The following is an 84,748-nucleotide window of genomic DNA, read 5'->3' on the forward strand; positions in this document are numbered from 1 at the left end:
CCAGGCTCTCACGGTGGCCCACGCCGGCTCTCGACGCCCAAACTGCCAGAATCCGAACAGATAAGGCTCTTACGCGGTATCCATGCCGCGTCAGGTCCCGCGACGGTGGGCGGGCAAGGACCAGTCAGGCTGGTCGCTGTGCATGGTGCAAGCAGGGCATGACGTGGGTTGCTTGGATAGCGGCGCGTCCTATCAATTTCTCAATACAACGCGGTCGACAGGCAGGCTTCAATACAACGCCCTGCAAACCTTCTGGTAAGGCGCGCAAGCAGCCTTTTCGCATCTGAAGTCTGCGTCGATCAGCTGCGTCACATCATTATCTTGTGGGCCATAGCCATTGCCACAAACCAGGCTAACGCACCAGCTGCGCCGCAAGCTTGCCCAATCGGCGCATCGCGCGCTCCAGCGTGTCGCTCCACGGCTGGCCGCAGGTCAGCCGCAGGTGATCTGCGTAGTCGCCACGGCTGGAGTACAGATGACCGGGCGAGGTACCGATGCGTTCTGCCAGTGCGGTCTCGAACAAGGTCTGGCCGCTGCCGCCGTCGGGCAATTGCAGCCATAGCGATAACCCGCCTGCCGGGTCGCCCACGCGTGTGCCTTCCGGCCAATGCCGCACGATGGCATCGCGCAGCCGCTGCCCGTTGTCGGCCAGGGTGCGGCGCAGCTTGCGCAGGTGGCGTTCCAGATCGTGTTGCGCCAGGTAATCGGCCAGTGCCAGTTGCGGCAGGCTGGCGCTGCCGACGGTGGAAAAGTACTTGGCGCGCACCAGGGCGTCGGTCCAGTCGCCACCGAGCAACCACCCCACCCGCAGGCCGGGCGAGAGCACCTTGGAGAACGAGCCGCAGGTGATCACGTTGGCATGGGTATCGAAGTGGCGCAGCGGGCGTGGACGTTGGCCCGACCAATCCAGTTCGCCGTAGATATCGTCCTCGATCACCACGGTGCCATGGCGGGCGCAGCTGTCGAGCAATGCGCGCTTGGCGCTGTCGGGAGTGAGGCTGCCGTTTGGATTGTTGAAGTTGGGGACCAGCACTGCCGCACGCACCGGGGTGCGCTGCAGCAGCGCGTCCATACGCGCGACATCGATGCCGTGACCGGGAAGGTTGGGTACTTCCAGTACTTTGAGGCGCAATGCAGCCACCGCCTGCAGGATGCCGTGATAGGTGGGTGTTTCCACCAGCACTACATCGCCTGGTGCGGTGAGCGTACGCAGCGCCAGGCTGATCGCTTCCATCGCACCGGCGGTGATCACCACTTCTTCGGCGTCGACGCTGGTTGCGCAGTGTGCATAACGCTGTGCGATCTGGCGGCGCAGTGCGGCGTGGCCTTGCGGCGGTGCGTAATCCAACGCCGCCGTGCGCTGGCGACGCAGCTGCCGCGACAGGGCCGCGGCCAGTTGTGCGGTGGGCAATAGCGCAGGCGCGGGCGTGGCGGTGTGCAGCGGCACCAGGTCGGTACGCGCCAGGGTCTCGAGCACGCGCTGCAAGGCCGGGTTGTCGACCATGCCCGGTTTGCGCCGACGTACGACGGGTGCTGCGGCCGGCAATGCAGGTGTCGTACTGCGCACGAAGTAGCCCGAGCGCGGGCGCGCCTGGACGCGTCCTTCGCGTTCCAGTTGCAGGCAGGCCTGCACGGCGGTGGCGGTGCTGATGCCGTGGTTGGCGGCCAGTTGCCGGATCGAGGGCAGGCGCTCGCCGGCACGCAGGGTGCCGCCTTCGATCTGCTGCCGCAGTTGCGTGGCCAACGATTCGTACAGAAGCATCTGCGGGTGCCTTCCATCTGTATTGGTCGATTTGCAGCGTATCTGAATCTGTGATGGTCGTGTAGCACGTTGCAGACTGGGCGTGCCCGGTGAATACGCCAGGTATGTCTTCTCGTCCGTGAGGTTGGCCGTGCTGCTTCCTGTGTTTATCGTCGATGCGTTCACCACGGTGCGTTTCAAGGGCAACCCCGCCGCCGTTGTGCCGTTGCAGGCCTGGCTGCCGGAGCCGGTGATGCAGGCCATTGCCAGCGAACACAATCTGTCGGAGACCGCATTCTTCGTGCGCGACGACAGTGGCGTGTTCGATATCCGCTGGTTTTCCCCGATCAAGGAGGTCGGCTTCTGCGGACATGCGACGCTGGCCAGCGCGTTCGTGATCGCCACGCACCAGCACGCGGCGTTTCCACTTCGGTTGCGTGCGCCGGCCGTCGGCGAGATCACGGTTGCCAGGGTGGATGAGCGCAGCTTCGAGCTGCGCTTCCCCAACCAGCTGCCGTCGTTGGTGCAGGTGGTGCCGCAAGCGTTGTGCGAGTCGTTATCGATCGCGCCGCAGGCTGTCTATGCGAACGCGCAGGCCTATATCGCCGTCTATGCCGACCAAGCACAGGTGCGTGAGGTGACGCCCGATCTGTGCCGGATGCTGGCACTGGCACCGCGTGACGTGGCGGTCACCGCACCAGGCATTCAGTCCGATTTTGTTTCCCGCTATTTCTGGCCATCCAATGGCGGTAGCGAGGATCCAGTCACCGGATCGATTCATGCCGCGCTTGCGCCGCTGTGGGCACAGCGGCTGGGCAGGACGCTGCTTACCGCGCTACAGGCATCCGCGCGTGGCGGCGAACTGCAGTGCCGGGTCGAACCGCAGCACGTGTACGTGCGCGGCAGCGCTGTCCAGTATCTGCAGGGAACCATTGCGCTATGAGCACTCCTTTGTCTGTGCACGCGGTATCGGCCGGCGCCGGGCGACGCGCGATCTGGCAATTGCTGGTCGCCGAAGTGTTGATCGGGTCGGTTGGTGTATTCGTTCACGAAAGTGGGCAGGATCCGGTGACGGCAGTGTTCTACCGCTGCCTGTTCGGTGCGCTGTTTCTCAGCGCGTGCGGGTTGATCGGTGGACAGCTGCGAGGACTATGGCGGGAGCGTGCGCTGTTGCGCGATGCCGCCATCAGCGGTGTATTGCTGGTGTTGAACTGGGTGGCGTTGTTCGCGGGGATGGCGCGCTCGTCGATCGGCGTGGCGACCATGGTCTACCACGTGTTTCCGTTCGTGATGCTGCTCCTGGCCGCGTTGTTGCAGGGCGAGCGCACGCGGCGTGTCGATCTGGGCTGGACGCTGCTGGCATTCGTCGGCGTGGCCTGCTCGGCAAATCCGGCGCGCTTGTGGCAGGCGGCCGATCGTGGATACCTGATCGGCATTGCGCTCACGCTGCTGGCGGCGTTGCTGTGCGGTGCGTCGTTGCTGATGTCGCGTCGCATCAGCCGTGAGAGGCCGTTGGCGGTGGTGACCGTGCAGTGCTGGATCGGCACGTTCCTGCTGGCCGGGTTTTCCAGCAGTGCGGCATTGCATCCGGGCCTGCATTGGCTGTGGCTGGCAGGCCTGGGCGTGATCCACAGCGGCATCGTCTATGTGCTGTTCTATTCGTCCTATCGCCATCTGCATGTGGCCACGATCGCGGTGCTGGCGTTCGTGTATCCGCTGGTGACGCTACTGTTGGACTATCTGCTCTACGGCCACGCACTGGTGCCGGTGCAGTGGCTGGGCCTGGCGCTGATCGTGGTCGGCACGCTGGCGGTGAATCTGAAATGGCGCTGGCCGCGGCGTGTGGCAAACAGCGCACCGGTCTGAGCGAAGATGCCGCCGCGCCGTGCACACGGCGGCCGTGGAACTCAACGCACGTCGCGCAGTTCCCAGTGGTGTCCGGCCAGGGCCTGCATGCGCTGCTTGAGCAGGTCGCCGTGGATGCTAGTGGTGGCGACCAGGTCCACACGCAGGTCGCCCTGCTTGCCGGTCACCGTCGCCGAGGGATCGGTCACGCCCAGGCTGGGGTCCACCGCGTCCGGGTCGGCCTGCAGCTGGCGCCAGCGATCGAACCAGGCCGGATCACGCAAGGCGGCCTGCAACTGTTCGGCAAAGGCCTCGGCGCCATGGGCGCTGAAGCTCACGCTCGCATCGCCGCCACGGGCGAGCTTGGGGTCGGGCAGGCTTATCGAGTAGCTGACAGGCATGTGCAAGGACTCTGATGGATGACGGCGGCACGCTAGTGCAGCGGCGGTGAGCGTTCCGTCGACAGGCCGCACACGTGGGAGCCTCCAGGTGCGCAGTTACGGCCTGCTCCGCTAGTAGCTAGGCGCCGCGCCCTCGACACTGTGAGTGCGCTGCAGGGCCCTTGCCCGCCCACCATCGCGGGACACGCCGCAAGTACGTCCATGTAGGCTCCGGCGCGGCATCCATGCCGCTCAGGGTCCCGCGACGGTGAGCGGGTAAGGACCACCAGACATGGTTGGTGTGCAGGTTACAAGCAGAGCATGGTGTGCGTTGTCGTAACAGCGCGCCTAATCAGTTGCCAAGATGAGCCTGGCAATACGCAGGCTTTCAATGAAGCAATCTAAAACTTCCTGGTGCGGTGTCCTTACCGGTTCCGGGACCCTTTGGCGGCATGGATGCCGCCAAGGAGCCTCCAGGGACGGATTCACGGCGTGTCCCGGAAGTGGTGAGGGCACCGCGCCCTCGACCAGCAAGGCTTTGCTACAACCTCATAACGCCCTGACTCAAAACCTGGCTGTCCTGGGCTGGTACTGGGTAGCATGGGTGAGGCCGAGGTCGTGGTTGCCTGGAAACGGCTGAATGATCTGGATATCTGACCGCAGACCGCCGCCATGCAGCATTTATGCGGAATTTACGCGGGAGCCCTGACAGGTCCATAGCGACTTTACGCAGCCCGGGAAGACACTGCGCGGGTTGGCGGAGCGGTTCCGCCCTGGACGATCCCGATGCATCCCTTGACCTGTCTGCTCCATCGGCGCTGCGCGCACGGTGCGGCAGCGTTTTGCCTTGCCGGCCTGCAGACGCTGCATGCGCCGTCGTGCACCGCATCCATCGCGCCGCATTGCGCGCACCTCGGGGAGTAGCCGACATGCCTGCCTGGTTGTCCCTGTTGTGCGGCGTGGCCGTGCTCGTTGCCGCTGCGTACCTGTTGTACGTGGTCCTGCGCCCCGAAGACTTCTGATGCGAGTGCGCTCCAATGATTGAAACTCTCCTTGTCTATGCGCTGGCCATCGTGCTGGCCTGGCCACTTGGCCGCTATCTGGCGGCGGTGATGCGCGGCGCCCCGATGCGCGGCGATGCACTGTTCGGCTGGATCGAACGGCCGCTGTATGCGTTGCTCGGCACGCGTCCTCAGCAGGGCATGTCGTGGCGCGGCTATGCGGTGGCGTTCTTGCTCAGCAACCTGGTTGTCGGCCTGCTCACCTGGGCAGTGTTCATGACTCAGGCGTGGCTGCCGTTCAACCCGGACGGCATTCCGAACATGCGCTGGGATACCGCGCTGCACACCATGGTGTCGTTCGTCACCAACACCAACCAGCAGCATTACTCGGGCCAGGCGCAGTTGTCGTATCTGGCGCAGATGACCGGCATCGTCGGCCTGCAGGTGGTGACGCCGATGATGGGTCTGGCGTTGGCGGTGGCGACCTTGCGTGCATTGTTCGGTGGGCGAGCTGCCGCAACGGTGTCCGATACCTCGCTGCTATCCGGTGCGACGGCAGGCGCCGAGCTGCGGGTGGCAGGGTCGGATGATCCGCAGATGGGCATGCCGCGCCAGGGACGGCAGCCGTCGGGTTCCGGCGTGGAGGCCTTGCCCGACGCGGACGTCGGCAATTACTGGGCGGATGTGATCCGCGCCAGCGTGCGCGTCTTGCTGCCGCTGTGCCTGCTGTGGACCGTGCTGCTTGGCTGGCAGGGCGTGCCCTCCACGCTGCAGGGTGCGGCCACTGCTGCCCCGCTGGACAGCAGTGCCGGCATGCCCAAGCAGACCATTCCGGTCGGGCCGGTTGCGGCGATGGTCGCGGTCAAGCAACTCGGCACCAATGGCGGCGGCTGGTACGGTCCCAACAGTTCGGTGGCGCTGGAAAATCCCACGCCGCTGAGCAACCTGCTGGAGACCTTGGCGCTGGTGCTGTTGCCGATGAGCGTGGTGTTCATGGTCGGCTATCTGACCGGGCGCAAGCGCCTCACCGCGCTGGTATTCGGCACCATGCTGACGATGTCGGTCGCGTCCACCGTGCTGTTGCTGTGGTCCGAAGCGCATTCGGCCAGCGCCAGCTCGCCTGCCCTGATGGAAGGCAAGGAGGTGCGCATCGGCGCGGATGCGTCCGCGTTATGGGCGGCGTTGACCACGCAGACCTCCAACGGCTCGGTCAACGCGATGCACGATTCGCTGGCGCCGTTGAGCGGCCTGGTCACGCTGGTGAACATGCTGATCAACGCGATCTGGGGTGGCATCGGCTGCGGCTTGCAGCAGTTCGTGGTGTATCTGCTGCTGAGCGTGTTTCTGGCCGGTTTGATGACCGGGCGCACGCCGGAGCTGTTCGGCCGCAAGATCGAAGCACGCGAGGTGCAGTTGCTTGCGCTGCTGATCCTGCTGCAGCCATTGGTCGTATTGGGCTTCACGGCGGTGGCGTTGGCGGTGCCTGCATTGACAGCCAATTCCAATCCCGGCTTCCACGGTATCAGCCAGGTGTTCTACGAGTACACCTCGGCCTTCGCCAACAACGGTTCCGGTTTCGAAGGACTGGGCGATGCCACCTACTGGTGGAATCTGAGCTGCTCGGTGGTGTTGGCACTGGGCCGTTATCCCGCGTTGATCCTGCCGTTGATGGTGGCGGCGCGCATGGCAGTGAAGCGGCGCGCGCCGGAGTCGGCCGGCAGCCTGCAGGTCGAAACGCCCACCTTTGCGTTGACCCTGATGGCGATCGTGCTGGTGCTCACCGTGCTGCAGTTCATGCCGGCACTGGTGCTGGGTCCTATCGCTGAACACCTCGCCCTGGCGGCGTCCTGAGAGTTTGAGCAATGTCTACGATCGATACGACTGAAAAACGCGAGCGCGGTGACGCAGCGTTGTTCGACGCTGCCGTGCTGATGGCGGCGATGCGTGCGGCCTTCCGCAAGCTGGCGCCGCGGCATCTGCTGCGCAGCCCGGTGATGGCAGTGGTGATGGGCGGCACGGTGCTGGCGGCGGTGATCACCGCCAGCGGGCATGGCAACGCCGGCTTCGGCTGGGCGGTGACGGCAATTTTGTTCGTCACCGTATTGTTCGGCAACTTTGCCGAGGCCATCGCCGAAGCGCGTGGGCGTGGGCAGGCCGCATCGCTGCGCCGTGCGCGCAAGGATCTGGTCGCACGCCGGGTGGAAACCGCACTCGGTGGCCGCGAGACCCGCGTGCCGGCGGCCGAGCTGCGCCCGGGCGACTACGTGATGGTGTCCGAAGGCGAATTCGTCCCGGCCGATGGCGAAATCGTGCGCGGCGTTGCAACGATCAACGAAGCGGCGGTGACCGGCGAATCGGCACCGGTGCTGCGCGAGGCCGGCACCGATCGCAGTGGCGTGATCGGCGGAACGCGCGTGCTCTCCGACGAGATCGTGTTCAAGGTCACCGCCGAGCCGGGACAGAGTTTTCTCGATCGCATGATCGCCCTGGTGGAAGGCGCCAACCGGCAGAAGACGCCGAATGAAATCGCGCTCACCTTGTTGCTGGCAGCGATGACGCTGACCTTCCTGATCGTGGTCGCCTCGTTGCCGGCAATTGCCGGTTTCGTCGGGGTCACGCTGGATCCGCTGCTGTTGATCGCGCTGCTGGTATGCCTGATTCCAACCACCATCGGCGGGCTGTTGCCGGCCATCGGCATCGCCGGCATGAACCGCGCGCTGTCGGCCAATGTGCTGGCCAAATCCGGCAAGGCGGTGGAAGTGGCCGGCGACGTGGACGTGCTGTTGCTCGACAAGACCGGCACCATCACCTACGGCGACCGCCAGGCCACCGCGTTCCATCCGCTGGCCGGCATCGACCGTGCGCAGCTGCGCGATGCGGCAATGCTGGCCTCGCTGGCCGACCCGACGCCGGAAGGCAAGTCCATCGTCAAGCTGGCACGCCAGCAGGGTGCCGTGGCTGTCGAGCCGGAGGGCGCGCATTTCATCGCCTTCACCGCGCAAACCCGCATGTCCGGCGTCGATCTGGCCGGGCGCAGCATCCGTAAGGGTGCCGGCGATGCGATCGTGGCCTATGTGCAGGCGCAGGGCGCCACGGTGTCGCCGGAGTTGAATGGCCGCATCGAAGAAGTCGCGCGCGGCGGCGCCACCCCGCTGGTGGTGGCCGAAGGCCGGCATGTGCTGGGCGTGGTCGAGCTGAGCGACGTGGTCAAGCAAGGCATCAAGGAGAAGTTCGCGCAGCTGCGTGCGATGGGCATCAAGACGGTGATGATCACCGGCGACAACCCGCTCACCGCCGCCGCGATTGCCGCCGAGGCCGGCGTGGACGATTACATCGCCCAGGCGCGCCCGGAAGACAAGCTGGCCCGCATCCGCGCCGAGCAGGCCGGCGGGCGGCTGGTGGCGATGGTCGGCGACGGCACCAACGATGCGCCGGCGCTTGCCCAGGCCGACGTGGGCCTGGCGATGAACTCCGGCACGCAGGCGGCCAAGGAGGCCGGCAACATGGTCGATCTGGATTCGGATCCGGCCAAACTGCTGGCGGTGGTCGAGGTGGGCAAGCAGCAGCTGATCACGCGCGGTGCGTTGACCACGTTCTCGCTGGCCAACGACGTGTCCAAGTATTTCGCGATCCTGCCGGCGTTGTTTGCCGCGGCGATTCCGTCGATGGCTGCGCTCAACGTGATGCAGTTGTCCAACCCGCGGCATGCGGTGCTGGCGGCCTTGATCTTCAATGCGTTGATCATCCCGGCATTGATCCCGCTGGCCTTGCGCGGCGTGCGCTTTCGTCCGTCCAGCGCCACGGCCCTGTTGCGCCGGAACATGCTGATGTACGGCGTGGGTGGCGTGTTGCTGCCGTTTGCCGCCATCAAGTTGATCGACCTGGCGCTTGTCGCCACTCTTGGGAACTGAGTCATGACGATTTCTTCGAAAACCGGTACGCCCGCTTCGCTGCCGTTGCGCGACGACGGCGCCCCGCGCGGGGCAGTGATGCTGGCGCTGTTCATTCTGCTGGGTCTGGGCCTGAGTTATTCGCTGGTCGCCACCGGCATCACTGGCGCGCTGTTCCCGGTGCAGGCGCACGGCTCGTTGCTGCGCGATGATGCGCGTGTGGTCGGCTCGGCGCTGGTGGCGCAGCCGTTTGCCAATGCGCGCTATTTCCAGCCACGCCCCTCGGCGGCCAAGTACGACCCGACCGCGGCGGCCGGCAGTAATCAGGCGCGTTCCAATCCCGACCTGCAAAGCCGCATCGCCACCACGCGCGCCGAGGTGGCTGCACGCGACGGCATCGCACCGGAGGCCGTCCCCGGTGAGCTGATCACCCAATCCGGCAGTGGCCTGGATCCACACCTGAGCCCGGCCGGCGCCCAGGTCCAGGTGCGCCGCATCGCCACCGCCCGCGGCTGGCCGGAGCAACGCGTTGCCGCGCTGGTCCAGGCCGCCACCGAACAGCCACAGTTCGGCCTGCTAGGGCAGCCGCGAGTGAATGTGCTGGCGCTGAACCTGGCGCTGGATCGCGCCGGGAATGGAGAGTCGGGAATCGGGAATGGGCCAAAGCAACAGCACTAGAGCTGTCAGCTCGCGGTAGGCTGCACCAATCCCCAATCCCCAATCCCGCTTCCCCAATCCCGGCCTCCATGATTGACGCCCGCACCCAACAAGCCGACGCGCTGATCGGCGAACTGCAGCGCGAACATGGCGGGCGCCTGACCGTGTTTCTGGGCGCAGCGCCCGGGGTGGGCAAGACCTACGCCATGCTGTCGCGGGCGCGCGAGCGCCTGCGCCAGGGCATGGACGTGGTGGCCGGGGTGGTGGAAACCCATGGCCGCAGCGAAACCGCGGCACTGCTGGATGGCCTGCCGCTGCTGCCGCGCACCCGCATCAACTACCAGGGCCGGGAGCTGGAAGAACTCGACCTAGACGCGTTGCTGGCGCGCAAGCCGAAGCTGGCGCTGATCGACGAGCTGGCCCATCGCAACGTGCCGGGCAGCCGGCACGAGCGGCGCTGGCAGGACATCGTCGAACTGCTCGATGCCGGCATCGATGTCTACACCACGGTCAACATCCAGCATCTGGAAAGCCTCAACGACATCGTGCTGCGCATCACCGGGGTGCGCGTGTCCGAGACGGTGCCGGATGCGGTGTTCGACCGCCTGCGCGACATCGTGCTGGTGGATCTGCCGCCGCGCGAACTGATCGAACGCCTGCAGCAAGGCAAGGTGTATCTGCCCGAGCAGGCCACGCAGGCCTTGCAGGCGTTTTTCTCGCCCTCCAACCTCACCGCCTTGCGCGAGCTGGCGATGCAGACCGCGGCCGACCGCGTCGACAGCGATCTGCGCGACACCCAGGCCGCGCGCGGCCTGCCCGGCACCGCCGCCTTGCGTCGCCGCGTGGTGGTGGCCATCGATGGGCGTGGCAGCTCGGATTATCTGGTGCGGGTGGCGCGGCGGCTGTCCGAGCGGCGCGATGCCCCGTGGACGGTGGTCACCGTGCAGACGCGCACCGTGGCCGACGCCGCCTGGCAGCTGGAGATCGACCGCGCGTTCGCACTGACACGCCGCCTGGGGGGCGATACCGCGCTGCTGCACGGTGCCAACGTCGCCGAGGCGTTGCTGGATTTCGCCGCGCAAAACGGCGTGTCCACGCTGGTGCTGGGGCGCACGCGCGAACGCCCGCTGGCGCGCATGTTCAACCGCACGCTGACCCAGCAATTGCTGCAGCGTGGCGCGCATTACGAACTGGTCATCGTCAGCTCGGCCGATGCGCGTGCACGCGCGCGCCAGCGTTGGCGCAATCCGCGCCAGTGGCTGCAGCGTTACGACCTGGCGTTCGCGGCGATCGCCGCCGCTGCCGCGGTCGCGGTGGCGTGGGTGATCCAGCGCTGGACCGACATCGACGATCTGTCGATGGTGTTCATCGTCGCGGTGGTGCTGGTGGCCTCGCGCACGCGCATGGCCGCCGCGGTAATCGCCGCGCTGTTGAGTTTTGTCGCCTACAACTTCTTCTTCATCGAACCGCGCTTCACCCTGCACATCAGCGCGCGCCAGGGCGTAGTGACGGTGTGTCTGTTCCTGATCGCCGCCCTGGTCGCCGGCCGCCTGGCCTCGCGTCTGCGCAGCCAGGTGTTGGCCTTGCGCGCCGCCAACGCGCATGCCAATGCGCTGCAGGCGCTGGCCCGCGAGCTCAGCACCGCCGCCGACCTGGGGCAGGTGCTGGAAGCCGGCCGTCGCGCGCTGGCCACTGCACTGGATGCCGAGGCCTGGTTGCGGCTGGAGCAACGCGAGAGCGATGCACCGGCCAGCTTCGGCGCACTCGATCGCAGCGCGGCGGAGTGGACCCAGCGCCACGGTCAGCCGGCCGGCCGCTTCACCGATACGCTGGCCGGCGCGCAGTGGTGGTGCCTGCCGGTGCGGCACGAACGTGGCAGCCTGGGGGTGGCCGCGCTGCGCTTTCGTCAGAGCGTGCAGCGGCCCGGCCTGGAGCAACGTCGGCTGGCCGAAGCAATGGTGGAGGACATCGGCCAGGCGGCGCTGCGCACGCGCCTGGTCGCCGATCTGGAGGGCGCGCGCGTCAGTGGCGAAACCGAGCGCCTGCGCTCGGCATTGTTGTCCTCGGTCTCGCACGATCTGCGTTCGCCGCTGGCCTCGATGATCGGCTCGGCCAGCAGCCTGGCCAGCTACGGCGATGCGATGGACGCGCAGGACCGCCACAGCCTGCTCGACACCATCCAGCTGGAAGGCGAGCGGCTGGATCGCTACATCCAGAACCTGCTCGACATGACCCGGCTCGGCCACACCGGGCTGACCTTGAAGCGCGACTGGATCGGCGTGGACGAGTTGATCGGCTCGGCCACGCGGCGGCTGCAGCGCTACCAGCCGGCGGTGCGCCTGCAACTGGATCTGGCCGCCGACCTGCCGGCGATCTGGGTGCACCCGGCACTGGTGGAGCAGGCGATCTTCAACGTGCTGGAGAATGCGGCGAAATTTTCGCCAGCCGGCGTGGCCGTCACCGTGCAGGCACGGCTGCAGGCCGGCGCGCTGCAGATCGATATCGGCGACCAGGGTCCCGGCATTCCCGAGGACGAGCGCGCGCGCATTTTCGACATGTTCTACAGCGTGGAGCGTGGCGACCGCGGCCGTCACGGCACCGGGCTGGGCCTGACCATCTGCCAGGGCATGATCGGCGCGCATGGCGGCAGCGTGGAGGCGCTGGCCGGTGCCGATGGTCACGGCACCACGATCCGCATTACGCTGCCGTTGCTCGTTCCCGCCGCGCCACCTCGCCCCGATGCCGACTGACCCCACTGCCATCCCGCCTGCCCGCGTGCTGATCGTCGACGACGAGCCGCAGATCCGCCGCTTTCTCGACATCAGCCTGCGTGCGCAGGGGTATCGCGTGCTGCAGGCCGGCACCGCCGAGGAAGGCCTGGCCATGCTGGCCGGGCAGGGCGCCGAACTGGTGGTGCTGGACATCGGCCTGCCCGATCGCGACGGCCACGAGGTGCTGCGCGAGATCCGCCAATGGTCCAACGTGCCGGTGATCATGCTCACCGTGCGCGCCGGCGAAACCGAAAAGGTCGCCGCGCTCGATGCCGGCGCCAACGACTACGTCACCAAGCCGTTCGGCGTGCAGGAACTGATGGCGCGCATCCGTGCGCTGCTGCGCCAGGCCGGCGCCGGCAGCACGGTGGAAGAGAGCGTGTTCGACGACGGCCGCCTGCACATCCATCTGGGCCTGCGTGAGGTCACCCTCAATGGCGAAGCGGTGCCCTTGAGTCGCAAGGAATACGCCTTGCTCGCGCTGCTGCTCAAACACGCCGGCCGCGTGGTCACCCAGCCACAGCTGCTGCGCGAGGTGTGGGGCCCCACCCACGAAGAAGACACCCATTACCTGCGCATCCTGGTCGGCAAGCTGCGCCAGAAACTGCACGATGATGCCGCCGCCCCGCATTACATCGTCACCGAACCGGGCGTGGGTTTGCGCTTCATTGGGGTGACGCGCTGAGCAGCGCAGCGCAGCTGTTTCGTGGCGACGGCGCGGACAGCTTGAGCGAGATCCGGTTGTCCCGAACAGTGCAAAGCCGGGTGAGCATTCGGTCGCGCGATGCGGGAGCCCGCAAGCACATTGGTGCAATGCGGCCAGGACCGCGTCCTGATGGGGATGCCCTGGAACGAGACCAGGGACGGGCCAAGGACATGGTCTGGAACGCGTTGCAGGTGCTTTCACGCCGCCGCTAATGGCATGCCAACATGCGCGGCGCAGCATGCGTCGGCATTTGGAAGAGGTGGGTGACATGCGGTATCGGTTCGGTGCGTTGTGGCTGCTGTCGGCTTGGCTGTTGTTGACCGGCTGCGCGTTTGCACAACCCGTGCCGACGCCTGCGCAGATCATGCAGCTGCGCAGCGTGGGCGACCCCCAGATCAGTCCGGATGGTCGCCGCATCGCCTACACCGTCGCCCTCCCGCAGGCGCAAGGCAAGCCGCCGCTCAGCAAGATCTGGCAGATACCCGCACGCGGTACCGCCGTCGCAGTGTCGATGTCCTCAACCGATGAGGCCAACGATCAGCATCCACGCTGGTCTGCCGACGGCCGCCGGCTGCTCTTCCTGTCGACGCGGCCGTTGCCGGACGACGCCACCCGACACGCGCACCTGGCGCCAACCCAGGTCTGGCAACAGACAGCAGATGCGGCCCCAGAGCTGCTGACGCGTTCGACCGGCGAGGTCAGCGGGTTCTCGCTGTCGCCTGATGCGCGCCAGATTGCGTACCTGGCGCTGGATCCGCCCACCGCCCAGGCAACGGCCGATGCGGACGCAAAGCGCGATGCCGTGCAGACCGAGCGGCCAACCCGGTTTTCACGGGTGTGGGTGCGTGATCTGCAGAGCGGCCAGACGCGTGTGCTGACACCGCCCGGCCTGCAGGTGCACGACCTGGCCTGGTCACCGGACGGCCTGCAACTGGCGCTGCGCGTGTCCGACGGCACCACGCTCAACGACTACTGGTACGCATCGCGCGTGCAGCTGTGGTCGCTGCAGGGCAGCGTGCTTGGTGCGGTGCTGGAGCCGCATGCCTCGGCATTGCCATTGCAATGGTCACCGGATGGCAGTCGGCTGCTGTATGGGCAACTTGGCAAGCACGGCATGGTGGCGAATCTGGTGGTGCACCAGCTGCGCAGTCAGCGGCGTGTGGTGCTGGCACAGGACTGGCCCGGCACCTTGTGGCTGGCGCGCTGGCAAAACGACAGCAGCTTGATCGGCGAAGGACTGCAAGGCGTACGTGGCGCCTTTCTGCGCATCGATGCCGCCAGCGGGCGCTGGAAGCCGCTTGCCCGGCCGCAGATTCCGTATCAGGCATTCACCGTTGCGCGCAATGGCGAGATCGCCTATCTCGGCCTGCGTGATGACCAGTCCGCCGAGGTCTGGACGCTGCGCGCGGGTCAGCTCGCGCAGCGCAGCAACACCAATCCACAGGTCGCCACCTGGGCGCATGGACAGCTGCGCGACTTGAGCTGGACCTCATCGCGCGATGGGCGATCGATCGCGGGCGTGTTGGTCACGCCGCCGGGCTGGAAGGCGGGAACGCCGTTGGCCACCTTGGTGCAGATCCACGGAGGACCGGGAGCTGCCTGGGCGTCCGGCTGGTTGGGGTCCTGGCATGACTGGGCGCAACTGCTGTCCACCCATGGCTACGCGGTGCTGTTGCCCAACCCGCGCGGCTCGGAAGGGCAGGGTGCGGCATTCACCGAGCTGGCACGCCACGACTGGGGCGGTGCGGATTTTCAGGATGTGCTGGACGGCGTGGACCAGCTCGAACGCGAAGGCGTGATCGATCCCGCGCGTCTGGCCATCGGTGGCTGGAGCTACGGCGGTTATCTGTCTGCATGGGCAGTGACGCAGTCATCGCGCTTCAGGACCGCCATCGTTGGCGCAGGCGTGGTGGATATCGGCGCCATGGCGTTGACCACCGATGTGCCCGATTACCTGCCGGGCTATTTCGGCGACCCGGTGCGCAACCGTGTCGAATACGACGCACACTCGCCGATACGCTACGCCGACAAGGTGCATGTGCCGGTGCTGATCCTGCATGGGCAGGCCGACCAACGCGTACCGCCATCGCAAGGCGACATGTTGTACCGCGCGCTCAAACTGCAGGGCACAGCGGTCGAGCAGGTGACCTATCCGCGCGGCCCGCACTGGTTTTACGAAACCGAGCATGGCGTGGATGTGCAACAGCGCGTGCTGGATTGGCTGGATGCGCAGTTGCGTTGAATCACGCCGGTGCTAATCCGCAGGTCATCATCGCTGCGGGACACACTCTCTCTCGACTTCAAGTTCGACGCCGATGATCCTGCCATCGGCGGACTGTGTTCTTCGGTGGCATAAACGAGCCAGGCCAGCGCAGCGTTCAACGGATGACGTTCGGAACTCCAGTTGCAACGCTGCAAGCGGGTCATTCCACAGGTGGCAACACCTTGCCCGGATTCAGGATCCCGTCCGGGTCCAGCGCGGCCTTGATCGCACGCATCGCCGCCAGCGTCGGTGCGCTGAAGGCCTGGGCCATGAAATCGCGCTTGGCCACGCCGATGCCGTGCTCGCCGGAGAGCGTGCCTTCCAGCGCCAGCACCAGCGCAAACAGGCGCGGCAATGCGGCATGGGCGCGTGCGTCTTCGTCGGCATCGGCCGGGTCGTACATGATGTTGACGTGCAGGTTGCCATTGCCGGCATGGCCGAAGGCGACGATGGGCAACGCGAATTCGGCGGCAAGCGCTTCCACGCCGGCCACCAGGTCGGGAATCCGCGAGACCGGCACCACCACGTCTTCGTTGATCTTGCCCGGCTTGATCGTGCGCAGCGCCGGCGACAAGGCCCGGCGTGCCGCCCACAGCCTGTCGCGCGCGCTGCCATCGGCGGCCACGTCCAGGCTCACCACGCCCTCGCCCTCGGCCGCAGCGTGCAAGGCCTGCAAGGCGTAAGGCAGGGTGTCGTGATCGCCATCGGCTTCGATCAGTAGCATCGCGCCGGCCTCGGGCACGTCGCTGCCGTTGCGGCGCAATAACGCAATCGCACTGGCATCCATGAATTCCAGCATCGTCGGTGTGGTCGGTTGCGCCATGATGCGCGACACCGCCGCCGCGGCGCTGGCCGCATCGCGATACAGCGCGCGCAAACCGGCTTGTGCGATCGCACGCGGTGTCAGTTTCAAGGTCGCCTCGACGATGATCGCCAGGGTGCCTTCGCTGCCGACCAGCAGATGCGTCAGGTCGTAGCCGGTGGAATTTTTCGTGTACGCACCGCCGCAGCGGATCACCTCGCCGGTGCCGGTCACTGCGACCAGGCCGAGCACGTTGTCGCGGGTGGCGCCGTACTTCACCGCGCGCGGGCCGCCGGCATTGGTGGCCAGATTGCCGCCGACGCTGCAGATGTCCGCGCTGGACGGATCCGGCGGCCAGAACAGGCCATGCGGCTGCAAGGCCCGCTGCAACTCGCCATTGAGCAGGCCTGGTTGCACCACGGCGCAGCGATCGGCCGGACGCAGCGCAAGAATATGGTTCATGCGCGCCATCGACACCACCACGCCGCCGGCAAACGGCACTGCGGCACCGGTGGTGCCGGTGCCCGCGCCACGCGCCACGATCGGCACGTCATGTGCGCGACAGGCCTGCACGATCGCCACCACCTCCTCGGTATCGCGCGGCAAGGCAACGGCGGCGGGCAATGCCCAGCGGCGCGAATCGTCCTCGCCGTGGCTGCGTCGCGTGTCGTCGCCGGTCAACCAGCCATCGGGGCCAAGCCGCGCGGCCAGCAAGTCGGCCAGGGCAGTGGGAAGCACATCGGTCATGACGGGTGGTCCTGTGGTGCCGCGCGCTGGATGCATTTCCATCCCAGCACCGCGACGGTGAGCGGCAGCCAGACCCAGCGCAGCTCGGAGAGCAGCGTGGCAAGGCCGCGCGCATTGAAGAAACCGTTGGCGAAGGGCGACACGCGAATCGGCCGCCAGGGCGCGAACCAGCGCGCCTCGCTCCAGGGCCAGCTCAGTGCAACGCCAAGTCCGCCTGAGGTCATCGCATCCAGCAGCGGATGCGAGGCGGTGCAGACGAACAAGAACGCTGCTGCCTGCAGCGCGTCCGCACGCAACAGGCGATGCGCAACACCACCGAGTAGCGCGATCAGCCCGGCAAACAGCAACGAGTGGCTGGCACCGCGATGGCCGAACGCATCGGCGTACGGAACATGCAACGCGAACGCCAGCACATCGGCGTCGGGCAACATCGCCGCGACGATGCCGGCACCGAGCAGGCGCGGCGACAGGCGGCCGCGTTCACTGGCGCACCAGAGCGCCAGCGGCACGGCGGCATGGGTGATGATGGTGGGCATCGCGCGTGGGTCGTTGTCAGCAATCGTCGGCGCGGAAGGCGTCGCGGATCCAGTTCAGCACCGGCGGCTCGCCGCTGGCTTCCACCACATCGAAGCGGCACGGCAGTGTCGCCAGTGCCGGGTGATAGGCAAGGAACAATTGCGCGGCCAGCACCAGCTTGCGGCGTTTGCGCCGGTCCACCGATGCCGCGCCACCGCCGAAGCGGTTGTCGCGGCGATAACGCACCTCCACGAATACCAGCGCCTGCCCGTCGCGCATCACCAGATCCAGTTCGCCGCCGCGGTAGCTGGCATTGCCCACCACCAGCCGCAGCCCGGCCTGCTCCAGCAGCGCACGGGCGGCCGCTTCCACCGCCGCACCACGTTGCTGACGCGCTGCCGGCATGGCGTCAGCGGCCGTCGGCGATCGGCACCGGGCGGCCACCGTTGAAGGTGGACCAGGCCGGGGTGCGCAGCACGTTGCCGAAGCCATCCAGATGCAGGGTGCCGGTGGCGCCGCGCAGGCCGCCATCGGTGCCGGTGGCGAGCTTTTCCAGATACGCGCTGATCTTCCAGGCGTCGTAGCCGAAGGCGAACAGGCGCGCCCCCGGTCCGCGTGCGCTGGGCAATGTGCTGGCAACCTGGGTGGAGGCGGGCAGGCCGGACACGCCCAGGGCGGTCCAGGTTTCGCTCGGGTAGACGATGCCGTCCAGGGCCAGGTCGTCCTCGACCTTGCCGGTGCCGGCCACCAGCTGCGAGGTGCCCACGCGCGACTTGCCAGCGAATCCGCTCAAGGCCAGTTGCGGCGCCAGCGCACGCGCGGTGTTGCCACGCACGACCAGGAACACTGCATCGGCGGTGCCGTAATTGCGCAGCTGCGCACCGATGTCGCCCGGCACCTCGGCCACGCTGATGCTGCCGGCGATGGTGCCGCCGCGTTCGCTGAAGCGGTCGCGGAAGGCCTTGATGGTGCGCTTGCCGTTGTCGTCGCTGGTGCCGACGATCAGCACGTTGCGGCGCTCGCGCGAAAGCAGGTATTCGGCGGCCATGATGCCGTCGTCTTCCGGCGCCAGCGAGAAGCCGGCGCTGCCGCTGGGCGGTGCCTTGTTGTCGGTGGGGCGGTTGAGCGCCAGCACCGGCACCGCCAGCTGGCCGCGTGCGAACACGGCGCTGACTTCGTCGCGCCCCAGCGGGCCGACCACGTAATCCACACCGGCGCTCACTGCCTTGTCGTAGGCGGCATTGGCGCCGGCGGCGGTGCCGGCGGTGTCGAAGAAGCGCAGTTCCGGGCGGCGGCGGGTCTCGGCGTAGTAACCGGCCAGCAGGCCGTCGCGTACCGGCGCCGAGGCGGTGGCCAGGTTGCCGCTGAGCGGCAGCAGCACGCCCAGCTTGACCGGCGGGCGATAGCCATCGCGTTCGGCCGGCGGGCGCTTGCTGGTGTCAAAGCCCCATTGCGCGTCGCGGTCGAACGCGCGCGGCAGCGCCAGGCCGCGGCTGATCAAGGCGCGGCCGGCGAAGTTGTACAGCGGATCGCCCGCCGGCAGCGCCGCGGTGCGGCTCTTCAGCGTGGCGTCGTCGAGTGCGGCCAGCAGGCGCACGATCGCGCGCTGGTTCTCGCTGCGCGGGGTGCCGGTCAGGCTCGCATCGGCGCGTGCGCGGTCGGCGGCGGCCCCGAACAGGTCGCCGGTGCCTTCCAGTGCGGCGGCGCGTGCCAGCAGCCAGCGGGTCTGCAGCGGCTGCGGCAGGCCTTGCGGGCTGTCGCCCAGGGCCTGCAGCGCCTGCGCGGCCTGCTTGTCGATCACCGCCAGCTCGCCGGTCAGCAGCGCGAAGCGGGCGCGGTCCTCGCCGCCGAGATGACGCGCGGTGACCTGCGCCAGCAGCGTGCGCGCCCGTGCGTCATCGCCGGCGTCGTGCCAGCCGAACGCGGACGCGGCCAGCAGGCGGCTGCGCTGCGCACCGCTGGCGCTGGCGGCCTCGGCTTCCAGTTGCTGCGCCGCCTCGCGCGGCTTGCCCTGGTCCAGCAACGCCAGCGCCGCGCTCTGGGTCGGCGAGGCGGTCTGGGTCACGCTGCTGGTGGCGCAACCGGCGGCCAGCATCACCATCAGCGACAGGGCGGAGATCCTTGCAACACGCTTGTTCATTTCAGATCCATTGGACGGGGCCCGCCGGGGCGGACCGTTAAAAACGCTACGATTCTACCCTTTGCCCTACGGAATACCGTTGATGACCTCCCCCGGAACCCTGCACGTGGTCGCCACGCCGATCGGCAACCTGGCCGACCTGTCGCCGCGTGCGCAGGAGGTGCTGCGTGGCGTGGCCGCGATCTGCGCCGAAGACACCCGCCATACCCGCCAGCTGCTCGGCCATTTCGGCATCGACCGCCCGCTGCTGGCCCTGCACGACCACAACGAAGAGGCGATGTCCGAGCGCATCGTCGCGCGCCTGCGCGAGGGCGAGTCGCTGGCCATCGTCAGCGATGCCGGCACCCCGCTGGTCAGCGACCCCGGCTTCAAGCTGGTGCGCGCCGCCCGCGCGGCTGGGATCCGGGTCAGCCCGGTGCCGGGTGCCTGCGCCGCCATCGCCGCGCTCAGCGTGGCCGGCCTGCCCAGCGACCGTTTCGGCTTCGAAGGCTTTCTGCCGGCCAAGAGCGCCGCCCGCCGCGAGCGCCTGGCGCACTTGGCCGGCGAAACCCGCACCCTGGTGTTCTACGAGTCCTCGCACCGCATCGTCGAGTCGCTGGCCGACCTGCGCGGGGCCTTCGGCGACGAGCGCCCGGCGGTGATCGCCCGCGAGCTGACCAAGCTGTTCGAAACCGTGCTCGACGGCACCCTGGCCGAGTTGCAGGCTAGGGTCGAAGCCGACGACAACCAGCGCAAGGGCGAGTTCGTGGTGATGGTGCAGGGCGCCGCCGACGCCGCCGAAGGCCAGCTGGCCGAAGGCCGCCGCGTCTACGCCAAGCTGGCCGAACACCTGCCGCCGTCCACGGCCGCCAAGCTGGCCGCCGAGCTGACCGGTGCGCCGCGCAAGGCCTTGTATGGCGGCTAGGTGTGCTGTTGCAGGAGCAGGTTTACGTGCACTGGGATTTTTCTCGGTAAGGCGCTCTCGCGCCCGGGTGCGCTCCTACGGGCAATTGCGGGCCTACCGGCAATGGCGGGGGGGAAGTCGCGGCGCCGTTGTGCACGGTGGCGATAGCGTATAGTGCGCCCCGGCGGAGTCGGCCAGACAGTCGCGTCACTCGCAAGAGTGCCGAGGAAAGTCCGGGCTCCATAGGGCAAGGTGCCAGGTAACGCCTGGGCGGCGCGAGCCGACGGAAAGTGCAACAGAAAGATACCGCCTACGTCCCTCGTCACCCCTCTGCCGCCGCTGAAACGTGTCGGCGATGCATCAGCATCGCCAAGTGCGTTCGGAGGCTGCAGAGGGGTGGCGAGGGGCCGGTAAGGGTGAAATGGTGCGGTAAGAGCGCACCGCGAGTCCGGTAACGGACCGGCACGGCAAACCCCACCTGGAGCAAGACCAAATAGGGATCCATTGGCGTGGCCCGCGCTGGATCCGGGTAGGTTGCTTGAGCGCTGCGGTGACGTAGCGCCTAGACGAATGACTGTCCACGACAGAACCCGGCTTACCGGCCGGCTCCGCCGCCTTGCTTTGGGCATCGCCCAAAGCTAAGGCGCCCACGCTTCGTACCGCCGTTGGCGGTACAAAACGCGGGTCCCGCTCCGGGCATTCCAAATCCCTGCGGCTGTCGCCGCGCCCCCTTGACTCAAGGGGGCTTGCACTCGGGTGCACTGCTGGAGCGTCGGGTCGTCTGCCATCGATGGAACTGCTGTCGATGGAATTGCTTGGTAATGACTGCTGCTTTCTGCTCCGGCTTGCGGAGGGGAATGGCGGGTCCAGACCTTTTTGCCTTCCACCGCCTGCGGGGGAAGGAGAGCGAGGTCTGCTTCCTCCCGGCTTGCGGAAAGTGGAAGAGCGGTCCCGAAGATTTCTGCCTTCCACCGCTTGCGGGGGAAGGTGCCCGAAGGGCGGATGGAGGCAGCGCGCGGGGCTGGCCCTGCATCTCTGGCTGAGCGTCCCGCCACCGGTTCCGGTCTTGCTAGATCTCCAGCCGCGTCTCGCCCTGGAAGATGCCGTTCGGGCCGAAGCGCCGTTCGTGGATGAAGCCGCTGCCCTGGTGGTCTACCGCGACGATGGTGCTGGCGCGGGTGCCGTAGCTGGGGCCGTTGATGAAGGCGGCCGAGAGTAGGCGTTCGGTGGTCAGGTCCACGCCGGTGTGGGGCAGGGCAGCGTCCGGCGCGATGGCCGGGTTGCCCAGGGCGGTCCACAGCGGCTGCAGCTCGTCGCTGCCCGCGGCGCACCAGTCGTGCAGGACTGCAGTCAGTGCAGCGGTCTTGGGCCAGTGCGCGTCCAGCGGGCCGTTGGACATGCCGTGGATGCCGGGCGCCAGCGTGCGTGCCAACGGCGGGTGGTTGCTGAGGTGTTCGCAGCGCTCGGCGTCGCACAGCAATAGATTGAATGGCGGGAATTCATGCGCAGCCGCTGCCAGGTCGCCGGCATACACGGCCGCGTCCAGGCTGCCGGCCAGATAGTCGGCAATGAGATGTCCGCGCGAGCGGCCGGACGCGCTGGCCAGCGGGTCACGCACGTTGGTCACCACCGCGGCGCGGCCGTCGCTGCCCAGGCCCACCCAACTGCCACCGGATCGCAGGTCGCGGCCCGCCAGCACGCCGTCGGCGGGTGCCGGCCAGCGCGCCAGCGCAGCGGTCGGACGTTCGTGAAATTCATCGCGGTTGCCCGCCAGCAGAAGACGCCAACGCGGGTGGGCTTTCCAGGCAAGAGCGACCAGGCACATGCCGCCGATTGTCGCCTGTTTGCGCAGTTGCCACGTGCAGCTGGCGCAGTGTGAAGTGAGACTGCGGTCGGGTTTACATGGCCTTCACGCCCCTGAATTTTTGTTCAATCTCAAAATCTGAGACGAAACAGCAACTTGTGGATAACCTTTGAACAAGTCTCTAAAGAGTGCTGCAACTCATTGATGCGACTGGCGATTTGTGACCTTCAAAGTTGTTGACAACCTTTGACGCGCTGCTAAGGTGGGCAACGGAGGGAAAACCAGGTGTTTTGTGGTTTTTCGTGGTTCAATGATCCCCCAGCGGGTATTCGAGGTTGTATTCGGTGTTTCAGGGCGAGACTGCCATCACGGTGGACGACAAGGGGCGTATGGCGGTGCCAACCGCGTACCGCGACCTGGTTGCGCGCGTGAGCGGCAATCGCCTGGTGCTCACCTACAACCCGTTCGAAGCCGGATGCCTGTGGCTGTATGCGGAAAAGGAGTGGGAGCGGGTGCGCGACGATGTGATGTCCAAGCCCAACACCCAGCGCGTGGTCCGCACGCTGCAGCAGAAACTGGTCGGTTCTTCCGCAGTGCTGGAGCTGGACGCCAATGGCCGTCTGAGCGTCCCGGCCAGCCACCGCAATGCGGTCGGCATCGAGAAGAAGGCCGTGCTGTTGGGCATGGGCGACAAATTCGAACTCTGGAGCGAGCAGGCACATCGCGCACTGATCCAGCAGACATTGTCTGACGGGGATCTGGGCGATGAATTGCTCGATCTCAGGTTGTGAGCCGGGGTGCCCGGATGCGCGGTGAAGCGCAGCCCGGTCACCCGGTGTCGCAGCCACCGGCGGCCCATGTGCCGGTGCTGTACACGCAGGTTCTGGACGGCCTGCAGGTGATCGAAAACGGAACCTATCTCGATGGCACGTTCGGACGTGGCGGACACGCCCGTGGCGTGCTGCAACATCTTGGCCCGGGAGGTCGACTGCTGGTGATGGACAAGGACCCCGACGCGATCGCCGTGGCCGAACAGTCGTTCGGTGACGATGCGCGCGTGTCCATCCATCGCGGCAGCTTTGCCGGTCTTGGCCAGGTGGTCGCTGCGGCAACCGTCGACGGCATCCTGCTGGATCTGGGCGTGTCCTCGCCGCAGCTGGACGTGGCCGGGCGCGGTTTCAGTTTCGGCAAGGACGGCCCGCTGGACATGCGCATGGACCCTGACGCCGGCCAGAGCGCGGCCGAGTGGCTGGCGCAGGCGAGCGACCGCGACATCGCCGATGTGCTGTGGACCTATGGCGAAGAACGCCAGAGCCGCCGCATCGCGCGCGCCATCGTGGCCCGCCGCGCCGAACAGCCGCTGCTGCGCACCGCGCAGCTGGCCGAGCTGATCGCCTCGGTGATGCCGCGCGGCGACAGCAAGACCCATCCGGCCACGCGCAGCTTTCAGGCGATCCGCATCTACATCAACCGCGAGCTGGACGATCTGGAAGCCGGCCTGGACGCCGCCCTGGGCGCGCTCAAGCCCGGCGGCCGCCTGGCGGTGATCAGCTTCCACTCGCTGGAAGACCGCATCGTCAAGCAGTTCATGGCCCGCTACGCCAAGGCCCCGCCGAGCAACCGCCGCCTGCCCGAAGCCCAGCCCTTCGTGCCGACGCTGCAGCTGATCAGCGGCGCCATCAAGGCCGACGACGCCGAACTGAGCGTCAACCCGCGCGCCCGCAGCGCGGTGTTGCGGGTGGCTGAGAAGCTGGGATTCGGGAGTAGGGATTCGGGATTGGAAAAGCGCTCTGAGCGAATCTCGAATCCCGAATCCCCAATCCCGGCGTCTCAAGGAGACGCCCAATGAGCCGCCTGCTGCTCATCGTGCTGCTTGCCTGCAGCATCGCCTCGGCGATCGGGGTCGTGTACATGCGCCACATGCATCGCAAGCTGTTCGTGCAGTTGTCCAAGCTCGAGCACACGCGCGATGAATTGAATATCGAATTCGGCCGGCTGCAGCTGGAGCAGGCCACCTGGGCGGAAAGCAATCGCGTGGATCAGGTCGCGCGTGCGCGCATCGGGATGAAGTTCCCGGAGACCAACGACATCGTGGTGGTGCGCCCATGACAGAACGGCACGACAGCCGTTTTGCACGGCACAGCCGCGCACACGGAGGTGCGCCATGAAGGCCGGCCGCAACCGCGCGCGCAGCAACTTCAACCTGCGTGGCCGCCTGACGCTGGTCGGCATCGCGCTGGGCCTGTGCTCGGTGACGCTGATCGGCCGCGCGGCGTTCGTGCAGCTGGTCAACCGCGATTTCTACCAGCGCCAGGGCGAAGCGCGCTACCTGCGCGAGCTGCCGATCGCCACCTCGCGCGGCATGATTACCGACCGCAACGGCGAGCCGTTGGCTGTGTCCACGCCGGTGGAATCGATCTGGGTCAATCCGCAGGAACTGCTGCGCAATCCGGACCGCATTCCCGAGCTGGCCAAGGCGCTCGGCCAGCCGCTGGATGAGTTGAATGCCAAGCTGGCGCAGAAGGCCGGCAAGGAATTCATGTACCTGCAGCGCCGGATCAACCCGGACAAGGCACATGCCATTGTCGATCTGAAGATCCCCGGTGTGTTCTCGCAGCGCGAGTTCCGTCGCTTCTATCCGCAAGGCGAGGCGATGGCCCACGTGCTGGGCTTCACCAATATCGACGACCGCGGCCAGGAAGGCCTGGAGCTGGCCTTCGACGAATGGCTGCGCGGCAAGCCGGGCTCCAAGAAGGTGGTGCGCGATGCGCGCGGCGCGATCGTGGAGAGCGTGGATCTGGTGCGTCCGGCGCAGCCGGGCAAGGACCTGACGCTGAGCATCGATCGCCGCATCCAGTTCCTGGCCTACAAGGAGCTGCGCAACGCGCTGGTCGAAAACAACGCTGCCGGCGGGTCGATGGTGGTGATGGATGTGGCCACCGGCGAAGTGCTGGCGATGGTCAACCTGCCGACCTACAACCCCAACGCGGTCACCGGCATCAACCCGTCGGCGCGCCGCAACCGTGCGGTCACCGATCTGGTCGAGCCGGGCTCGACGATGAAGCCGCTGACTGTGGCCACCGCGCTGACCGCCGGCGTGGTGACCAAGGACACCGTCATCGACACCAACCCCGGCTACATGTCGGTGGGGCGCTTCACCATCCGCGATGTGCCGCGCAACAACGGCGTGCTCAATGTCACCGGCGTGATCACGCGCAGCTCCAACATCGGCGCGGCCAAGATCGCGGCCAAGGTACCGGACCAGACCTTCTATCAGTCGATCCGCAACTTCGGTTACGGCGCTGCGCCGCATAGCGGGTTTCCTGGCGAATCGGCCGGTGTGGTGCTGCAGCCGGCGCGCTGGAGCGGCCCGTCCAAGACCACGATGTCGTACGGCTACGGCCTGTCGGTGACGCCGCTGCAGATCGCGCAGGCGTACGCCACGCTGGGCAATGGCGGCAAGCTGACCCCGCCGACCTTCGTGCGCGGCCAGCACAACGAAACCCGCCAGGTGGTCACCCCCGACGTGGCGCGCCAGGTCATCGACATGATGGAAACCGTGGTCACCCAGGGTGGCGCCAAGGGCGCGGCGATCCTGGGCTATCACGTCGCCGGCAAGACCGGTACCGCGCGCAAGAACGGCGCCAACGGGTACGAGCGCGGGCATTACAACGCGCTGTTCGCCGGCCTGGTGCCGGCCACGCGGCCGCGCTTTGCCACCGTCATCGTGATCAACGATCCGCAGGGCAAGGTGTATTACGGCGGCCTGGTGTCGGCACCGGTGTTCCATCGGGTGATGGAAGGCGCGCTGCGGCTGATGGACGTGCCGCCGGACGACATCCAGTCTTGGTTGGCCGCGCAGGCTGCCGGCAAGACCGGACAGCCGGTCGTCAAGCCGCAGCCGGCCGACCTGGACCCGGCGTTGGTGCCGGATCCGGTGGACGAAGTGTCTGCCGGTATTCCCACCGCCGTTGCGCCGGCCGCGCTGCCCGCACCCGCCCAGCCTGCACCGTTGCAGGAGAGCCGCCAGTGAGCCGCGCCATGCCGCTGTCGCAGCTGTTGCCGGACGTGCCGCTTGCACACGACGTGCAGGTGTCGGGCCTGGTGATGGACAGCCGTGCGGTGCGTGCGGGCGATGCCTTCGTAGCGATCGCCGGTTTCGGCGCGCATGGCCTGGATTTTGTCGAACAGGCGCGCGCCAATGGCGCGGCGGCGGTGTTGTTCGAGCCACCGGCGCCGGCCGATCTGCCGGCACCGGCCGATGCGATCGCCGTGCCCGGTTTGCGGGCGCGCCTGGGCGCGATGGCCGATCAGTTCCACGGCCAGCCCTCGCAGGCGATGCGCATGGTCGGCGTCACCGGCACCAACGGCAAGACCTCGACCGTGCAATTGCTGGCGCAGGCCCTGACGCTGCTCGGCACCCCCACCGGCACGCTCGGTACCCTGGGCGTGGGCCTGTACGGCAGCGCCGTGTCGACCGGTTTCACCACGCCGCTGGTGCTGCAGACGCATGCCTTGCTGGCGCAGTTGCGCGACGAGGGCGCGCAGGCTGTGGCGATGGAAGTCAGCTCGCATGCGCTGGACCAGGGCCGCGTGGACGCGGTGCATTTCGACGTGGCGGTGTTCACCAATCTCACCCGCGACCATCTCGATTACCACGGCGACATGGCGCAGTACGGCGCGGCCAAGGCCAGGCTGTTCGCGCGCGCCGGATTGAAGGCCGCGGTCGTCAACCTGGACGATGAGTTCGGCCGCACGCTGCTGGCCTCGCTCGACCCCGCGCTGCGCGCGATCGGCGTGAGTTCGCGTGTGCAGGCCCAGGCAAGCGTGCGTGCGCAGGCGCTGCAGCTGGATCACAACGGGATCAATTTCGCGCTGCATATCGACGGTCACGTGCATCCGGTGCACTCGCCGCTGCTGGGCCGTTTCAACGTGGACAACCTGCTGGCCGTGGCCGGCGCCTTGTCTGCGCTGGACATCGCGCCGGCACGGATCGCCGACGTGCTCGGTCAGCTGCAGCCGATCCACGGCCGCATGAACCGCCTGGGTGGCGCGCATGGCGCACCGTTGGTGGTCGTCGACTACGCCCACACGCCCGACGCGCTGGAACAGGCATTGGCCAGCCTGCGCGCGCATGCACAGGACCGGCTGATCTGCGTGTTCGGTTGTGGTGGCGAGCGCGATACCGGCAAGCGCCCGCAGATGGCGGCCATTGCCGAGGTCAACGCCGACGTGGCGATCGTCACCGACGACAACCCGCGTGGCGAAGATGGCGACGTGATCGTGGCCGATATCCTGCGCGGCTTCGCGCGCCCGGATGCGGCGATCGTGCAGCGCGACCGTGCCGCGGCGATCCATCAGGCCATCAGCATGGCCGGTGCCTCCGACATCGTGCTGATCGCCGGCAAGGGCCACGAGCCGTATCAGGAAATCGCCGGTGTGCGGCATGCCTTCGACGACGCCATCGTGGCGGCGCAGGCCTTGTTGCCGCGGACCGTACTGGGAGTGCGCGCATGAAGCTCACTCCGCTGTCGTTGATCGCCCACTGGGCCGGTGGCGAGCTGCATGGCGACGACGCCATGATCGATACCGTCGGCAACGACACCCGCACGCTGGCCAACGGCAGCCTGTATGTAGCGCTGCGCGGCGAGCGTTTCGACGGACACGACTTTGCCGCAGACGCGGTGGCGCATGGTGCCAGCGGCTTGCTGGTCGATCGCCTGCTGCCGGCGCTGAGCGTGCCGCAGGTGCTGGTGGCCAATACCGAACTGGCGTTGGCGCGTATCGCCGCCGGCATGCAGCGCGACCGCGCCACGCGGGTGATCGCCTTGACCGGCTCCAACGGCAAGACCAGCGTCAAGGCCCTGCTGCTGGCCATCCTGAGCGAGGCCGGCCGTGTCGACGGAACCACCGTGTACGCCACGCCGGGCAATCGCAACAACGAGATCGGCCTGCCGCTGGCGGTGATCGCCGCCCCGGACGATGCGGATCTGGCGATCTACGAAATGGGCGCCGGCAAGCCGGGCGATATCGCCTATCTCACCGAGATCGCGCAGCCGCACGTGGCCCTGGTCAACAACATCGCCCCCGCGCATCTGGAACGCCTGGGCAGCCTGCTCGGCGTCGCCCGTACCAAGGGCGCCATCTACGCCGCATTGCCGTCCGATGGCGTGGCGGTGATCAATGCCGACGACGCCTTCGGTGCCTGGTTCGAGCAGCAACTGCAGGCGCAGCCGGTGCAGGGCCGTCGCGTGTTGCGTTATGGCCTGCAGGCCAGTGCCGAGATCACCGCGCATGGCTTGCGGCTACAGGCCAGTGGCGCGCAGTTCACCCTGGTGACCCCGCAAGGCCAGGCGCAGATCGCGCTGCCGTTGCCGGGCCGCCACAACGTGCTCAATGCGCTGGCTGCGGCCGGCCTGGCCTTGGGTGCGGGCATCGCCTTGCCGATCATCGCCGCCGGTCTGGCGCAGGCGCGCCCGGTGGCCGGTCGCCAGATCACCCACACCCTGTCCGGCGGCACGGTGCTGATCGACGACAGCTACAACGCCAATCCCGGTTCGCTGGATGCCGCCATCGACACCCTGGCTGCTGCGCCTGGCGAAGGCTGGCTGGTGCTCGGCGACATGCGTGAACTCGGCCCGGAAGGCGCGGCCCTGCATGCCGCCGCCGGACGTCGCGCGCGCGCGGCCAAGCTGCAGCGCCTGTACGCGCTGGGCGAGCTCAGTGCCGCCGCCGCGCAGGCGTTCGGCGAGGGCGGCCGCGTGTGCGCCACCCATGCCGCGTTGATCGCGGCCTTGCAGGCGGATCTGGCGCAGCTCGCCGTTTCGCCGACCCAAACGCAGGAATCTTCTTCGATGTACGAACACACCGGTGCGGCGGCGCAGACTGCCGCCACCACGGCGCACACCCCGCCCACGCTGCTGGTGAAAGGCTCCCGTGGCAGCGCCATGGACCGCATCGTCACCGCGCTGCTCGCCCCGGCGGAGGACGCATCCCATGCTGCTTGAGCTGGCGCGTTGGCTGCAGCAACTGGAGAGCCTGTTCGGGCTGTTCAATTATCTGACCTTCCGCGGCATCCTGGCTGCGCTGACTGCACTGTTTCTGTCGTTGTGGATGGGCCCGGCGGTGATCCGCAAGCTGGCCCAGTTCAAGGGTGGCCAGCCGATCCGCCAGGACGGCCCGCAGACGCATTTCTCCAAGGCCGGCACGCCGACCATGGGCGGCTCGCTGATCCTGCTGACGGTGACCTTGTCGGTGCTGCTGTGGGGCGATCTGCGCAACCGCTACGTGTGGTTGGTGCTGGCGGTAATGATCTGTTTCGGCGCGATCGGCTGGTACGACGACTGGATCAAGATCGTGCGCCGCGATCCCAACGGCCTGAAGTCGCGCTGGAAGTATCTGCTGCAGTCGATCTTCGGCCTGGCAGCGGGCTTGTTCCTGTACTACACCGCCGACGTGCCGGCCGCGATCACCTTCTACATTCCGATGTTCAAGTCGATCGCGCTGCCATTGGCCGGCGTGAGCTTTGTGGTGATCGCCTATTTCTGGATCGTCGGCTTCTCCAATGCGGTGAACCTCACCGACGGCCTGGACGGTCTGGCGATCATGCCGACCGTGCTGGTGGCCTGCGCGCTGGGCGTGTTCGCCTACGCCTCGGGCAATGTGGTGTTTGCCGAATACCTGAAAATCCCGCTGATTCCCGGGGCCGGCGAGCTGATCATCATCTGCTCGGCGATCGCCGGCGCAGGCCTGGGCTTTCTGTGGTTCAACACCTATCCGGCCATGGTGTTCATGGGCGACATCGGCGCGCTGTCGCTGGGCGCGGTGCTGGGCACCATCGCGGTGATCGTGCGCCAGGAGCTGGTGCTGGTGATCATGGGCGGTGTGTTCGTGATCGAAACGCTGTCGGTGATGATCCAGGTCGCCAGCTTCAAGCTGACCGGCAAGCGCGTGTTCCGCATGGCGCCGATCCATCACCACTTCGAGCTCAAGGGCTGGCCGGAACCGCGCGTGATCGTGCGTTTCTGGATCATTTCGGTGGTGCTGGTGCTGATTGGCCTTGCCACGTTGAAGGTGCGCTGATGAACGACATGTCCCGCCAGGCCACGCGACTGGACGCCATCGGCGGCCGCTACGACCCGTGGCTGCTCGGGGCCGCGGCCACGCTCGCTTCGCTCGGCGTGGTGATGGTGGCGTCCAGCTCGATCGAGCTGTCCGACAACCCGTTCTATTACCTGACCCGCCACCTGCTGTTCCTGGGCATCGGCGTCGGCCTGGCGTTCTGGGCGATGCGTACCGAGCTCAAGACCATCGAGCAGTACAACCAGGTGTTGCTGCTGGCCTGCTTTGGTCTGCTGGTGGTGGTGTTCGTGCCCGGCCTGGGCAGCAGCGTCAACGGCGCCAAACGCTGGATCAACCTGGGCGTATCGAAATTCCAGACCGTCGAAGCGGTCAAGGTGCTCTACATCGTCTGGCTGTCCAGCTATCTGGTGCGCTTTCGCGACGAGGTCAATGCGACCTGGCCGGCGATGCTCAAGCCGCTGGGCGTGGCGATCGCACTGGTCGGCCTGCTGCTGATGCAGCCGGACTTCGGTTCGTCCACGCTGCTGCTGGCGATCACCGCCGGCATGCTGGTGTTGGGCGGGGTGAACCTGCCGCGCATGTCGATGCCGATCGTGTTCGGCCTGCCGGTATTCGCCTTCATCGCGATCCTGGAGCCGTACCGGCTGCGCCGCATCACCTCGTTCCTGGACCCGTGGGCCGACCAGCTCGGCTCCGGCTACCAGCTGTCCAACGCCTTGATGGCGGTGGGCCGCGGCCAGTGGACCGGCGTGGGCCTGGGCGCCTCGGTGCAGAAGCTCAACTACCTGCCCGAAGCGCATACCGACTTCATCTTCTCGGTCATTGCCGAAGAACTCGGCTTTGTCGGCGTGTGCGGGGTGATCGCGCTGTACGCGCTGCTGGTCGGTCGCGCGTTCTGGCTGGGCATGCGCTGCGTGGAAATGAAGCGTCACTTCTCCGGCTACATCGCCTTCGGCATCGGCTTGTGGATCAGCCTGCAGAGCTTCGTCTCGGTGGGCGTGAACCTGGGCATCCTGCCGACCAAGGGCCTGACCCTGCCGCTGATTTCCTCCGGCGGTTCGTCGGTGCTGATGACCTGCGTGGCGATGGGCCTGCTGCTGCGCGTGTCCTACGAGATGGATCGTGCCGAGCGCCTGCGCAGCAAGTTGTCGCCGCAGGGTGCGGGCGCGCCGTCGGCCGAGCCGGCCGAACCGGTGGTCGAATCGGTTACGCCAGCCTATGCGCCGGCGCACAAGCCGCAGCGTGACCCGGTTGCCGCGGCACCCGCAGCCGCACCGGTCGCTGCTACATCGGTGGCGCCGGCGTCGGCAATCCTGCGCGGCACCAGCCGCATGCAGCCGCGTGTGGAACCGACCTTCGGGAGGATTGCATGAGCGCGCATGCCAATCCCGCGCAAACGCCCGCACATCCAGGTGCGGGGATTCGGCCAGTGGTGATTCTTGCTGGCGGCACGGGCGGGCATATCTTCCCCGGTCTGGCCGTGGCCAAGGTGCTGCGCGCGCGTGGTGTGCCGGTGACCTGGCTGGGCGCCGACGGCGCGATGGAAACCCGGCTGGTGCCGCAGCACGACATTCCACTCGACACGCTGGCCATCAGCGGCTTGCGTGGCAAGGGCCTGGTGAAATTGCTCGGTGCACCGGTGCGGGTGATGCGCGCAGTGCGCGCCGCCGGTTTCGTGCTGCGCAAGCGCCAGCCGCGTGCGGTGATCAGTTTCGGCGGCTTCGCGGCCGGCCCGGGCGGCCTGGCAGCGCGGCTGCTTGGCGTGCCGTTGCTGGTGCACGAACAGAACCGCGCGCCTGGCATGACCAACAAGGTGTTGTCGCGGTTTGCGCGTCGTGTGCTGACCGGTTTCCCGGGCAGCTTCGCCGGCGAAGAAGCGGTGGGCAATCCGGTGCGCGCGGAAATCGCAGCGCTTCCGGCGCCGGCCGCGCGCCTGGTCGGCCGTGGCGGTGCCGTGCGTGTGCTGGTGCTCGGTGGCAGCCAGGGCGCGCGCGCATTGAATCAGGCCGTGCCGGCGGCACTGGCCGCGCTCGGTCACCCGGATGTGGACGTGCGCCACCAGTGTGGCGAAAAGCTGCGCGCCGAAGCCGACGCGGCGTACGCGCAAGCGGGCGTCAACGCCAGCGTCGAACCGTTCATCGCCGACATGGCCGCCGCTTATGCCTGGGCCGACCTGGTCGTGTGCCGCGCCGGTGCATCGACGCTGGCCGAACTGTGCGCCGCCGGCATCGGCAGCGTGCTGGTGCCCTTTGCCGCCGCGGTGGACGACCACCAGACCCGCAATGCCGAATACCTGGTCGGCGCCGACGCCGCCGTGCTGCTCAAGCAGGACGACACCCTGGCCGTGCGGCTGCAGCAGGTCTTGCAGACCCTGCTGACTGACCCCGCCCGCCGCCTGTCGATGGCACAGGCCGCCCGCACCCTGGCCAAGCCGGATGCCGCTGAACGCATCGCCGACATCATTCTTCAGGAAGCCGGGAGTGGGGATTCGGGATTGGGGATTCGTAAAGAGCAACAGCACAAGCAGGAAAGCATGCAGAAATCCGTTAATGGTCAATTTTCGGCGCGATCGATCGCCGCCGTTGCCAATCTCCAATCCCTAATCTCCAATCCCGGCACCTCCACCGGAGGTGCCGCGTGATCCGCCGTCTGCAGGACAGCGGCGATCTGGTGCGTGCCTTCCCGCGCGTGCATTTCGTCGGTATCGGCGGCACCGGCATGAGCGGCATTGCGGAGGTGATGCTGACGCTGGGCTATGAAGTCTCCGGCTCGGACAACTCCGATAACGTGGCGACGCGGCGGCTGGCCAAGCTGGGCGCGCGGGTGATGCGCGGGCATTCGGCGGCCAACGTGCTAGGCACCGATTGCGTGGTCGTGTCCAGTGCGATCCGCGAAGACAACCCCGAGCTGATGGAGGCGCGCAGCCAGCGCATTCCAATCATGCCGCGTGCGGCGATGCTGGCCGAGCTGATGCGCTTCCGTCGCGGCATCGCGGTGGCCGGCACGCACGGCAAGACCACCACCACCAGCCTGGCGGCGGCCGTGCTGAGCGAAGGCGGTCTGGATCCGACCTTCGTCATCGGCGGGCAGTTGCTGGCTGCCGGTGCCAACGCCAAGCTCGGTGGCGGCCAGTGGCTGGTGGCCGAGGCCGACGAGAGCGATGGCAGCTTCCTGCGTCTGAACCCGTTGATGGCGGTGATCACCAATATCGATTCGGATCACCTGGAAAACTACGGCAACGATTTCTCGCGCATCCAGGCGGCATTCGCAGAATTCCTGCAGCGCCTGCCGTTCTACGGTCTGGCGCTGCTGTGCATCGACGACCCGGAAGTGGCTGCACTGGCCAGCAAGACGCCGCGCCACGTGATGAGCTACGGCATGAGCGAAAACGCCGACGTGCGCGCCGAAGATGTGGTGCAGGACGGCCCGCGCATGCGCTTCACGCTGCGCCTGCCCGAAGGCACCACCACGCCGGTGACGCTGGCACTGCCGGGCCGTCACAACGTGCTCAATGCACTGGCAGCAGCGGCGATCGGTTGGCAATTGGGCGTGGCGCCGGAAACCATTGCGCGTGCGCTGGAAAACTTCGCCGGCATCGGCCGTCGCTTCAACGACCTGGGTGAAGTCACCACCAGCACCGGTGCACGCGTGCGCGTGGTCGACGATTACGGCCACCATCCGCGCGAGCTGGAAGCGGTATTCGCCGCCGCCCGCGGTGGCTGGCCGGACAAGCGCCTGGTGGTGGCGTTCCAGCCGCATCGCTACAGCCGTACCCGAGATCAGTTCGACGCCTTTGCCGCGGTGCTGAGCACCGTCGATGCGCTGGTACTGAGCGAGGTCTATCCGGCCGGTGAAGCGCCGATTCCAGGTGCCGATGCGCGCGCGTTGGCGCGTGCGATCCGAGCACGCGGCCGCAGCGAACCGGTGGTGGTCGGGCAGATTTCCGGCCTGGCCGAAGTGTTGCCGGACGTGCTGCAGGATGGCGACCTGCTGCTGATGATGGGGGCCGGCGATATCGGTTATGTCGCACAGCACATCATCAACAACGGCTTCACCGGAGCGACCGCATGAGCGCGGTGATTCCCAACGCACGCATCAGCGATCCGGCCGCGTTCGGCCGCGTCGCCGTGTTGCTCGGCGGTACCTCGTCCGAGCGCGAGGTGTCGTTGAATTCCGGCGGCAACGTGCTCGAGGCATTGCGTGCGCGCGGTGTCGATGCGCAGCCGGTCGACGGCATTCCGGCCCTGGCGCAGGCCTTGGTCGAGCAGCGTTTCGATCGCGTCTTCAACGTGCTGCACGGCCATAACGGCGGCGGCGAAGACGGCATCGTGCAAGGCCTGATGGAAGCCTTCAAGGTGCCGTACACCGGCTCCAACGTGCTGGGCTCGGCGTTGAGCATGGACAAGATCCGTACCAAGCAGGTGTGGCTGTCGCTGGGCCTGCCCACGCCGCGCTATGCGCGCCTGGCTGCCGGTGCCAGTGCCGATGACATTCATGCCGCCGCACGGCAGATCGGCCTGCCGGTCATCGTCAAGCCGGCCAACGAAGGCTCCAGCGTCGGCATCAGCCGCGTGTTCGACCAGGCCCAGCTCGAAGAGGCCGTGGCGCTGGCGGCGCGCTACGACGGCGCGCTGCTGATGGAGCAGCTGATCGAAGGCGACGAACTCACCGTGGCCGTGCTCGGCGAGGTCGCGCTGCCGTCGATCCGCATCGTGCCCAAGGGCCAGTGGTACGACTACAACGCCAAGTACCTGGCTGACGACACCCAGTACCTGTGCCCGGGCCTGGACGGCGATGCCGAGACGCAACTCCGCCAGCTCGCGCTCGACGCCTTTCGCGCCGCCGGCGCCCGCGGCTGGGGCCGCGTGGACGTGATGCGCGACCGCGCCAGCGGCCAGTTGTATCTGCTGGAAGTCAACACCGCCCCGGGCATGACCAGCCACTCGCTGGTGCCCAAGGCCGCGCGCCAGCTCGGCATCGATTTCGAGGAACTGGTCTGGCGCGTGCTGGAGCAGACGCTGTGAGGCCGGGATTGGGGATTGGGGATTCGGGATTGGCTAACAGCGACGCCATGCGCGCCGTTGCCGTTGCTGTGGCTAATCCCCAATCCCGAATTTCCAATCCCGCGAGCGCAGCGCGCGCCGTTGCGAATCCCCAATCTCCAATGCCGAATCCCGTGTGCGGAGCACACCAATGAACGCCACCCTGCGCATCCTGGCGTGGTTGCTCGCGGTGGCGCTGGTCGCGTTGCCGGTGGTGGCCGTGCTCAATGGCTGGGTCGGTGCCGAGCGCTGGCCGTTGGCGCGGCTGCGGGTGTCGGGCGATTTCAAGCGGGTGCCGGCCGAGCAGTTGCGTGCGGTGGTCCTGCCGTATGCGCGCGCGGGCTTTTTCGCGGTGAAGTTGCAGAACGCGCAGGACGCCATCGCGCGCCTGCCGTGGGTGGAAAGTGCGCAGGTGCGCAAGCGCTGGCCGGACGTGCTGGAAGTGCACGTCACCGAGCACAAGCCGTTCGCGCGCTGGGGCACCGACCGCATGTTGTCCGAGCAGGGCCGGTTGTTCCGCACCCCGCCGTTGTTGAAGGATTTCAAGCTGCCGCAACTCGGCGGCCCCGACAGCAAGACCCAGGACGTGGTGGCGCTCTACAACGAATCACGCGCACTGTTCGCACCGACCGGGCTGGATGTGGAGCGTCTGGAAATGGACGCGCGCGGCAGCTGGTCGCTGGGCCTGAGCAACGGCGTGCAGATCGTGATCGGCCGCGACGATGCGCGCGCCCGCCTGCAGCGCTTCGCCCGCGTGCTGCCGCAACTGGCCGACCCGCAACGCCCGATCGCCCGCGCCGACCTGCGCTATACCAACGGCTTCACGGTCGAACGGCGAATGGAGAATGGGGAGTCGGGAATGGAGAAGAAACCCAAGCCGGTGTCGCCCGCGGCGCCTCACACACTCGTTCTCAATTCTCCTCGCCTCCGTGCACCGCTGTTGACCATTCCCCATTCGCTATTCCCTATTCCCGGCTTTAAGACATGAACCGCAAAGGCGACAAATCCCTCATCGTTGGACTGGACATCGGCACCTCCAAGGTCGTCGCGCTGGTCGGCGAGTACTCGCCCGGCAATCCGATCGAAGTGATTGGTATCGGTTCGCATGAATCGCGCGGTCTCAAGCGCGGCGTGGTGGTGGACATCGAATCCACCGTGCAGTCGATCCAGCGCGCAGTGGAAGAGGCCGAGCTGATGGCCGGCTGCGAGATCCGTTCGGTGTATGCGTCGATTTCCGGCAACCACGTGCAGTGCAAGAACTCGCCCGGCATCGTGCCGATCCGCGACGGCGAAGTGACCTGGAGCGATCTGGAGCGCGTGCTGGATGCGGCCAAGGCCGTGGCCATTCCCGCAGACCAGCGCATCCTGCATGCGATCCCGCGCGAGTACGTGCTGGACGATTCGCAGGAAGGCATCCGCAATCCGGTCGGCATGACCGGCGTGCGCCTGGAGGTGCACGCGCATCTGGTGGTGTGCGCGCAGTCGGCCGCGGCCAACATCACCAAGTGCGTGCAGAAGTGCGGCCTGCAGGTGGACGACCTGGTGCTGTCGTCGCTGGCTTCCAGCGTGGCGGTATTGACCGCCGACGAACGCGAACTGGGCGTGGTGCTGGTGGATATCGGCGCCGGCACCACCGACCTGGCGGTCTACGTGCAGGGCGCGATCTGCCATACCGCTTCGCTGCCGATCGCCGGCGACCACGTCACCAACGACATCGCGCACATGTTGCGCACTCCGACTCCGGAAGCCGAGCAGATCAAGGTGCGCTATGCCTGTGCGCTGGCGCAGCTGGCCACCGCCGAGGAAAGCATCCAGGTGCCGTCGGTGGGCGACCGCCCGCCGCGTCGCATGCCACGGCATGCGCTGGCGCAGGCGGTGCAGGGACGTTATGAGGAAATCTTCGAGATGGTGCAGGCCGAACTGCGCCGCTCCGGTTTCGAGGAAATGGTGCGCGCCGGCATGGTGCTCACCGGTGGCGCGTCGAAGATGGAAGGCGTGGTCGAACTGGCCGAAGAGATGTTGCAGATGCCGGTGCGCGTGGGCATTCCCCAGCACGTCACCGGCCTGGGCGAAGTCGTCGGCAACCCGGTGCACGCCTCCGGCGTGGGCCTGTTGCTGATGGGTAGCCAGATCGAACACCCGCGCCGCCCGTCGATCCCGACCGGACGCGCCGGGAGCTTGTTCAAGAAATTGAAGAATTGGTATCGCGGGGAATTCTGAGGGACCGGGATTTGGAGTTCGGGATTTGGGATTGGCAAGAGCGAAAGAAAAACAGAGTGGTAGCAACGATTAAGTGGAGAGCGGCGAGCGGGTAGGCGGTAAAATTTTTTGCAGGCATTGCGTCGAGGAGTAGGTGCGGTGAGTCGTAGAGCGCAATAGCGCATCCATGGCCCAGGCACACGAATCCCGACTTTCAAACAACAACACTCGCCGTGATGCGGAGTGGGGCAGGGACCAGCGCTGTTGCGACTCCCCACTCCCCAATCCCGGCTCAAGAGGACACTGACATGGCACATTTCGAACTGATTGAAAAAATGGCTCCCAACGCGGTCATCAAGGTCGTTGGCGTGGGCGGCGGCGGCGGCAACGCGGTTGCGCACATGGTCAACACCAATGTCGATGGCGTGGAATTCATCACCGCCAATACCGACTCGCAGGCGATCAAGAACTGCGGCGCCAAGCTGCAGCTGCAGCTCGGGACCAACGTCACCAAGGGCCTGGGCGCTGGCGCCAATCCGGAGGTCGGCCGTCAGGCTGCGCTGGAAGATCGCGAACGCATCATGGACGCGCTGCAGGGTGCGGACATGGTGTTCATCACCGCCGGCATGGGCGGCGGCACCGGTACTGGCGCGGCGCCAGTCGTTGCACAGCTGGCCAAGGAAATGGGCATCCTGACCGTGGCCGTGGTCACCAAGCCGTTCCCGTTCGAAGGCCGTCGCCGCATGCAGGTCGCGCTGAAGGGCATCGAGGAACTGAGCCAGCATTGCGACTCGCTGATCACCATCCCCAATGAAAAGCTGATCACCGTGCTCGGCCGCAACGCCACCATGATCCAGGCCTTCCGCGCCGCCAACGACGTGCTGCAGGGCGCCGTGCAGGGCATCGCCGATCTGATCGTGCGTCCGGGTCTGATCAACGTCGACTTCGCCGACGTGCGCACCGTGATGTCGGAAATGGGCCTGGCCATGATGGGCACCGGGTCGGCACGCGGCGACGATCGCGCGCAGGCCGCTGCCGAAGCCGCCATCCAGAACCCGCTGCTGGACGACGTCAACCTGGCCGGTGCCAACGGCATCCTGGTCAACATCACCGCCGGCCCGGACTTCACCATGTCCGAGTTCGACGAGATCGGCCGCACCATCGAGGCGTTCGCCTCGGAAGATGCGACCGTGGTCGTCGGCACCGTGCTTGACCCGGACATGCAGGACGAAGTGCGCGTCACCGTGGTGGCCACTGGCCTGAACCGTGCGGTTGCCCGTCAGACCCAGCGTCCGGACCAGCGCGCGCCGATCAAGCTGGTGCGCAATGCCACCACCGGCCAGCCGGAGTTTGGCGATTTCGACACCAGCGGCGGCGATGCGGTGTCCAAGGCCGTCGGCGGCAGCATGGGCCTGGGCCTGCGTCGTCCGAGCAGCGACTCGGTCGGCAGCGGCAGCGGCAGCAACAACGGCGGCGGTTCCGCTGCGCCGGCTGCAGACCTGCCCAACGACTACCTGGATATCCCGGCGTTCCTGCGCCGCCAGGCTGACTGAGGAGCGTCGGCCGCGTCGCTACGGCGGCGCGTTCCGCTCCGCCCCGGGGTTCGCCCCGGGGATGCTGTGCCATGTCCTTTTCTGCCGGATCGGCCACGATCCGGCAGCTTTTGCAGTTGCGTGACCCGGGAATTACAGTTCCCGTCACGCGCGACTTGTTAAAATTCGGATAATCTCAACGGATTAGACAGCCGGTTCAGCGTCTGTCTGCATTGTTCATCCAGACTTCGCATATGACCCAGCAACGCACTCTCAAGAACACCATTCGCGCCACCGGCGTCGGCCTGCACAGTGGCGACAAGGTGTACATGACGCTACGACCGGCTCCCGTCGATCATGGCGTGGTGTTCCGGCGTGTGGACCTGGAGCCGATCGTCGAAGTCCCGGCCGATGCCGAACTGGTCACCGAGACCACCCTGTGCACCGGCCTGACCTGCAATGGCGCCAAGATCCAGACCGTCGAGCACCTGATGTCGGCGCTGGCCGGCCTGGGTGTGGACAACGTCATCGTCGAACTGTCCTCGGCCGAGTTGCCGATCATGGACGGTTCGTCCGGCCCGTTCGTATTCCTGCTGCAGTCGGCAGGCATCGTCGAGCAGAACAAGGCCAAGCGCTTCATCCGCATCAAGCAGACGGTGGAAGTGCGCGAGGGCGACAAGGTCGCGCGCTTCGAGCCGTACGAAGGCTACAAACTCGGCTTCACCATCGAATTCAACCACCCGATGATCCCGGCCAAGCAGTCGCGCCAGGAAATCGAGTTCTCCACCTCGGCCTACGTCAAGGAAATCTCGCGCGCCCGCACCTTCGGTTTCATGCGCGATCTCGAATACATGCGCGAGCGCAATCTGGGCCTGGGCGGTTCGATGGACAACGCCATCGTGCTGGACGAGTTCCGCGTGCTCAACGAGGACGGTCTGCGTTACACCAACGAATTCGTGCGGCACAAGATCCTGGACGCCATCGGCGATCTGTATCTGGCTGGCGGCGCCATTCTGGGCGCCTACGAAGGCTTCAAGTCCGGCCACGCGCTCAACAACAAGCTGGTGCGCGCGCTGCTGGCGGATCAGGCCGCCTGGGAATGGGTCAGCTTCCCCGACGGCAGCGTGCAACCGCCGGTCACCTACGCCAGCCCCGTCTACGCCTGATGTCAGGGAATGCCGTAATCGGCGTTCGAAGTGTGAACTCCGTCGTATTTCCGGCCCGTTCTTAACGTTTATTTAAGGCTTCTCTAACTCCTGCGTGGCTGAGGCCCGCTAGGATGCGTCGGGTCGTGCGCGGTCTTCGCAATTCTTTCACGCCGCGACGGCCGTCTCGCAACGGCGGCACGAAGCTCACCGTTTGGTGGGTGGAGCGTCCTGCAAGGAGGCCAGCGCATCGCGCAGACCTCTGTGCGTGGCCTCCGACACGGGGCGTGGACGCTCGCGATTCTGCTGCGTTGGGGAATGCAGCGGAGTGGTGGTGGTCTTGATGGTCACTGCGGTGGCCTTCAGTCCGATGGATCGGGCGGCATCCAGTAATTGGGTCTCGGCAAGTCGCAACTTGGCATGCCAGACAGGTGAATCAACCAGAAAAACCAGCTGTTCGTCTCTGACATTGGCCAGCCGGCAACGGGTGACCAGATGAGGCGGTAACAGGGGGCGCAACTGCCGGTCCAGCGCATCGAGCCACAAGGCGCGGCGCAAGGGGTCGCCAGCCTTTTCACCCAACGCGGCCTCGATGGCCGGTTGTGGGACGGAAGGGTTGCGTGCGTTGGACTTGGGCTTGGACATGACACTCATATGGCGTTGAAGAAAGTTGTAATCAAATCTCGCGAAACCCGGACGCAACGGTTGGCCCGGCAGTTCCAGGGCTTCGCTGCGGATCGACCGATGGTAGTCCTCGGCGCCGTGCTTGGGCTGGGCATGTTGATCGGCGTCGGTGCCAGCACCGCCACCGGCATGGTGACCAATTCCGCGTTGCAGGCCAAGGTCGCCCGGCAGCAGGTCGAGCTGGCCCAGGCGCAGCGCGCCTCGCAGGCGCAGGTCAACGCACTGGCCGCGCGCATGGGCGAGCTGCAGGCGCAGGCCACCCGCCTCAATGCATTGGGCGAGCGGCTGACCGAAATGGGCAAGTTGAAGGATGGCGAGTTCGACTTCGACGCGCCGGTCGGCGTCGGTGGCGGCGACGAGCCGGTCAGCGACATGCCGGTCGAATCGCTCAAGCAGACGCTAGGGCAGGTCGAACAGCAGTTTTCCGCCTCCGGCCAGCAACTGAACGTGCTGGCCACGCTGATGTTTGATCACCAGCTCGAACAGAATTCGGTGCCCTCGCGGATGCCGATCCGCAACACCTACATCACCTCCGGCTTCGGCGGTCGCGCCGATCCGTTCGACGGTGGTTCGGCCTTCCACAAGGGGGTGGACTTCCACGCCAACGTGGGCGACCCGGTGATGTCGGTCGCCGACGGCGTGGTCAGCTATGCCGGCGTGCGCGGCGGCTACGGCAACGTGGTCGAAGTGGACCACGGCAACGGCTACGTGACCCGCTATGCGCACAATTCGCGCCTGGTGGTGAAGGTGGGCGATCTGGTCCGCGCCGGCCAGCAGGTGGCCAGGGCCGGATCCAGCGGCCGCTCCACGGGCGCGCACGTGCATTTCGAAGTGTGGGCGGACGGGCGGGTGGTCAATCCACGCAAGTTCCTCGGCGATACCAATACGCCGGTGGGCCGCCGCGGGCGCGGCTGACGACGGCGCGGGTGGCGCTTGATTCGTGAAGGCCCGCCCCAAGCTACAATAGGGTGTTGCCATCGACAGGGCGCAGTGCGCCCTGTTTCGTTTACGGCGGCCGGGTCTTGGGGACCGGCGTCGGTCAAACCGTTCCTTTTCAACCGGTTTCTTCAATGATCAACAGTCTGCTTACCCGTGTCTTTGGCAGTCGTAACGAACGCCAGCTGCGCCAGCTCAACCGCCTCGTCACCCAGATCAATGCGCTGGAGCCGACGATCGAGAAGCTCTCCGACGCCGAGCTGCAAGCCAAGACCCCGGAGTTCAAGCAGCGACTTGCCGCCGGCGAGTCCCTGGACAAGATCCTTCCCGAAGCCTTTGCGGTGTGCCGCGAGGCCAGCCGCCGCGTGCTTGGCATGCGCCATTACGACGTGCAGCTGATCGGTGGCATGGTGCTGCACCTGGGCAAGATCGCCGAGATGCGCACCGGTGAAGGCAAGACCCTGGTGGCCACGTTGCCGGTGTACCTCAACGCGCTGCAGGGCGAGGGCGTGCATGTGGTCACGGTCAACGACTACCTGGCGCGCCGCGATGCCGCGCAGATGGGCAAGTTGTACAACTGGCTGGGCCTGAGCGTGGGCGTGGTGTATCCGGGCATGCCGCATAGCGACAAGCGCGAGGCCTACGGCAGCGACATCACCTACGGCACCAACAACGAGTTCGGTTTCGATTACCTGCGCGACAACATGGCGCTGTCCAAGGCCGACCGTTACCAGCGCACTCTGCATTACGCGATCGTCGACGAAGTCGACTCGATCCTGATCGACGAGGCGCGCACCCCGCTGATCATCTCCGGCCCGGCCGACGAATCGCCGGAGCTGTACATCCGCGTCAACCGCATCGTGCCTCAGCTGACCAAGCAGGAAAGCGAAGAGGGCGAGGGCGACTTCTGGATCGACGAAAAGGGCAAGCAGGTGCATCTGTCCGAGGCGGGCATGGGCCACGCCGAAGAACTGCTGATGCAGGCCGGCATTCTCGAAAATGCCGAAGACGGCCTGTACGCCGCGCAGAACCTGAGCGTGGTACATCACCTCAACGCCGCGCTGCGTGCGCATGCGATCTACCAGCGCGACGTGGACTACATCGTGCGCGATGGCGAGGTGGTGATCGTCGACGAATTCACCGGTCGCACGCTGTCCGGGCGTCGCTGGTCCGACGGCCTGCATCAGGCGGTCGAGGCCAAGGAAGGCGTGCCGGTGCAGCGCGAGAACCAGACGCTGGCCAGCATCACCTTCCAGAACCTTTTCCGCATGTACAAGAAGCTGTCCGGCATGACCGGTACGGCTGACACCGAAGCCTACGAATTCCAGAGCATCTACGGTCTGGAAGTGGTGGTGATTCCGACCAACCGCCCGACCGTGCGCAAGGACCATCCGGACCAGGTGTTCCTCAACCGCAAGGGCAAGTTCAACGCGGTGCTGGCCGATATCGAAGACTGCGCCAAGCGCGGTCAACCGGTACTGGTGGGTACTACCTCGATCGAGACCTCAGAGATGCTGTCCGAGCATCTGCGCAAGGCCGGGGTCAAGCACGAAGTGCTCAACGCCAAGCAGCACGAGCGCGAAGCCACCATCGTGGCCAACGCCGGCCAGCCGGGCGCGGTGACCATCGCCACCAACATGGCCGGTCGCGGTACCGATATCGTACTGGGCGGTTCGCTGGAAACCGAGCTGCACGGCATGGGTGAGGACATCAGCGACGAACAGCGGCTGCAGGCCAAGACCGAATGGCAGCGTCGTCACGACGCGGTCAAGGCGGCCGGCGGCCTGCACATCATCGGTACCGAGCGGCACGAGTCGCGCCGTATCGACAACCAGCTGCGCGGCCGTGCCGGTCGTCAGGGCGACCCGGGTTCGTCGCGCTTTTACCTGTCGCTGGAAGACAACCTGATGCGCATCTTCGCTTCGGACTGGGTCCAGAAGGCGATGCGCATGATGGGCATGAAGGAAGACGACGTCATCGAAGATCGCCTGGTCAGCCGGCAGATCGAAAAGGCCCAGCGCAAGGTGGAAGCGCACAACTTCGACATCCGCAAGAACCTGCTGGACTTCGACGACGTCAACAACGATCAGCGCAAGGTGATCTACGCCCAGCGCGACGAGTTGCTGGATGCCGAATCGGTCAAGGACAATGTCGACGGCATCCGTGGCGATGTGATCTACGACCTGGTCGCCCGCTTCGTGCCGCCCAACTCGGTCGACGAGCAGTGGGACCTGAAGGGTCTGGAAGCCACGCTGGAATCGGAACTGGGCATGCCGCTGGCGCTGAGCGAGATGGCACGCACGCAGGAAGAACTGGACGCCGAGCAGATTGCGGCCAAGGTGCAGGCGGCGGTGGATGCGCACTTTGCCGAGAAGGAAGCGGCGGTGGGCAACGACACCATGCGCGCCTTGGAGAAGCACGTGATGCTGACCGTGCTGGACCAGGGCTGGAAGGAGCATCTGGCCAAGATGGATTACCTGCGCCAGGGCATCTATCTGCGCGGCTATGCGCAGAAGCAGCCCAAGCAGGAATACAAGAAGGAAGCCTTCGAGCTGTTCTCCGAGATGCTGGAAAACGTCAAGCGCGAGGTGATCAACCTGCTGGCGCGCGTGCGCATCCGCAGCGAAGAGGAAGTGGCCGAGCTGGAAGAGCAGGAGCGTCTGCAGGCGCAGGCGCGCTTGATGGCCTCGCAGTTCCAGCATCAGGACGCCGGCGGCTACGGTGCCGACGAGGAAGTGGAACAGATGCAGGGCGGCAACGCCCCGGTGCCGGTGTCGCAGGTGACCCGCGACGAGCCCAAGGTGGGCCGTAACGATCCATGCCCCTGCGGCAGCGGCAAGAAGTACAAGCATTGCCACGGTCAGCTCAGCTGAGCTGAGCTGACCGTGGTGCAGCCCGCTTGGCGGGCTGCACACCCAGCGTCCGCTGCGCGGACGCTGGGTGCACGGTTCTTGCTTCCGATCCCCGCGCCGTTGGCGCGCCCCCTTACCAAGGGGGCTCTGCTTACGAATGGGATCCCTGGGGGCGCTTGAAGCAGGAAAGGGGATGTCGCAGGCCGGATCCGAGGCCACACTCAGGTTTCGTGTCTTTGGCCAAATTCCTGCCAACGGCCTCTTTGCCAACGGCGTGGCCTGCATCGTTGCCAGGTCATGCCTGGAAACCACGGCATAGACGCCAGAAGAGTTCGACCAGCTCGATGAGTTCTGTCCCGGCGAGCCTCTGCCTGGCAGGTTTGCTACACGCTTCCATCGCGCGCGGGTGCCAACTGCGCCCCCGCTGCAGGCAAGCTTCTCCGCCTGCGCCACTGTGGGGCGTATGCTCGATCCACGTTCTGCGTGGAGTGCGGTCATGGCACTGCTGTCCAGCCAGCAATTGAAGGTGTTCGTGCCTGCACGCGACTACGCGTTGTCGCAGCGGTTCTACCGCGCGCTGGGCTTCGTGCAGGAAGACGAGGTGGGCAACGTGACCTGCTTCCGGCATGGCACGCATTGTGCGTTCCTGCTGCAGGATTTCTACCTGCGCGAGCTGGCCGAGAACCTGATGCTGCACCTGTGGGTAGACGATGCCGACAGCTGGTGGCAGCACGTGCACGATACCGGCCTGGACGTGCAGTTCGGGGTGAGCTGCAGCGTGCCGGAAGACCGGCCATGGGGCGCACGCGATTTCACCCTGCACGATCCCAGCGGAGTGCTCTGGCGCATCGGGCATCCGCTGTAGGCGTGAATCGGGAATCGGGAATCGGGAATTGCAGAGGCGGGCATGGTGCGTGCTTCAACCGATTCCCGATTCCCGATTCCCGAATCTCCATTCCCCGCTCTCAAGCGATTGCGCTGAACCGCTCACTCGCGGCACTCTTGTGCCCATGCCCGATTCTCTGAGATCCATCCACGTCGTCGCCGGCGTGATCACCGACGCCCGCGGCCGCATCCTGCTGACCCGCCGTACCGAAACCCGCGACATGCCCGGCCTGTGGGAGTTCCCGGGCGGCAAGCGCGAACCTGGTGAAACCTCCGAACAGGCACTGGTGCGCGAACTCAACGAAGAGCTCGGTATCGAGGCGCAGGTCGGCGAGTGGCTGATGGACGTGCCGCAGCTGTACCCGGACAAGCGGCTGCGCCTGGAAGTGCGCCACATCACCGCCTGGAAGGGCAGCCCGCGCGGCCGCGAAGGCCAGGCGATGACCTGGGTGGCCGCAGACAAGCTGACCCGGTATTCGATGCCGCCGGCCGACGTGCCGGTGGTCGGTGTGCTGCGCCAGCCCGACCGCTATCTGATCACGCCCGAGCCGGACGATGACGCGCTGTGGCTGGAAGGCCTGGAGCGTGCGCTGCAGGACGGCATCACGCGCATCCAGTTGCGCGCGCGGCAGGCCGAACCGGCGCGCTGGCAGGCCTTGCTGCAGCAGGTGATGCGCCTGCGCGGCCGTACGCGCGCGCAGCTGTTGCTCAACCGCGACATCGCACTGGCCGGCGAACTCGGCATCGGCGTGCATCTGGGCGCGGAGCAATTGGCCAGCCTGCAGGAGCGCCCGTTCCCGGCCGAACAGCTGGTTGCCGCCTCGTGTCATGGGTTGGAAGATCTGCGCCACGCCCAGCGTCTTGGCTGCGATTTCGCGGTGCTGGGGCCGGTGCAGGCGACCGCCTCGCATCCGGATGCGACATCCTTGGGATGGGAGGGGTTCGAACGCTTGCGCGAGCAGGTCTGCTTGCCGATCTACGCACTCGGCGGCATGCGGGTCGACGACCTGCGCGAGGCACGTTCGCATGGCGCGCAAGGCATCGCGGCGATTCGCGCGCTGTGGCCGCAGTGACTGCGCCGTCAGCGACCTTGGTGGTGTTCGGCGGATTGCCGGGCGTCGGCAAGAGTTCCATTGCCCAGGCGCTGCTGACGCACTGCACTGCGTTTTATTTGCGTATCGATACGATCGAGCAGTCACTGCGCGAAAGTGGTGCACTCGCCAACGACGTCGGACCCGCCGGCTACATGACCGCTTACGCGCTTGCCGAGGCCAATCTGCAGCAGGGTCACGTGGTGGTCGCCGATTGCGTGAACCCATTGCCGGTCACCCGTGAAGCGTGGCGTGATGTAGCTCGCCGCACACGCAGCCGCCTGCTGGAGATCGAGGTAGTGTGCAGCGATCGCAAGGTGCATCGGCAGCGCGTGGAATCGCGGCAGAGCGAGGTGCCCGGATTGCGCGTGCCGGATTGGTCCTCCGTGCTCGCGCACGACTACGTGGCGTGGACCGAGCCGCATTGGGTGATCGACAGCGCCGTGCTGAGCCCGCAGCAGGCGGTTACGCAGATCATGGGCCGGCTGGCCGCTTAGCCTGCAGGCGTCATCTCCTGAGGTAAGTGGTCCGAAGGATTCTCGAAGCCGACACGCTGTTGCCTTGAAACCAACGCAGGTACTTCGCCACTGCAATCTGCTGGAGTCTTTCAAGGCGGGCGCTGCGCTAGAACGTCACCCAGAAGCAGTTGTACTGCCGACGCAGCCGCAACACGCTGCGTGCGGGTGTGCCGCTGGCGAGATTCTGCTCCAGGCGCAGGCCCCAGGGGCGTGGGCGGCTTGGGGTTGCCGGGAGTGGGGCGTCGATCGTACTGCCGTCCAGTGATGGAGCCGCTGCCGTTGTATTGCCAGTAGATTCCCACGTCGGCGGATCGCTTTGCTGCGGGTACATCGGAACGATGTCCAGCAACGGGCGTTGCACGATGGCTTCCAGCCGGCTCAGCACCTGGTTGGCGGCGGCATCGGACTGGCCGCTCCACAGGTAGAGGCTGGAGAGCCGGTTGACGTCGCGGCTGTCCACCGCCAGTTGCAGTAACGACACCAGTTCGCTCAGCCGGCGCGGGCAGCCGTAGCGATACAGGCCGGTATTGCCCTGCGTGCGTGTGGCCGGCGGTGGGTGCGATGCGGCGCCGACGTCTTCGCAGCGGCGGTCGGTGAACATGGTCTGCCCATCGGCTGTCACGCAGCGGCGGATCTCCTGCGCCTGCACGCGCGTGGCCGGGCAAAGGCAGAACGACAGCAGCAACGGCAGCAGGAGGCGGGGCATCGACGCAGCGTAACGGGCCGTGCGTGAGCCGGCGCGCAACGCGCCGGGACCGGGGGGGCTCGCATGCCGTTTGCGCATCACGCGCGCGCTTGTCGACGATGTGCCTGCACAAACCGGCCTGCCAGCAACGGCATGGCGTCGCTGGCGTGGCTCAGCGCCCGAGCAGTTGCAGGACCTGCGTGGTCGGCTTGGCCAGGTTGAGCGTGTAGAAGTGCAGGGCAGGCGCGCCACCGGCGATCAGGCGCTCGCATACGGTGGCCACCACTTCTGCACCGAAGGCGCGTACCGCCTCGGCATCGTCGCCGTAGGACTGCATCTTCTTGCTGATCCAGCGCGGAATTTCCGCACCGCATTGCTCGGAAAACCGTCGCAGCTGCGAGAAATTGGAGATCGGCATGATGCCGGGAATGATCGGGATCTCCACGCCCATGCGCTGCACGGTGTCGCGGAAATGAAAGTACGCATCGGCGTTGTAGAAATACTGGGTGATCGCGGCATCGGCACCGGCATCCACCTTGGCCTTGAAGTAACGCAGATCGTTCAGTGCGTCGGTCGCCTGCGGATGGGTTTCCGGATACGCACCGACCTCGATCCGGAACGCATCGCCATGCTCGGCGCGGATGAAGGCGATCAGGTCCGAGGCATAGCGCAGGTCGCCGGGATGGCCCATGCCCGAGGGCAGGTCGCCGCGCAGCGCGACGATACGGGTGCAGCCGATCGCGCGATACAGCTTGAGCAGCTCGCGGATCTCCTGGCGGCTGCCGCCGACGCAGGACAGATGCGGGGCGGCTTCGAAACCATGCTTCTGCTTGAGGTGGCGTACCGTCTCGGAGGTATAGCTGAGCGTGGAGCCGCCGGCGCCGAAGGTGCACGAGACGTATTCCGGCGCGTAGCCCTTCAACCTGGCCGCCGTGCGGTCCAGCTGTGCGCGCTGGTCGTCGGTCTTGGGCGGGTAGAACTCGAAACTGAGAGGCGTCATCGCGGCGGGTCCGGCGGATCGTGCCGGCATAATATCGCTTCATCGCGATGAATGCATATTTGGTTGCGGGTGTCCTGGATGCGGCTGCCTCACGTAGAGGTCGTGCAGGTCTGCGCCATGTACGCATGGTTGGGGCTGCTTGGGTCCAGCAGTCTCAGTGTGCGGTGTAAGCGGTAAGCTCCGAGTCCCCACGCCACTTGATCGGAGCGCGACATGCAAGAACGGGAAATGGATGTCATCGCCGAATCGCTGGGCCGCATCTGGGTTGCGTTGGCGCGCAGCGTCGGCGATCTGGCGCTTGCCCTGGCCGAGCAACCCGGCGTGGATGGCGACAAGTTGCTGCGGGACTTCGCCGCCCGCCTGCCGTCGGATCAGGATGACGGCACCTCCAAGGTGTTCGAGGCGATTCGTCAGTACATCGACCAGGATGCCGCTCCCGGCGCGGAGTGATGCGTTGCCACGTGCGTCTGTAATGCAGGCGCGCGTGGTGATGCGGTGTGGCCTTGTGCTGCGCTTGCCGACAACGGAATGACGTCCCGGTCTGCGGGCCTGCGGGCGATCGCCGCACGACGGCGCGCCTGGACTCGCATCACTGCAGTGAATTGCTTCCGTTGCAGTACCGCTTCAACGCGTGAGGCCGGCCGACGCATAGTCGCTTGCCCTGGCTTGGTTGGGAGAGTGTGGCCACGCCGTGCGTGGGTGAGGTGTGGCGACCGGGCTTGCGCCAGGTGTTGACGCAGGGATCTCTACACTGGGCGCACTTTCTACGGAGTGCTGCGCATGAGCGATACCACGATGACCGCAATCGCCATCCGCGATGGCAAGGGCGATGCGGATGCGCTGTACGCCAGCGAGCAGCCGCGCCCGCGCCCCGCGCCGGGGCAGGTGCTGATCCGGGTGCATGCCGCCGGGATCAATCGTCCCGATCTGCTGCAGCGTGCCGGCCACTATCCGCCGCCGCCCGGCGCACCGCAGACGCTGGGGCTGGAGATCGCCGGCGAGATCGTGGAGCCGGCCGGCCGCTGGAAGGTCGGCGATCGGGTGTGTGCACTGCTGGGCGGCGGCGGTTACGCACAGTACGTAGCGGTCGACGCGCGGCATGTGCTGCCGGTTCCGGCCGGCATGGATCTGGCACATGCCGCGGCACTGCCGGAAACCATCTTCACCGCGTACACCAACCTGTTCGAGCATGGCCGGCTCGCGGCCGGGGAATGGCTATTGCTGCATGGTGCTACGTCCGGGATCGGTGTGACTGCAATCCAGATGGCCAAGGCGGCCGGAGCGCATGTGCTGGCCACCGCGCGTTCGGCGGGCAAGGCCGCGCAGGCACGCGAACTGGGCGCCGATCTGGCGATCGATTCCACCACCGAATCGTTCGTCGCCGTGGCCAAGGCGCACGGCGGGGTGGACGTATCGCTGGACATGGTGGGCGCTGCAGTATTTGCCGACACCCTGGAAGCGCTCAATCCGCGCGGACGCATCGTCTATATCGCCTCGCAGGCCGGCTCGACCATCGAGGTGCCGATTCCGCTGCTGATGCGCAAGCAGGCCATCCTCACCGGCTCGACGCTGCGCCCGCGCAGTGCCGACGAGAAGGCGCGCCTGGCCGCGGAAGTGGAGCGCGTGGTGTGGCCGTGGATCGCGCAGGGCAGGCTGCGCGTGCTGCTCGACAAGCGCTTCCCGCTCAGCGACGCCGCAGCGGCGCACCGCTATCTGGAGCAGGGCAGCCACCTGGGCAAGGTCGTGCTGGAGATGTGAGTGCATACGGCTGCCTGCCCGACATGCGTATGCGTGTCGGGCAGGGGCGACGCCTGTCGCGGCATGATGTTGCCGGATGGCGTATCACACTACTTACCCAGGCAGCTGCTGTCTGCGGCCGGCGTCGCTGCACTGCAGATCAGGCCGTCATGTCGACCACCGCTTCGAGGTGGTGCTCATCGGGATCGATGACGAACGCGGCGTAGTAATCGTCGCCGTAATCCGGTCGCAGGCCGGGTGCGCCGTTGCAGCTTCGCTTGTTGCCGCAATGGCCGCCCTTGCACGGCCGCCGGGCGCCGCAGGTATAGCAAAACAAGCAGGAGCGATGTCTCGCAGCGAACCGCGGCCTGACCGTACACTGCGCCGTTGCGTGCGCTTGTGCATCGCGCCGCTGCCGCAGTGTCCGTGTACAAGCGCCTGAAACGGGCGATCGCGGGTCCCGCCACTTCACCATCAGCCCGAAGGTTTCGATGAAGCATCCAGACGCATTGCGCATTGCCCTTGTCGGCATCGGCAAGATCGCCCGCGACCAGCACGTGCCCACCATCGCCGCGCGTAAGGATGTGCAGCTGGTGGCCACCGTGAGCCGGCATGGCACGGTCGATGGTGTGCCGGCCTATCACACCCTGGAAGAGGCCTTCGCGGCGCATCCGCAGATTGAAGCGGTCGCGTTGTGCACGCCACCGGTGGGGCGGCATGCGCAGGCACAGGCCGCGCTGGCCGCCGGGCGCCATGTGTTCCTGGAAAAACCCCCGGCGGCCACCCTGGCCGAAATCGATGACCTGCGCGCGTTGGCGCAGCGTGCGCAACGCAGCCTGTTCACCAGCTGGCATTCGCGCTGTGCCGCTGCCGTGGCGCCTGCGCGGGCGTGGCTGGCCGACAAGCAGATTCTTCGCGCGCATATCACCTGGAAGGAAGACATTCGCCATTGGCATCCGGGCCAGGACTGGATCCTGGAGCCGGGCGGCATGGGCGTGTTCGATCCCGGCATTAACGCGCTGTCCATCGTCACGCATCTGTTGCCGCGCCCCTTCGCGCTGCGCGAGGCGGAGCTGCACACACCGGAGAACCGTCAGGCACCGCTGTACGCCAGGCTCGGCTTTGTCGATACCGCAGGTGTGCCGGTGACGGCGGAACTGGATTTTCTGCAGACCGGCCATCAGCGCTGGGATATCGAAGTGGACACCACCGATGGCCTGCTCATGCTCAGCGAGGGCGGTGCCAGGCTGAGCATCAATGGCCAGCCGCAGCCAGTAGAGGCGGCCGGCGAGTACGACGGTTTGTACCGCCGTTTCGTGCAGTTGGTGCGCGCGGGTGAATCGGAGGTGGACGTCACCCCGTTCGTGCATGTGGCCGATGCGTTCATGCTCGGCGCGCGCAAGGTCACCGCGCCGTTTGCCTGGTAAATCGGCGCGGCATCGCTCGCGTTCCAGCATGGCGTCGGATGGAAGTGCGCTGTGCGCAACACCCCGACTGAGGTCTCGACGAACCGGTCAATGACACGGCACCAGGCGCATGCAGCGGTGTGCCTGGTGCCTGCGGTCCTACCTGCTGTCCAGCGCCACGGTGCCAGCTGCCACGCCGCCGGCGTCCAGCGGCCTGGCGCGCGTCGCAGTGCGCGCAGCGTGCTGGCGCAGCGCGGGAGTGATCTGCGCACGGAAGCGCCGTACCACCCATGTCTCGTCCAGTAGCGCAAAGGCGAAAAAGCCCAGCAGCGTGCCGGCAACCAGCGTGGGTGCATGTGCGAACGTGCCGGGCAGCAACAGGCTCAGCCACAGGAAGATGTTCGGCGAGGTCTGCAGCAGGTGGATGTCCGAGGCGATCGCGGCGGACACGGCCTTGCCTGTCACGCGCTGGTAGGCGGACAGATACGCTGCGCTGCCCAGGCGGCAGGCCAGCAGCAGCGCAAACGGCAGCAGCAAGGCGGCCCATGCCTGCCAACCCCCATGCCCCAGTGCGTCTGCCAGCGGCCTGCCACCCGCTTGTAGCCCCACCAGCAAGGCCAGCGGCACCATCGTCAACGAGCCCGCCCAGCCCCAGTTGGTGGCCAGTTTGCCGGCTGCGATCGGCCGCGCACGTCGCCAGCTCTGTGCCAGCAGGGACGGCGCCGCCAGCGCGATCAGCAACACCACGAAGAAGCGTTCCAGTGCATGCGCATTGCCCAGCACCTCGTGGTGATCCAGGAACAGCAACAGCAATGCAGCCGGCAGCACGATCGACAGCACCAGGGTGTAGCGCGCCGCAAAGAAGTAATCGCCGCCGCGCGCAAGCGAGAAGGTGGGCACCGACAGCGCTGGTGGCACGATCAGCAGCAAGCCGAGGACATGCACCCACTCGTTATGCGACTGCGTGAGCAGCACCATGGCCAGCCCGGCGCGTGCAAGACTGACCACGCTCAGTGCGAGGTTCTCCGGTCCTCTGGTCAGGCGCAATGCACCCGGTTCGATACGCACCGACAGGAAGAACGCATTCACCGCCAGCAGCGCCACGATGGCGGTGGAGGTGAGCCCGTGCGGCACTGCGAGGCCCACGCACGACAACGCAAAGCCGGCCACGGCGGCAATCAGCATCCATTGCAGCAAATGGATTTCGGTCTGCTCGCCCAGGTAGTTCAGACCTGAGGAACTGCGCGCGGTCATGCGCTTGAGCTCCTCCCACGACAACGGGCGCGAATTGGGCAGGCGGAAGTCGATGTACTCGGCGGGCGGCAGGCCCGAGGCGATCAATGCGAACACTTCGACGATGTACTTGTGCGCCACCACCAGCACCTGCTTGCCCTGGCGGTCCAGCGGCGCCAGCACCGTGTCGTAGTAGTGCTTGCAACGCGCGTACATGTCCATCCAGTGCTCGCCGTCAGGCGGTGCGCCACCGGCATCGTGAAAACAGGCATCGAAGAGGCGATGGCCGATCGACTTCTTGATCAGCGTCTTGTTCTTGCCGGCGAAAATGCCGAAGTCGCGCTCCTTCAGCGCATCGCTGGACAGCACCTGCGGTGCGTCGGGGACGCCTTCCAGGATGATCGCCGCTGTGGCCTGGGCGCGTTCAAGTGTCGAGACATGCACCTGGTCGAAACGTAGCCCGCGTTGTCGAATGAAGTTGGCTGCCTGCCCGGCCTGTCGCCGGCCCAGTGGCGTCAGCGGCGAATCCTGCGCACCGGCAAAATAGTTCTGCTCGTTGGCGAGCGACTCGCCATGGCGGACGAAGTACAGAGGCATCAGCTTGCTCCGGTTGCTCGATTGTTCGGCGATCGAGAGCGTTGTCCAGATGATCTGGCAACGCCCTTCGCTGCGCTCGGCACGCCTGCCTACAGACGACAACGGCATGCATCGGGCTGCCACATAGGTCCGGAGTACAGCAGGATTCGTTGCACCAAAAGACTTGGTTCTTGGTTTAGTTCAGTGTCTGTCCAAGTTTGTGTTGATGGCCATTGCACACAACGGCAGTTGCGGCACAACTGCCCGCCATGCTGCATGCGGATGCCTGAAAGCATGAGGCCTGCGCGCGTATGCTGCGGTGCAGGCCTCGTATCGAGCGGTTGGTAACACCGGGCTGCGCAGGTGCGCAATCACTTACCTGCCAGGTTAACCGTCACCTGCGTACGCTCAGCGACGCCACATGCGCGCGCCACGCGCCGGCAGTGTGAAGGTGTAGGAGCTGCCGGTGATGCGTACCACGTTGCCGGAGCCCAGCGCATCGGTGTAATCGGCGTTCCAGTACAACACGCTGTTGTTCATGCCCACCGTGGTGGTGACCGGGTTGCCGCACTTGTTGATGCCGACGATGCCCAGGCTGCCGCGCCGGAACAGCACGTGGCAGGAGCTGGACGACAGTACCTGCATGTCGCTGCCCTGCACGCCGTTGTGGAAGCCGATCATGCGGCGCAGATCCTCGCGTTGGTAGGCGTTGACCCAGCGGTTGTCGCCGCTTTCGTTGTTGTCGGTGTAGATCATCGGCATGCCACCATTACGGCCGATCAGATACGCGTATGCCAGCGTCTCGTCGACCGGATCAAGGATGGCGTAGCGGAAACCGGCATTGTTGGGGATGTCGTGGGTGACGGCGAAGGTCACCGCGCGATTGCCTGGCAAGGCCTGTCCGCTGGATGCCGGATCCACCAGCTGCTGCAGGCTCGCGCCAATGGCGAATGCATTGCGTACCGCGTTGAACAACGGAAAGTCGTACGCCGCATGTGGTGTGGATTGCAGATACGGTGCCAGGAATTGATCGTAATCGCCGTTACCGGTGCCGCCGCCGGTGATGACTTCGCCAAACACATACACGCTGGAGCGAATGCCGGCATCGAAGACGCGGTTGAGATGGTCGAAGGACATGTGCTTTGCCGCGTCGACACGGAAGCCGGTCACACCCAGGCCCTTGAGCGCTTGCAGATAGGCGCGCTGCTGCTGCACCACCCACTCGTTGCCGACCAGGTCCGGCAGGCCCGGATCGCTGCCGCCACCGCAGATACGATAGTTGCGCACCTGATAGGCGTCGTTGTAGTTGGCGATGCACTGGGCCGGGCCGAAATCGCTGGCGCTCAGGAAGTTCGATTGCAGGGTGCCGAACAGGCGCAACGTATCGTAACGGCCAGGATTTGCAGCGTATTGCGCGAGCACGGCGCTGCCTGGGTAATTGAGGTCCGAGCGTGTTGCCGCCTCGTTGGCCATGTGGTTGAGCACGACATCGGCGTAGGTTTCCACGCCGTTGCTGGCCAAGGCCTGCACCATGCGCCTGAAGGCGATGGTGTCGCCGAGCGGATTGTCGATCAGGCGGATATCTTGCGGCTGGTAGCGTGCCCACCAGGCGCTGCCTTCGGAGCGGTACGCCGGCGCAACCAGGACCTTGCGATAGCCGGCATCGGCAATCTGCCTGGCGCGCGCTTCCACGGTGGCGTAGGGCCAGTTGAACGCATGCAGGATGACATCGGCCTGGACGTTCGCTGTCACCAGCAGCAAGGCCAGCGCGGTGAGCAATGCGCGGGCGCCGCGCTGCAGGGCCGAGGTTGGAGAGTGGGCAGGTGTGGTGCGCATTGGGTGGTTCTCCAGTGGTAGGCGCAGGTCGGCGTGTGCATCACGCTGCCCGCGGCAAGGCCTCCGGCCCCTGTTCCGGAGAGCGCGCGCACGGCGTGCAGCGCGCGGTGATGCTAAGCGTGCATCGCGGCGCAACATCGGTGTTGTGCATACGTATTCAATGCAATGGACCGCTGAACTGCGCACGGCGTTCGGCGGCAACAGGGTGGCCGGTCGCACAAATGCAGCGCAGCGGCGAACGGCGCCGCGCTTGGTTTCGGCCGGGGGCTCGCGAAAGCCGGGTGCCGGGCGCGCTAAACTAGCGGCCAGTTCATTGCCGATCCTTCCCATGCGTAATCCATTGCAAGAACAACTGCTCAAGGCCGGGCTGGTCAAGAAGGCCCAGGTGGACAAGGTAGCGCGTGAGCAGGTCAAGCAACGTCATGCCAAGGGCGGGGCGGCATTGCCCGCAGATGCCGACAAGGTGGATGCAACGCGCCTGCAGGCCGAGCGCGCCGAGCGTGATCGCGCACTGGCCGAGGAGCGCAAGGCGCAGCTGCGGCGGCAGGAACTGCTGGCCCAGGTCCGGCAGATTGTGGAGACCAACAAGGTCAAGCGCGAGGGCGAGATCGACTACCGCTTCAACGACGGCAGCGTCATCCGCAGCGTGCTGGTCAACACGACGCTGCGCAGCCAGCTGGCCAGCGGGTCGCTGGTGATCGTGCGGTATGGCGATGGGTTCGAGCTGATTCCGCGCGCCGCCGCCGACAAGGTCTACAGCCGCGATGCGGACAGCGTGGTGCTGGATCATGGCCGTAGCAGCACGCCATCGGCGCCGGACAGCGACGACGACTATTACAGCCAGTTCAAGGTGCCGGACGATCTGATCTGGTGAGTGGTCGCGCCGCATGGCGGCAGGCTACCCTGGCGTCCTTCGCCCATTCCCACCGCGCTCATGTCTATCGCTCTTACACCGTTCGCCCGTACCCGCCTGTTTCCCCGCGATGGGCGTCGCAACGCCATCCAGGATTGCACGCCCGAGCAGTTCATCCAGCGGCTCAATGAAGAGACACCGGTGCGCGTGATCGCAGGCTATGCGCCGTTCTGCCAGCTGCACGTGCACCGCAACTGGACCTCGACGCGCTGCCTCACTGCGCCGATCACCGATGACAACCGCCACCAGTTGCGCTCCAGCTATGAGGCACGCAGCACGCAGGAGTTGCCGGTGCTGGTGCGCTGGTTCGAAGGGGTGGAGCCGCCGGTGGCGACGTACTTGCTGCCGATCCTCTACAGCCGCGATCAACTGGCCAGGGAGGGCGCGCCGATCGACGCCGATTGGGGCGTGGTCGGTTGCCTCTACACCACCGAGCCGGAAGAAATTCCGATGGCGCCCATCACCATGCTGCGCAATGCACTGGGCGTGGAAGAGGGCGGCTCCGGTGTGGCACTGGACCGCGACGCGTACCGGCGCAGTGTTGCGTTCTGGGAACGCAATGCGAACTGGCGGCCGTAGCAGGCCGCTAGCCGCAGCGTATCGTGCGATTTTTTGGCGCGGGCAAGCAGAAGCGCCGCGCGTGAACTCATGCGTGTCCGCAGCGCAGCATTGTTGCGCCGCCGCAAGCGCATCCTTTCGCCTAGACGGAACGTCATTGCACGTGCGGCTGCAGAGCCGAGCTGCGTCTGCGGTTTTCCGAACGCACCGCAGCTCGACATTCCGATGACTGTCAGAACCGGTACTCGGCATTCACCGATGCCATGTCGGTACTCAGATCGACATCGAATTTCTTGGCGTTGTAATGGTCGTAGTTTGCGCCGATGCTGAAGTGCTCGCCCAGGTTGTAGCCCACGCCGGCACCTGCATACCACGAGAGCTTGTCCAGGTCGGAGCGGTCCGACACGGTGTCATTGCGCAGGCCCTGGCCCTTCCAGCCATACAGCCCGCCACGCATGCTGGCATACCACTTGTTGCCCAGTGCGAAGCGCTGATTCAACCCAACCGTCCAGCCACGCAGCTGGCTCTCGTCTTCCACGACCGCCTCATCGTTGAAGAGATTTTTCGCGTTGATATTGCCAAGGTCGTTGTAGCCCGCTTCCAGGCCGATCGACAACCACGGAAACAACACGTTCCAGCGATATCCGGCAGAGACGTTGTAGCCGGTATCGCTGCCATCGTAGGGCCCGCTCTTGAGCGAGGTGCGGCCGACCCCGCCATTGACGAACCAACCCGCACCGTCGCCGGATGCGGACTGCGCAAACACATCGGGTGCAGCCGTCAATGCCAACGCCGAAAGGGCCAGCGCGACCAGGGTGTTTTTCATGAGCATGTCTCTTCAGAGTGCGATGACGAGGAGGGATGCACGCAGTCGTCCTGTGAACGGCATGAGCGTGACAGCGCGACGTTATCCAGCAGAGTTTGGGAAGTTATTGGCCGCAGCCGCCTGCGTGCTGCCGGGTTTTCGCAATCGTCCGGGGATCCAAACCGTGCAGTCAGTCGCCCAACGATGCGCGTTCGCACGCGATCGTCGGCGGCGCCGCTCTGATCATTGCAAGGGTGAGTGCGGGCAAGGCTCGGCCCGCTGCCTGCCGACGCCGGTCAGCGATCACTGCAGCGCGCAGCAACTCCTCCAGCGGCGCCTTGCCCATCACCGAACAATCATCACCGGTGTTGATGGTTGATTGGATGGCGTGGAGCTGTCGGTCCATCCTGCCGATCCCAGGTTGCCCAGTCGCTAGCCAATGCCAAGCGCTGGTTGGTCGGGTCGGCTCCAGGTGATGATGCGTATCGGTCCGTGGACCAAGCCTGCGTCACGCAGCTGGCAAAAAACCGACGCTGGTGGCCAGCCGCCCGGCGCGTCGCCGAATGGCAGGTGCAGCGATTGCAGATGGCTTAGCGCCGCCGCAAGGGTCTGCTTTGACGTGTAGGCAATGGCAACCCCATCATCGGTTGCTGTCCCCACCGCGAGAAGTTGCTTGCGCACAGGGCCGGTCGAACACACGACACGGATGCAGTCGTCGAGGACAGCTTCTACGTGATCCAGACGGGCTTTCAACGGTAACTCCACTGCTGCGTTGCGTGATGCCAATCCTACCGCCCCTGACGTGGCGTCGACCCGATGACGGACTCGAACCGCTGCTGCCTCCGGGAGTCCTGCTGCTGGAGATGCAACGTCTGCAAGCACCGATCGTGAATCATCGTGCATGTGTCGATGCGCTATATAAATCGACGGACCGACGCCGATCCGTCAATCGGCGGTCCATTCCCACCAGGGGTAATGGTATTCGCGGTCGGTGGCGCGCCAGGGGCGGCCGCAGCGGGTGCAGGCGACGTGGTGGCACTCCCCCCAGCCATCGTCGGCCGCTTCCAGCCCAAGCAACTGCATCTGCCTCTGCTCGATCAGGTCGCGGGGGTCGAAGAACAGGTAACCGGGATTGAGCGCACACAGGCAGCCCGCTCGGGCGTGCCAGAAGCGCAGGCGCCGCACGGCGGCAATGAGGTGCACGCTGTTGCTGAGCAGCAGGCCGCCGAACTGCAGGCCCTGGCTGCTTCGCTCTATCCGTTCCGCATGCGCTGCCAGTGCATCCAGCACTGTTGTGTCGAACATCTGTGCGACCTCGTGCGAGGCATCGGTGATGCGCGCACCGTCACGTGACAGCAGGGCCTGCAGCAGGGCATCAGCCTGCGTATCGGCCAAGCGGGGAGCAGGGGCGGACCACGGCCAGCGCATCAGCGCGGTTCGCCGATTTGCACGCAACGGCCGGCGGTTGCGCGCAGCAGGTTGGCCGACGCCCAGTCCACTCCCAGGCCGCGTCGCACGGCGCCGACATGCCGGTGCTTGGTCTGACGCAGTGGAGCGACGCTGTCGAGCAGATAACCGGTGGCGCGCGGCGCGGCAGCATCTGCGTCCATCGCGTACTTCTTGAACCCTGTCGCGTCGGCCAGTGCCTTCATGTCCCACCGCCCGGCCGCCGTCACGATCGCTGCTGGCAGTTCATGGGCTTCGCTGTTGCCCAGCAGGGGCTTGAACACCTGCGTCCGATCCAGGCTCCGGTTTTCCGCGGCTTCGCCTCGCGTAGGGTTCGGCGTGGGCGTTGTGCATGTAGCTGCGCACGGTGTGGGCGATCTTGTCGCGCTGGACCAATGTGATTTCTGGGGCATGGGCGCATTTTAACGCAGCGTCTTGGGCGTCTAGGCCGAGCCTCTAGCCGGCCTGGCAACGGGCCTCTTGTCTGGCTACCGATGGCCCTTCTGCATCGCGGTCGCCGCGCCACTGCGATAATGGCCGCCAGATCCTGCCTGGAAACCGAGCATGCGTGCTCCTCAACGTCTTCATGGCCTGACGCTGGACACCGCCGTCTGCGCAGGTCCCTACCCGCCACAGGGCTTTTGGACGATTGCCGAAGGCGCGCTCGGCAACGGTGATTGTTTCGGTCTGTATTGGCCGCTGGGCAGCGAAGGCGAAACGCCAGTGGTGTGCGAGATGTTTCATGATGAAGGGCGCATGGTGTTCAGCCATTCGTCGCTGGATGTATTCGCGCAGTGGCTGGACATCAATCATGTGCTGGACGAGCAGGCCTGGGACGACGAGGGTTGGGACCCACGCGCGCATGATGTTCCGGATGTGGATTCGCCGTTGCCATTGATCGAGCGCGCGCAGTTGCATGTGCATGCGGGAAAGCCGTCCGAAGCGATCGAGCTGCTGCAGGCGGCATGCCGTCGCTTCCCCGAGCTGCAGCGGGCGTGGACGATGCTGGCAGTGCAGTGCAGGCGTCTGGGGCAACACGAGGCTGCGGTGGCTGCGGCACGTGCGGCGATCCTGGCCAACTGGGCGTTCGGTATTCCCGATTCAAGCGTGCTGCGTCTGCTGCGCGCGGCAGACGCAGGCAATGATCCGGTGCTGGTGATGGTCCAGCAGATGGAGTTTGCGTTCGGCGGCGCCAAGACCAACCCGGACTATGCATCGATGCAGGTCTGCATCGACCGTTGCTGGGAGGCGGGCGATCACTTGACTGCATTGCGCTTGACGCAGAATCGCTGCTACGCATTGCGAGGCGAAACCGTTTCGTTCCAGCAACGCGAAGGGTTTGACTTGGCGTCCTGGCAGCGTGACTTCGTCGCGCAATGCCGCAGTGCGCTGCACGACGACCGGCAGGGCATGTAACGACGTATCGGACCTGCATCCCCGCATGGCGCGCGGCGCAAACGCAGAACGGGCGCCTTTCGGCGCCCGTTCTGCAAATGATCAGCACTGACAGCCGCTGGCCGTCAGCCTCCATGATCAGTAGCGGTAATGATCCGGCTTGTACGGGCCAGCCACGTCCACGCCGAGGTAGTCGGCCTGATCCTTGGTGAGGGTGGTCAGCTTGACGCCGATCTTTTCCAGGTGCAGACGCGCGACTTCTTCGTCCAGGTGCTTGGGCAGGATGTAGACCTTCTTCTCGTAACTGTCGCGCTTTTCCCACAGGTCGATCTGCGCCAGGGTCTGGTTGGCGAACGAGTTGGACATCACGAAGCTCGGATGGCCGGTGGCGCAGCCCAGGTTGACCAGGCGGCCGTCGGCCAGCAGGAAGATCGCGTTGCCGTTGCCGAACACGTACTTGTCGACCTGCGGCTTGATGTTGATCTTCTCCACGCCCTTGAGTGCGTTCAGCGCATCGACCTGGATCTCGTTGTCGAAGTGGCCGATGTTGCAGACGATGGCCTGGTCCTTCATCGCCTGCAGGTGCTCGACGGTGATGATGTCCTTGTTGCCAGTGGTGGTGACATAGATGTCGCCGCGGCCCAGGGTCGATTCGATGGTGTTGACCTCGAAGCCTTCCATCGACGCCTGCAGGGCGCAGATCGGGTCGATCTCGGTGACGATCACGCGGGCACCGTAGGCGCGCAGCGAGGCAGCACTGCCCTTGCCGACGTCGCCATAGCCGCAGACCACCGCAACCTTGCCTGCCAGCATCACGTCCATCGCGCGCTTGAGGCCATCGGCCAGCGACTCGCGGCAGCCGTAGAGGTTGTCGAACTTGCTCTTGGTGACCGAGTCGTTGACGTTGATGGCCGGGATCAGCAGCTTGCCGGCTTCGGCGATCTGGTACAGGCGGTGCACGCCGCTGGTGGTCTCTTCGGAGACGCCCTTCCAGTCCTTGACCACGCGGGTCCAGTAACCCGGACGCTCGACGGCCACGCGCTTGAGCAGCGCCTTGATCACGCCTTCCTCGTGCGAGGAGGCCGGCTCGTCGACCCAGGTGCTGCCGTTTTCGAGCTCATAGCCCTTGTGGATCAGCAGGGTGACGTCGCCGCCGTCGTCCACCACCAGCTCCGGGCCGGTCTGGGTGCCGTCGGGCAGGGTGAAGGTCAGCGCATCCAGGGTGCAATCCCAATACTCTTCCAGCGTCTCGCCCTTCCAGGCGAACACCGGCGTGCCGGAGGCGGCGATCGCGGCGGCCGCGTGGTCCTGGGTCGAGAAGATGTTGCACGAGGCCCAGCGCACGTTGGCGCCGATGTCCTTGAGCGTTTCGATCAGCACCGCTGTCTGGATGGTCATGTGCAGCGAGCCGGTGATGCGCACGTCCTTCAACGGCTTGGTCTGCGCATGCTTGCGGCGGATCGACATCAGGCCCGGCATCTCGTGCTCGGCGATGTCCAGTTCCTTGCGGCCCCAATCGGCCAAGGAAAGATCGGCGATCTTGTAATCGTTCTGTGGGGCAATTTTCGTGACAGCGTTCATGCAATAGCTCCGGTAAGCAGATCAATGTCTGCAATTCGGGGCGCCGTTGAACGATGAATGCTTGTCGAGCCTGGCCGTATTTGCCTGCACAGATTAGTGCAGTTGGCAGATCAGTCCGCCATACCGGTCGCAGCGCCCCTCGACGAGAGCGTCGATTATATCGGCAGCACCCCCCTCCGGCATGAATTGGCCGGCTTGAATTGGCACGACCCCCAACCAACGGCAGGGGAGCGGTGCGCGGGCGGCTGCTATGGTCCGGAGTCGATCGACACTGGGGACAGACAATGCAGGCGATACCTAATGCACGGCACGGCACGGCAGGCGGCGGCAGCGATGGGCCTTGGCAGGCGTACTGGCGCTGAGCGCACCACTGGCTGCGGCGGCAACCGTCGCACCGGCTGCCCAGCCTGCCACTGCGGCGAGCGCTGGCTACCAGCTGCCCTCCAAGGCGTTGCAGGCGGTGGTGGATGCCCCGCGCGCGCCGCTGCTGCACCTGTCGCCCAAGCGCGACCTTGGCGCGATGCTGCAGTTGCCTGCATTGCCGGACATCGCCGAGGTGGCCCAGCCCGAGCTCAAGCTGGCCGGCCTGCGCATCCATCCCAAGACGTTTGCCGGCAGCCGGTTTGCCTTTGCCGACAAGCTGTGGCTGCTGTCGGTGGCCGATGGCAGCGAGCGGCAGATCACCGGTCTGCCGACGCCGTTGGCGCTGGCCACGTTGAGCTGGTCGCCGGATCAGCGTTATCTGGCGTTCCGTCGCGAGGATGCAACCAGCGGGGCCAACGAACTGTGGCTGGTGGACATGGCGGCCGGGCAAGCCAGGCGCCTGGTCGCCGGCTTGAACACCAGCGTCGACGACGATTTGCACTGGTTGCCCGATGGCAGCGGCCTGCTGCTGCAACAGCAGGTGGCCGGGCAAGGCGCACCACCGGCGCGCGACGCGACCCCTGACGGCCCGGCGATCCAGCAGACCAGTGCCGCGGCCGGCGTGCGCTCGCTGCCGACCTACCAGGACCTGCTGCGCAACGAGGCCGATGCGCGCGTGTTCGAGTACTACGCCACCGGCCAGCCGATCATCGTCAGCGTGACCGGGCAGGTCCGCCCGATCGCCACGCCCGGCATCTATCTCAACCTGTCGGTGTCGCCGGATGGCCGTTACCTCCTGAGTGAACGCGCCGAACGGCCGTTTTCATATGTGGTGCCGGTGGACAATTTCGCCCGCCGCATCGAGGTGCTGGACCTGCAGGGCAAGCTGGTGCGGCAGATCGCACAGCTGCCGTTGGTGGAAGGCCTGCCGACCGGCAACGACGCCGTGCCCACCGGCGTGCGCGACATCGCCTGGCGCGCTGATGCGCCGGCCACGCTGGTCTGGGCCGAGGCGCAGGACGGCGGCGATCCGGCCCGCGCGAGCACGGTCCGCGATGCGGTACTGATGCAGGCCGCGCCGTTCGCGCGCGCGCCGGTGACGCTGGCGCGGTTGGGTAGCGGGTTCGAAGGCATCCAGTGGGGCCGTGGCGATCTGGCCATCCTCAGCGAAAGCTGGTGGAAGACCCGCCGCACCAAGCAGTGGCGCATTGCACCGGACCAGCCGCAGCGCGTGCCTGAATTGCTCTGGGACCGCTCCTCGCAGGACCGTTACAACGATCCCGGCACGCCGGCGACCGTGGCCGACGGCAAGGGCCGCGCGCTGCTGCAGACCGGCGCCGATGGCAACAGCCTGTTCCTGCTCGGCAAGGGCGCCTCGCCGGAAGGTGACCGCCCGTTCGTGGATCGCTTCGATCTGCGCAGCAAGCGTGCCACGCGTCTGTTCCATTCGCAGGCGCCGACCTATTCCGCCCCGCTGGCGTTGCTGGACGCGCAGGGCACGCAGTTGCTGCTCAGCCGCGAGTCGCCCGAGGAGCCGGCCAACTATGTCGTGCAGGCATTGGGCGATGCAGCGCCTGCACCGCGTGCGTTGACGCATTTCGCCCACCCGCTGCCACAGTTGCGCGGCGTGCAGAAGGAGCAGATCCGCTACAAGCGCGCCGATGGCGTGGACCTCACCGCCACGCTGCTGCTGCCGCCCGGATACGACCCCAAGCGCGATGGCCCGCGGCCGCTGCTGATGTGGGCCTACCCGGGCGAGTTCAAGAGTGCCGACACCGCCAGCCAGGTCACCGACTCGCCGTACCGTTTCAACGCGATCAGCTACTGGGGCCCGCAGGCGTTTCTGGCGATCGGCTATGTGGTGCTCAACAACCCGACCATGCCGATCGTCGGCGAGGGCGATGCCGAGCCCAACGACACCTACGTGCCGCAGCTGGTCGCCGATGCGCAGGCTGCGGTGGACGAAGTAGTGCGGCGCGGCGTCACCGACCGCGAACACATCGCCATCGGCGGGCATTCCTATGGCGCCTTCATGACCGCCAACCTGCTCGCGCACACGCGGCTGTTCAAGGCCGGCATCGCGCGCAGCGGCGCCTACAACCGCACGCTGACGCCGTTCGGCTTCCAGGCCGAGGAGCGCAACTACTGGCAGGCGCAATCGGTGTATCAGGCGATGTCGCCGTTCAACTACGCCGACAAGATCAAGGATCCGCTGCTGCTGATCCACGGCCAGGACGACAACAACACCGGCACCTTCCCGATCCAGAGCGAGCGCATGTTTGCCGCGATCAAGGGCCTGGGCGGCACCGCGCGGCTGGTGCTGCTGCCCAACGAATCGCATGGGTACCGCGCGCGGCAGTCGATCCTGCAGATGCTGGCCGAGAGCGAGCAGTGGTTGAAGACCAATCTCGGCGAGCCGGTGAAGGAGACCGGCGCGACACGTACGCGTTGATTGATGGTGCGCTGGCACTCGTAGGAGCGCACCCGGGCGCGACGGGGCATGACCAGGACAGTCAGGTCGCATCGGAGCGGGCCTGCCCGCGATGGGGCATTACCGGGAAAGCCCCATCGCGCTCCTACGAGGGTCATCGGCGGGGAGCGCTGGCACACGATGGTTGGTGTTGAAACCGTCGTGCCGGTCGCGATCATCTAATCCTTTTGGGTTAGTCTTCGACGACTTTGCGCTTGAGAGGGTGTGCGTTTCCGATGAACGAGTACCGCAGCAGTCTTGTGTTCGCTACCCCCGACCTGCCCTTGCGCGACGACGTGCGTCGGCTCGGCGCCCTGGTCGGTGACCTGCTCGCCGAGCAGGTCTCTGCGGAATTCCTCGAGGAAGTCGAACGCGTCCGCACCACGGCGATTGCGCGGCGCGAGGGCGATGCACCGCCGTCGACGCTGAGCGAGCAGCTGGCCGGGCGCGAGCCGCGCCAGGCCGAGGCGCTGGTGCGTGCCTTCAGCACCTATTTCCAGGTGGTCAACATCGCCGAGCGCGTGCACCGCATCCGCCGCCGCCGCGAATACCAGCGCAGCGGGACCGACACCCCGCAGCCGGACGGTTTGCACGATGCCTTGCGCCGGCTCAAGGCGCAGGGCGTGACGCTGGACGAACTCAGCGCGTGGTTGCCTCGGATCGACGTGGAGCCGGTGTTCACCGCGCATCCCACCGAAGCGGTGCGCCGCGCGCTGCTGGAAAAAGAGCAGCTGATGGTCGCCAGCCTGGTCGACAACCTGGACGGCATGCGCACGCCCAACGAGCGCGCCACCGACGCGGCGCGCTTCCGCATGGCCCTGACCGCCTCCTGGCAGACCGCCGACTCCTCGCCGGTGCGTCCCACCGTGGAGGACGAGCGCGAGCATGTGGGGTTCTACCTCACCCAGGTGCTCTATCGCGTGGTGCCGGTGATGTACGAAACCCTCGAACACGCCATCGAAGAGACCTACGGCAGCGTGCCGACCCTGCCGCGGCTGCTGCGCTTCGGCACCTGGGTCGGCGGCGACATGGACGGCAACCCCAATGTGGATGCCACCACCATTGCCGGCACGCTGGATGCGCAACGGCGTGCGGTGCTGGACCGCTATCAGAAGGAACTCTGGCAACTGGCCAGCCTGCTCAGCCAGTCGACCACGCTGGTGGCGGTGAGCCCGGCATTGAGCGAGCAACTGCAGCGCTACCGCGCGCTGTTGCCGGAGGACGCCGCACGCTCGCGTCCGCGCCACGGCGACATGCCGTACCGGCTGCTCAACGATCTGATGCGCGCGCGCCTGCAGGCCACGCTGGACGATGCCGACGGCGCCTACACCAGTCCGTCCGAGCTGGAGCACGATCTGCAATTGATCCTGGACAGCCTGCAGGCCAACAAGGGCCTGCACGCCGGTTGGTTCGCGGTGCGCCGCCTGTTGTGGCGCGTGCGCAGCTTCGGCTTCCACCTGGCGCGTCTGGACGTGCGCCAGGAATCGAGCGTGCATGCGCGCGCGGTGGCCGACGCATTGGGTCAGGCGGACTGGGACGAACAGGACGCCACCCAGCGCGCCGCATTGCTCGGCCCGTATGCCTCCGGCGAACAGGCATTGCCGCGCGTGGATGACGAAGGCAATGCGCGGTTGGATGCGGTGTTCGCCGCGCTCGCCGATGCGCGCAGCCGCCATGGCGCCGATGCGCTGGGCAGCTACATCATCTCGATGGCGCACAACCGCGCTGATGTACTTACCGTGCTGGCGCTTGCGCGCCGCGGCGGTCTGGTCGACGACGCCGGCACGGTGCCGCTGGATATCGTGCCGCTGTTCGAAACCGTGGACGATCTGCGCGGCGGTACCGGCACCGTGCAGGACCTGCTCGCCGACCCGGTCTACCGCCAGCACCTGGCTGCGCGCGGCGATACGCAGATGGTGATGCTGGGGTATTCGGACAGCGGCAAGGACGGCGGCATCACCGCCTCGCGTTGGGGGCTGCAACGCGCGCAGGTCGAACTGCTGGAGGCTGCCGCCGAACTCGGCGTGCGGCTGACCTTCTTCCACGGCCGTGGCGGCTCGATCGCGCGTGGCGGCGGCAAGACCAGCCGCGCGCTGGATGCCGCGCCGCGTGGCAGTGTCGATGGCCGGCTGCGCGTGACCGAGCAGGGCGAGGTGATCCATCGCAAGTACGGCATCCGTGCCCTGGCGCTGCGCTCGCTGGAACAGATGACCGGCGCGGTGCTGCTGTCCAGCCTGCGTCCGCGTGCGCCCGAACCGCGCGAGGAGCGCTGGCGCCCGGTGATGGATCTGGTCGCCGAGCGCAGCACCGTGGCGTATCGCGCCTTCGTTGGCGCGCCGGATTTCATGCAGTACTTCCGCCTGGCCACGCCAATCGATGTGATCGAACGCATGACGCTGGGCTCGCGCCCATCGCGCAGGCTCGGCCAGGACGCGGCCTTGTCCAACCTGCGCGCGATTCCGTGGGTGTTTGCCTGGAGCCAGGCGCGTGCGGTGATCCCGGGCTGGTACGGCGTGGGCAGCGGCCTGCAGGCGGCCGTGGATGCCGGGCACGAGGAGACCTTGCGCGAGATGGCGCAGGACTGGCCGTTCTTCCGCACCTTTCTCGACGATGTGGCGATGGTGCTGTCCAAGGGCGACCTCACCATCGCCGAGCTGTTCTCGCGGTTGTCGGGCGACCTGCACCAGCGGTTCTTCCCGGGCATCGGCGCCGAGCTGGCGCTGACCAAGGGCTGGGTGAAGGCGTTGACCGGCCAGCAGTCACTGCTGCAGCACGACCCGCGGCTGGCCTTGTCGATCCGCCTGCGCAACCCCTACATCGACCCGATCAGCGTGCTGCAGGTGGACCTGCTGCAACGCTGGCGCGCCACCGATGGCGAAGACGACGAGCTGCTGCGCGCGCTGGTCGCCTGCGTCAACGGCGTCTCGCAAGGCGTGCAGAACACCGGCTGATCCGGTTCGCTGATTGGACCGTCGGATTCGACGGTCCAATCCGATCGCCCGATCCCGACCGTTGGTCGGAGAGGGCGCGGAATCGACAAGCGGACTCTGGTGTAACCGGACAAATCTGTCCGATAATGCGGCGATGACGACTTCTCGCCCTGATGCCGCGCTGCGCCGCCGGCAGATACTCGATGCCGCCGACGAAGTGTTCAGCGAACACGGCGTCAATGCCCCGCTGGAACTGGTGGTCGAGCGCGCCGGCCTTGGCCGCGCCACGCTGTACCGCAATTTCCCCGACCGGCTCGCGCTGATGACCGCGCTGATGACCCGTGGCCTGGACGGCCTGGAACGGCTTGCCGCCGATCTGGGCGAGCGCCCGGACGGGCTGGCCGTGCTGCTGCACGACGTGGCCGAGCACATCGCCCAGTCCGCGCCGCTGGTGGATTTCTGGCGTTCCATCGAACGCGCGCACCCGGCGGTGGAAACCGCCGACCGGCGTGTGGTGCGCATCTTCCTGCCGTTCGTGCATCGCGCCCGCGACGCCGGCCTGTGCCGTGCCGATGTCGACGACGAACAGCTGCTGCTGGTGATCGACATGCTGGGCAGCTGCCTGCGCGGCAATGACGAATCCGAACGCAAACGCCTCGCCCATCGTTCGGCCGATCTGTTGATGCATGCATTGGGCATGCAGGTGCCGGAAGGCGGCACCCGATGAAACCGGCCACGCGTTCGCGCATCGGGCGCTGGGCGCTGCGGGTGGCGCTGGTGTTGGCCGCGCTCTGGGGCGGGCTGGCGATCTATTTCGCACTGACCGGCAATGCGTTCGTGCGCGCGGCGTGGGTGGGCTCGTGGTGCGCGATGGCAATCGCGGCGTTGTGGGGCCTGCGCCGTGGCCGCGAGAACTGGGCCTTGGTGGGCATCTTCAGTGCGGCATTTGCGGTGCTGGCGGTGTCGTGGTGGATGATGCAGCCCAGCCAGGACCGCGACTGGGCCGACGATGTCGCCCAGCGCCTGCAGCCCGAGGTGCACGGCGACATCGTCACGCTGCACAACGTGCGCAATTTCGACTGGCATAGCGAAACCGACTACCAGCCGCGCTGGGAAACCCGCCAGTACGATCTGGACCGTCTGGTCAGCGCCGATCTGGCGCTGTCGTACTGGATGGGCCCGGCGATCGCGCACACGTTGGTGTCGTTCGGTTTCGACGACGGCTCGCATGTGGTGTTCTCGCTGGAAATCCGCAAGGAGCGTGGCGAGTCGTTCTCGGCACTGGGCGGGTTTTTCCGCAGTTTCGAAGAAACCCTGGTGGCCGCCGACGAGCGCGACATCCTGCGCGTGCGCACCAATGTGCGCGGCGAGGACATGTACCTGTACCGGCTGGCGCTTCCCAAGGCCGGGCTGCGCCGCATGTTCATGGGCTATCTGGGCCTGGCCAACGACCTGAACCGCGCGCCGGCGTTCTACAACACGCTCACCAGCAACTGCACCACGATCGTGTTTGCGTTGGCGCGGCAATTGCAGCCCACATTGCCGCTGGATCATCGCCTGCTGCTGTCCGGCTACGTCGACGAATACGCCTACGATCACCATGGGCTGATGCCCGGCTACGACTTCGCCACCCTGAAGCAGCGCGGGCATTTCACCGCACGTGCAATCGCCGCCGACAAGGCGGCCGATTTCTCCGAGCGCATCCGCGCCGGCATGCCGCAGGCGCCGGCGCCTGGGGCCACCGCGAGCGCACCCCGGTGACGCCGCGCCTGCGTGGATGCCGTACCGCCGCAGTGCTGGCGGGCGTACTGGCGAGCCTGTGGCTGAGCGGCTGCGCCATGGTCACGGTGCAATCGCACAGCAGCGGCGACTTCATCGCGCGCACGCGTGGCGATGTGCTCAGCACCGGCGCGTTGAGCCAGGCCAGCGGCGAGACGGTGCAGGTGGCCGGTCTGCAACCCAAGGCCTGCCGCAGCGACCCGCTGCCCTGCCTGCAGCAACTCGCCACCGTCGCAGGCATCGGCGATGAGCGCCGGCTGGCAACGCAGGCCGAGCTATGGACCGCACATGCGATTGCGCTGGGCGGGCGCGACCCGACAACCATGAGCGATGCCGCAGTCGACGCCTGGCTGGAGGCCGCGCGGCATGCGTACGCGTACTTGTTTTTCACCGATCGGGCACCGAGTGCGCGTGCGTTCGAAAATCGCCAGACGCAGGTGCGCGACTACTACAACTACGCCGTGCAGCAGGTGATCGAACGCCTGTTCGCACGCGCGCAGCAGACCGGCCAGAGCGAGCGCGAACCGACCAGCATAGGCCGCTGGCAGGTGGGTATCGACATGTCTGCGTATCGGTTGCCGGGCGGCGGCAACACGCCGCGTGCGATCTTCGCCGCCTCGGCGTTGCGCTTCGATGGACTGCGCAGCACGTATCGACGCGACGGCTTCGGTGCCGAACTGGTGGCCGAGGTGGACCCGCAGGTGGTCGGCGACCCTGCCGGGCTGGCCTTGCAACAATCTGCTGCCGCTGTCGCGACACCTGAGCGTCCGCTGCCCACCTTCAGCGAGATGCCGTATGCACCGGCAACGCTGCTGCTGCGCTTCGAGGGCGAGACGCTGGATGCGGTGCTGCGCGGCCATGCCGTCACCGTGGTGCCTTACGATCCGTATCGCCAGAACGAAGTGGTACTGCATGGCCAGCGCGTGCCGCTGGCGGCCAACTTCACCGCCGCCTATGGCCTGTGGCTGGCCAGGTCCGGGTTTGCCGCGCAGTCCTTGCGGTCGATGCTGGGCAGCGCGCGCGGCATCGACCGCCCGCATCTGTATCTTATGCAGCCCTACGACCCGGACCGACGCGTGCTGCTGATGCTGCATGGTCTGGCCAGCAGCCCGGAAGCCTGGGTCAATGTCGCCAACGAAGTGATGGGCGATGAAGCGCTGCGCCAGCGCTACCAGATCTGGCAGGTGTACTACCCCACCAATGCGCCGGTGGCGGTCAACCGCGCCGAAATCCAGGTCCTAGTGGAGCGCAGCCTGCAGCACTTCGATCCGGCCGGCACGGCGATCGCATCGCAGGACATGGTGTTGATCGGCCACAGCATGGGCGGGGTGATCGGCCGCCTGCTGGTGTCCTCATCCGGCGATCGCCTGTGGAATTCCCTGCTGGCAGACTACCGCCTGGACGGCGAGCGCGGTGCACGCATCCGCGCGAAGTTGTCGCCGCTGCTGCATTTTTCACCAATGCCGCAGATCGACCGTGCCATCTTCATTGCCGCGCCGCATCGCGGCACGCCGCTGGCCGAGGGTGGGCTGGGGCGTTTCGTCGGCCGCCTGGTGCGTTTGCCGATCGCCTTGCTGGATCGCTTCGGCGATGTGTTTCAGGACCTGGCCAGCAGCGAACGGCGCGCGCAGGGCGACGACCCGCGCCGCAAGCGGCGCCTGCTGCCGCCGACCAGCATCGACAACCTGCGCGATACCGACCCGTTCGTGCGCGCCAGCATGGACCTGCCGATCTCCCCGCAGGTGCATTACCACACCATCGTCGGGCGCGAAAAACCGCAGGTGCCGCTGGCCGATTCCGACGATGGCCTGGTGCCGTATCGCAGCGCGCATCTGGACGGTGCCGAGTCCGAACTGGTGGTGACCTCCTGGCATAGCGTGCAGGAAACCCCGCAGGCGATTCTGGAAATCCGCCGCATCCTGCACGAGCAACTGCAATCGGAAGCGGCAAACACAAACCAGGCGCAGGCCGCGCGTCCGGCTGCGACGCCTGCGATGCTCTGAGTGCGCTACACCATCGCGGGAAGGCGTGGCTGCGAGGTCACGCGCACAGCGGGGTGTGGAATTTCCCCGTTGCCAATGCGCACCATTGTCCGGCACGCGTCCAGACGTTGCGATCGCTCACGCCTAGGCCGGCCAACCTGGGCAACGCGCGGTCATTCGGTGGGTGCGGACGACGTGCAGGAGCCGGAGTACACGAGCATGCCGATCCCGGCACCGACCGCACTGCCTGACGGTCGCTCAGTAGTTGCGTTGGCCGCTTTTAGCGCGTTGTTTACTTGGCCCGTGCTATCAGGCGGTTCTCGAACACGCTCGAACCAGGGAAGACGCAATGCGCAAGACGCTGTCGGCAGTGATCTGGGTGCCCTTGCTGCTGGCCGGTTGCGGCCGCGGCGAAGGTCAACGCGAGGCAGCCGACCCTGCGGGCGCCACGCCGCCGGCAGCGCAGACCGCAGCGCGTCCGTCCGCAGCGCCACCCGTCACTGAGGAAGCGCTCCCCGAATTCCCGGCCATCCCGTCGATCGTGGTGCCGGACATCGCTGGCGTGACCCCGGCGCAGCGCGCACTGGAAGCCTCGCTGCAGGACATTCTCGACCCGATCCAAGGCGTCAGCGTGACGCCGGCACGCTGCGGCGATGGCGGCAGCCTGATCAACGACGCCGGCATCACCAGCGTCGATGCCAACGGCAATCTGCTGCGCAACGGCGACGGCGGGCTTTTCGACCTCAAGGCCGACGGCAGCGGTACCGCCAACGTCGACGGCGGCCTGATCCGCGTCAATGCGGACGGCAGCGGCACCATCAATGCCAGTGGCGCCAATGGCGACGACGCGATCATCCAGGTCCAGGCCAACGGCGCCGGCACCTACAACGGCCCGGCGGGTCTGATCAGTCTGGATGGCAAGGGGGCAGGCACCTGGAACAGCGACAAGAGCGGCTTGGTCGACAACCACGGCGATGGCAGCGGCACCTGGAACGGCCCGCGCGGTCTGATCACCATCAACGCCGACGGCTCGGGAACCTGGAACGGCCCGGACGGGCTGGTGCAGAACCGCGGCAATGGCAGCGGCACCGTCGGTACCCCGCCGCGCGAAGTGCGCATGCCGCAGCTGCCGAAGGTGCCGCCGGCGGGGCGCTTCCCGCTGCTGCAGAAGTTCGCACTTCCCGGCGCACCGTGCGGCTATCTGATCACCTTGAACGAGCGCATCCTGTTCGACTTCGACAAGGCCGAGATCCGCCCCGACGCCGCGCGCGTGCTCGACGTGCTGGCGGCCGCACTCGGCAAGGTCAGCGCCAAGGAGATGGAAGTGCGCGGGCATACCGATGCCAAGGGCAGCGACGCCTATAACCAGGCGCTGTCCGAGCGCCGCGCCGAGGCGGTGCTGGCCGCATTACGCACCCGCGGTGCCGCGCAGTCGGCCGGCGCAAAAGGCTATGGCGAATCGCAACCGGTGGCACCCAACACGCTGGATGGGCAGGACAACCCCGGCGGGCGACAACTCAACCGACGCGTGGAAATCTTCCTGCGCACCTGAGTGCGTGCCGATCTGCGCGGCATCGCTCGCATAAAGACGCAGGACAACGACGATCCCGGACAGCCCGCCCACCACGCACGCGGTTCGGGCGGTGTGTCGATGGGCTGATGCCGGCCGATCTCCTGTCATTGCGCCGCGGCCCTGCGCAGTGCGTCCCGATGGCCAGTGCGAAGGGTATCTACGCAAGGCGGCCACCATGCGGTGAGTTGCGGTTCGACAAGACTGATGCCGCGCTTCGAGCGACCAACACACCGACTGCTTCGCCGCCATGCGGCTGATGCCGAGCATCTATCGCCGCGTGGCGGCCGCCCGGAAATGTTCGATAAGTTCCGCCAAGTGTCGTCTGCCTTGCACATTGGCCCGGTAAATTCCGCGACGAACAACGGGATGACCGACAGTATGGGTTTCAGGCAAGCGAAGAAAACGGGGCGGGGTGGTGAACAGACGCCCGCAGGCGATGACGGCAGCGACGCGATGGGGATCGCGTCGTTGCCGTCGTGCGGGATCGTCGCGCCGTTGCACGCAGGGATCAGACGACGATCGACGACAGTGCTGCGGCCACGATGGCGGATGCCGGCACTCGCACTCGGCGCGCTGCTGCTGATCGGCTGCACGCCGCGTCCGCCCGGGCCGCCCGCAGCTGCGCAGGCCGCGCAACTGGAACGCGTGGTGGCTGTCTTCCGGCACGGCGTGCGCGCACCGCTGCAGGGTGAAGCCGCCGCAGCGCACTACGCCGATGCGCCATGGCCGCAATGGTCCACACCGGCCAGCCTGCTGACGCCACACGGGCGCATCGGCGTGCAGCTGAGCGGCGACTATCTGCGCCAGTGGCTGGCGCAGCAGGGCGTGTTGCCGCGTAGCGGCTGTCCGTCAGCAGGCAGCGTGTCGGTCTGGGCCAATACCGATCAGCGCACCATCGACAGCGGCGCCCTGCTGGCCGAGGCGCTGGCACCGGGCTGCGGGATCGTCGCCGGGCATCGCCAGGCCGGCAGCAACGATCCGTTGTTCCGCCCGATCGAAGCTGGCGCGGTGCCGTTCGATGGCACGGCGGCGGTTGCGGCGATCGAAAGGCAAACCGGTGGCCCTGCCGCATTGCTGCGAGGGCACGCAGCCGAGTTGCAGGCAATGCAGCAGATCCTGGGTTGCACGCGCACGCCCTGCGACTTCGCGCAAATGCCGTCCACGCTGGCGCCATCGGCCAACGGGCGCGGCCTGGCCCTGGGTGGGCCGATCGATCTGACCTCCGGCACCGGCGAGGTGTTGCTGCTGCAATATGCAGAAGGCCTGCCGCTGTCGCAGGTCGGCTGGGGCCGTGCCACACCCGAGCGGCTGGCGCAGGTCTCGCGCCTGCATGCGTTGTTGTTCGACATCTACGCACGTCCGCATTACATGGCCTCAGGCTCCGGCGCACCGCTGGCGCGCGAAGTGCTGCAGCGCTTCGGCAATATGCAGGCGCCAAAGGTCTCTGTCTTCGTTGGCAGTGACACGCATATCGCCGCGTTGAGCAGTTTGCTGGGCGTGCACTTTCATCTCCCCGGCTACGGCGCCGACGATCCGCCGCCGGGTGGCGCATTGCTGCTGGAGCTATGGCGCGAACCGAGTGGGCAGCAGGTGGTGCGCGCACGCTATCTGGCGCAATCGCTGGATCAATTGCGGACGCTGGCGCCGCTAAATTTGGAGCATCCGCCGTTGCAGCAGAAGTTGGCGCTCGGCGTTTGCACAGCAGAGCAACGCATGGCGTGTCCGTTGAAGGCGTTCGCTCAGGCGTTGGAGCAACAGTTGCAACGCGAGCCTTGAACGCACTGCTGGGGCTGCGATGTGCAGGCGCCTTCAGCTCATCGAAGCATCTGCATGGAACCGATGGAAAAAGATTCAGGCCACGACCAGTCAACCGAAGGCCGCTTTTCTCTCAGTTGCCGACAATGATCGGTGGTGCTTGCGCGGGTGCCGGCGTGGGACCTTGAGCGGCATGGATGCCGCGCCGGAGCCTACAGGGACGTACTTGCGGCGTGTCCCACGCTGGTACGCGTGCAAGCGCCCGCAGTAGACCGAAGCATTCGCATGAAAACGGCAGATGTCGTGCGCAAGGTTGATCGGTGTGCGGAGTTGGTCGGCAGCGCGGCGCCGCATCCGGTGTCGGGACACGCCGTAAATCCATCCCTGGAGGCTCGGTGGCGGCATCATGCCGCCACACGGTCCCGCCCCCGGACGCGACACCGCGCTCCCAGCATTGCCATTACTGATCGGCAGACATTACGCGAGCAAGTGCCTTCAGTGGTCGGAGCCTTCAGTAACAAAGCATCAGTGACCCGAGCATTCGCACAAACCCACTAGACGTCCAAGGCGGAGATTCGTCAGCAAGCGGTGGCTGCATCAAAAACCCGGACACGCAGTGAATCCAGCCGTGGGGTTCCGTTGGAAGCATCCATTTCATCAAAACGCACATGGGCCGCATCAGCGGCCCATGTGCAATTCACTGCATCCGCTCCCGCAGGAGCAGTTGGCTTACTTCAGCTTGGCGTCGGCGCGCAGGGCGTCGGCGCGGTCGGTCTTTTCCCACGAGAACGCGGTGGCGCTGTGCTGCGCACCGGTTGCGTCGGTGTAGGAGAAGTCCTTCGGCTTGCGGCCGAAGTGACCGTAGGACGCAGTCTGCTGATACATCGGGTGGATCAGGTCGAGCATCTGGATGATGCCGAACGGACGCAGGTCGAAGTGCTTGCGGATCAGCTTTTCGATCTGCTCGTCGGCGATCTTGCCGGTGCCGAAGGTGGTGACCGAAATCGAGGTCGGCTCGGCCACGCCGATGGCGTAGGAGACCTGCACTTCGCAACGGTCGGCCAGGCCGGCAGCCACCACGTTCTTGGCCACATAGCGCGCAGCGTAGGCTGCCGAGCGATCGACCTTGGACGGATCCTTGCCAGAGAACGCACCGCCACCGTGACGTGCCCAGCCGCCGTAGGTGTCGACGATGATCTTGCGGCCGGTCAGGCCGCAATCGCCCACAGGCCCGCCGATCACGAACTTGCCGGTCGGGTTGATGTGGAACTTGGTGCCCTTGTGCAGCCACTTGGCCGGCAGCACCGGCTTGAGGATTTCCTCGCGCACGGCCTCGACCAAGTCCTTCTGCTTGATGCCCGGGTCGTGCTGGGTCGACAGCACCACCGCGTCGATCGCGGTCGCAACGCCGTCTTCGTAGCGCAGGGTGACCTGCGACTTGGCGTCCGGACGCAGCCAGGACAGCGCCGAGTTTTTCTTCTTGCGGATCTTGGCCTGCTGCTCGACCAGGCGGTGCGCCAGATGGATCGCGGCCGGCATGTGGCTGTCGGTTTCGTTGGTCGCATAGCCGAACATCAGGCCCTGGTCGCCGGCGCCCTGCTGTTCCGGGTTCTTGCGATCCACGCCCTGGTTGATGTCCGGCGACTGCTTGCCGATCAGGTTGAGCACGCCGCAGGTCTCGCCGTCGAAGCCGACGTCGGAGCTGTTGTAGCCGATGTCCAGAATGACCTTGCGGGTCAGCGCTTCCAGGTCGATCCAGGCACTGGTAGTCACTTCGCCGGCAACGATCGCCACGCCCGTCTTGACCATCGTCTCGCATGCCACGCGGGCGCGCTTGTCCTGGGCCAGGATGGCATCCAGCACTGCGTCGGAGATCTGGTCGGCGATCTTGTCCGGATGGCCTTCGGAGACCGATTCGGAGGTGAACAGGTAGCTGGACATCAGGCTTATATCCCTTGATTCGGATGAAAAGATGGGTGCGGATGATACACCGTCCGACAACCCTGTGCATTGTGCGCCTGAACAGCCCGCTGTGGCGTTAAACCCGTGTCGTGGCGGGGGTTTGCACGGTCATCCGGGTGTCGTCAGCTTGCCATGCAATGGTCGTACTGACCGGTCAGCATGCGCGCGTGCCCGGCGCCATGGCTGCTTGCAGCCATGGCGCTGGAGGGGAATAAGCGATGTCGCTGGACAGCGTGCCGGGGCGAGGGCGCATGGCTGCCATGGCGACCACGATCCGGGATGCGATGTCCGATGCAGCGCGCCGTGCCTTGCAGCGGGACGCGGGTCTGCGTGAGTGCGCTGCCGGTGCCCGCGGGCGGCGCACGCACCCTGCCTGTACCGCGCCCGATCGCGGCGCCGAAATTCTTGTCCCCGGAGATGTCCGCATGCACTTGTCCACGTTGCATCCTCCCGTCCGTGCCTTGTTCCTGTCCGACCTGCACCTGGGCTCGCGGCACTGCCACGCCGCCGAGATCGCCGCGTTCATCGGCCGCCAGCGCTGCCAGACGCTGTATCTGGTGGGCGACATCATCGACCTGTGGTGGATGTCGCAGCGGCGCGCGGTGTGGGATGCGGCGCATCGGCAGGTGATCGCCGCCCTGCATGCGCAAGCCAGACGCGGCACCGAGATCATCTACGTGCCGGGCAATCACGATCGCGCCATCCGCCGCTTCTGCGGTCTGGTGATGCCGGCCATGCAGGTGCGCCGACGCAGCATCCACACCTTGCTGGACGGACGCCGGCTGCTGGTCACCCATGGCGACGACTACGATGCGCAAACCCATTTCGGTGGCCTGCAGGAGCGATTTGGCGACTGGCTCTACTACCGCATCCTCACCGGCAATCAGCTGACCAATCGTCTGCGGCGTCGGCTGGGCATGCGCTACTGGTCGCTGGCCGAGTTTCTCAAGCGACGCAGCGAAGCGGCCGAGCGCTACATCGGCCGCTTCGTGGCCGCCGGCCTGGCCGATGTGATGCGCCGCGATCTGGACGGCATCGTCTGTGGGCACATCCATCGCGCCGCACTGCGCATGCAGGCCGGCCATCTGTACGCCAACACCGGCGATTGGGTGGAGAGCCTGACGGCGCTGCGCGAGACGCAGTCCGGCGCACTGCAACTGGTCAACCATCATGGCGAGGTGCTGGCCGAGCTGGCGCCGCAATCTCACGCCGCGCAGCAGCGCGCGGCGTGAGGCCGTCATGCGCAGCGCATGTCAGCAGGCCGCGGCTGCCGGGAGCTGCCATCGGGCGTGTGCAGCGTGCAGCGTCCGCCATCCTGGTGCAGGGCATGCGGACCTCGGCTGCGGCGTCGTTTGCATCAGGGAACCGCAGCGCGGTGCGAGCAACGCGCCTGCTGGCTGACTGCCTGCCGGTCGCAACGCACGTGATGGCACTGGACGATGTCCGGCCTGCTAGCATCGGCCAATGGATTCATTGACCCAGATCGTTCTTGGCGGCGCCGTCGCTGCCGCCATCGCACCGGCCGGATCGCGCCGTGCAGCCCTGTTGGCCGGCGCCGCACTGGGCACCTTGCCCGATCTCGATGCGCTGGTATTGCTGCCGCTGACCGATGATCCGGTCACGCTGATGACGGTGCATCGCAGCGCCAGCCATTCGTTGTTCGTGCTGCCGTTGCTGGGCTGGCTGATCTGGTGGCTGTTTCGCCGTTACGGCAATGGGCGCGTGGCCACTGCGCCCAGGCGCTGGTTCTGGGCGATCCAGCTGGCCTTGATCACCCATCCCTTGCTGGATGCCTTCACCGTCTACGGCACCCAGCTGTGGTGGCCGCTGCAGCCGCATCCGGCGATGTGGTCGAGCGTCTTCATCATCGACCCGGCCTACACGCTATGGCTGTTGCTCGCCTGCGCGGTGGCATGGTTTGCGCGCGCGCGGCCGCTCGCCCAACACGCGCTGGTGATCGGGCTGGCGCTCAGCTCCGCCTATCTGGGCTGGTCGTTGCTGGCCAAGCACCTGGTCGACCAGGAAGCGGACCGTGCGCTGGCCGCGCTCGGCTTGAAGGATGCGCCGCGCTTCTCGGTGCCGATGCCGCTCAATACCTTGCTGTGGCGCGTGGTCGCGATGACGCCCAACGGCTATGTGATCGGCGAGCGCTCGCTGGTGGCCGACAAGGGGCCGATGCAGTTTCGCGGCTATTCCAGCAACACCCAGGCGCTGGGCGAAGTGGCCGGCTTCGATTCAGTGCGCCGGTTGACCTGGTTCAACCGTGGTTTCATGCGCGCACGCCTGGTCGATGACGAGCTGATGCTCAGCGACCTGCGCATGGGCCTGGAGCCGGACTACAACTTCAATTTCGTGGTGGCCCACCGCGAAGACGGGCAGTGGCAGCCGATCGCGCCGCGACAGGTCCAGGCCGCCTACCGCGCGCCGGTGGCGCGCGATCAGATCGGCCAGGTGCTGGCGCAGATGTGGCGCCGCATCTGGCACGAGCCCACCGGGACGGTGCTGACCGGTGACCTGGAACATGCCGCCACGCCTGCGCCGGCCACTCAGTAGGCTCGCCTGGTGGGTCCGCTGGGCAACGCGCACGCAGCAGACCCGGGCAGCACGCCGGCTCAATACACCGTCGCGCGTGCCTGTACGAACGAATAGAAGAACACCGCGTCCGGGTCGCTGTGCACCTGCGCCAGTTCGCGGCGCATGCCGTCCACGGTGTCTGCGTTCACCGCGCCGGCCGCAAGCAATTGGTCGGCCGCCGACAGCAGCACTTCTTCCCAGAATCCGATCATGGTCTTGCGCCGGCCCGGCTCGCGGTTGTCCAGATGCAGCGTCTTGATCTCGGTATGCACATCGCGAAAGCCACCGGCCAGCAGCAGGTTGCCCAGCTTGGCGCCGACAAACGGGTCGCCGCCCTGGTCGTGCTGGAAATCGTTGAAGGCCATCCAGTAGCGCCACAGGTTGGGCGAATACGGATGCAGCAGGAACGAGGCGTTCATCACCTCGGTGACATACACCGGCGAGCCCGGCAGCAGCACGCGCCGCACTTCGTTGAGCACGCGCGCAGGCGAGGGGACATGCTCGAGCACCCAGCACAAGAACGCCGCATCGAACTGACGCGCCTCGAACGGCAGATCGCTCGCATCGGCCTGCTGCAGCGTGTAGCGCTCGCGGCACCATGCCAGGCGTTCCAGATTGGCGCGTGCCGCGCCCAACTGCGCCTCGCTCAGATCCACGCTGGTGACATGCAGATCGGGAAAGCGGCGCAGCAGGATTTCGGTTTGCGCGCCTACGCCGCTGCCCACTTCCAGCAGCCGGCGTGCGCCGCTGTAGTCAATCTGGTTGAACAGCGTGGCTTCCAGCAGGCGCGCCTGTTTGAGCAGGCGGGCCTGTTCGGTGGACGAAAATCCATGCAGATAGGTCGGGGTGTCGCTTGGTGCGCTCATCGGTGCAGCTCCAACAACGCGGAAAAACTCAGGCGGCAACTGACAGCGCGGGCGGCACGCCGGCAATCAAGGCATCGAAATACGCGCCGGTCAGCTCCAGCTGCGCCTCCGGCGTTTCGGCGCGATTGACCACCGCACGGAAGTCGGCGCTCTGCGGGTGATCCTTGGCGTACCAGCCCAGATGCTTGCGCGCGATGCGCACGCCCTGCGGCTGCCCGTAGAACGCATGCAGCGCTTCCAGATGGCCGAGCAGGGTGTCGCGCACGAACGCCAACGACGGCGGCGGCAACAGCTCGCCGGTGGACAGATAGTGCGCCACCTCGCCGAAGATCCACGGGCGCCCCTGCGCGGCACGCCCGATCATCACCGCATCCACGCCGGTGGCGCGCAGCACCTGGGCCGCCTTCTGCGGCGAGTCGATATCGCCATTGGCGATCACCGGAATCTGCAACGCCGCCTTGATCTGCGCAATCGTGGCGTACTCGGCAGTGCCGGTGTAATGCTGGTCGCGGGTGCGCCCGTGTACCGCCAGCGCGGCGATGCCGCAGTCCTGCGCGATGCGGGCGATGGTCGGGCCGTTGCGGTGATCACAATCCCACCCGGTGCGGATCTTCAGGGTCACCGGCACATCCACCGCCTGCACCACCGCGCGCAGGATGCGGGCCACCAGCTCCTCGTCGCGCATCAGCGCCGAGCCGGCCCAGGCGTTGCAGACCTTCTTGGCCGGGCAGCCCATGTTGATGTCGATCAGCTGCGCACCGTGGTCGACGTTGTAGCGCGCCGCTTCGGCCAGTTGCTGCGGCTCGGTGCCGGCAATCTGCACGCTGACCGGATCCGGCTCGCCGGCATGATCCATGCGGTGCAGCGATTTGCGCGTGCCCCAGAAGCGCGGATCGGAGATGGTCATCTCCGACACCGCCAGCCCGGCGCCCAGCTGCTTGCACAACAGCCGGAACGGCTTGTCGGTGACGCCGGCCATCGGGGCCAGGATCACTTTCGGGTCGATGGAGTAGGGGCCGATCTGCATGGCGGCATTGTAGCTGGGTGGGGAATGGGGAATGGGGAATCGGGAATCGGGAGAGCGCTTGCGGCCTTCGGTCCTGCGCGATTGCTGTGCGGATCGTTGGGCGAGTCGCGCGACGAATAAACGAGGGCAGCGGCGAGAATGTTGTTGGCCGTACCCTCACCCCAACCCCTCTCCCGGCGGGAGAGGGGCTTTCTTCCTTCTCCCGTCGGGAGAAGGTGGCGCGTCAGCGCCGGATGAGGGTACGGGTGCTCGACCCGGCATCACGCCAGGTACCGCCGCCCAGATTGCTATCCGATGAAGAAGATCGAAGCTCCGGCGCAGCCGGCTCGCAGCGTCCGTCGATGGACAGGCCTCGACATGCCGTTCGCGGATCAAAACAGTCTCATGGGGATGCCAACGCCCTGAACGCAGAAGGCGACCGCATCACTGCGGTCGCCTTGGTTATTTGACTGAAACGCGCGGATCACACGGCCGGTTCGGGCACCATGCGCGGCATCGAGGTGGCGGCGCCTTCCACTTCGGTGGAACGCGCGGCGTAGCGAGTGGCAAAGCGCACGTGGGTGATGAAGCTGGCAGTCGGCGCCTGGGCCAGCGAGGACACCAGCGCGCCGTTGAAGGCGTCGCCGGCGCCGGTGGTGTCCACCGTCTGCGCGCTTTCCGCACCCACCCGGTAATGCGCGGCCGTGTCGCCGCGCAGCTGTTCTTCCGCGTGCGAGATGAAGGCGCCCACCGATCCCAGCGTCACCACCACGGTGCCGCCCGGCAGCAGCTTGCGGCACAGCGAATGCAGCGTATTGCCATCCAGCGCCGCCACATCGTCGGCATTGATACGTTCGCCGACGTGGCGGCCGAGCAGAGCCGCAAATTCGGTTTCGTTGGGCGTCAGCACATCCGACAGCTTGAGCAGGCTGATCGAGGTCGGCGCATTGGCCGGTGCGGCGTTGAGCACCGTCAGCACGCCGCATTCGCGTGCCAGTGCCAGCGCCGACTCGATGGTTTCCGCCGGAGACTCCAGCTGCGCCAGCAGCACGCTGGACGAGGCCACCAGTGCGCGCTGGTTGTCCACGAACGCAGCGCTCAGCACCGAGTTGGCACCGGCACCGATCACGATGGTGTTGCGGCCGTGTGCGTCGACGTAGATGCCGCCGGTGCCGGTCGGCTCATTGCTGGGCTCGGCGATCAGCGCGAAGCCGTCGTGCGCAGCCAGCGAGCGCGCCAGCGCACCGCCGGCATCGTCGCCCAGCGCGCACAGAAAGTGCGTCCTGGCGCCGGCACGTGCGGCCGCGACCGCCTGGTTGAAGCCCTTGCCGCCCGGGCCGGTGCTGTAGCGACCGGCGATGGTGGCACCCGGTGCGGGCAGGACATCACAGCGCCACACGTGATCGACATTGAAGGACCCGACAACGACGACCGAACTCATAAATACCCTTGACTTGAATGACTGAATGAAACGTGGCGTGCGGCGATTAGACCGTCACACCGATGAACCCGCGCCGCCTTAACCGAAATGCGAGAGCACGCCGGCAATGGTAGCGGTCATGAACGTGGCGATCGAACCGCCCAGGACCGCGCGCAGCCCGAACTTGGCCAGATCGTGACGGCGTTCCGGTGCCAGCCCGCCGATGCCGCCGATCTGGATCGCAATCGAGCTGAAGTTGGCAAAGCCGCACAGCGCATATGTGGCAATCAGCCGGCCCTCCGCGCTCAGGCCCACGCCCGGCACTTCGCCCTTCACGATACGCGACAGCTCGCTGTAGGCGACGAATTCGTTGATCACCACTTTCTGTCCGATCAGCGAACCGACCGTGGTCGCGTCCACCCACGGGGTACCGATCACCCAGGCGATCGGCGCCAGCACGTAGCCGAAGATCGTCGACAGGTTGGTCGGCCGGCCCAGCAGCGCGGCAGCGCCGGTGATCTCGCCCAGCCAGGTCAGCGGTGCGTTGATCAAGGCGATCAGCGCAATGAAGGCCAGCAGCATCGCGCCGATGTTCAGCGCCAGCCGCAAGCCATCGCCGGCGCCGGCGGCCGCCGCATCAATGACATTGCTAGTGGTCTTTTCCACTTCCATCTTGACCGTGCCACGCGTCAGCGGGGTGCCGGTTTCCGGCACCAGCAGTTTGGCCACCACCAGGGTGGCGGGCGCGGCCATGATGCTGGCGGCGAGCAGATGCTTGGCGTAGAACGCCTGCTGCGCGGGATCGCTGCCACCGAGCATGCCGACGTAGGCAGCCAGCACGCCGCCGGCGATATGCGCCATGCCGCCGATCATCATCGTCAGCAGCTCGGACTGGGTCATCTTGGGGATGTACGGGCGCACCGTCAGCGGCGCTTCGGTCTGGCCGATGAACACGCTGGCGCATACGCTGGTGGTTTCCGCACCGGACACGCGCATCACCTTGGTGATCGCCCAGGCCATCGCGCGGACCACCACCTGCATCACGCCCAGGTGGTAGAGCACGCCCATCAGCGCCGAGAAGAAGATGATGGTGGGCAGCACCTGGAACGCGAAAATGAAGCCGTAGCTGTCGATGTTCATCAGGTTGCCGAAAATGAAGGTGGACCCTTCATTGACGAAGCTCAGCACCTTGACGAAGCCCTTGCCCAGCGAGTCGAACACATCGCGTCCGCCCGGCACCAGCAGCACCAGTGCGGCGAACGAAATCTGCAGCGCCAGACCGGTGGCGACCAGCCTCCAGTCGATCGCGCGGCGGTTGCTCGAAAACAGCCAGGTGATGCCGATGAGCACCGCCAGACCGAACAGGCCGAAACCGATCCTTCCCAAACCTTCGACCATTCCAATCCCCGGAGCTGCTGACGGCAAAACGAGAAGCCTAGAGCAGGGGGTGACCGTGGGCAAGGCGAGCAGCATTCAGGGCCTGCCCGTTGCCCCGCAGGCGAGCCAGGGCGGGCGCGGGCAGTTCCCTGCGCGCGGGTGGGCGAGCCGCGCTTGCGCAAGGTCATGGGGCGGGGGCGTCGATTCGCTGCCAGTGCGTCGCCCACAAAGACCGCGCCCCGAAGCGCGATCACCCGACCGGACGCCGCTTTTCCCGTCAGCCAACGACGAAAACCGGTCGTGCTTGCGCGCGTACCGGCTTGGACCTTGAGCGGCATGGATGCCGCGTAAGAGCCTTATCTGTTCGGATTCTGGCAGTTTGGGCGTCGAGAGCCGGCGTGGGCCACC

At 66.4% G+C, this 84,748-nt stretch carries 68 protein-coding genes, 1 other RNA gene, 1 pseudogene and 1 riboswitch; of the genes and pseudogenes, 46 read left to right on the plus strand and 24 right to left on the minus strand.

Translation table 11 applies throughout. From position 1 onward, the window contains the following. Positions 1–352: 352 nt before the first annotated feature. Positions 353–1,762, minus strand: a complete 1,410-nt coding sequence (locus LL972_RS09875; RefSeq protein ID WP_228327445.1) for a PLP-dependent aminotransferase family protein — start codon at positions 1,760–1,762, stop codon at positions 353–355. Positions 1,763–1,892: 130 nt separating this feature from the next. Between LL972_RS09875 and LL972_RS09880 the strand changes: the two genes are divergently transcribed. Beyond that, positions 1,893–2,684 carry a PhzF family phenazine biosynthesis protein gene (locus LL972_RS09880; RefSeq protein ID WP_228327446.1) on the plus strand — a complete coding sequence of 264 codons (792 nt, stop codon included), beginning with the start codon at positions 1,893–1,895 and terminating at the stop codon, positions 2,682–2,684. Next, positions 2,681–3,607 carry a DMT family transporter gene (locus LL972_RS09885; RefSeq protein WP_228327447.1) on the plus strand — a complete coding sequence of 309 codons (927 nt, stop codon included), beginning with the start codon at positions 2,681–2,683 and terminating at the stop codon, positions 3,605–3,607. Before LL972_RS09880 ends, LL972_RS09885 begins: the two co-directional genes overlap by 4 nt. A gap of 41 nt (positions 3,608–3,648) precedes the next feature. Here the strand turns inward: LL972_RS09885 and LL972_RS09890 are convergent, their stop codons facing one another. Beyond that, entirely contained in the window at positions 3,649–3,987 is a 339-nt protein-coding gene (locus LL972_RS09890; RefSeq protein ID WP_228327448.1) for a hypothetical protein, read from the minus strand. Positions 3,988–4,895: 908 nt separating this feature from the next. Here LL972_RS09890 and LL972_RS09895 point away from each other — a divergent pair. The 7 genes from LL972_RS09895 to LL972_RS09925 all read left to right on the plus strand — a co-directional run bounded on the left by LL972_RS09895 (position 4,896) and on the right by LL972_RS09925 (position 15,233). Next, a complete protein-coding gene (locus LL972_RS09895) occupies positions 4,896–4,988 on the plus strand; it encodes a potassium-transporting ATPase subunit F (RefSeq protein WP_006452907.1) in 93 nt (30 codons plus the stop codon). A gap of 15 nt (positions 4,989–5,003) precedes the next feature. Continuing rightward, positions 5,004–6,818: a potassium-transporting ATPase subunit KdpA gene (kdpA, locus tag LL972_RS09900; protein WP_228327449.1), complete on the plus strand. Its 1,815-nt coding sequence runs from the start codon at positions 5,004–5,006 to the stop codon at positions 6,816–6,818. An 11-nt stretch (positions 6,819–6,829) separates the two neighbouring features. Continuing rightward, entirely contained in the window at positions 6,830–8,878 is a 2,049-nt protein-coding gene (gene kdpB / locus LL972_RS09905) for a potassium-transporting ATPase subunit KdpB (protein ID WP_228327450.1), read from the plus strand. A gap of 3 nt (positions 8,879–8,881) precedes the next feature. Further along, positions 8,882–9,535: a potassium-transporting ATPase subunit KdpC gene (kdpC, locus tag LL972_RS09910; RefSeq protein WP_228327451.1), complete on the plus strand. Its 654-nt coding sequence runs from the start codon at positions 8,882–8,884 to the stop codon at positions 9,533–9,535. Positions 9,536–9,603: 68 nt separating this feature from the next. Continuing rightward, positions 9,604–12,264 carry a sensor histidine kinase gene (locus LL972_RS09915; protein WP_228327452.1) on the plus strand — a complete coding sequence of 887 codons (2,661 nt, stop codon included), beginning with the start codon at positions 9,604–9,606 and terminating at the stop codon, positions 12,262–12,264. Next, positions 12,254–12,970: a response regulator gene (locus LL972_RS09920; protein ID WP_228327453.1), complete on the plus strand. Its 717-nt coding sequence runs from the start codon at positions 12,254–12,256 to the stop codon at positions 12,968–12,970. Before LL972_RS09915 ends, LL972_RS09920 begins: the two co-directional genes overlap by 11 nt. Positions 12,971–13,259: 289 nt before the next feature. Further along, positions 13,260–15,233 (plus strand): alpha/beta hydrolase family protein, encoded by a 1,974-nt coding sequence (locus LL972_RS09925; protein ID WP_228327454.1) that lies wholly within the window; start codon positions 13,260–13,262, stop codon positions 15,231–15,233. Between the two features lie 181 nt (positions 15,234–15,414). Here LL972_RS09925 and LL972_RS09930 read toward each other — a convergent pair whose 3' ends face one another. The 4 genes from LL972_RS09930 to LL972_RS09945 are packed head-to-tail and all read right to left on the minus strand — an operon-like array spanning position 15,415 to position 19,459. After that, positions 15,415–16,803 (minus strand): FAD-binding oxidoreductase, encoded by a 1,389-nt coding sequence (locus tag LL972_RS09930; protein WP_228327455.1) that lies wholly within the window; start codon positions 16,801–16,803, stop codon positions 15,415–15,417. Further along, positions 16,800–17,339, minus strand: coding sequence for a metal-dependent hydrolase (locus LL972_RS09935; protein WP_228327456.1), 540 nt, complete (start codon positions 17,337–17,339; stop codon positions 16,800–16,802). Before LL972_RS09935 ends, LL972_RS09930 begins: the two co-directional genes overlap by 4 nt. 16 nt (positions 17,340–17,355) lie before the next feature. After that, positions 17,356–17,724, minus strand: coding sequence for a YraN family protein (locus LL972_RS09940; RefSeq protein WP_104533068.1), 369 nt, complete (start codon positions 17,722–17,724; stop codon positions 17,356–17,358). 4 nt (positions 17,725–17,728) lie between these two features. Beyond that, positions 17,729–19,459, minus strand: a complete 1,731-nt coding sequence (locus LL972_RS09945) for a penicillin-binding protein activator (protein ID WP_228327457.1) — start codon at positions 19,457–19,459, stop codon at positions 17,729–17,731. A gap of 82 nt (positions 19,460–19,541) precedes the next feature. Here LL972_RS09945 and rsmI point away from each other — a divergent pair, with 82 nt between their 5' ends. Beyond that, the gene (gene rsmI, locus LL972_RS09950; protein WP_039523544.1) at positions 19,542–20,363 is read left to right on the plus strand and encodes a 16S rRNA (cytidine(1402)-2'-O)-methyltransferase; all 822 of its coding nucleotides are present in this window, start codon (positions 19,542–19,544) and stop codon (positions 20,361–20,363) included. A gap of 165 nt (positions 20,364–20,528) precedes the next feature. Further along, an RNA gene (gene rnpB / locus LL972_RS09955) (RNase P RNA component class A) lies at positions 20,529–20,956 on the plus strand. A gap of 455 nt (positions 20,957–21,411) precedes the next feature. On the opposite strand, the gene LL972_RS09960 is transcribed toward rnpB, so the two are convergent. Then, entirely contained in the window at positions 21,412–22,167 is a 756-nt protein-coding gene (locus LL972_RS09960; protein WP_228327458.1) for an NRDE family protein, read from the minus strand. Between the two features lie 314 nt (positions 22,168–22,481). Between LL972_RS09960 and LL972_RS09965 the strand changes: the two genes are divergently transcribed. The 15 genes from LL972_RS09965 (at position 22,482) to lpxC (ending at position 40,167) form a co-directional block, all read left to right on the plus strand. Beyond that, entirely contained in the window at positions 22,482–22,937 is a 456-nt protein-coding gene (locus LL972_RS09965) for a division/cell wall cluster transcriptional repressor MraZ (RefSeq protein ID WP_228327459.1), read from the plus strand. A gap of 14 nt (positions 22,938–22,951) precedes the next feature. Then, positions 22,952–23,995, plus strand: a complete 1,044-nt coding sequence (rsmH, locus tag LL972_RS09970) for a 16S rRNA (cytosine(1402)-N(4))-methyltransferase RsmH (protein ID WP_228327506.1) — start codon at positions 22,952–22,954, stop codon at positions 23,993–23,995. Further along, the gene (gene ftsL, locus LL972_RS09975; protein WP_005991913.1) at positions 23,992–24,255 is read left to right on the plus strand and encodes a cell division protein FtsL; all 264 of its coding nucleotides are present in this window, start codon (positions 23,992–23,994) and stop codon (positions 24,253–24,255) included. Before rsmH ends, ftsL begins: the two co-directional genes overlap by 4 nt. 55 nt (positions 24,256–24,310) lie before the next feature. Continuing rightward, positions 24,311–26,179: a peptidoglycan D,D-transpeptidase FtsI family protein gene (locus tag LL972_RS09980; RefSeq protein ID WP_228327460.1), complete on the plus strand. Its 1,869-nt coding sequence runs from the start codon at positions 24,311–24,313 to the stop codon at positions 26,177–26,179. A gap of 8 nt (positions 26,180–26,187) precedes the next feature. After that, positions 26,188–27,663 (plus strand): UDP-N-acetylmuramoyl-L-alanyl-D-glutamate--2,6-diaminopimelate ligase, encoded by a 1,476-nt coding sequence (locus LL972_RS09985; RefSeq protein ID WP_228327507.1) that lies wholly within the window; start codon positions 26,188–26,190, stop codon positions 27,661–27,663. Continuing rightward, entirely contained in the window at positions 27,660–29,153 is a 1,494-nt protein-coding gene (locus LL972_RS09990; protein ID WP_228327461.1) for a UDP-N-acetylmuramoyl-tripeptide--D-alanyl-D-alanine ligase, read from the plus strand. Before LL972_RS09985 ends, LL972_RS09990 begins: the two co-directional genes overlap by 4 nt. After that, positions 29,143–30,228 (plus strand): phospho-N-acetylmuramoyl-pentapeptide-transferase, encoded by a 1,086-nt coding sequence (gene mraY, locus LL972_RS09995; RefSeq protein ID WP_104538520.1) that lies wholly within the window; start codon positions 29,143–29,145, stop codon positions 30,226–30,228. The genes LL972_RS09990 and mraY overlap by 11 nt, the downstream gene beginning before the upstream one ends. Next, complete coding sequence (gene ftsW, locus LL972_RS10000; RefSeq protein WP_228327462.1) at positions 30,228–31,601, plus strand: putative lipid II flippase FtsW; 1,374 nt, start codon at positions 30,228–30,230, stop codon at positions 31,599–31,601. The genes mraY and ftsW overlap by 1 nt, the downstream gene beginning before the upstream one ends. Beyond that, complete coding sequence (murG, locus tag LL972_RS10005; protein ID WP_228327463.1) at positions 31,598–32,869, plus strand: undecaprenyldiphospho-muramoylpentapeptide beta-N-acetylglucosaminyltransferase; 1,272 nt, start codon at positions 31,598–31,600, stop codon at positions 32,867–32,869. The genes ftsW and murG overlap by 4 nt, the downstream gene beginning before the upstream one ends. Next, complete coding sequence (gene murC / locus LL972_RS10010) at positions 32,866–34,299, plus strand: UDP-N-acetylmuramate--L-alanine ligase (RefSeq protein ID WP_228327464.1); 1,434 nt, start codon at positions 32,866–32,868, stop codon at positions 34,297–34,299. Before murG ends, murC begins: the two co-directional genes overlap by 4 nt. After that, positions 34,296–35,252: a D-alanine--D-alanine ligase gene (locus LL972_RS10015; RefSeq protein WP_228327465.1), complete on the plus strand. Its 957-nt coding sequence runs from the start codon at positions 34,296–34,298 to the stop codon at positions 35,250–35,252. Before murC ends, LL972_RS10015 begins: the two co-directional genes overlap by 4 nt. A 169-nt stretch (positions 35,253–35,421) precedes the next feature. Next, the gene (locus tag LL972_RS10020) at positions 35,422–36,258 is read left to right on the plus strand and encodes a cell division protein FtsQ/DivIB (protein WP_228327466.1); all 837 of its coding nucleotides are present in this window, start codon (positions 35,422–35,424) and stop codon (positions 36,256–36,258) included. Continuing rightward, on the plus strand, positions 36,255–37,490 hold the full coding sequence (ftsA, locus tag LL972_RS10025; RefSeq protein WP_003485272.1) for a cell division protein FtsA: 1,236 nt from the start codon (positions 36,255–36,257) through the stop codon (positions 37,488–37,490). Before LL972_RS10020 ends, ftsA begins: the two co-directional genes overlap by 4 nt. Positions 37,491–37,777: 287 nt before the next feature. After that, positions 37,778–39,022: a cell division protein FtsZ gene (gene ftsZ, locus LL972_RS10030; RefSeq protein ID WP_104584569.1), complete on the plus strand. Its 1,245-nt coding sequence runs from the start codon at positions 37,778–37,780 to the stop codon at positions 39,020–39,022. Between the two features lie 233 nt (positions 39,023–39,255). Continuing rightward, positions 39,256–40,167: a UDP-3-O-acyl-N-acetylglucosamine deacetylase gene (gene lpxC, locus LL972_RS10035; protein WP_228327467.1), complete on the plus strand. Its 912-nt coding sequence runs from the start codon at positions 39,256–39,258 to the stop codon at positions 40,165–40,167. A 186-nt stretch (positions 40,168–40,353) separates the two neighbouring features. Here lpxC and LL972_RS10040 read toward each other — a convergent pair whose 3' ends face one another. Further along, positions 40,354–40,800, minus strand: coding sequence for a DUF721 domain-containing protein (locus LL972_RS10040; protein ID WP_228327468.1), 447 nt, complete (start codon positions 40,798–40,800; stop codon positions 40,354–40,356). Between LL972_RS10040 and LL972_RS10045 the strand changes: the two genes are divergently transcribed. The 5 genes from LL972_RS10045 (at position 40,801) to LL972_RS10065 (ending at position 47,091) form a co-directional block, all read left to right on the plus strand. After that, complete coding sequence (locus LL972_RS10045) at positions 40,801–41,745, plus strand: M23 family metallopeptidase (protein WP_228327469.1); 945 nt, start codon at positions 40,801–40,803, stop codon at positions 41,743–41,745. Positions 41,746–41,900: 155 nt separating this feature from the next. Beyond that, positions 41,901–44,639, plus strand: a complete 2,739-nt coding sequence (gene secA / locus LL972_RS10050; protein ID WP_228327470.1) for a preprotein translocase subunit SecA — start codon at positions 41,901–41,903, stop codon at positions 44,637–44,639. 475 nt (positions 44,640–45,114) lie between these two features. After that, a complete protein-coding gene (locus LL972_RS10055; protein WP_228327471.1) occupies positions 45,115–45,483 on the plus strand; it encodes a VOC family protein in 369 nt (122 codons plus the stop codon). Between the two features lie 145 nt (positions 45,484–45,628). Beyond that, positions 45,629–46,576: a Nudix family hydrolase gene (locus LL972_RS10060; RefSeq protein WP_228327472.1), complete on the plus strand. Its 948-nt coding sequence runs from the start codon at positions 45,629–45,631 to the stop codon at positions 46,574–46,576. Further along, positions 46,573–47,091, plus strand: a complete 519-nt coding sequence (locus LL972_RS10065; protein WP_228327473.1) for an AAA family ATPase — start codon at positions 46,573–46,575, stop codon at positions 47,089–47,091. Before LL972_RS10060 ends, LL972_RS10065 begins: the two co-directional genes overlap by 4 nt. Before the next feature lie 127 nt (positions 47,092–47,218). Here the strand turns inward: LL972_RS10065 and LL972_RS10070 are convergent, their stop codons facing one another. Both LL972_RS10070 and metF read right to left on the minus strand, forming a co-directional pair. Beyond that, the gene (locus LL972_RS10070) at positions 47,219–47,818 is read right to left on the minus strand and encodes a hypothetical protein (protein ID WP_228327474.1); all 600 of its coding nucleotides are present in this window, start codon (positions 47,816–47,818) and stop codon (positions 47,219–47,221) included. Positions 47,819–47,969: 151 nt separating this feature from the next. Further along, the gene (gene metF / locus LL972_RS10075) at positions 47,970–48,797 is read right to left on the minus strand and encodes a methylenetetrahydrofolate reductase [NAD(P)H] (RefSeq protein ID WP_228327476.1); all 828 of its coding nucleotides are present in this window, start codon (positions 48,795–48,797) and stop codon (positions 47,970–47,972) included. 213 nt (positions 48,798–49,010) lie between these two features. Between metF and LL972_RS10080 the strand changes: the two genes are divergently transcribed. After that, positions 49,011–49,247 carry a hypothetical protein gene (locus LL972_RS10080; RefSeq protein ID WP_228327477.1) on the plus strand — a complete coding sequence of 79 codons (237 nt, stop codon included), beginning with the start codon at positions 49,011–49,013 and terminating at the stop codon, positions 49,245–49,247. A gap of 330 nt (positions 49,248–49,577) precedes the next feature. After that, positions 49,578–50,555 (plus strand): NAD(P)H-quinone oxidoreductase, encoded by a 978-nt coding sequence (locus tag LL972_RS10085; protein ID WP_228327478.1) that lies wholly within the window; start codon positions 49,578–49,580, stop codon positions 50,553–50,555. A gap of 139 nt (positions 50,556–50,694) precedes the next feature. Here the strand turns inward: LL972_RS10085 and LL972_RS10090 are convergent. Next, positions 50,695–50,805: pseudogene (locus LL972_RS10090) on the minus strand (VOC family protein); the annotation flags it as partial. A gap of 220 nt (positions 50,806–51,025) precedes the next feature. On the opposite strand from LL972_RS10090, the gene LL972_RS10095 reads away from it, so the two are divergent. Further along, positions 51,026–51,961: a Gfo/Idh/MocA family protein gene (locus tag LL972_RS10095; RefSeq protein ID WP_228327479.1), complete on the plus strand. Its 936-nt coding sequence runs from the start codon at positions 51,026–51,028 to the stop codon at positions 51,959–51,961. Between the two features lie 138 nt (positions 51,962–52,099). Here LL972_RS10095 and LL972_RS10100 read toward each other — a convergent pair whose 3' ends face one another. Further along, the gene (locus tag LL972_RS10100; protein WP_228327480.1) at positions 52,100–53,770 is read right to left on the minus strand and encodes a histidine phosphatase family protein; all 1,671 of its coding nucleotides are present in this window, start codon (positions 53,768–53,770) and stop codon (positions 52,100–52,102) included. 387 nt (positions 53,771–54,157) lie between these two features. After that, on the minus strand, positions 54,158–55,528 hold the full coding sequence (locus LL972_RS10105) for an alpha-amylase family protein (RefSeq protein WP_228327508.1): 1,371 nt from the start codon (positions 55,526–55,528) through the stop codon (positions 54,158–54,160). 385 nt (positions 55,529–55,913) lie between these two features. On the opposite strand from LL972_RS10105, the gene LL972_RS10110 reads away from it, so the two are divergent. Then, positions 55,914–56,459 carry a DUF2058 domain-containing protein gene (locus LL972_RS10110; RefSeq protein WP_228327482.1) on the plus strand — a complete coding sequence of 182 codons (546 nt, stop codon included), beginning with the start codon at positions 55,914–55,916 and terminating at the stop codon, positions 56,457–56,459. Positions 56,460–56,519: 60 nt separating this feature from the next. After that, entirely contained in the window at positions 56,520–57,077 is a 558-nt protein-coding gene (locus LL972_RS10115; protein ID WP_228327483.1) for a DUF3228 family protein, read from the plus strand. 211 nt (positions 57,078–57,288) lie between these two features. Here LL972_RS10115 and LL972_RS10120 read toward each other — a convergent pair whose 3' ends face one another. The 5 genes from LL972_RS10120 to LL972_RS10140 all read right to left on the minus strand — a co-directional run bounded on the left by LL972_RS10120 (position 57,289) and on the right by LL972_RS10140 (position 59,591). Next, positions 57,289–57,882 carry a porin family protein gene (locus tag LL972_RS10120; RefSeq protein ID WP_228327484.1) on the minus strand — a complete coding sequence of 198 codons (594 nt, stop codon included), beginning with the start codon at positions 57,880–57,882 and terminating at the stop codon, positions 57,289–57,291. Between the two features lie 169 nt (positions 57,883–58,051). Next, positions 58,052–58,267, minus strand: a complete 216-nt coding sequence (locus LL972_RS10125) for a hypothetical protein (protein WP_228327485.1) — start codon at positions 58,265–58,267, stop codon at positions 58,052–58,054. A gap of 26 nt (positions 58,268–58,293) precedes the next feature. Continuing rightward, positions 58,294–58,614, minus strand: coding sequence for a hypothetical protein (locus LL972_RS10130; RefSeq protein ID WP_228327486.1), 321 nt, complete (start codon positions 58,612–58,614; stop codon positions 58,294–58,296). A gap of 192 nt (positions 58,615–58,806) precedes the next feature. Next, positions 58,807–59,289, minus strand: a complete 483-nt coding sequence (locus LL972_RS10135; protein WP_228327487.1) for a hypothetical protein — start codon at positions 59,287–59,289, stop codon at positions 58,807–58,809. After that, positions 59,289–59,591 carry a hypothetical protein gene (locus LL972_RS10140; protein WP_228327488.1) on the minus strand — a complete coding sequence of 101 codons (303 nt, stop codon included), beginning with the start codon at positions 59,589–59,591 and terminating at the stop codon, positions 59,289–59,291. Before LL972_RS10140 ends, LL972_RS10135 begins: the two co-directional genes overlap by 1 nt. Positions 59,592–59,871: 280 nt before the next feature. Between LL972_RS10140 and LL972_RS10145 the strand changes: the two genes are divergently transcribed. Further along, positions 59,872–60,723: a tetratricopeptide repeat protein gene (locus LL972_RS10145; protein WP_228327491.1), complete on the plus strand. Its 852-nt coding sequence runs from the start codon at positions 59,872–59,874 to the stop codon at positions 60,721–60,723. A gap of 117 nt (positions 60,724–60,840) precedes the next feature. Here LL972_RS10145 and ahcY read toward each other — a convergent pair whose 3' ends face one another. After that, on the minus strand, positions 60,841–62,283 hold the full coding sequence (ahcY, locus tag LL972_RS10150; protein ID WP_228327492.1) for an adenosylhomocysteinase: 1,443 nt from the start codon (positions 62,281–62,283) through the stop codon (positions 60,841–60,843). A 31-nt stretch (positions 62,284–62,314) separates the two neighbouring features. Then, positions 62,315–62,430: riboswitch (S-adenosyl-L-homocysteine riboswitch) on the minus strand. A gap of 193 nt (positions 62,431–62,623) precedes the next feature. Here ahcY and LL972_RS10155 point away from each other — a divergent pair. From LL972_RS10155 to LL972_RS10185, 7 genes are all read left to right on the plus strand, one after another. Beyond that, positions 62,624–65,098 (plus strand): S9 family peptidase, encoded by a 2,475-nt coding sequence (locus LL972_RS10155; protein WP_228327493.1) that lies wholly within the window; start codon positions 62,624–62,626, stop codon positions 65,096–65,098. A 254-nt stretch (positions 65,099–65,352) separates the two neighbouring features. Continuing rightward, complete coding sequence (gene ppc, locus LL972_RS10160) at positions 65,353–68,067, plus strand: phosphoenolpyruvate carboxylase (RefSeq protein WP_228327495.1); 2,715 nt, start codon at positions 65,353–65,355, stop codon at positions 68,065–68,067. Between the two features lie 133 nt (positions 68,068–68,200). Then, complete coding sequence (locus LL972_RS10165; RefSeq protein WP_119130749.1) at positions 68,201–68,773, plus strand: TetR/AcrR family transcriptional regulator; 573 nt, start codon at positions 68,201–68,203, stop codon at positions 68,771–68,773. Beyond that, positions 68,770–69,807 (plus strand): DUF4105 domain-containing protein, encoded by a 1,038-nt coding sequence (locus tag LL972_RS10170; protein WP_228327497.1) that lies wholly within the window; start codon positions 68,770–68,772, stop codon positions 69,805–69,807. Before LL972_RS10165 ends, LL972_RS10170 begins: the two co-directional genes overlap by 4 nt. 77 nt (positions 69,808–69,884) lie before the next feature. Beyond that, positions 69,885–71,828, plus strand: coding sequence for an alpha/beta fold hydrolase (locus LL972_RS10175; protein ID WP_266104569.1), 1,944 nt, complete (start codon positions 69,885–69,887; stop codon positions 71,826–71,828). A 328-nt stretch (positions 71,829–72,156) separates the two neighbouring features. Then, the gene (locus LL972_RS10180; RefSeq protein WP_323134212.1) at positions 72,157–73,359 is read left to right on the plus strand and encodes an OmpA family protein; all 1,203 of its coding nucleotides are present in this window, start codon (positions 72,157–72,159) and stop codon (positions 73,357–73,359) included. A gap of 399 nt (positions 73,360–73,758) precedes the next feature. Then, positions 73,759–75,156, plus strand: coding sequence for a histidine-type phosphatase (locus LL972_RS10185; protein WP_228327509.1), 1,398 nt, complete (start codon positions 73,759–73,761; stop codon positions 75,154–75,156). 708 nt (positions 75,157–75,864) lie between these two features. Here the strand turns inward: LL972_RS10185 and metK are convergent. Continuing rightward, positions 75,865–77,076, minus strand: a complete 1,212-nt coding sequence (gene metK, locus LL972_RS10190) for a methionine adenosyltransferase (RefSeq protein WP_039530648.1) — start codon at positions 77,074–77,076, stop codon at positions 75,865–75,867. Between the two features lie 446 nt (positions 77,077–77,522). Here metK and LL972_RS10195 point away from each other — a divergent pair, with 446 nt between their 5' ends. Both LL972_RS10195 and LL972_RS10200 read left to right on the plus strand, forming a co-directional pair. Then, positions 77,523–78,329, plus strand: coding sequence for a UDP-2,3-diacylglucosamine diphosphatase (locus tag LL972_RS10195; RefSeq protein WP_228327500.1), 807 nt, complete (start codon positions 77,523–77,525; stop codon positions 78,327–78,329). A 232-nt stretch (positions 78,330–78,561) separates the two neighbouring features. Beyond that, complete coding sequence (locus LL972_RS10200; RefSeq protein ID WP_228327502.1) at positions 78,562–79,650, plus strand: metal-dependent hydrolase; 1,089 nt, start codon at positions 78,562–78,564, stop codon at positions 79,648–79,650. A 59-nt stretch (positions 79,651–79,709) separates the two neighbouring features. Here LL972_RS10200 and LL972_RS10205 read toward each other — a convergent pair whose 3' ends face one another. From LL972_RS10205 to LL972_RS10220, 4 genes are all read right to left on the minus strand, one after another. Next, the gene (locus LL972_RS10205) at positions 79,710–80,537 is read right to left on the minus strand and encodes a methyltransferase domain-containing protein (protein WP_166766263.1); all 828 of its coding nucleotides are present in this window, start codon (positions 80,535–80,537) and stop codon (positions 79,710–79,712) included. A gap of 28 nt (positions 80,538–80,565) precedes the next feature. After that, the gene (gene dusB, locus LL972_RS10210; RefSeq protein ID WP_228327504.1) at positions 80,566–81,564 is read right to left on the minus strand and encodes a tRNA dihydrouridine synthase DusB; all 999 of its coding nucleotides are present in this window, start codon (positions 81,562–81,564) and stop codon (positions 80,566–80,568) included. A gap of 463 nt (positions 81,565–82,027) precedes the next feature. Continuing rightward, the gene (locus LL972_RS10215; protein WP_228327505.1) at positions 82,028–82,984 is read right to left on the minus strand and encodes a ribokinase; all 957 of its coding nucleotides are present in this window, start codon (positions 82,982–82,984) and stop codon (positions 82,028–82,030) included. Positions 82,985–83,062: 78 nt separating this feature from the next. Continuing rightward, positions 83,063–84,361 (minus strand): NupC/NupG family nucleoside CNT transporter, encoded by a 1,299-nt coding sequence (locus tag LL972_RS10220; protein WP_016903833.1) that lies wholly within the window; start codon positions 84,359–84,361, stop codon positions 83,063–83,065. Positions 84,362–84,748 lie beyond the last annotated feature (387 nt).

The organism is Xanthomonas campestris pv. asclepiadis (assembly GCF_020784175.1).
GTDB lineage: Bacteria > Pseudomonadota > Gammaproteobacteria > Xanthomonadales > Xanthomonadaceae > Xanthomonas > Xanthomonas campestris_D.

What these genes read in the sequence shown, in the direction of transcription:
- LL972_RS09875 (WP_228327445.1), bottom strand. Translation starts at nt 1,762, where the DNA reads ATGCTTCTGTACGAATCGTTGGCCACGCAACTGCGGCAGCAGATCGAA.
- LL972_RS09885 (WP_228327447.1), top strand. Translation starts at nt 2,681, where the DNA reads ATGAGCACTCCTTTGTCTGTGCACGCGGTATCGGCCGGCGCCGGGCGA.
- LL972_RS09890 (WP_228327448.1), bottom strand. Translation starts at nt 3,987, where the DNA reads ATGCCTGTCAGCTACTCGATAAGCCTGCCCGACCCCAAGCTCGCCCGT.
- LL972_RS09895 (WP_006452907.1), top strand. Translation starts at nt 4,896, where the DNA reads ATGCCTGCCTGGTTGTCCCTGTTGTGCGGCGTGGCCGTGCTCGTTGCC.
- kdpA (WP_228327449.1), top strand. Translation starts at nt 5,004, where the DNA reads ATGATTGAAACTCTCCTTGTCTATGCGCTGGCCATCGTGCTGGCCTGG.
- kdpB (WP_228327450.1), top strand. Translation starts at nt 6,830, where the DNA reads ATGTCTACGATCGATACGACTGAAAAACGCGAGCGCGGTGACGCAGCG.
- kdpC (WP_228327451.1), top strand. Translation starts at nt 8,882, where the DNA reads ATGACGATTTCTTCGAAAACCGGTACGCCCGCTTCGCTGCCGTTGCGC.
- LL972_RS09915 (WP_228327452.1), top strand. Translation starts at nt 9,604, where the DNA reads ATGATTGACGCCCGCACCCAACAAGCCGACGCGCTGATCGGCGAACTG.
- LL972_RS09920 (WP_228327453.1), top strand. Translation starts at nt 12,254, where the DNA reads ATGCCGACTGACCCCACTGCCATCCCGCCTGCCCGCGTGCTGATCGTC.
- LL972_RS09925 (WP_228327454.1), top strand. Translation starts at nt 13,260, where the DNA reads ATGCGGTATCGGTTCGGTGCGTTGTGGCTGCTGTCGGCTTGGCTGTTG.
- LL972_RS09930 (WP_228327455.1), bottom strand. Translation starts at nt 16,803, where the DNA reads ATGACCGATGTGCTTCCCACTGCCCTGGCCGACTTGCTGGCCGCGCGG.
- LL972_RS09935 (WP_228327456.1), bottom strand. Translation starts at nt 17,339, where the DNA reads ATGCCCACCATCATCACCCATGCCGCCGTGCCGCTGGCGCTCTGGTGC.
- LL972_RS09940 (WP_104533068.1), bottom strand. Translation starts at nt 17,724, where the DNA reads ATGCCGGCAGCGCGTCAGCAACGTGGTGCGGCGGTGGAAGCGGCCGCC.
- LL972_RS09945 (WP_228327457.1), bottom strand. Translation starts at nt 19,459, where the DNA reads ATGAACAAGCGTGTTGCAAGGATCTCCGCCCTGTCGCTGATGGTGATG.
- rsmI (WP_039523544.1), top strand. Translation starts at nt 19,542, where the DNA reads ATGACCTCCCCCGGAACCCTGCACGTGGTCGCCACGCCGATCGGCAAC.
- LL972_RS09960 (WP_228327458.1), bottom strand. Translation starts at nt 22,167, where the DNA reads ATGTGCCTGGTCGCTCTTGCCTGGAAAGCCCACCCGCGTTGGCGTCTT.
- rsmH (WP_228327506.1), top strand. Translation starts at nt 22,952, where the DNA reads ATGCGCGGTGAAGCGCAGCCCGGTCACCCGGTGTCGCAGCCACCGGCG.
- ftsL (WP_005991913.1), top strand. Translation starts at nt 23,992, where the DNA reads ATGAGCCGCCTGCTGCTCATCGTGCTGCTTGCCTGCAGCATCGCCTCG.
- LL972_RS09980 (WP_228327460.1), top strand. Translation starts at nt 24,311, where the DNA reads ATGAAGGCCGGCCGCAACCGCGCGCGCAGCAACTTCAACCTGCGTGGC.
- LL972_RS09985 (WP_228327507.1), top strand. Translation starts at nt 26,188, where the DNA reads ATGCCGCTGTCGCAGCTGTTGCCGGACGTGCCGCTTGCACACGACGTG.
- LL972_RS09990 (WP_228327461.1), top strand. Translation starts at nt 27,660, where the DNA reads ATGAAGCTCACTCCGCTGTCGTTGATCGCCCACTGGGCCGGTGGCGAG.
- mraY (WP_104538520.1), top strand. Translation starts at nt 29,143, where the DNA reads ATGCTGCTTGAGCTGGCGCGTTGGCTGCAGCAACTGGAGAGCCTGTTC.
- ftsW (WP_228327462.1), top strand. Translation starts at nt 30,228, where the DNA reads ATGAACGACATGTCCCGCCAGGCCACGCGACTGGACGCCATCGGCGGC.
- murG (WP_228327463.1), top strand. Translation starts at nt 31,598, where the DNA reads ATGAGCGCGCATGCCAATCCCGCGCAAACGCCCGCACATCCAGGTGCG.
- LL972_RS10015 (WP_228327465.1), top strand. Translation starts at nt 34,296, where the DNA reads ATGAGCGCGGTGATTCCCAACGCACGCATCAGCGATCCGGCCGCGTTC.
- LL972_RS10020 (WP_228327466.1), top strand. Translation starts at nt 35,422, where the DNA reads ATGAACGCCACCCTGCGCATCCTGGCGTGGTTGCTCGCGGTGGCGCTG.
- ftsA (WP_003485272.1), top strand. Translation starts at nt 36,255, where the DNA reads ATGAACCGCAAAGGCGACAAATCCCTCATCGTTGGACTGGACATCGGC.
- ftsZ (WP_104584569.1), top strand. Translation starts at nt 37,778, where the DNA reads ATGGCACATTTCGAACTGATTGAAAAAATGGCTCCCAACGCGGTCATC.
- lpxC (WP_228327467.1), top strand. Translation starts at nt 39,256, where the DNA reads ATGACCCAGCAACGCACTCTCAAGAACACCATTCGCGCCACCGGCGTC.
- LL972_RS10040 (WP_228327468.1), bottom strand. Translation starts at nt 40,800, where the DNA reads ATGAGTGTCATGTCCAAGCCCAAGTCCAACGCACGCAACCCTTCCGTC.
- LL972_RS10045 (WP_228327469.1), top strand. Translation starts at nt 40,801, where the DNA reads ATGGCGTTGAAGAAAGTTGTAATCAAATCTCGCGAAACCCGGACGCAA.
- secA (WP_228327470.1), top strand. Translation starts at nt 41,901, where the DNA reads ATGATCAACAGTCTGCTTACCCGTGTCTTTGGCAGTCGTAACGAACGC.
- LL972_RS10055 (WP_228327471.1), top strand. Translation starts at nt 45,115, where the DNA reads ATGGCACTGCTGTCCAGCCAGCAATTGAAGGTGTTCGTGCCTGCACGC.
- LL972_RS10060 (WP_228327472.1), top strand. Translation starts at nt 45,629, where the DNA reads ATGCCCGATTCTCTGAGATCCATCCACGTCGTCGCCGGCGTGATCACC.
- LL972_RS10070 (WP_228327474.1), bottom strand. Translation starts at nt 47,818, where the DNA reads ATGCCCCGCCTCCTGCTGCCGTTGCTGCTGTCGTTCTGCCTTTGCCCG.
- metF (WP_228327476.1), bottom strand. Translation starts at nt 48,797, where the DNA reads ATGACGCCTCTCAGTTTCGAGTTCTACCCGCCCAAGACCGACGACCAG.
- LL972_RS10080 (WP_228327477.1), top strand. Translation starts at nt 49,011, where the DNA reads ATGCAAGAACGGGAAATGGATGTCATCGCCGAATCGCTGGGCCGCATC.
- LL972_RS10085 (WP_228327478.1), top strand. Translation starts at nt 49,578, where the DNA reads ATGAGCGATACCACGATGACCGCAATCGCCATCCGCGATGGCAAGGGC.
- LL972_RS10095 (WP_228327479.1), top strand. Translation starts at nt 51,026, where the DNA reads ATGAAGCATCCAGACGCATTGCGCATTGCCCTTGTCGGCATCGGCAAG.
- LL972_RS10100 (WP_228327480.1), bottom strand. Translation starts at nt 53,770, where the DNA reads ATGCCTCTGTACTTCGTCCGCCATGGCGAGTCGCTCGCCAACGAGCAG.
- LL972_RS10110 (WP_228327482.1), top strand. Translation starts at nt 55,914, where the DNA reads ATGCGTAATCCATTGCAAGAACAACTGCTCAAGGCCGGGCTGGTCAAG.
- LL972_RS10115 (WP_228327483.1), top strand. Translation starts at nt 56,520, where the DNA reads ATGTCTATCGCTCTTACACCGTTCGCCCGTACCCGCCTGTTTCCCCGC.
- LL972_RS10120 (WP_228327484.1), bottom strand. Translation starts at nt 57,882, where the DNA reads ATGAAAAACACCCTGGTCGCGCTGGCCCTTTCGGCGTTGGCATTGACG.
- LL972_RS10125 (WP_228327485.1), bottom strand. Translation starts at nt 58,267, where the DNA reads ATGGACCGACAGCTCCACGCCATCCAATCAACCATCAACACCGGTGAT.
- LL972_RS10135 (WP_228327487.1), bottom strand. Translation starts at nt 59,289, where the DNA reads ATGCGCTGGCCGTGGTCCGCCCCTGCTCCCCGCTTGGCCGATACGCAG.
- LL972_RS10145 (WP_228327491.1), top strand. Translation starts at nt 59,872, where the DNA reads ATGCGTGCTCCTCAACGTCTTCATGGCCTGACGCTGGACACCGCCGTC.
- ahcY (WP_228327492.1), bottom strand. Translation starts at nt 62,283, where the DNA reads ATGAACGCTGTCACGAAAATTGCCCCACAGAACGATTACAAGATCGCC.
- ppc (WP_228327495.1), top strand. Translation starts at nt 65,353, where the DNA reads ATGAACGAGTACCGCAGCAGTCTTGTGTTCGCTACCCCCGACCTGCCC.
- LL972_RS10165 (WP_119130749.1), top strand. Translation starts at nt 68,201, where the DNA reads ATGACGACTTCTCGCCCTGATGCCGCGCTGCGCCGCCGGCAGATACTC.
- LL972_RS10170 (WP_228327497.1), top strand. Translation starts at nt 68,770, where the DNA reads ATGAAACCGGCCACGCGTTCGCGCATCGGGCGCTGGGCGCTGCGGGTG.
- LL972_RS10175 (WP_266104569.1), top strand. Translation starts at nt 69,885, where the DNA reads ATGGTCACGGTGCAATCGCACAGCAGCGGCGACTTCATCGCGCGCACG.
- LL972_RS10180 (WP_323134212.1), top strand. Translation starts at nt 72,157, where the DNA reads ATGCGCAAGACGCTGTCGGCAGTGATCTGGGTGCCCTTGCTGCTGGCC.
- LL972_RS10185 (WP_228327509.1), top strand. Translation starts at nt 73,759, where the DNA reads ATGGGTTTCAGGCAAGCGAAGAAAACGGGGCGGGGTGGTGAACAGACG.
- metK (WP_039530648.1), bottom strand. Translation starts at nt 77,076, where the DNA reads ATGTCCAGCTACCTGTTCACCTCCGAATCGGTCTCCGAAGGCCATCCG.
- LL972_RS10195 (WP_228327500.1), top strand. Translation starts at nt 77,523, where the DNA reads ATGCACTTGTCCACGTTGCATCCTCCCGTCCGTGCCTTGTTCCTGTCC.
- LL972_RS10200 (WP_228327502.1), top strand. Translation starts at nt 78,562, where the DNA reads ATGGATTCATTGACCCAGATCGTTCTTGGCGGCGCCGTCGCTGCCGCC.
- LL972_RS10205 (WP_166766263.1), bottom strand. Translation starts at nt 80,537, where the DNA reads ATGAGCGCACCAAGCGACACCCCGACCTATCTGCATGGATTTTCGTCC.
- dusB (WP_228327504.1), bottom strand. Translation starts at nt 81,564, where the DNA reads ATGCAGATCGGCCCCTACTCCATCGACCCGAAAGTGATCCTGGCCCCG.
- LL972_RS10215 (WP_228327505.1), bottom strand. Translation starts at nt 82,984, where the DNA reads ATGAGTTCGGTCGTCGTTGTCGGGTCCTTCAATGTCGATCACGTGTGG.
- LL972_RS10220 (WP_016903833.1), bottom strand. Translation starts at nt 84,361, where the DNA reads ATGGTCGAAGGTTTGGGAAGGATCGGTTTCGGCCTGTTCGGTCTGGCG.